Genomic DNA, 110699 nt, shown 5'->3' with positions numbered 1-110699 from the left:
CGGGCAGCTGTTCCAGCAGCAGGTGCAGCCGCGTGCCGCGCAGCATCGCGGCGACCGGGTCCGCATCCTCGGTCGGCGCGCCCAGCACCTTGGCGCCGCCCAGCATGGTCGCCGCGACGGGCTGCGGCGGCACGGCCATCGCCGCCGCGGGGCGGTCGGCCCAGCCGGGCAGCACCACCGCCGCCTCGGGGGCATGTTCCACCAGCGCGGCCGCGGCCTCGGGCCATGCGCCGGAGGACAGCCGCTGCGCCGTGCCGACGCCCTCGATCTCGACCGGGGCGCGGTCCAGCGCGGCGCGGCCGGCACCCTCGGCGATCATCGCGTGCCAGCTGTCCAGCCCGGTGCCGGCCTCGCCCGCCGCGGCGACGATCAGCCAGCTTTCGGCCCGCGTCATCGCCACATACAGCAGACGGCGCCGTTCCTCCTCTTGCCGTCTGGCCTGATCGGCGACGGCCGCCGCGACCGCCTCGGGGCGGGTGGCAGCGCTTCCGCGCCAGAAGGGGCGATCGTCCAGCCGCACCGTCCGCGCGCGGTTGTCGGTCTGTCGCTTGCGGGTTTCGGGAAGGATCACCACCGGGCTTTCCAGCCCTTTGGCGCCATGCACGGTCATCACCCGGATCAGCCCTCCGGCGCCGCCGGGCATCTGCCGCTTGACCTCGACCGCGCCATCGCCCAGCCAGACGAGAAAGCCGGTCAGCGACGGCGTCTCGACGCCCTCATAGGCCAGCGCCTGCGACAAGAGCTCGTCGATGCCATCCTCGGCCTCGGGACCCAGCCGCGCCAGCAGCGCGTGCCGTCCGCCATGCCGGGTCAGCAGCCGCGCGATCAGGTCATAGGGGCGCAGCCGGTCGGCCTCGGCCATCAGGTCCTCGATCACCGCCCGCGCGGCCTGGTGCGTCGAGTCGCGCAGCTGCTGGAAGAGGAAGCGATGTCCACGCTCCGCCGCCAGCCTGTACAGCTCATCCTCGCTCAGCCCGAACAGCGGCGAGCGCAGCGCCGCGGCCAGCGACAGGTCGTCCTCGGGCGTGGCCACCACGCCCAGCGTCGCGACGATGTCGCGGACCGCCAGTTCGGCGGCCAGCTTCAGCCGGTCGGCGCCCGCGACCGGCAGCCCCGCCGCCTTGATCTCGCGCAGCAGTTCCTGGAACAGATCGGCGCGGCGCTGGACGAGGATCTGGATATCGCCCGCCGCCAGCGGCCGGACCTCGCCGGTCTTGGCGTCAAGGATCGGCGTGCCGATCATGGCCCTGATCTGCGCCGCGATGGCGCGCGCCAGCACGGTGTCGGCGGCGTTCTCGGCCGGGGCATCGACCGGCGCGGTCCAGTCGCCGTCATCGGGCTTGGCGGCCGGCGGCAGGGCCGGCCAGATGTCCACCCGGCCGGGCAGGCTGTCGCGAAAGGCGACATGCCGCGGCGGCACGCCCAGCCCCGCGGCAGCCTCGCCCTGAAAGACCGCATCGACCAGCGACAGGATCGCCGGTGACGAGCGGAAGCTGTGGCGCAGGTCGCGCTGCTGCATCGGCCGAAGCGCGGCGGCGAAATCGGCGTCGAAACGGTCGCGCAACGCCTCGAACACGGCGATGTCGGCGCCCTGGAAGGAATAGATCGACTGCTTGGGATCGCCGACCACGAACAGCGTTCGGGGGTGCGCGCTGGCGCCCGCGCCGCTGGTGAACTCGGCGGTGAGGCTGCGGATCACCTGCCACTGGCCCGGGCTGGTGTCCTGCGCTTCGTCCACGAGGATGTGGTCGATGCCGCCATCCAGCCGCCACAGCACCCATTGCGCCATGCCCGCCGAGGACAGCAGCCGGGCGCTGCGGCGGATCAGGTCGTCGAAATCCAGCCAGCCATGCGCGGCCTTGCGTTCGGCCAGACGCGACATGAAGGCATGGCCGAACCGGTGCAGCGCCAGCGTGCGCGCCGCGCAGTCCAGCGCGATCAGCGCCGGCCGCGCGGCCTCGACCCGCAGCATCAGCGCCTCGAAATCAGCCATGCAGGGCGCGCAGGGCCCGATCTGCAGCGCCTTGGTAGGCAGCTTGCCGATCTTGGCCGCGAAGGGGATCTTGGCGCCCGATCCGGTCAGCACCGCGCCGCACAGCCGATGCAGGTCTGCAAGGCCGGGCGCCTGCCAGTCCACCTGCGCCAGCGTCGCGCCCAGCTTGGCGTCGGTGGCGCCGCCGGCGGCCAGACGGGGGATCATCGCCGCGGCCAGGTCGCCCTCGCCGCCCAGAAAGACCTGCGCCAGCAGCGCATCGCCATCCAGCCCCGCCGGCAGCCCAAGCGCCGCGCAGATCGCGGCAGGATCGGCCGGCGTCTCGAAATCGGACTCGGACAGCGCCGCAAGAAATCCGTTCAGATCGTCGCCGCCATGCAGCGCGGTCAGGTCGCGCATCGCCGGGTCGCCGGCCTCGGCCATGTCCTCGACGATCTCCAGCCGCAGGGCGCGGGCGCTGCGGTCGTCCAGCTCGGTAAAGCCCATCGGCACCCCGGCCTCCAGCGGAAAGCGCCGCAGCAGCGCCGCGCAGAAGCTGTGGATGGTCTGAACCTTCAGCCCGCCCGGCGTCTCGATGGCGCGGGCGAACAGCCGCCGTGCCTCGGCCAGGTCGGCGTCCTCGGCCTCGCCCAGCTCGGCCAGCGCCCGGCGCAGATCGGGCTCGGGCTTCATCGCCCATTCGCCCAGCCGGCGCAGCAGGCGGTTCTGCATCTCGGTCGCGGCGGCCTTGGTATAGGTCAGGCACAGGATGCGTTCGGGCGCGCAGCCGGACAGCAGAAGCCGCGCCACCCGGTCGGTCAGCACCCGGGTCTTGCCCGATCCGGCATTCGCGGTCAGCCAGGTCGAGCGGGAAGGATCGGCGGCGGCGATCTGGTTTCGGGTGGCCTCATCCATCCTGTCCGACCCTTTCCGGTTGCGCGGGCGTGGCGCGCGACCATTCGCCGAACCGCGCCAGATGGTCGTAATCCCCCGCATGGCCGGTCGTCAGCGGCGCGCGCTTGGCGGTGAAGCCCGCGGTTCCGGTCAGGTAGGCGGCGATCAGCCGCCGCAGCCCGTCCCAGCTGTCGGTCTCGAGCTGCAGATCGTGATGGCGGTCATGGGTGGCACCCTCGCCGCCCAGCTGGATATAGCGGATGCCGGCCACGTCGACCGGGCCAAGCGCGTCGAAGCCGCCGCGCCGCGCCATCGCCGCCTCTAGGATCAGCTGCTTGTCGAAGCTGGCGATCTGCGCGTCGGTCGGCGGGTTTCCGGACTTGTAGTCATAGATCATCGCCCGGCCGTCGCCCAGAAGGTCGATCCGGTCGGGCCGCGCGGTCAGCCGGAAGTCCAGACCGTCCAGCGCCACGATGCCGCGCCGTTCGACGACCTGCGGGCGGCCCTCGGCCAGCCGGGCAAGCTCGTCGGCGACGATCCGGTCGGCGATGGCCTCGATGCGCGCCAGCCAGAAGGCCCGCGTCGAGGGCCAGGGCACATCGGCCTCCAGCACCGCGCGGGTGATGTGCAGGAAGCTGTCGCGCAGATCGGCCGCGGGCGTGTCGGGGCCGGGGCGCGACAGCAGCAGCCGTTCGACGATGCGGTGCAGGGTCTGTCCGCGCAGCGCCGCATCGGGTTCGGGCCGCAGCGGGTTCAGCGGGCGCAGCCGCAGCACGCGCTTGGCATAGACCGCATAGGGATCGCGGATCAGCAGCGAGATGTCGGTGACAGGCAATTCGTCGAAGGGCGGCGCGGGCGGCACCGGCGAGGGACGCGGCGCGGCGGGCAGCGCCGCCACCGGCCGGGCCAGCGCCGCGGCCATCCGCAGCCATTCGCCGCCGCGCGCCTGCATCGCGCCCAGCGCCTGCGGGCCGTTGCGGTCGGGCAGGCCCGACAGCAGGTTCGTCAGCCGGTTCAGCCAGCGCGAGGGCACCGTCTCGGCCTCGGCATTGCGGCGGGCGCGGGTCAGCACGACGCGCGGCGCGGCGATGGCCTGCTGAAAGTCATGGGCCGCCAGGCCGATCTGGCGTTCGGGCAGGGTCAGGCCGGCCTGCAGCCGCATCTGCCGCGACAGCCAGGGATCGGGCGACAGCGCCTGCGGCCAGCCGCCCTCGTTCAGCCCCGACAGGATCACCAGCCCGTCGGCAACGGTCCGTGCCTCGCGCGGGCCGCGGATCTTCAGCAGCGGGTGGTGGTCGCGCTCGCTGCGATCGGCAAGCGCCTGCATCTCGGAGATCAGCAGCGCGGCCATGTCGCCGGGGCGCAGGTCGGGGCCTTCGCCGGCATGGGCGGCCAGATGGTCCATCACCGCAAGGGCCAGCTTGCCGGGTGTGCCGGACCAGATCTCGGAGGCCGCGACCTCGCCCGACGGGCCGCGCGCCAGATCCTCGGCCAGCGCCCGCAGGTCGGCCAGCCGCCCGGCGATGGGACGTGGCGCGCGATCTGCCTCGAAGTCCTTGACGCGATCGAGGATAGCCGCGATCCAGTCGGCCCAGCATTTGCGGGTCGCGTCGCCCGTGCTGCCCCAGTCGCGCAGCGTCCTGCCGTCGGGAAAGCTGGGGCCCCTGGCGCGCAGCCGCAGTTCCAGATCGCGCGCCTGCCGCCGCGCCTCGTTCGCGCCAACCGCCTGCGATCCCGAGCAGGTCACCCGATGCTTCAGCAGGATCAGCAGCCGGTCGATGGTCAGCGCCTCGCCGAACAGCGCCGCGACGTGGCGCAGGAACAGCCCCTGCGCGGTCAGCGACAGGCTGCGCCCGGCGCTGTCGTCGGCGCGCAGCTGCCATCGGTCCAGTGCTGCGTTCACGCGGCGGATCAGCGCGCTGTCGGCAGCAATCAGCGTGACGGGCTGCGCCTCCTCGACGGCGGCGCGCATGACAAGGGCGATCGCCTCGGCCTCGAGGCCGGGCTGGTCGGCCTCGATCAGGGTCAACCCCGCGCAGGCCCCGGTGAGGTCCGGCAGGCCCGGACCCTCGGCGATCCACTGGTCGGTGACTGGGGCGGGGCGCAGGGCCAGCGACACCAGCGCGTTCCGCGCGGGCACGGCCGGGGTTGCATCGGTCCAGGGCCGGGGATGGCCCGCCGCGCGGATCAGCGGGGCAAAGCGGGCCTGCGGATGATCGTCGCCGCCGCCGCCCTCCAGCCCCGCCCAGACGGCCTCGGGCTGGCCGCCGTCGAAGCCCGGCAGGACGACCGCGCCGTTGGGCAGGCCCGTCACCGCCTGCATGAACAGCCGCGTCGCCCCATGCGAGCCGGTCGAGCCGACCACGATCACCGGGTCCCCGGGCAGGTTGCGCCCCGCCGCCCAGTCGGCCATCGCGGCCTCGGCGGCGGCACGCTGGCGGGCGGCGCGGTCGATGGCGGGGCCGGTCAGGTGGAAGCCGGCCGCGATGCGCAGGAATTCCAGCGCGGTCTGCCAGTGGCGGGCGTGGTCGCCCGTGTCGATGGCGTCCAGCGCCTCGGGCGGGCGTCCCTCGCTTTGCATTTCGGTCATCAGGTCGGTCAGCGACTGCGCCAGCGCGGGCACCGAATGGCCGGCGGCCAGATCCGGGCGCGTCTGCAGCAGCCGGTCGATCAGCCGGGCCAGTTGCAGCCTGCGCGCCAGCGGCGGCGCCAGGGGTCCGCCCAGTGCGGCCGTCCCGGCGCCCAGGTCGGGGATCGCCCGCAGTGTCGGCAGCAGCATCGGCCCGTGCCGGTCGAAGGCTGCCGAGAGGGCCGCCAGCGTGCGGGCGGAATTGGCGTGGATGGTGATGCGCGCCATGGCCTCGGGCGGCTGGTCCGCCATCCGCGCCACCAGACCCCGCACGAACTCGGCGGCGAAATCGACGCCGGGCGGCAGGGCGAACAGGCCGGGCTGCCACTCAGCCATGCGGCGCATCCTTGGCCAGCAGCGCCTCGGCCTGCGCGATCGCCTCGGGGCGGCCGACATCGCACCAGCCGCCGGCATGCAGGATGCCATGCGCGGTGCCGCGCGCGATCATCAGGTCCCATGCGCGGTTCAGCGAGAACACCGCCTCGCCGATCCCGGCCAGCAGGTCGGGGCGGATGATCTGCGCGCCGCCATAGACGACATCGCCGCGCCGGCTGATCCGCCCGGCATCATCCAGGGCGAAATCGCCCGGCCCGACCCGGGCGGTCGCCCGATCCCGTGGCACCAGCATCAGCAGCGCCTCCATGTCAGGGCGCCAGGCGGCGATCAGCGCGGCCAGCGGGTTCGGCCCGGTCCAGACGACATCGGGGTTCAGCGTCAGCACCGGACCCTGCCCCAGCAGCGGCAGCGCCCGGCGCAGCCCGCCGCCGGTGTCCAGAAGCAGGGCCGCCTCGTCGCTGATCGCCACCTCCTGCCCGGCCAGATGCGCGGCGATCCGGCAGCCCAGGTAGTGGCTGTTGACCACGATCCGCGCGACCCCCGCCTGCCGGCCCAGCGCCAGCGCCCGGTCCAGCAGGGTCTGGCCGCCGACCTCGATCAAGGGCTTGGGCAGGTGGTCGGTCAGCGGCCGCATCCGGGTGCCCAGACCGGCCGCGAAGATCATCAGGGGCGGGCGCATCGGCTGCGGATCCTTTCCAGCATGGCGGCATCGGGGGCGGGAAGGCCGGCCACGATCCGCGCCAGCGGCGCCAGCGCGGGATGCGACAGGTCGCGCATCAGATGCGCCCAGACGCGGGGCATGAAATCCAGATAGCGGGGTTTGCCGTCGCGCAGGCAGAGCCGCGCGAAGATGCCGATGATGCGCAGGTTGCGCTGTGCGCCCAGCAGCGCATAGGCGGCACGAAACCGCGCCGCGTCCAGCCCGGTCGCCGCCAGATAGCGGGCGATGCAGTCGGCCTCGATGCCGGGGGCGACATCGCGGCGCGCGTCTTGCAGCGCCGACACCAGATCATAGGCCGGGTGGCAGGCGACCGCGTCCTGATAGTCGATCAGGCCCAGCGGGGCGTCGCCGCGCCAGACCAGGTTCTCGGCGTGAAAGTCGCGCAGGCTGAGGACCGGCGCCGCGTCGGCTGCCAGATCGGCATGCAGCGCGGCGATGGCGGGTGCGATGGCCATGGCTTCGTCGGCGGGAATCCCGGCAGCTTGCGGATACCAGTCGGCGAACAGCCCGACCTGATCGGCCAGGGCCGGCCCGTCCAGCGGGGCGACGAAGCCCGGCAGCGGCTGGCGGTGCAGTTCGACCAGAAAATCGGTGATCCGGGCGTAGATCGCGGGGCCAAGCCGGGGCCGCGCCGCCAGCACCCGCGCCACCAGATCGTCGCCCAGATCCTGCACCAGCAGGAAGCCGGCGCCCTGATCCTCGGCCAGCAGGTCGGGGGCGCCGAAGCCATGGCCGCGAAGCCATCGCGTCATCTGGACGAACCGCGCGCAATCGCCCGAGGGATCGTCCATCAGCACCGCGCTGCCTTCGGCGCCGGTCAGCCGGAAATAGCGCCGGGCCGAGGCGTCCCCCGCCAGCGGCAGCACCCGCGCATCGCCCCATCCAGCACCGGCCACGAAGGCCGCGCGGGCGGCCGCGCGTTCGACCCCTGCACCGACAAGGGTGATCTCGCGCAGCGCCGGATCGTCCAGCGGGGCAAGGGCGATGGTCAGCGCCTCGCGGGGCAGGGCCGCCATCCGGTCGGGCCATTCGATCAGGCAGATGGCGCCGTCCAGTGCCTCTTCAAGGCCCAACTCGTCCAGTTCGCCCTGGTCGGACAGGCGATACAGGTCGGCGTGCCAGATCTCGGTGCCCATCGGGTCGTCATAGGTCTGGACAAGGGTAAAGGTGGGGCTGGGCACGTCCTCGGCCGCCTCGCCCTGTCGGGCGCGGATGAAGGCACGGGCGAAATGCGTCTTGCCGGCGCCGACCGGGCCATCCAGCAGGAACGCCTGACCCGGCCGCGCCGTGGCCGCCAGCATCCGCGCCAGGGCGGCGGTCATGTCCTCGTCGGCGGTGATGCGGGCTGTGGTCATGCCCCGCTTCTACCGATTGGCGCGGCGGGTGCAAATGACCTGCGGCGCGACTTGCGCTAGACTGGGCCGGAACAATCGGAGAGGGTCACGATGCTGCGTGCGATGATTGCGGTCCTGCTGCTGGCCGGCCCGGCGGCGGCCACGCAGGAATACATCCTGCCGACGCTGTTCGACGTGACCGATGTCGCGTCCGACGACGTGCTGAACATCCGGAGCGAGCCGCACGCCGGGTCCCCGGTGATCGGCTCGCTGGCCGCCGATGCCGCCCGGATCGAGGTGGTCGAGGAACGCGACGGCTGGGCGCGGGTGAATACCGGCGAAGGCTCGAGCTGGGCCTCGATGCGCTTTCTGTCCCCTCGCAGCGACACATGGCAGGAGGGCGCGTTGCCGCAGGGCTTCAGCTGTTTCGGCACCGAGCCGTTCTGGGACCTGCAGGCCGAGGGCGACAGCCTGGTGCTGCGCAGTCCCGACAATCCCGATGACGCGCGCCCGCGCCAGGCGGTGCTGGGCAGCGGCATCTTTCGCGATCCGATGCGCGCGGTTCTGGGCCGCGACCTCACGCTGGTCGCGGTTCCGCAACTGTGTTCGGACGGCATGTCCGACCGGCTGTTCGGCCTGCGCGCCACGCTGGTCCTTCAGGACGGCACGCCCCGGCTGCTGTCGGGATGCTGCTCGATCGCGCCCTGAAGCGCCGCGCGCAGGTCACGGGCGACCTGTGCCATCCGGTCGGCAGAGGGGCTGGGCGGGGCCGAGAAGCCCTCGGGGCCATCGGCCAGATAGGCCTGCGAGGTCACGTCGTGGATGTGATGCATCGGCACGACATGGGCATGGGCATGGGCGACATGGATGCCGGTGTAGAACATCGCCACGCGCGGCACGCCCTGAAGCCGCTTCATCGCGCGGGCGATCGCCTGCGCGCAGGTGGTGATGCGGGTGGCCAGATCGACGGGCAGATCCTCGAACCAGACGTGATGATCGCGGGGGATCACGAGGGCATGGCCTTGGCGGATCGGGTGCAGGTCCAGGAAGGCGCAGATGCGGTCGTCCTCGTGGATGCGGTGCGCCGGCAGGTCGCCCGCCGCGATCCGGCAGAACAGGCAGTCGGTGGGGGCCATCTCAGCCGATCCCCAGAACATCCGCCATGTCGTATTCGCCCGGCCCCTTGTCCTGCCCCCACAGTGCCGCCCGCAGCGCGCCGCGCGCGAAGATGGCGCGGTCGGTGGCAAGGTGGCGCAGCACGATCCGTTCGCCCTGACCGGCGAAGATCACGTCATGCTCGCCCACCACATCGCCGCCGCGAATGGCCGAAAAGCCGATGCTGCCGGGCTGCCGGGCGCCGGTGATGCCTTCGCGGGCCGGGGTCCGCAGGTCGGCCAGCGCCGCGCCGCGGCCCTCGGCGGCTGCCTCGCCCAGCATCAGCGCCGTGCCCGAGGGCGCATCGACCTTCATGCGGTGATGGGCCTCGACCACCTCGATGTCCCATTCTTCGCCAAGCGCCGCCGCGACCTTGCGCGTCAGCCCGACCAGCAGGTTGACCCCAAGGCTCATGTTGCCGGCGCGGATGATCGGGGCATGGCGCGCCGCCGCCGCCAGCCGGGCCAGATCGCCCGCGTCCAGCCCGGTGGTGCCGATCACATGCACCGCGCGGGCCTGCGCGGTCAGTTCGGCAAAGGCCACGGTTGCCGCCGGCGCGGTGAAGTCGATGACCGCCTGGGCGCGGGCGATCATCGACACCGCGTCGTCGCTGACGATGACGCCGCAGGGCTGGCCGCCCATCGCCTCGCCCAAGTCGCGGCCGATCCAGCCATGGCCGGTCCTCTCCAGCGCGCCGACCAGCCGCGCCTCGCGGCTGTCGAGGATCAGCCGGGTCAGCATCTGGCCCATCCGCCCCGAGGCGCCGGTCACCACGATGCCGGGCAGCGCGCCCGATGCCGCCTGTTCGAAATCGCTCATCGCCCTTGCCCTTCCGCTGCCCGTGCCTGCGCCTGCCTGCGCCTGCCGCCTCATATCCCGTTGCGGCCAGCCCCGCGAGTCCCTACATCGGAGGCCATGGCACAGAACCGCTTTTCCCATGGACAAGGCCCGTCGCAGCGCCAGCTGCGGGTGGGTGAGCTGATCCGCCGCACGCTGTCGGACGTGCTGCTGCGCGGCGACATCCACGACCCGGACCTGAACCGGCATTCGATCACCGTGGGCGAGGTGCGGACCTCGCCCGACCTGAAGATCGCGACCGCCTTCGTGCTGCCGCTGGGCGGGCACGACGCGCAGGATGCGCTGGTCGCGCTGCGCCGCAACGCGCCGGAACTGCGCCATCTCGTCGCCAAGGCGATGACGCTGAAATACGCGCCGCAGCTTCGCTTTCAGCTGGACGAGACCTTCGACCGCCTGGACGACACCCGCCGCCTGTTCGCCGACGAACGGGTGCGCCGCGATGTCGAGGCGCCCGGGGCCGAGGACGGCGATGCTGACTGAGTTGCAGCGCCGCTTCGGCCTTGCGGCGGGAATGCTGGTCGCGCTGGCCCTTCCGGCCGCATCGGAAAGCTGTTCGCGCATGGATCACGATGGCCAGGGCTATGTCGTCTGCCAGGTCGAGGCCGCGCGCGAACCCGCACTGCGGCTGTGGCAGGACGGCGCCGATGGCCGGCCGCTGCTGAACTTCAACAATGTCCGCAAGGCGCTGGATCAGAGCGAAAGCCTTGAATTCGCAATGAATGCCGGGATGTTCCACCCCGATTACCGCCCGGTCGGGCTGCTGGTCGTCGACGGGCAGGAGCGGTCGCCGATCGTCACCGGCGCCAGCAACGACAATTTCGGGATGCTGCCGAACGGGGTGTTCTGCACCGGCGGCGCGCGAGCCTTTCAGGTAATCGAAAGCCGCGCCTTTGCCGAGGCGCGGCCCGATTGCCGGCTGGCCACCCAATCGGGCCCGATGCTGGTCATCGACGGCGCCCTGCATCCGCGGTTTCTGGTCGATTCCGACAGCCGCCATATCCGCAACGGCGTCGGCGTGTCGCCGGATGGCGAGACCGCCTGGTTCGCGATCTCGGACCGGCCGGTGACGTTTCACGAATTCGGGCGGCTGTTCCGCGACGGGCTGGGCGTCCGCGATGCGCTGTATTTCGACGGCTCGATCAGCCGGCTTTACGCGCCGGGCGTCAACCGCGCCGATTTCGGCCGCAGCCTCGGCCCGATCATCGGGCTGGTCGGCGGCACCGGCTGAACCTTGCGGTTGACCCGCATGGCGGCGGGGGGTATCCCGCCCGCTTCGATGTGCAGGGGACCGCGATGGGACGCAAGAAGGGCCGTGACATTTCCGGCTGGCTGGTCGTGGACAAGCCCGCGGGCATCACCTCGACCGCGGTGGTGGCCAAGGTCCGCTGGGCGCTGGATGCCAGGAAGGCGGGACATGCCGGAACGCTGGACCCGGACGCGACGGGTGTGCTGGCCGTGGCGCTTGGCGAGGCGACCAAGACCGTTTCCAGCATTACCGATGCTCTGAAATGCTATGACTTCACGGTGACCTGGGGCGCCGAGACGACAACCGACGATGCCTCGGGCGAGGTGCTGCGCCGGTCCGATGCGCGCCCGACACGCGATCAGGTGCTGGTCGCGCTGCCCGGTTTCACCGGCGAGATCATGCAGGTGCCGCCCGCCTATTCCGCCGTCAAGGTCGAGGGCGACCGCGCCTACGATCTGGCCCGCGAGGGCGAGACCCCCGAGCTGGCGGCCCGGCCCCTGTGGGTCGAAAGCCTGACCCTGCTGGACGCCGATGCCGACAGCGCCCGGTTCGAGATGGTCTGCGGCAAGGGCGGCTATGTGCGTGCGATCGCGCGCGACCTGGGCCGCCAGCTGGGCTGCCTTGGCCATGTCGCGCATCTGCGCCGCAGCTGGTCCGGCCCCTTCGATGCCGACGACGGCGTTGCTTTCGACCGCATCGACCGCGAGGCGCAGGACTGGCTTCAGGCCCGGCTTCTACCTCTGGAGGTCGCCTTGCAGGACATGTCGATGCTGCGCGCAACCCCCGAGGGCGCGCGCCGGATCCGCAACGGCAACCCCGGCGAGGTCACCGGCAGCGCCGAATGGGGAGAGCTGGTCTGGGTGGCCGATGCCAGGGGCCCCGTCTGCATCGGCCGCTATCAGGGCGGCACGGTCCAGCCCGAACGGGTCTTCAACCTTCAGGCGGCCATCGATCACGGCTAGGCTTCGCGACCGGCGATCGGCCGGGACGACATGCCGTGGCCGCGCCCTGCTCGTCCTTCCGGCGCCCATCCTCGGCACGCGCATCCGCTGCGCGGCGGCCATCAGGATGCGGCCGCCGAGGTGCCTCGTTAACCATTTGATACCTTTGACACGTGACTCCCGAGGGAATCGCCTCGACAGGCCGCGTCTCGGTAAATAGCCTATGATGGTGTCAATTTCTGGCGTAGGGGGCAGATGTCTTTCGCCAAGGCCCGGGATCTGCTTCGCCTCGCCCAGATGGCCGCCTCGCGGCGTGGCGGCGTCAGCCTTGAGGACATCTGCGTCGAGTTCGGCGTGTCGCACCGGACGGCGCAGCGGATGACCGAGGCGCTGGACGCCGCCTTCGCCAACGTCACCACCATGGACGCCGAGGATCGCCGTCGGTACTGGCGGCTGGATGCGCCCCCGCCCGAGCGGCTGCAGCCGCGACAGGAAACCACCATCGAGGCGCTGGAAATCGCAGCCCGCACCGCCCGCGACCAGGCGCGACTGCGCCATGCTCGCGCGCTCGAAGACCTGCGTGACGGGCTGCTGGCGCGGCTGACGCCGCGTGACGCGACGAAGTCCGAGGCCGATGCCGAGGCGGTATTGGCCGGTCTGGGCCAGGTCATGCGCCCCGGCCCCAGCGTCGCCCTGCGTCCCGACGTGACGGATGCCGTGATCGAGGCGCTGCGCGGCCCGTTCCGGCTGCGCGTCACCTACGGATCATCGGATGCCGCGCCGCGTGTGATCGAACCGCACGGCCTGTTGCTGGGCCACCGCAGCTACCTGGTGGCGCGGCAGCCAGCGCGCAGTGACATGATCCTGAACTTCCGCATGGACCGGATCCATGCCGCGGACGTGCTGAACGAAAGCTTCGCCTTCGCACCGGGATTCACGCTGGAGAACCATGCCGCCAGGGCCTTCGGCGTATACCAGGACCCGGCGCAATATGGTGAGGTGATCTGGCAATTCGCGCCCGAGGCCGCCGCGCGTGCCGCCGAATTCCGCTTTCACCCCACGCAGGTGCTGCAGCCACAGGATGACGGCAGCCTGGTCGTCCGGTTCACAGCGGCCGGATGGCTCGAGATGGCGTGGCATCTCTATCAGTGGGGCGACACGGTCGAGGTGATCGCGCCTGAGGGGCTGCGGGCCCTGGTCGAAGGATACCGAAGGCCGGATTTCGAGGCCTTGCCGTGATGCGATCTTCGGAAGGGACGGTGAATGACGGATGCTCTTGATCACGCGGCGCTGAAAGCCAAACAGCGCGCCATTCGCGGCGACTTCCCCGAAACCATGGGCCTGCGCGCGCATCGCGCCATCAGCTGGATCGGACGCGCCGAGACGTGCGGTGACGATGATGACGCCCGCTTCATCTTCCTGTGGATCGCGTTCAATGCCGCCTACGCCGACGAGCGGGAATTCCAGTCGGTGGCGCCGGGCGAACGCGCGGCCTTCGTGGATTATTTCCGCAGGCTGGTGGCGCGCGACACGGATCGCCGCATCTACAACGCTCTGTGGCGCCGCTTTTCCGGCCCGGTGCGGATGTTGATGGAAAACCGCTATGTCTTCCATCCGTTCTGGCAGCACCACAACGGCATCGACGGCTTCGAGGACTGGCGAGGCCGGTTCAGGGACTCGTCACGCGGCTTCGCCCACGCATTCCAGACGGGCGACAGCGTCCGCGTCCTGAGCTTCGTCTTCGACCGGCTCTACGTCCTGCGCAACCAGCTGGTCCATGGCGGGTCGACCTGGAACAGCGGGGTGAACCGGGCGCAGGTCCGGGATGGCGCCGCGATCCTCGGCTTCCTGATGCCGGTTTTCGTGGACCTGATGATGGACAATCCCCACGAGGATTGGGGGCGACCGTTCTATCCGGTCGTCGACTGAAAGCCGCCTGTGACGGGTTGCGGCTGCGTCGCGGGGACCGAAAGGCGGCGGTCGCGCGATCCCGTCCCGACGCGGCGGTGACGTGACGGTCCGGACCGCGGCGGCAACATCACCCCGGCGCGCAGCGATGCAACCGGCAGGGCCGCCCCGGCAGAGCCGTCACGCAAGGCCATATGGCGCCATTTGGCCAGGATCGCGTTGAGGTCCGTCTGGGGGGTCATGGTTGCCGATCCGCTGGTGCATGCCGAAACCTGCGAGAGGATCGAGGCGATCGTCGCGCGCGACGGTTGAAAGCCCCTTTTGCCGTTCCCTGTCGAGCCGGGCGACGGCAGCGGGGTCCGGGGGAAGGGCAGCCATCTGCCGGATGCGCTTCTGCCAGACCGCAAGAGGGCTTCCTGCCAGCGGTCCGCGCGCAGGCCATGAGGGGCCGGCGAGACAGGTGTTCGACGTCGGCCCGACCGATTCTCCGGTGATCCCGTGGGCCCACCGCGCCGTGCCAGAAGCGGCGCGCCTGCCCAGGCCGACCCTGCGCGCCGATGCGGGACGCGCGCCGTCGGATTGGCTGGCCCCGGTCGAGAACGTCAGATGGTCGCCGGATTCGAAGCGGGGCTGCGGTGCCGGCCACTGGATGACCTTTTGGCTCTGCCCCCTTCGTGCGGTCAAATGGCCGCGCCTGATGACCGCGCGGCATGGCGCGTTGCGGGGGACGAGGCGGGGGGCCGGCCAGCGCCCGGTCAGACGGTGACTGGCTGCGCCACCTGTGCCTGCACGTCGAAGACCCGGCGATAGCGGGCGATCTCGTCGGCGGGGCCGGTCGCCTTGGCGGGGTTGTCCGACAGCTTGACCGTCGGGCGGCCATCGGCGGCGACCGCCTTGCAGACCAGGCTGAAGGGCGCCAGCCCGTCGCCCGCCACCAGGCCGCGAAAGTCGTTGGTCAGCAGCGTGCCCCAGCCGAAGCTGACCTTGACGCGGCCGTGAAAGCGGCCGTGCAGTTCGATGATCTTGTCCACGTCCAGCCCGTCCGAGAAGATCACCAGCTTCTGGCGCGGGTCCTCGCCGCGCGACTGCCACCAGCGGATCGCCGTCTCGGCGCCCTCGGCGGGATCGCCGCTGTCGATGCGGATGCCGGTCCAGCCGGCCAGCCAGTCGGGCGCGTGCTCCAGAAAGCCGGGCGTGCCGTAGGTGTCGGGCAGGATGATCCGCAGATTGCCGTCATGTTCCTCGTGCCAGTCGGCCAGCACGTCGTATGGCGCCCGGCGCAGCCGGTCGTCGCCCTCGGCCAGCGCGGCATAGACCATCGGCAGTTCATGCGCGTTGGTGCCGATCGCCTCGATGTCGCGGCGCATCGCGATCAGGCAGTTCGAGGTGCCGGTGAACCGTTCGCCCAATCCCTCGATCATCGCCTGCACGGCCCAGTCCTGCCACAGGAAGCTGTGCCGCCGCCGCGTGCCGAAATCGGCGATGCGCAGGTCGCCGATGCCGCGCAGCGCCTCGATCTTTTCCCATAGCCGGGTCATGGCGCGGGCATACAGCACCTGCAGCTCGAACCGGCCCATGTCCCTCAGCACCGCGCGCGAGCGCAGCTCCATCAGGATCGCGAGGGCGGGGATTTCCCACAGCATCACCTGCGGCCAAGGCCCCTCGAAGGTCAGCAGATACTGGCCGTCATGCTTTTCCAGATGATAGGCGGGCAGCCGCAGCCCCTCGAGGAAGGCCATGAAGTCGGGGCGGAACATCTGCCGCTTGCCGTAGAAGGTGTTGCCGCGCAGCCAGGTGCTTTCGCCGCGCGCCAGCGTCAGGCTGCGGGCATGGTCAAGCTGCTCGCGCAACTCGCCCTCGTCGATCAGCTCGGCCAGCCGGATCCGGGTGCTGCGATTGATGAGGCTGAAGGTGACACTGGTCGTCGGCCTGTTGCGGAACACCGACTGGCACATCAGCAGCTTGTAGAAATCGGTGTCGATCAGCGACCGCACGATCGGGTCGATCTTCCACTTGTGGTTATAGACGCGCGTGGCGATGTCGACCATCGGGGGCACCCTTCCGCTTTTGACATTGGTGCCTTGAAAGACGGCGCCAGCGCAACCCCGCGCGGCGGCTCAGACCAGCGCGACGCCGGCGGCCGTCATGTCGCGCCGCGCCCGGTCGCGGCTGCCCTCAAGGTCGATGGCGCGGGTGGCGGCCTCGATCACGCGGACCTCGAAGCCCAGCCTTGCGGCGTCGATCGCGCTCCAGGCGACGCAGAAATCATGCGCCAGGCCGACAAGGCTGAGCCGCGTCAGCCCGCGATCGCGCAGGTAGCCGGCAAGCCCGGTCGGGGTGGCGTGATCGTTCTCGAAGAAGGCCGAATAGCTGTCTATGGCGGCGCGAAAGCCCTTGCGCAGAACCAGTTCGGCCCGGTCGAGCGCTAGATCCGCGTGGAACGCGGCCCCAGGGCTGCCGATCACGCAATGGCGCGGCCACAGCACCTGCGGCCCGTAGGGCATGGTGATGGTCGAGAAAGGCGCGGCGCCGGGATGATTGTCGGCAAAGCTGGCATGGTCGGCGGGATGCCAGTCCTGGGTCAGGATCACCGCGTCGAAGCCGTCCATCAGCGCGTTGATCGGCGCCACGATCTCGTCGCCCCCCGCCACGGCCAGCGCGCCGCCCGGGCAGAAATCGGCCTGCATGTCGATCACGATCAGCGCGTCTGCCATCGCCGCGGCTCCTGTCGGTTGCGCCTCATGCCTAGAAAGCGCAGCCCGCCCCGTCAATGGCCGTGGCCGGGTGGCCGGCACCTGCGGCTTTCCACAATGGATCGAAAATCCGCGCTGATGTAGCGTCAAGAGCGACGAAGTGATGGCTGACACAACGCAGGGGAGGGCGTGGCGATGCAACTGGACGAGGATCTGCATCAACAGGGCGAGTATGAGGAAGAGGCGGCGAATGCAGGCCGCTCGGCCCGGATGGTCTGGGGGTTGCGGCTGTTCGGCCTTGCGATGGCCGCGCTGGTCTGGCTGCTTCTGGGTGGATCGGAGGGGCTGTCGCCCGACGCCCGCGTCGTGGCCACCATCGGCACGCTGATGGCGATCTGGTGGATGACCGAGGCGATCCCGCTGTCGGCCACGGCGCTGCTGCCGATCGTGCTGATCCCGGCGCTGACCGAACGCACCGTCGGCGAGGCGACGGCGCCCTATGCCAGCTCCATCGTGTTCCTGTTCCTTGGCGGCTTCCTGATCGCCATCGCGATGGAGAAATGGAACCTGCACCGCCGGGTGGCGCTGCTGACGCTGCGCCGGGTCGGGGTCGCGCCGCGGCGGATCGTGCTGGGCATGATGCTGGCCACGGGGTTCCTGTCGATGTGGGTGTCGAACACCGCGACGACGCTGATGATGCTGCCGATCGGGCTGTCGGTGCTGTCGCTGGTGGCGACCCGCGGCGCCTCGTCGGGCCGGGCCGACCCCGCCGATGCGCTGGCCGCCGGCGGCAAGATCACCGACAGCGTGCGCGATCCCAATGTCGCGGCCTTCGGGGTCTGCCTTGTGCTGTCGATCGCCTGGGCGGCGTCGATGGGCGGGCTTGGCACGCTGCTGGGCAGCCCGCCCAACGCCATCGTCGCAGGCTACGCCTCGGACGAGCTGGGCCGCGAGATCGGCTTTCTGGAATGGATGCTGCTGGGGGTGCCGCTGGCCTTCGGGTTCATCCTCATCGCCTGGTTCCTGATGACCCGGCTTCTGTACCGCTTCGAGCTGCCCGAAATTCCCGGCGGCCGCCAGATGATCGATGACGAGATCGCCCATCTCGGCGCGCTGAGCCAGGGCGAGCGGATGGTGATGTTCGTGTTCCTCGGCGCGGCCTTCCTGTGGGTGGTTCCGGGTCTCCTGTCCAGCCTGCTGGGCGTCGAGTGGCTGGGCGGGCTGGACGACACCGCCATCGCCGTCGCCGCCGGGCTGGTCATGTTCATCCTGCCGGGCCGCGGCCGGACCGAGATGGTGCTGGAGTGGAAGGACGCTGAGAACGGCCTGCCCTGGGGTGTGCTGCTGCTGTTCGGGGGCGGTCTGAGCCTCGCCTCGGCGGTCGCGGCCTCGGGTCTGGACAGCTGGTTCGGCCAGCAGGTGACCGGGCTTGGCGCGCTGCCCAGCCTCGCCCTGGTCGCGGCGGTGGTCACCATCATCCTGTTCCTGACCGAGATCACCTCGAACACGGCAACGGCGGCGACGTTCATCCCGATCCTCGGCGGTGTCGCCCTGGGCATCGGCGCCGACGCCATGAGCCTGCTGATCCCGGCGGCCTTTGCGGCGACCTGCGCCTTCATGCTGCCGGTCGGCACGCCGCCCAACGCCATCGTCTTCGGCACCGGCACCGTGACGATCGCGCAGATGGCCCGCGGCGGGCTGGTGCTCAACATCGTCGGGATCCTGCTGATCACCGCCGCCTGCTACCTGATCGGCGGCTTCGCGATGGGCCTGACCTTCTGAGGCTTGCCTTGCCGGGCGCGGCTGGACTATGCCGCGCCCATGCTGACCGTTGCCGCGCTGTATCACTTTACCCGCTTCGACGATCCCGCCGCGCTGCGCGGGCCGCTGGCGCGGCTGGCCTGCGGGCAGGGGGTTCGCGGCACGCTGCTGCTGGCCCGCGAGGGGATCAACGGCACCATCGCCGGCACCCGCGCGGGCATCGACGCGGTGCTCGCCCATATCCGCGCGCTGCCCGGATGCGCTGCGCTGGACTGGAAGGAAAGCCCGGCAGCGACGATGCCCTTCGGGCGCATGAAGGTCCGGCTGAAGCGCGAGATCGTGACGATGGGCCAGCCCGACATCGACCCGACCGCCGCCGTGGGCCGTTATGTCGAGCCGCGCGACTGGAATGCGCTCATCAGCGCCCCGGATGTCGCGGTCATCGACACCCGCAACGACTACGAGGTCGGCATCGGCAGCTTTTCGGGCGCCATCGACCCCGGTACCGGCAGTTTTCGCGACTTCCCGGCATGGTGGCAGCAGAATGCCCACCGCTTCGCGGGCAAGCGCATCGCGATGTTCTGCACCGGCGGCATCCGCTGCGAGAAATCGACCAACTACCTGATTTCGCAGGGGGTGGACGAGGTCTATCACCTGCGCGGCGGCATCCTGAAATATCTCGAGCAGGTGCCCGAATCCGACAGCCTCTGGCAGGGCGAATGCTTCGTCTTCGACCGGCGCGTCAGCCTGACCCACGGGCTGCGGCCGGGCCGGCACGGGCTTTGCCACGCCTGCCGCCGGCCGCTGGCCCCCGAGGACCGGGCGCGGCCGGGCTTCGAGGAGGGGGTGTGCTGCCATCGCTGCATCGGTGAATACGATGCGGCCGACCGCGCCCGGTTTCGCGAACGCCAGCGCCAGTTCGACCGCGCCGGAGGCGACGGCGAGGACTAGGCGGCCTCGCCCGCCAGCCGCCCCGGATCGCGCAGTTCGATGCGGCGCCGGCCGGTGCGGATTAGCCCGTCGCGCCGCAGCTGCGACAGTACCCGGCTGACGATCTCGCGATTGGCCCCGATGCTGGCCGCGATCTCGGAATGGGTCGGCATGTCCTCGATCACGCCGCCCGGATGCAGTCTGCCGCGCTCGAAGAAGATCGACACCAGATAGGATCGCAGCCGCTGTTCGACGCTGAAGGTCACCAGTTCCAGGTTGCGCTGGGTCAGCACCCGGATGCGCGCGACCAGCGATTGCAGCAGCCGGTCGCGGACCACCGGCAGGCGGTCGATCAGCCGCAGGAACGAGTCGCGTTCCAGCACCAGCACCTGCGATTCGTCGCGGGCAACGACCGCCAGCGACCGCGCGCCGCCGTCCAGCGCGGCCAGTTCGCCGAAATGATCGCCGGTCTGGAAGCGGGTGAAGATGATCTCGCGCCCGTCCTCGGTCCAGTGGATCGCCATCAGCGCCCCCGACACCAGAAAGCAGACCTCGCGCGCCGCGTCGCTTTGCTGGAACAGCGTCTCCCAAGCCGACAGGCGCGACAGGTGGCAGCGGATGTCGAGCCCCTGCAGGTCCTCGGCGCGGACACCGCGCAACAGGGGCAGATCGTGGCGCAGAAGCAGATCGACCATCGCGCCCCTCAGCCGACCAGCGAGACCCGCTGCCCGTCCAGTTCGGGCAACGCGGTCCCGGCCGCGAAATGGCCGCGCGCCTCGGCCAGCGCCCCGGCATCGCCTTCGGGCAGGTCTGCCAGGTCCAGCGCCGCGCGCAGCTGCCACAGCCGCGCGCCCTGCCGGTCGGCCAGCGCGACGGCCTCGCGCAGCAGTTGCGCGGCATCCTCGCTGCGGCCCATGCGCAAGGTGATGCCGGCATGCAGGCGCAGGGTCTCGGCCTGCCAGCACCACAGCCGCGAGCGCCATCCCTCGTCGACCGCCGCGCGCGACAGCTGGAACGCCTCCTGCACCTGTCCGCCGCGGGCCAGGGCGGCGGCGTAATGGCTGGTGAAATAGGGCACCGCGATCATCACGCCGATGGCGCGCAACGCGTCGATGATGCGCCGGAACTCGGCGCGGCCGGCCTGGCTGTCGCTGCGGGCGGGGTCGATGATGTGCTGCCAGCACTGCCCGGTCAGCACCCAGAAACCGGCGCCCTGCTGCGTGGCGACGACAAGGCCGCGGTCCAGCCGCTCGCGCGCCTCGGCCAGGCGGCCTGCGGCATGCAGGGGCACGCTGCCCCAGATCAGCGCATAGGGCTGCATCACCGGGATGTTCAGCGCCGCCTGATGGCGGTCGGTCTCGGCCAGCAATTCGGTCAGCGGCGCGACCTCGCCGCAGAACACCCGGGCGGGCACCTCGAACATCTGTGCGGCGGCAAAGATGTCCATGCCGAAACGGGCGATCATCCGGGCGTGTCGCGGCAGGTCGTAGAGCGCCCGGATGCGGGCAAGATGCGCGAACTGGCTGCGGAATTCGCCCGAATAGAAGCTGCCGCAATTGGCCGCGGCCTCGGCGGCAAGGCGGATCTCGTCGCGGTCGGGCAGGCCGCCCGCCTCGGCGGCCCGCGCGGCCTCGTCCAGCAGCCGGCACAATTCGTCCGCACCCTCGCGGTCGCCGGCGATGATGGCGTTGGAATAGCTGCCGAACAGCGCCGCGCCATTGCCCTGGCCTGCGCCTTCGGCGCGGGCCAGCCGCAGCACCTCGGCATAGGCAGCGCGGACGGCGGGCGCGGCGAAGCCCTGCGACTGCATCAGGATCGAGCCGAGCGCGGTATGCGCGGCGATCTCGGGCTGGCTGGCGGCGGCGCGGTCGGCCGACTGGCCGCACATGGTCAGCGCGGCGCGGGCGTGATCCTCGGCATCGGCGAAGGCGCCGCGCATCAGCGCCTCGCGGCTGGCGGCCAGATAGCTGTCGGCGGCGGGCAGATGCTGCTGGGCGCGCGACTGGTGGCTGGCCAGCAGCGCGGGGGTGGCATCGGGCAGATCGGCGCAGCGGGTCTGCAGCAGCTCGGCCACGCGGGCATGCAGCGCCTCGCGCGTCGGCCGCAGCAGCTGGCGATAGGCGGCGCGCTGCAACAGCGCGTGGCTGAAGCTCCAGCGGGCCGGTCCGACCGGGCGGATGATGTCGGCGGCCTGCGCGGCGGCCAGCATGGCGGAAATGTCCGGGCCGCCCTCCGCCAGCGCCTCCAGCAGCGGATGCGAGAAGATCCGCCCCAGCACCGAGGCCTGCAGCAGCGCCGGGCGGGCCGGCCCGGTCGCGTCGATGCGTTCGGTCAGAAGATCGCTGAGCGTTGCCGGGATCTCGCCCCGTGCGGGGTTCGGTCGGGCGGCGTGCTTGACCAGCTGTTCCAGGAACAGCGGCACCCCGCCGGCATGGCGGATCAGCTCTGCGCGCGCGCCGGGGTCCAGCCCGGCGCTGCCGAAGGCGTCCAGATAGGCCTGCGATTCGGCCGGCGCGAAGGCGTCGATGCCGATGATCTCGATGGGCAGGTCGGACAGGTGGCGATGGATCTTCACCGTCTCGCGACTGGTCATCAGCAGGCGGTGCCGGGCGGGGTCCAGCGTCGCGATCAGCCGCCGCACCACGCCAAAGCTGGCGCTGTCCAGCCAGTGCAGGTCCTCGACCAGCAGCACCCCCGACGGAACGCCCGTCACGATCGCCCGCGACAGCGCGGTTTCAAGCCGCTCGCGCAGGGCGGTGCTGGAGAACCGTGCCAGCAGCGCATTGCCCTCGGGCAGGCCCAGGACCAGGGCGAGGCACAGGATCTCGTCCGCGTCGAGGGCCGGGAAATGCGCCGCCAGAACCGCCGGGCCGGCGGGGTCGGGGGCCAGCCGGTTCAGCAGCCATTGCCGGAAGGGGGCATGGCCCTCGCCGCTGTTCAGGGCGTCGGCGTGAAACACCGCGTGGGGCTGTCCGTCCTCGAGGAAGGTGCCTGCAAGGGTGGTCTTGCCGATGCCGGGCGGGCCGACCAGCAGGCAGGCGCGATCGCTGGCCCCAAGGATGCGGCCGCGTTCGGACAGCCGGCCGATGAAGGGCTGCGCCGCGCCGGACGTGACCGCGCCCTGCGCCAGGCCGCCGCCCGGCACGACGCGATAGACGGTCATCGCGCCGAAGCCCTTCAGCAGCGTGTCGGGCCGCGCTGTCACCGGCAGCGCGCCGCGCAGCAGATCATGGGTCTCGGGGGCGATCAGCACCTCGCCCGGCGCGGCGGCGCTTTGCAGGCGCTGCGCCAGCGTGGTGACCATGCCGGTCATCCGCGGCATCGGCCCGCCCGCGGCGCGGCTGGCGCGGGTCGCCACCTCGCCGGTGGCCACCCCCGCCCGCAGCGAGCCGCCGGCCCCGCCGGGAAACATGAAGCATGGCAGGCCGACAATGCGCAGCGCCGCCTCGACCGCGCGGCGCGCGGCATGTTCCTCGGCCCGCGACAGCCCGAACACCGCCACGATGCCGTCGCCCAGGAATTCGGTGACCTCGCCGCCCGCCGCCTCGACGATCTCGCGGGCCTGCCCGTAAAAGCCGTCAAGCCAGTCCTGCAGGTCCTCGGCGTCGGCGGTGCTGGCGAACTCGCTGAAATCCACGACATCCGCGAACAGGGCGGTGACCTGGCGCCGCTCGCCCCGCTGATCCGGCGCCTGTCGTATGGCGGTTCCCTGCATCGTCCCTCCTGCGGCCCGCCCGGTTCAGGGCAGGCGCGCACGCTCTGCCTCTAGCATTGCAAGCCGGCGGCTGTCGAACGGATTTGAAAGCGTCCAGCTGGTCCAGATGCGGAACGCGCCGGGCAGGCCGTGATCGAGCCGCGCGGCCAGCCGGTCGTCCAGGGTCAGCGGTCGGGCGTGCATCCGCCCCGCCGGCAGGTTGGCCAGCGCCGGATCATCGACGCGGATCTCGGCCGAGACGGGCGCCACCCGCGCCGAGGTCAGGCTGAAATCGAAGGCCGAGTAGTGCCAGCCGCCCATCGGCGCGCGGGTCACGACGACCTGCTGGCACAGCGCCTCGACGGCGGCGCATTCGGGCGAGGCCATCAGGGGATGCGCGAAGCCCGGCTGCTGGTACTGGCCCGACCAGATCGGCCTGCCCTCGGGCGAGGCGACGCTGTAGGCCGAATGGCCGATCTGCAGCTTGCCCATGCGCTTGTTGAAGCCATACATCACCACCCCGGCCAGCTGCGGCGGGCGGCTGTTCAGGTAAAGGTTCGGCAGATAGCTGAAGACGCCCGGCTGGCCCTCGACCCCGACCCAGTTGATCGCCACGATCGCCTCGAAATAGTCGCGGTAGCCCAGCAGCCGCGGCATCACCGACAGCCGCACGCCGATCTGCTGGTTGGCCAGCAGGGCGACCGGATGCGTGCCCGGCGGGGTCAGCCCCTGCGGCAGCAGGTGCAGCCCCTCGGGCAGCACCGCAGCCAGCGCCGCCGCATCGACGGCGTGGAAGCTGAAGAAGCCGTCGATGCCGCCGGTCGCATAGAGCGGCGTCAGCGGCCATTCCGCGGTCTGGGCATAGGGGCTGGCCAGCCGCGCCGCATCGCCGGGGCCCTGGTCGGGGGCCAGGTCGCCCTCGCCGACGATCAGCATATCGGCGCCGGTCAGCCCGCGCGCCGCCATCAGCCCCGAGATCGTCGCGGCCTCGACGCAGCCGGCGTTGATCCCGCAGCGCGTCCAGTCGCCCGCCAGATAGAGATTCTGGAACCCCGATTCGTCGGGCGGCAGCCGATACTGCACGCTGTTGGGCACCGACAGCACATAGCGTTCAGAGCCGAAGAAGTTCTCGCGGAAATACTGCGCGGCGAAACGGGCCGGACCATCGCCTCCCTTGACCGAATGCAGCAGCGTCGCATCGAAGCGGCCGTCCTTCAGCGCGCCGGGCCACATCCGCACCAGCTGGCTGTCGGCCCAGTCCCGCGTGCGGTCGGCCATGCTGCCCGGATCGGTGCCGGCGTCGTGGCAGGGGCTGCAGAAATAGGCGATCGAGACCGGCGGCGGGTCTGGCCATGCCTCGCGCGGCAGCAGGTCGCTCATGTCGGCCCAGGTGTCCAGCGGCTCGGCAAAGCTGGTGATGACGGTTTGCAGATCGGTCTGCGGGCCGCGGTTGTGCCGGGCCACCAGCGCGTTCCAGCCCATGTCGCTGGCACTGCGGTCCAGCCAGAACTGCGCCGCATGGGTGGCGACGGTCGGCACCCGGTCCAGCATCGCCTGCCAGCGCGGCGAGGCGGCGACCAGATCGGCCGCCAGATAGGGCATCGAGCCAAGCGAGGCACCAAGGATCACCTGATCGAAATCGTGCCCCCGCTCCAGCCGGAAGGCCGCGCCGCGCGGCGGCGCATGTTCCGATTCGAAATCGGGGTCGGAATAGTCATCGATCTGGTCCCACAGCGGCTCGGACGGCCAGCAGGGCAGGCCCGCCACCTCGCGCAGGGGCAGGTATTCGCCGCCCTTCACCCGCGCCTGCCGGACCATCTCGATCGCGGCGATGCCGCTGCGATCCTCGTCGAGGATCAGCCGCGTCGCCGCGCTGAAGAAGCGGAACCGCACGCCGCGCTGGCGCAGCACCTGGTAATAGGGCGCGAAGATCGTGTCGCCCATGCCCGCCTGCATCTTGTAGAACAGCGAGCCCTTGTAGCAGAAGGCCAGCCGCAGCAGGCCGCGGATCGCGGTGCCGGCGCCGACGCTGCGATGGTCGGTGACGCCGCCGGGATAGCCGAAGACATAGTCGTAGCAGCCCTGGAACACCGCCGAATAGACGGCGTCGCGGTCGGCGCCGTAATGCAGCAGCCAGTCGCTGATCTCCCAGTCGTCGATGGCGTCGAAGCCGGCCAGAAAGCAGCCCTCGGCGATGGTGCCGCGCGCGAAGGCCAGCGACAGGCTGACGAGGTAATGCAGCCGGCGCGATTCGTCGTCGCCGGACAGCGACGCCAGCACCCTGCCGTGCCAGTGCTGCGCCTCGGCGGCCAGCGCGGCGAGGGCCGCGCGTTGGGCACGGCTGTGGCGATGCGCCTGATCGGGCAGGCTGTGGGCATAGGCCCGCAGGTGATGCACCGGCGTCGGCGCGGCCGGCGGCAGGCGGCCGGCGCGGAAGGTGGCGTGGAACCGATGCGGCAGAAGCGCGGCTTGGGACCCGCCGCTGCCGGTCTGTTCCAGCATCTGCGCGACCCGGTCCAGCGCCATCTTGAACAGCGTGAAGGGCGAGGGCACGACCGTGCCGCTGCCCGGTTTCGCGTCATTCGGTTCGAAGTCGATGCGCCAGGGATGCAGCGCGGTGCCGCCGTCGGGCTGGGCAATCTCCTCTGCCAGCAGGAAATGATCCAGCCCGTGAAAGGCCGCGTCCAGCGTGCCAAGCGGCGCGTCGGCCTTGCGCAGCCCTTCGCGCACCAGCGTCTCGTAGCAGTCGCGCATCAGCCGGAAGGCGTTGTCGTAGAATCCGGCCCAGATATGCAGGCCGTGTTCCTCGATGCGCTCGCCGGCGGCGGCGTTGCGGCCGCTGGCGCCCTTGCCACCCAGCCGCCAGCCCATCTGGTGCAGCGTGATCTCGTACCGATCCTGCCAGCCGGGCAGCTGGGTGATCGCGTAGGCGGCGGTGACGGCGCCGACGCCGCCCCCGATGATGGCAATCTTCTGGCGTTGCGGCGACATGGGAACCTCGCTGCGCGGGCAGGGCGCGCGTGCCTGAGCGTCTGCATTCAGGATGGACCCATTTGCACGGTGTTGAAAAGCGTGAATTTCATCCGCACCGGGCAGTGTGGAACATCCTGGAAGCGGACGGTGGCCTTGCGGCCACCGCCCGTCCGACCCGCACCCCAGTAAATTCGCAGGTCAGAAACACCCTTTACCCGACGGGCCGCACCCCCAACCCGTCATCACCGAGAACCTGGCCGCACCCGAGGCCGAGTGGGAATTGCCGCGGGGCAGGTCCGGGTTCCTGTCATCACCCTAGCGCGATCCGCGCCGCTGTTCTGTGTCCTGGAACACAGAAGCCGCATCGGCAGGGGGCTAGTGCTGGGATGTGCGGCGATGTCCCGAAGGGACCGGCCGCGCCATGTCAGCCAAGCGGAGCCCTGCGATGGACCCCCTGATCGGCCAGATCATCATGTTCGCCGGCACCTTCGCGCCGCGCGGCTGGGCGCTGTGCGACGGCCAGAGCCTGCGCATCGACCAGCATCCGCAGCTGTTCAGCCTTCTGGGCACGACCTATGGCGGCGACGGGCGGGTGCGGTTCGCGCTGCCCGACCTGCGCGGCCGGCTGCCGCTGCACGCCGGGGCCGGCCCCGGTCTGACGCCGCGCCGGCCGGGCGACCGGCTGGGCACCGAAGAGGTTGCGCTGAGCGAGGCGCAGATGCCCGCCCATGTCCACGAGATGCTGGCCGCCAACCGCCCCGCCGACCGCGACCGGCCGTCGCGGGCGATGCTGGGTCAAAGCCCCTGCTATGCCGAAGGCGACGCGCCGGGCCAGAAGACCGCGCTGGCGCCCGGCGCGATGGGCGTCGCCGGCAAGGGGCTGGCGCATGACAACATGCCCCCGGTGCTGTGCGTCAACTTCATCATCGCGACCGAGGGCCTCTATCCGTCGCGGGCCTGAGGCCGCGCCGGGCGGGCTCAGAAGGTCGGCGGCGTGCAGGCGCTGACGATGAGGCAGCGCGCCGGACCGGGGTTGCGAAAGCGGTGCGGCCGGCGGCTGTCGAAGATATAGGCGTCGCCCGGTCCGAGGCGGCGGATCTCGTCGCCCACGGTCAGCTCGATCTCGCCCTCGATGACGATGCCGGCCTCTTCGGCCTCGTGGCTGTAAAGCGTGGGGCCGGTGTCAGCGCCGGGATCGTAGGTTTCGTGCAGCATCATCAGGCTGTTGCGGCCCGCCCGCCCGATCCGGCGCAGCGACAGCCGGGCGCCGGTCGCCTCGGGTCCGTGAACCGCGGCCGAGCGGATCTCGGGCAGGTCGGCATGGCGCCAGAAGGTCTGCGGCTCCTCGGCGGCCTCGGTGAAGAAATCGACCATGCTGATCGCCATCCCGTCGAGGATCTTCTTGAGGTTGGCGACCGAGGGGCTGATCTTGTTCTGCTCGATCATCGAGATCAGCCCGTTCGTCACCCCGGCCCGCGATGCCAGTTGCCGCTGCGACATCTGCCGCGCCTGCCGCAGCCCGCGCAGCCGCCCGCCGATATCGAACCCGTCCTGGTCCATGCCTGCCGCTGCCCCTTGTCGCCGGGTGATTGTTCTTGTCCATGCGGACGCCGTGATTAATATATTGAACACACTTCGGGGATTCGCACCATGACAAATGCCGACCTTTCCGCCCGCCGCGCCGCCGCCATCTCGCGCGGGGTCGGCGTAACCACGCCGCTTTTCGCCACCCGCGCCGAGAATGCCGAGTTGTGGGACAGCGAGGGGCGCCGCTTCATCGACTTTGCCGCCGGCATCGCCGTGGTCAATACCGGCCACGGCCATCCGCGCGTGATCGAGGCGGTCAAGGCGCAGATCGAACGCTTTACCCATACCTGCCACCAGGTCGCGCCCTATGAAAGCTATGTCGAGCTGGCCGAGAAACTGAACGCCGCCGCGCCGGGCGATTTCGCCAAGAAGACCATGTTCGCGACCACCGGCGCCGAGGCGGTCGAGAACGCCGTCAAGATCGCCCGCGCCCATACCGGCCGGCAGGGTGTCATCGCCTTCGCGGGTGGCTTTCACGGCCGGACCTTCATGGGCATGGCGCTGACCGGCAAGGTGCAGCCCTACAAGGCGGGCTTCGGCGCGATGCCGGGCGATGTCTGGCATGTGCCCTTCCCGGCCGAGGCGCATGGCATCACCGCCGCCGATTCGCTGGCGGCGATCGAGGGGCTGTTCAAGGCCGATGTCGATCCCGCCCGCGTCGCCGCGATCATCTTCGAACCGGTGCAGGGCGAGGGCGGCTTCTACCCGGCGCCGGCCGAGCTGGTCTCCGGCCTGCGCGCGATCTGCGACCGGCACGGCATCCTGCTGATCGCCGACGAGGTGCAGACCGGCTTTGCCCGCACCGGCAGGCTGTTCGCCATGGACCATTACGACGTGGCCGCCGATCTGGTGACGATGGCCAAAAGCCTTGCCGGCGGCTTCCCGCTGTCCGCCGTGGTCGGCCGGGCCGAGGTGATGGACGCGCCCAATCCGGGCGGCCTTGGCGGCACCTATGGCGGCAGCCCCCTGGGCATCGCCGCCGCGCTGGCCGTGCTGGAGGTGATCCGCGACGAGGATCTGTGCGCGCGGGCCGACAAGCTGGGCGGGCAGTTGAAGGCCCGGCTGCGCGCGATGCAGAACGAGATCCCCGAGATGGCCGATATTCGCGGCCCCGGCTTCATGGTCGCGGTCGAGTTCATCGACGCCGACGGCGTGCCGATGCCGGCGATGACCAATGCCGTCCGCGACGAGGCGCTGAAACGCGGGCTGATCCTGCTGACCTGCGGCGTCCATGGCAATGTCATCCGCTTCCTGTCGCCGATCACCATTCAGGACGCGGTGTTCGACGAGGCGCTGGACATTCTCGGCGACTCGTTGCGCGCGGCGAAGGCGGCGGCCTGAGGCGCCCGGTCTACCCGCGTCGCAGCAGGTAGATGTCCATGATCCAGCCATGCGCGGCCCGTGCCCCGGCGCGGGCCGCGACGATGCGCGGGGCGGCCTCGGCCAGCGGACCGTGGTCAAGGATCTGCTCGGCCATGCCGACGAAGCCGCCCCACCAGATCTGCAGGCCCTCGGGCGGCAGCGTCCGGAACGCGCAACCGCCATCCAGCATCACCACCACGGTCTGTGCGCCCTCGGGCCAGCCCTCGTCGCGCAGGCGCCGCCCCGTGGTGATCGTGACCGGCGCGCCGATATCGTTCAGCGGGATCGCATGGGCCGCGCACAGGGCCTGAATCGCGGTAATGCCTGGGATGACCCGGCAGCGCAGCGGCAGGTCCAGCCGCCCGGCGATCCGCAGCGTGCTGTCATAAAGGGACGGGTCGCCCCAGACCAGCAGCGCCACCCGCCCCCGCAAGGCGGGAAGATGTCCGGCGATGGTCGCCCGCCATGCCGCTGCGATGTCGTCATGCCAGCGGTCCACCCCGCTGCGATAATCGGGGTCGGCGGCGTCGCGGACCGGCAGCGCGAAATCGACGATCCGGGTCGCGGGGCCGGCGTGACGGGCACAGATTGCCCGGCGCAGCCCGGCCAGATCCTCTTTGCCGGCACCCTTCAGCGGCAGCAGGATCAGGTCGGCGGCGGCGATTTCCGCCGCAGCCTGCAAGGTCAGGTGATCGGGATTGCCCGTGCCGATGCCGATCAGGGTCAGCTCGATCATCGGCGCGGTCCTGCGCCGATCAGGCGAAAAGGCGCGGCGTGACCAGCCCGCTGCCGCGCAGCCCGCGCAGCGATTTCGCACCGGCCAGCACCGCGAGATCGACCAGCGGCTCGATCAGCACCACCAGCATGTAGGCCAGACCGAAGCTGGCCACGCCGTCGATGCCCGCGACCCCCTGTCCGTAGATCGCCCAGAACGCCACCCAGGCCACGACCCCGCCCTGATAGGCCGCCGACAGTGCCAGCGCCTGACCATAGTGCAGGTCGACATAGGCCGTGCCCGGCGCGATGATCCGCCGCGCCAGCGCCGAGACGGCGAACAGCGGCACCAGCAGCGTGGTCACGTTCATGCCGTATTGCGGCAGGTCGAGGGGCGCAAAGACCAGCCCCTGCACCAGCAGACCCAGCGCCAGCCCGATCGCCGCGGGCGCGGCCCCGAACAGCAGGAACAGGGTCGAGCCGAGGATGAGATGCACCTCGGAGACGCCGACGGGGTGGTGCGGCAGCACCTCGAAGAAGGCAAGCACCAGCGCCGTGGTCAGCGCGCTGCGCAGCGCCAGCGAGGGCAGGCCGCGTTCGCGCAGGCCGTCCGATGCAAGTTTCAGCGTGACGGCGCCCGCGGCGGCGGCGGTGGCATGGCTCAGCGCGATCTTGGCGCCGGCGACAATTCCGGGTTCGATATGCATGTCAGTCTCCTGTGGCCGTCACACCCGACGGCGAATGGCGATGTGCTGACGGCCGGTCTCCTGGCTTGCGGGTCGATGCGGGGCCCCGGCCTTCCCGGCCCCTGCGGGGCCAGTGGCATAGTCGAGGCACGCTCTCCGCATACAGTCGCGGGGGCGGCTGGGGCTTCGGGCGCCGCGATTTGGTCCGCCCTTCCCCATTCCCGATGAAGCCCGACGCGTCGCGTCTTGACGGGCACCGATCAGGCCGCCAGCTAGACGGCATCGCGGCGGCGGGGTCAAGCTTTCTGCGCCCGCGAGATGAGGTGGAAGAAGGTCCCGCTGACCCGCCCGCCGCCCGCCATGACCCGGCACGAGCCGGTTTCCGGCACCGCCTGCCCGTTCGCGTCGGTGACGGCGGCCAGCGGCGCGTCGGGCTGCGACAGGATCGAGGCATAGTGGAATTCATGCCCGCGCAGCGCCGCGCCGCCGTCGATCCCGGCCAGCGGCGCAACCAGCCGCGCCAGCCGATAGCCCAGATGCATCCGGCGTTTCTGGTAGCTGGTCTCCAGCCCCAGCAGCCCGGCCATCCCGTGCCTGACGCCCCCGGCATCGACCAGACCGGCGCCCAGCACCATGTAGCCGCCACATTCGCCATGCACCGGGCGGGTCCGGGCAAAGCGCGCCAGCCCGGCACGGAACCGCTGTGCCGCGGCGATGCGGCCGGCATGCAGTTCCGGATATCCGCCGGGCAGCCAGCAGGCATCGGCGCCCTCATCGGGCGGCTGGTCGTCCAGCGGCGAGAAGGGCAGGATCGTCGCGCCCTGCCGGCGCCATTCCGACAGCAGGTGCGGATAGACAAAGCTGAAGGCGGCATCGCGGGCCATCGCGATCCGCTGGCCGGGCGGCGGCAGCGGTCTGTGCGGCCGATGTTCCGGCACCGCGCGGCTTGCCGCCGCCGCGACGATCGCATCCAGGTCGCAATGCGCGGCGATGAAGTCGCCGGCATGGCGCAGGATCGCGTCAAGCCCCTTGGTTTCCTCGGCCTGGACCAGCCCCAGATGACGCTCGGGCAGCGCGATGTTGCCCTGCCGGGGCAGCGCGCCCAGCACCGCGATGCCGGCCCGGTCCATGCCCTCGCGGATCAGCGCCTCGTGCCGGGTCGAGGCGACGCGGTTCAGCACCACCCCCGCAAAGGGCATGTCTGGGCGCAGCGTGGCAAAGCCGCGCGCCACTGCCGCCGCCGACTGCGCCTGCCCCGACACGTCGAGGACCAGCAGCACCGGCCAGCCGGTCAGCATCGCGATCTCGGCGCTGGCGCCGATGCCGGCCTCGCCCGGCAGCGCGACCCCGTCGAACAGCCCCATCGACCCCTCGGCCAGGACCAGGTCGGCACCCTGCCGCGCCGCCAGATGCGCGGCGATCTGGCCTTCGCCCATCGCCCAGCTGTCAAGGTTCAGCGAGGCCCGTCCCGAGGCCGCGCGGTGAAAGGCCGGGTCGATATAGTCCGGCCCGGACTTGAAGGGCTGCACGGTCAGTCCGCGCCGCCGCAGCGCGTCCAGAAGGCCCAGCATCAGCACCGTCTTGCCGCTGCCCGAGGAGGGGGCCGACACCATCAGGCCCGGTGTCACGCGGGCCGGGGGCATGTGGTCCGGTGTCATTCGGGAAACCGGGGCCGCGGACCGGTCGGACGATAGCGGCGGTCATAGTCCTGCGCATAAAGGCGGCTGTCCTCGAAGCCCTCGGCGGCCAGCGCCGGGCCCACAAGGATCAGCGCGGTGCGGTCGATGTACTGCGCCCTTGCCGCCATCTCGGCCAGCGGGGCGCGGATCACGCGCTGGTCGGGCCAGCTTGCCCGCCAGACCACGGCGGCCGGGCAATCGGGGCCGTAGAAGGGCAGCAGGTCCGCCACCACCCGGTCCAGCGCGTGGATCGACAGATGGATCGCCAGCGTCGCCCCGGTGGCGGCGAAATTCGCAAGTGTCTCGCCCGGCGGCATGGCCGAGGCGCGGCCCCCGCTGCGGGTCAGCACCACCGACTGCGCCAGCCCCGGCAGTGTCAGTTCTGCCTGCATGGCGGCGGCGGCGGCGGCGAAGGAGGGCACGCCCGGTGTCACCGACACCGGGATGCCGAGTCCGCGCAGCCGGCGCAGCTGTTCGCCCATCGCCGACCAGATCGACAGATCGCCCGAATGCAGCCGCGCCACGTCCTGCCCCGCCGCATGGGCCTGCGCCATCTCGGCGATGATCGCGTCGAGGCTCAGGGGTGCGGTGTTCACGATCCGTGCGCCCGGAGGGCAGTGGCCCAGCAGCGCGTCAGGCACCAGCGAGCCTGCGTAGAGGCAGACCGGGCAGGCGGCGATCAGGTCGCGGCCGCGCAGCGTGATGAGGTCCGCGGCGCCCGGTCCGGCGCCGATGAAATGCACGGTCATCGATGATCCCCGGTGGTGGCGATGGCGGCGGTGGCGCGGCCGCAGCGGCTGGTGACGCGGGCGACGACGATGCGCGCGCCTGCGCCACAGGCCGCCAGCGCCGCCGCCTCGGCGACCGAGCCGGTGCCGTGCAGTGCCAGCACCCGCGGCGATCGGCTGGGCGTGGCGATGCCGGCGACGGCGACAAGATGCAGCGGCCGTCCCAGGGCGCGCAGTTCCGTGGCGCGCAGCGCGATGCCGGCCAGGGCCGCGACCGGGCCACCCTGCGCCTCGGCCCGGGCCAGCGCGTCCAGCAGTGCCTCGGGCGGGGCGCCGGCGCGGCAGCCGATGCCGGCGATCCTCATCGCGTCACCGCCCATTGCACCACCGGGCGCTGCGGCTGCCAGCCCCGCATCCGGCCAAGCGGCTGCGCCTCGGCCAGGTCGATCCGCAGCAGGCGGCCGCCTTGCCGGGCCTGCATCGCGGCCAGCAAGGCCTCGCTGTCCAGGGTGACGGCGTTCGCGACCAGCCGCGCGCCTGGTGGCAGCAGGGTCCACAGCCGGTCCAGCAGCCCGGCCGAGGCTCCGCCCCCCAGAAAGACCGCATCCGGCGCGGCCAGCCCCTCCAGCGCCTCGGGGGCGCTGCCCTGCAGCGCGGCGACCCGGCCCTGAAGCCCGAAGCCGTCGATATTGGCGCGGATGGTCGCGATGCGGTCGGCGCGCGGCTCGATGCAGGTCGCGCGACCCCCCGCCAGCGCCCATTCGACCGAGATCGATCCCGACCCGCCGCCGATGTCCCACAGCGCCTCGCCCCGGCGCGGCGCCAGCGCGGCCAGCGTCAGCGCCCGCACCGCCGACCGGGTGATCTGCCCGTCATGGGCGAAATCGCTGTCGGGCAGGCCGGCCGCCCGCGCCAGCCCGCTGCCGCGGGGCAGATCCGCGCCGCACAGCGCCACGACGACCGGCGCGGCGATATCGCTCAGCTTGAAGCCGGCGGCGCGGGCCTCGCGGACCCGTTCGGCGGGGCCTCCCAGCCGTTCAAGCACGACCATCCGCATCGCCCCGAAGCCCTGCGCGGCCAGCCACTGCGCCAGTTCGGCCGGGGCGCGGCCGTCGCGCTGCGTGGCGATGATCCGGCAGCAGGGCGCGATGCGGGCGCGCAGCACCGCCAGCGGCGCGGCATGCAGGCCAAGGCAGTCGGTCTCCTCGATCCGCCAGCCCAGCCGCGCGGCGGCCAGCGAGACGCTGCCGGGCACCGGATGGGCCTGCCATTCGCCGGGCTCCAGCTGCGCCGCCAGGCTGCCGCCCGCGCCGAACCAGAACGGATCGCCCGAGGCCAGCACCGCCACGGGGCGCCCCCGGCAGGCCAGCACCGGCGCGATGTCGAAGGGCACCGGCCAGTCGCGCCCGCGCGCGCCCGCACCGGCCAGGGCAAGATGCCTCGGGCCGCCAAAGACGATCTCGGCCCCATCCAGCGCGGCCCGGCTTGCATCGGTCAGGCCGGCCAGTCCATCCTCGCCCAGACCGATGATCGTCAACCAGGGGTCAGCAGCCATGCCGCGCGTCCTTCTGCTGGGAGGCACGACCGAGGCCAGCACCCTCGCCCGGCTGATGGCCGAGGCGGGGCTGGACGCCGTGTTTTCCTATGCCGGGCGCACCGCGCGACCCGCCGCGCAGCCGCTGCCGACGCGGATCGGCGGGTTTGGCGGGGCCGCAGGGCTGGCCCGGTTCCTGCACGACCAGGCGATCAGCCATGTGATCGACGCGACGCATCCCTTCGCGGCCGAGATCAGCCGCAACGCCATTGCCGCCTGCGCGGCCGCCGGCGGGGTGCCTCTGCTTGGGCTGGAACGGCCGGCCTGGCAGGCGCGGCCGGGCGACCGCTGGACCCGCGTGGCCGATCTGACCGCCGCCGCCGCCGCGCTGCCGGAGACGCCCTGCGCCGTGTTTCTGGCCATTGGCCGGCAGGGCCTTGCCGCCTTCGAGACGGCAGGGCCGCATCGCTGGCTGCTGCGGCTGGTCGATGCCGGGACCGGGCCGCCGGTCCTGCGGGGCGCGGCACGGGTGATCGCCCGCGGGCCCTTCACCGTCGCGGGCGATCTTGCGCTGATGCGGGCCCATCGGATCAGCCATCTGGTCGCCAAGGATTCCGGCGGCGCCGGCGCCGAGGCCAAGCTGGTCGCGGCGCGGCAACTGGGCGTGAGGGTCATCCTGATCGACCGGCCGGTGCTGCCGCCGCGCGCGGTCGTTGCCGATCCGGCCGAGGCGCTGGACTGGCTGCATCACGCGTCACCCTCGGGGTCGGAGGCGGGGGCGGAAACGGTCGCGCTGCGCGGGGCATAGACCCATCCGCCGACCCTGCGGGTGTGCGAATTGCCGACCAGCACCACCGTGCGCATGTCGGCCATTTCGGGGCGGGCCTCGGCCAGCGTGGTGATCGCCAGCCGTTCCTCGGGGGTCGAGACGGCGCGGGCGAAGACGACCAGTCGCCCCGGCCCGCATTCCTCGCGCAGGATCTGCAGCGCGCGGCCGAAACCATCGGGCCGGCTGGCCGAGCGCGGGTTATAGAAGGCCATCGCGAAATCGCCCCGCGCGGCATGGCGCAGCCGGTGTTCCACCAGCGCGGCGGGCTTGAGGTTGTCCGACAGGTTGATGGCGCAGAAATCATGGCCAAGCGGCGCACCGGCGCGGGCGGCGGCGGCCAGCATCGCGGTGATGCCGGGCAGAATGCGGATGTCGATATCGGTGCGGCCCGTCGCCTCGACCGCCTCGAACAGCGCCGAGGCCATCGCGAACACCCCCGGATCGCCCGACGACACGATCACCACGCGGCGGCCCTGCGCGGCCAGATCCAGCGCGGCGCGGGCGCGGCCCAGCTCTTCGCGGTTGTCCGAGGCGTGCAGCACCAGACCGGGCCGCGGCGCGATCCGCGCCACATAGGGAATATAGCCCAGCACGTCGGTCGCCCCGGCAAGGGCCGCGCTGACCTCGGGCGTGATCTGCGCCTCGTGCCCCGGTCCCAGCCCCGCGACGCTGACCTGCCCGGTCATTGCGCGGCCCGCGCCTGCGCGACCGGGCGGCGGCCCTGGCCGTGCACCATCACGATGGCGAAATAGGGGCAGTCGTCGTCGCCGATCTCGGCCAGACGCGCCACCCGTTCACCGGGCATCGTGCCGCGTTCGATCAGCCAAGCGTCGTCCAGCCGGCCGGCCGCGGCCAAGGCCCGGCGCACCTTGGGCAGGTTGCGCCCGGTCTTCATCACGACCAGCGCATCGGCGTCCGCCATGTGCCGGACCAGATCCGCCTCGGGCAGGGTGCCGGTCAGCACGGTCAGCACGTCGTCGCCCCAGGTCACCGGCAGGCCGGTGGCGTTCCAGCAGCCGGCCATGCCGGGAATGCCGGGGATCACCTCGACCGGCACCAGCCCGCGCAGCCGGACGTAGAGATGCATGAACGAGCCGTAGAAGAACGGATCGCCCTCGCACAGCACCACCACCTCGCGGGCCGTGGCCAGTTCGGCCAGCCGCGCGGCCCAGTGGTCGTAGAACTGCGCCAGCAGGGCGTTGTATTCCGGGCTGTCGAAGGGGATCTCGGTGGTGACGGGGTATTCCATCGGATATTCGCGCACATCATGGGCCAGCATCCCCTGGACGATTCGCCGTGCCTGGCCCTGCCGGCCCCTCTTGCGGAAATAGGCGACATCGCCGGCCTGGCGGATTGCCCGGTCGGCGCGGACCGAGACCAGGTCGGGGTCGCCCGGCCCCAGCCCGGCGCAGATGATCCGGCCCATGCTCATTCCGCCCTGCTGGCCAGCGCGTTCACCGCCGCCACCGTCACCGCCGATCCGCCCAGCCTGCCCCGCACGATCAGCGCCGGGCAGGGCGGCGCGTCGATCAGGGCCTGCTTGGATTCGGCGGCGCCGACGAAGCCGACGGGGCAGCCGATGATCGCGGCGGGGCGCGGGCAGCCGGGGTCGGCCAGCATGTTCAGAAGGTGGAACAGCGCGGTCGGCGCGTTGCCGATGGCGACCACCGCGCCTGCCAGGTGCGGCCGCCACAGTTCCAGCGCGGCGGCGCTGCGGGTGGTGCGCATCTGCCGCGCGAGATCGGGGACCGAGGCGTCCTGAAGCGTGCAGATGACGGCGTTGCCGGCGGGCAGGCGCGGGCGGGTGATGCCCTCGCTGACCATCCGCGCATCGCACAGCACCGGTGCGCCCGCGGCCAGCGCCGCGCGGGCGATGCGCGCCAAGCCGGGGGTGAAGCACAGGTCGCGTTCCAGCCCGACAAGGCCCGCGGCATGGATCATGCGGACCGCCACCAACTCCTCGTCCGCGTCAAAGCGGGACAGGGCGGCCTCGGCCCGGATCGTGGCAAAGGACTGGCGATAGATCGCCGCGCCGTCGCGTTCATAGTCGTGCAGCATCACAATACCTCTGGAAGGCGGGACAGTGGCAGGTCGCGAAGCCGGGGCGGGTCGCCGGCGCGCCCGTCGCGGATCAGGTCGAAGCCGGTGGCAGTGGCGGTCAGGGTCACATCGGCGCGGTGCGGCCAGCCGCAGCCCTTGGCGCAGCCAGACACATGCAGGATCGCGTCGCGCCCCAGGCGCCCCGCCAAGGTTCGGGCCAGATCGCGGGCCAGATCGCGGGTCGGCGCATGGGCCCGCGCGCAGGCCGGCGCGCCGGGGCAGGCGCGCAGGCGCAGGCCCGGATCTCCGGGCGCGAGGATCAGGCCGGGCAGGGCGGGCGGCCGCCGGACACCCTCGACCAGCAGCATCCGCCACGGCGTCGTGCGCAGCGGGCCAAGCGTGGCGAGGCCCTCCAGAAGGTCGGATTCCATCCGGCCGAACTCGACCGCGGCCAGAAAACCGCCGGCGCACGGGCCGGGCGCGCAGGGCGGCATCGCGGCCACGGGGGCGAGATCGGCGGCGGGCGGGCGGATGCCGCGGGCGACCAGCCCGGCCATGCGGCCGCGGCCCCCGGGCGCGCCGCCGCGGTCCAGAAACCAGGCCGCCAGCGCCACGGCCTGATCCGCGCGGCGCAGCCTTGTGCCGGAGGCCATGCCCTCGGCGCGCAGGATCAGCCCGTCATCGGCGCCGCGCTCGATGCGGATATCGGCGGGATCCTCGGCCAGCACGCGGTGCGGGCCGGGGTCGATCGCAAAGCCGAACTTTGCCGGCAGCGTCAGGCCCGACCCCGCAAGTGCCCGTTCGAGATCGGCCGCAAGCCGGTCGGCCTGCGGGTCGGCGAAGGGCGTCACCAGGATGTTGCGGCGGGTCTCGGTGGCCACGTCGGTGTCGATCAGGTCCAGCGCGCGAAGATCCGCGATCAGGGCGGCGTGCCGGGCCGGTGTCACGCCCCGCAATTGCAGGTTCGCGCGGCCGGTCATGTCGATCTGCCCGTTGCCATGCGCGCGCGCCGCCGCCGCGATGCCGCGGGCCTGCGCCTGCGCCAGACGGCCCCCGCGCGGACGGATGCGGACCACCCAGCCATCGCCCGATTCCATCGGGCGCAGCGCGCCGGGGCACCAGCCCTGAACACCGGACCCGGTCATGGCGCGGCCTCCAGCCCGGCGGCGATCGAGTTGCGGCGCGTGACCCAAAGCCCGGCCTCGGCCAGACGCCCGAACAGGTCGCGCATCGCGGCCAGCGCGGCCGGATTTTCGCGGGCCATGAAGGCTGCGATCTCGGGGCGTCCAAGGGTGGCGTCGTGGTAAAGGTCGAAAAGATGCGGCGGCACCGCGCGGGCCAGATGGGCGAAGGCCGCCAGGTGATCCAGCGTCGCCGCGATCTCGGCCGCCCCGCGTGCGCCGTGACGCATCATCGCGCCGGCCCAGCGCGGATCGGCAGCCCGGGCGCGCAGGGTGCGGGCGATCTCCTCGGTCAGGCTGCGGGCGCGGGGCCGGTCCGGCTGCGTCGTGTCCAGATGGTAGAGGACCGGCGCGGGCGCCCCGATCCGCGCCATCGCGGCGGCGAATCCCGCCTCGTGGGCGGCGTAGTCGGCGGCCAGCAGCAGGTCGCTTTCCGCCAGGTCCTGCGCGTGGACGAAGCTGTCGGCCCCGGCAAGCCGCGTCTCGAGCCCGGCGCGGTCCGGCCTCAGGGTGCCGTCGCGCCCGATGGCCCAGCCCGAGGCGGCCAGCCAAGCCTCGCCCGCGGCGGCCCGCGCGGCGTCGGTGAAGGTCTCGGCGGCGATGCCCATGCCCAGCCCGTACTGGCCTGGCGCAGGCGCGTAGACGCGCGGGGCGCGGGCGCGATAGGGGTTTTCGGCGGGATCCTCGTCACGGTCCGCCAGCGCCTCGGCGCCCGTCTCGAACAGCTGCGCCAGCACCGGGAACACGTCGCGGAACAGCCCCGAGACGCGCAGCGTCACGTCGATCCGCGGACGGCCCAGCAGTGCGGGCACCACCACCTCGACGCCCGAGACGCGACCCGACCCGGCGTCCCAGACCGGCATCAGCCCGGCCAGGTGCAGGGCCATCGCGAAGTCCTCGCCGCCGGTGCGCATCGTCGCGCTGCCCCACAGATCGACGACCAGCCCGCGCGGCCAGTCGCCGTGATCCTGAAGATGCCGGCGCAGCAGTTCCTCGGCCAGCCGGACGCCCTGCGCATGGGCGGCGGGCGTCGGCACGGCGCGGGGATCGACGGCAAAGAGGTTGCGCCCGGTCGGCAGGATGTCCTGCCGTCCCCGCGCGGGCGAGCCCGACGGCCCCGGTGCGACATGCAGCCCGGCCAGCGCCCGCATCAGCCCGGCCCGTTCCTCGGCCGCGCAGGCGCCGCTGCCCCAGACATGCAGCCCCTCGCCGAACTGGCTTTCCTTGATGTCGCAGACAAAGCGGTCGATGCGGGTGATCGCCTCGGCGGCGCTGGCGGCGGCGGGGATGCCCAGATCGTCCTCGACCCCGGCGGCGCGGGCCTCGTCGCGGATCGCGCCCACCAGCCGGTCGCGGCGCGCCGGGTCCAGCCCGTCGGCGGTCGAATATTCGTCCAGCAGCCGTTCCAGATGCGCCAGCGCGGGGGGCGTCTGCGCCTCGACCATCGGCGGCGGCAGATGCCCCAGCGTCACCGCCCCCAGCCGCCGTCTGGCCTGCGCGGCCTCGCCGGGATCGTTGACGATGAAGGGATAGATGACCGGCAGCGCCCCGGTCAGCGCCTCGGGCCAGCAGCCCTGCGACAGCGCCACGGCCTTGCCCGGCAGCCATTCAAGCGTGCCATGCGCGCCCATGTGGATCATCGCGTGCAGGCCCTGCGATTGCAGCCAAAGATGAAAGGCGACATAGGCATGGCGCGGCACCCGCGTCAGGTCGTGATACTCGTCGGCCCGCGTCGCGCGGTGGCCGCGCTCGGGTTGCAGCGCCAGCAGCAGGTTGCCGCGCCGGATCGCGGCAAAGCGGAAGCCGCCATCGATCAGGTCGGGATCGTTGTCGGGCGGGCCCCAGGCCGCCGCCAGGTCGTCGCGCAGCCCCGCCGGCAGGCCATCCAGCGCGGCGAGGTAGTCTGCAAGCGGCCAGACGATCCGCGCGTCGCGCAACGCCGGGGCGCCGGCGCCGGGCGGCACATGGTAGCCCGCCTCGGCCAGCATCCGTGCAACCGCCTCGGCCGAGGTGAGCGCGTCGAGGCCTACGGCATGGGCCATCTGCCAGTCGCGGCCCGGATAGCTGGACAGCACCAGCGCCAGTCGCCGGTCGGCCGGCGGCGTCGTGGCCAGCCGGTGCCAGCCCGCGATCCGTGCCGTTGCGGCGGCGATCCGCCCCGGATCGGCACGGTGCGCAAAGCGGCTGAACTGCAGGTCGGGGTCGCGCGGCGCGGGAGCCTTGAAGCTGACGACGCCGGCGAAGATGCGTCCATCGACCTCGGGCAGCACGACATGCATGGCAAGGTCCGAGGGCGACAGGCCGCGCTCGGCCGCCAGCCAGTCGCGGCGGCGGTTGGTGGACAGCGCGATCTGGAACACCGGGCAGTCGAAGCCGTCGAAGGGGGTGCGCCCGACCTCGTCGCGCGCCGAGAAGCCGGTGGCGTTCACGATGACCGCAGGGGCGCGGGGCAGCGATGCCGCCAGCCAGCCGGCAAGTCCGGGCGCCTTCAGCGAGGGCGCAAAGACCCCGCAGGCCGCGAAGCCGGCTTGGCGCAGCGCGCCCAGCAGCGCATCGACCGGCCCGGTATCGGCAGCCGCCAGATAGCTGCGGTAAAAGCTGACCAGCGCCAGCGGACCATCGCCCGGCACCGCCCCGATCACCCCCGCGCGCGGGTCGTAGAAACCCGTCTCGGGCAGGGTCGTGCGGCCCGAAACCGGCCCTGCCGGCAGGCCCGCCGCCCGCGCCATCATCGCCAGCGCGGCCTGCGCGGCCGCCGGCCCGCCCGCGTCGCACAGCCGGCGCAGCGCCCGCAGCGTCGCGGCGGGCAGGGTCGAGACCTCGTCCAGCCGGGGGTCGTCGCGCCCGTCGCCCGGCAGCACGGCCAGCGCGATTCCGCGCCGCCGCGCCAGATCCTGCACCGAGGCCAGCCCATAGGGCCAGTAGGCCTCGCCGCCGATCAGCCGGATCAGGATGGCCTTCGCGCCGGCCAGCGTCGCCTCGGCATAGGTATCGACCGACACCGGGTGGCGCAGCGCGACAAGGTTGCACAGCCGCAGCGGCGGCAAGCCGCCCGCCGCCCGTTTCCAGCCCGCCGCAAAAGCCCCCAGATCGCTGTCGGAAAACGACAGCGCCACCAGATCCGCTGGCGTCTGGCCGGGATCATGGGGGGTGTCGGTCCGGTCGAGGCCGTGGCTTTCGCGAAAGACCACATGCATCAGGCGGGCACGGCCCCGTGCAGCACGGACCGGATCGCGGCCGCGTCCACCGCGTCATGTTCGGCGATCACCACCAGCCGCGACAGGCGCGGCGCCGCCCCCCAGGGCCGGTCATACTGGTGGCGCACCCGCGCGCCGACCGCCTGCACCAGCAGCCGCATCGGCTTGCCCGTCACCGCGACATGGCCCTTGACCCGCAGGATGCCCTGGTCACGGGCCAGCCGCGCGATGGCGCTGGCCAGCATCTCGGGATCGTCGATTTCCGGCAGGTCGATCACCACGCTGTCGAAATCCTCGTGCTCGTGATCCTCGGCGCCGTCGTGGTGGCTGGGCCGGGCGGCCAGGTCGTCCTCGGCCGCCGCGCCGAGGCCCAGGACCAGGCGGGGATCGACGGCGCCCTCGGTCACGGTCAGGATCGGCAGCGGGCGCGGCGCCTCGGCCTCGATCGCGGCGCGGGCGGCGGCGATGCCGTCGGGCCCGGCCAGATCCGCCTTGGTCAGCAGCACCAGATCGGCGCAGGCGATCTGGTCCTCGAACACCTCCGACAGCGGCGTGTCGTGGTCGAGACCGTCATCGGCCTCGCGCTGCGCCGCGACCGCCGCCGCGTCGGGGGCAAAGCGGCCCGCCGCCACTGCCTCGGCATCGGCCAGCGCGATCACGCCGTCGACGGTGATGCGCGAGCGGATCGCCGGCCAGTCGAAGGCCTTCAGCAGCGGCTTGGGCAGCGCCAGACCCGAGGTCTCGATCAGGATGTGGTCGGGCCTGACCGGCATCGCCATCAGCCGTTCCAGCGTGGGGATGAAATCATCGGCGACGGTGCAGCAGATGCAGCCGTTCGACAGCTCCAGGATGTTCTCGGCCGGGCAGTTCGCGTCGGCGCAGCCCTTCAGGATGTCGCCATCAACGCCCATCGTGCCGAATTCGTTGACCAGGACCGCCAGCCGGCGGCCCTGCGGGTTCTGCATCAGGTGGCGGATCAGCGTCGTCTTGCCGGCGCCCAGAAAGCCGGTGATGACGGTGACGGGGATCTTGGTCAGGTCGGTCATGGATCAGTCCTGTGTCGGGCCAAGGGGCGGGATGCGGGCAAGGCTCTGCTTGCGGAAGATGGCCGGACGCTCGCGCCAGGGCACCAGCCCGTCGGGCGCGGCGGCATAGGCGGCGGTGCCGGTCAGGATCTCGGCGGCGTCGCCGGGGCCGAGGCGGCCATACACATAGGACCACTTGCCCGGCGCGCTCAGCGCGACCGAACAGCCCTGCGAACAGGCCGACAGGCATTCGACGCCCCGCAGTTCCACCCCCTCGGGCAGCGCGGCCGAGGACAGCGCGTCATGCAGCAGCGCGCCCGGACGCGGCGCGTCGGGATCGGCCGCGACGATGCGGCAGGTGGTGCAGACGTGCAGAATGGCGCGCATCGCGGCCCCTTTTTTCCGGTTGCGGCAAAAGGGGGGCCAGACGGGCAGGGGCGGCATCGGCCAGCATCCTGCCTGCCGGTCGCGAAACACCCCGTTCGCCCGTCACTCAACACCGCTGGCAGGTCTCCCGGCTTGCGGATCCAGGGTTTCCCCAACGGTCGGCCCACCTTCCCGGCACAAGGCCAGTGGCATCGGGCGACCTTTCCGGTCACGGTCGCGGGGGCGGCTGCTTCCAGGCAGTTGCCTGTCGCATTCCCTCTTCGCCTGTCATAGGACAGGAACCAGCGCAGCCTCACCTGAGCCATGCGCCCCCTCGTTGTCAAGCCGAAGGAGGTCACGGATGACCGCAACCCGCGACGTGCCGCCCGAGGAGCAGGCCCGCCATGCCGCGAGGATGGCCAGGAAGAAGGCCGCCCGCGACCGGATGATGGAAACGAAGACCGCCGAAAAGGGGCTGGTGATCGTGCATACCGGGCCGGGCAAGGGCAAGTCCAGCAGCGGCTTTGGCATGATCATGCGCTGCATCGCCCACCAAATGCCCTGCGCGGTGGTGCAGTTCATCAAGGGCGCCTGGGACACGGGCGAAAGGCGGTTGCTGACCACCCATTTCGCCGATCTGTGCCAGTTCCACGCGATGGGCGAGGGCTTTACCTGGGAAACCCAGGACCGCAGCCGCGACATCGCCGCCGCCGAGGCCGGCTGGCAGACCGCGCAGGCGCTGATCCGCGATCCGTCGATCCGCATGGTCCTGCTGGACGAGATCAACATCGCGCTGCGCTATGGCTATCTGGACGTGCAGGCGGTGCTGGACTTCCTGGCGACCGAAAAGCCGCCGATGACGCATGTGGTCCTGACCGGCCGGGGCGCGCCCGAGGCGCTGGTCGCGGCCGCCGACCTCGTCACCGAGATGGCGATGGTCAAGCATCCCTTCCGCGCCGGCGTCAAGGCGCAGGCGGGGGTCGAGTTCTGAGCCGGTCCCGCCCGCGCGCGCCGGGTGAACCCGAAGCCCGATCGGGCGTTGGGGACGGTGGCCCGCCGCGCGCCGCCCCTTCGCCACCCTCCAGCCGACAAGGATTCCCCGCCCGATGACGCCGCCCGACCTGCCCGCCGATGCCGCGCTGTTCTTGGATTTCGACGGCTGCCTCGTCGAGATCTCCGACCGTCCCGACAGCATCACCGTCCCCGAGGCGCTGCCCGCAAGGCTGGCGCGGCTGCATCAGCGGCTGGACGGGGCGGTGGCGCTGATCTCGGGGCGCGACATTGCCGATCTGCGCCGCTATCTGCCCGATTTTCCCGGCGCCATCGCCGGTAGCCACGGGGCCGAGGTGTCGCTGGACGGCCGGCGGATCGAGGCGGTTCACGGGGTCGACCTGGATGTCGCCGCGCTGCATCGCGCCGCGCGCGACCTGGCCGCCCCGCATCCCGCCGTTCTGGTCGAGGTCAAGCCGCATGGGGTGTCGCTGCACTACCGCGCCGATCCCGCGCTGCGCGGGTTTGTCGAGGACATGATGGCGCGGCTGGCCGAGGCGCATCCGGGGATGGCGCTGCAACCCTCGAAGATGGCGGTTGAACTGCGCCCCGAGGGCAGCAGCAAGGATGGCGCGCTGGCCCGGCTGATGGGACTGGACGGCTTTGCAGGGCGCGTGCCGGTCTATGCCGGCGACGACCTGACCGACGAGGCCGCGATCGCCGAGGCGCAGGCCCGCGGCGGCTTCGGCATCAAGATCGGCGAGGGCGAGACCGTGGCGCGATACCGGCTGCCGGGCACCGAGGCGCTGGCGGGCTGGCTCGACCGCGCGCTGGCAGGCTGAGGGAGGCGAGCATGGCAAGGCTTGTCGTCGTCTCGAACCGGCTGCCCCTTGGGGACAATCCCTCGGGCGGGCTGGTGGTCGCGCTCGAGGATGCGCTGCGCGCCTCGGGCGGGTTGTGGGTCGGATTTTCGGGCGAGCCGGTCGAAACGCCGGGCGATGCGCTGGAATTCCATCCCGGCGCGCGGTTCGAACGGGCCAGCTTCGATCTGTCGGCCACCGATTTCGACGCCTATTACCTCGGCTATTCGAATTCGGTGCTCTGGCCGCTGTGCCATGGCCGCGCCGATCTGATGCGCATCCAGCCCGAACACCTTGACGGCTACCGCCGCGTGAATGCGCGAATCGCCGAGCTGCTGGTGCCGCATCTGCAGCCCGACGACCGCATCTGGGTGCAGGACTACCAGCTGTTCCCGCTGGCCTCGGAGCTGCGCCGGCGCGGCGTCACCGCGCCGATCGGGCATTTCCTGCACATCCCCTTTCCCGGCCCCGCCGATTGCGCGGCGCTGCCCAACCCGGCCGAGCTGTTCGACTGGCTGTCGCAGTATGACCTTCTGGGCTTCCAGGCCCGGCGGGACCTGTCGAACCTGACCGAAAGCGCCCGGCAATTGTCGCGGATCGAGCCGCTGGAGGGCGACCGCATCCGCCTGTGCGGCCGCGACCTGCGGGCCGGGGTGTTTCCCATCGGCATTGACACCGCCGCCTTCATCGACGAGGCCCGCTCGGCCCCCGACGAGGACCGGATGCGCAGCCTGACCGGCGCGCAGATGATGATCGGCGTGGACCGGCTGGACTATTCCAAGGGCATCCCGCAGCGGTTCCGCGCCTTCCAGCTGCTGCTGGAACAGAACCCCGACCTGCACGAGAAGATCTCGTTCCTGCAGATCGCCCCGCCGACCCGCGAATCGGTCGAGGCCTATCGCGACATCCGCGAGGAAACCGAACATCTGGCGGGCCGCATCAACGGCCAGTTCGCCACCGTGAACTGGACGCCGATCCGCTTCATCCACCGGCCGATCCCGCGCAACGTGCTGGCCGGGCTGTATCGGCAGGCGCGGATCGGGCTGGTCACGCCGCTGGCCGACGGCATGAACCTGGTCGCCAAGGAATATGTGGCCGCGCAGGACGTGTCGGACCCCGGCGTGCTGATCCTGTCGCGCTTTGCCGGGGCGGCCGAGACGATGACCGAGGCGCTGATCATCAACCCCCACGACCCGACCGAGCTTGCCGAGGCGATGGCGCGGGCGATGCAGATGACCGCCAACGAACGCCGCCGCCGGCACGCGGTGCTGCTGCGCGATGTCAGCGAACATGATGTCGGCTGGTGGTCGGCCGAATATCTGGCGACGCTTGGCTGAGCCGGCCCTGGCTGCCTGCAATTCGGGCAATTGCCGTCCGTGCGGCCAGCCGCCGCCCGCGTTGCGTTGACAGCGGGCGACGCGGCGCGGCATTGCCGTCGGGCATCCATCGCAGGACACCATGCCCGACACCCTGTTCATCGTCGTGGTCGAGGGCGAGCCCGACCGCGCCGCGACCGTCCTTGACGCCCTGGCGGGCGATAGCGTCAGCCTGCGCGTGATCGAGCCCGGCCCCGGCCTTGCCCGCCGCATCGCCGCGCTGCAACCCGATCTGGTGCTGATCGACGCGGCCAACCCCTCGCGCGACGAGCTTGAGGAACTGACGCTGGCCTCCGGCCCGCTGGAACGGCCGGTGGCGATCTTCGTGGACCGCTCGGACAGCCAGATGACCCGTGCCGTGATCGAGGCGGGGGTCGCCGCCTATGTCGTGGACGGGCTGACGCCGGCGCGGTTGCGGCCCGTGCTGGACGCGGCGGTGGCGCGGTTCGGGATGCTGCACCGGATGCGCACCGAACTGGCCCAGACCCGCGCCGCGCTGGAGGAACGCAAGCTGATCGACCGGGCCAAGGGCATCCTGATGCGCGCCCGCAACCTGCCCGAGGACGAGGCCTATGCGTTGATGCGCAAGACCGCGATGGAAAAGAACCGCCGCATCGCCGAGATCGCGCAAGCCATCGTCACCGCCTCGGAGATGCTGAAATGAGCCGCGCGGTCGATCTGAGTTTCATCCCGCTCCTGGATGCGGCGCCGCTGATCGTCGCCGACCGCATGGGCTTCGCCGAAGAGGAACGGCTGGCGATCCGGCTGCACCGGGCGCGCACCTGGTCGATGCTGCGCGACATGCTGGCGCTGGGGCAGGTCGATGCGGCGCAGATGCTGTCGGCGGTGCCCATCGCGGGCCGGCTGGGGCTTGGCGGCGCCGCCGTCGATTTCGAGACCGCGCTGGTGCTGTCTCTGGGCGGGCAGGTGATTGGGGTCAGTCCGGCGCTGGCCGACGACCTGCGCGGGGCGGGCCTGCGCATCGATTTCCGCGATGCGCTGGCCGCGCGCGACGCGCTGTTGCGGGCCCGGCCCGCGGGCCTGCGCTTCGGCGTGCCCTTTCCCTTTTCGATGCATGCCGAGCTGCTGCATCTGTGGCTGGGCGACATGCCCGGCCTGTCCACCGTCACCGTGCCACCGCCTCAGATCGCCGAGGCGCTGCTGGCCGGAGAGATCGAGGCCTTCTGCGTCGGCGAACCCTGGGGGTCCTCGGCGGTGTCGCAGCGGCTGGCCGAACTGCTGCTGCCCGGCACCGCGATCTGGACGGCGGCGCCCGAAAAGGTGCTGGCCACACGGCGCGGCTGGTTCGAGGCCAATCCCGACCGCGGCGGCGCGCTGATGCGGGCGGTGTGGCGGGCTTGCCGCTGGCTGGATCAGCCCGAATCGCGCGCCACCGCATCCGAGATGCTGGCCCGCGACGATGCGCTGGCGATCGAGCCCGAGGTCATCGAACGCGCCCTGTCGTCGCGGCTGCTGCTGTCGGCAACGGGCGATGGCGTGGACAGCCCCGGTTTCATCGCCTTCCACGACGGCGCGGCGAATTTTCCCTGGCGCTCGCAGGCGGCCTGGATCGGGCGGCAGATGTCGCAGCGGTTGCGCCTCGATGCCGATGCCGCGATGCGGATCGCCCAGTCGGTCTGGCGTCCCGACCTCTATCGCCAGCATCTGGGCGATGTCGCGGTGCTGCCCGCCGCCTCGGCCAAGGTCGAGGGCGCGTGCCCGCAGCCGATTCTGGCCGGTGCCAACCGCGGCACCGTGCTGCTGGGCCGGAACCAGTTCTTCGACGGCCGGATTTTTGATCTTTTGCCCGGCGGCTGATCAAAGTTTCAGCAGATTGCTGCATTGCGGCATGGGCGACGCGGCAAGGCCGTGACAGGCGGCGAATCATCGCGCAACCTGAAGGGGACGAAGCAACGAGGCTTCGCGAATTCCTCCCTCTGCCCGAACGTCCGGGCATCTCGGTAAAGCCGCCGAACCCTGCCGCCCCCTCCTCCCTGCGGCAGGTGTTTCGGCGGCTTTTTCTATTTTGCCCACAGGAGCGCACATGACCCGCCTCGCCCTCGCCCTGATCGCCAGCACCGCCCTGACCGGCCCGGCCCTCGCCGACATGCTGGATGTCGAGAAGCCCGACCTGACGCTTGGCTTCATCAAGCTGACCGACATGGCCCCGCTGGCCATCGCCTATGAAAAGCACTTCTTCGAGGACGAGGGCCTCTATGTCACGCTGGAGCCGCAGGCCAACTGGAAGGTGCTGCTGGACGGCGTCATCTCGGGGCAGCTTGACGGGGCGCACATGCTGGCGGGGCAGCCGCTGGCCGCGACCATCGGCTACGGCACCCAGGCGCATATCGTCACACCCTTCTCGATGGACCTGAACGGCAATGCGATCACCGTCAGCAACGCCGTCTGGGACGCGATGAAGCCGGGCATCCCGGCCGGGCCCGACGGCAAGCCCCGGCATCCGATCAGCGCCAGCGCGCTGCAGCCGGTGATCGAGGGTTATCGCGAGGCCGGCAAGCCCTTCAACCTGGGCATGGTGTTCCCGGTCTCGACCCATAATTACGAACTGCGCTACTGGCTGGCGGCGGGCGGCGTGCATCCGGGCTTCTATGCGGATGGCGACGCCACGGGGCAGGTCGGCGCCGATGTGCTGATCTCGGTCACGCCGCCGCCGCAGATGCCCTCGACCATGGAGGCCGGCACCATCGACGGCTATTCGGTGGGCGAACCGTGGAACCAGCAGGCGGTGTTCAAGGGCATCGGCGTGCCGGTCGTCACCGACGACCAGATCTGGAAGAACAACCCCGAGAAGGTGTTCGGCCTGACCGCCGAATTCGTCGAACAGAACCCGCAGACCGTGCTGGCCCTGACCAAGGCGCTGATCCGCGCGGCCGAGTGGCTGGATGCCGATGGCGGCGCCAACCGCGCCGAGGCGGTCGAGATCCTCGCGCGCCCCGAATATGTCGGCGCCGACGCGCAGGTGATCGCCAATTCGATGACCGGCAGCTTCGAATACGAGAAGGGCGACACCCGCCCGGCGCCGGATTTCAACATCTTCTTCCGGCAGAACGCGACCTACCCGTTCTATTCCGACGCGATCTGGACCCTGACCCAGATGCGCCGCTGGGGCCAGATTGCCGAGGCCAAACCCGACGACTGGTATCTGGATACCGCGAAATCGGTCTACAAGCCCGAGATCTATCTGGAAGCCGCGCGGATGCTGGTGGACGAAGGGCTGGCCGTCGAGGCCGACTTCCCCTGGGACAGCGACGGCTTCAAGCCCGCCACCGCCGACTTCATCGACGCGATCCCCTATGACGGCCGCTCGCCCAACGCCTACCTGGACAGCCTGCCGATCGGCCTGAAGGGCGACCAGACCGTCGCGGGCAATGGCGTGCAGGGCTGAGGAGGACATCATGGCAGCCATCGACCCTACCCAGCTTTCCGCCCCGGATCGCAAGGCCCGGCGTCTCATGCGGATCACCCGCGCCGAGGGCTGGTTCCGCGTGCTGGGCCTGCCGTTCATGGCGCCGCTGCTGCGCGCCGCCGCCGGCGACGATCCGCGCGGGCAGCTGAAGGTGCTGTGGCAGACCCTGTTCGCGCCGGTGCTGGCGATCCTGGCCTTTCTGGGGCTGTGGGCCATGCTGGCGCCACAGGTCCAGACATCGCTGGGGTCGGTGCCAGGCCCGGCGCAGGTCTGGTCCCAGGCGGTCGCGCTGCATCAGGATGCCGTCCGCGAAGGCGAGAAGCGCGACGAATTCTACGTCCGGCAGGACGAACGCAACGCACGGCTGATCGCGGATGGCCAGCCCGACAAGGTGCAGAACCGCGACTATACGGGCCGGCCGACCTTCTACATGCAGATCTGGACCTCGATCCAGACGGTCTTCGCGGGCTTCCTGATCGGCACCGTGATCGCCGTGCCGCTGGGCATCGCCGCGGGGCTGTCGCCCACCGTCAACGCCGCGATCAACCCGCTGGTGCAGATCTTCAAGCCGGTCAGCCCGCTGGCCTGGCTTCCGATCGTGACGATGGTCGTCTCGGCGCTGGCCACGGGCGAGGGCGGGCTGCCGCGCAGCTTCATCGTCTCGGCCATCACCGTGACCCTGTGTTCGCTGTGGCCGACGCTGATCAACACCTCGCTGGGGGTCGCCTCGATCGACCGCGATCTGGTGAATGTCGGGCGGGTGCTGAAGCTCAGCCCCTGGGCGCGGGTCACGCGGCTGGTGCTGCCCTCGGCGCTGCCGCTGATCTTCACCGGCCTCCGGCTGTCGCTTGGCGTGGGCTGGATGGTGCTGATCGCGGCCGAGATGCTTGCCCAGAACCCCGGCCTTGGCAAATTCGTCTGGGACGAGTTCCAGAACGGGTCGTCCGACAGCCTTGCCCGGATCATGGTCGCGGTGCTGACCATCGGCATCATCGGCTTCCTTCTGGACCGGATGATGTTCGCGATCCAGTCGCTGATCACCTTCTCGGACAAGAGGTAAGCCAATGGCGATCCTGCACCTGAACCACGTCCGCAAGGATTTCGGCAGCCAGACCATCCTTAAGGGCATCGACCTTGCGGTGGAAGAGGGCGAATTCGTCGCCATCCTCGGCTTCTCGGGCACCGGCAAGACGACGCTGATCAGCCTGATGGCGGGGCTTCAGATGCCCAGCGCCGGCGAGGTCCGCTTTCGCGGCAAGCCCGTCACCGGGCCGGGGCCGGAACGCGGCGTGGTGTTCCAGTCCTATTCGCTGATGCCCTGGCTGACCGTCGCCGGCAACATCGCGCTGGCCGTCCGCTCGGCCATGCCGAAGCTGCCTGGGGCCGAGGTCCGGGCGCGGGTGGCAAAATACATCGCCATGGTCGGGCTGTCCCACGCCGCCACGCGCCGCCCGGCGGAATTGTCGGGCGGGATGCGCCAGCGGGTCGGCATCGCCCGCGCCCTGGCGATGGACCCCGAAATCCTGCTGCTGGACGAGCCGTTGTCGGCGCTGGACGCGCTGACCCGTGCCAATCTGGCCGACGAGATCGAGGCGATCTGGCAGGCCGACCGCAAGACCGTGGTGCTGATCACCAACGATGTGGACGAGGCGATCGTGCTGGCCGACCGGATCCTGTGCCTCGATCCCGATGGCAGCATCGGCGCCGAGTTCCGCGTCGCCCTGCCGCGTCCACGCGACCGCACCGAGATGAACCACGATCCCGCCTTCAAGGACCTGCGCGCCCGCGTCACCGGCCACCTGATCGCTGCCGGCGCGCAGGCCAGCGCCGAACAGCGCCGCAGCCTGCCCGCCGTGACGCCGCTGCACGCCATGCCGCGCGCCTATGCCCGCGCGGCCGCCGCCCGCAATGACGAGCGCTATCTGCAATTCTCGCAGCTGCACAAGATCTATCCCACCCCGAAAGGCCCGCTGACCGTGGTCGAGGATGTGAACCTGACCCTGAAGAAGGGCGAGTTCGTGTCGCTGATCGGCCATTCGGGTTGCGGCAAGTCCACCGTGCTGACCATGGCCGCCGGGCTGAACCCGATCAGCAAGGGCGCCATCGTGCTGGATGGCAGCCATGTCCAGGGCGCCGATCCCGAACGCGCCGTGGTGTTCCAGTCGCCCAGCCTGTTTCCCTGGCTGACCGCGCGCGAGAATGTCGCCATCGGCGTCGACCGGGTCTATCCCGCCGCCAGCCGCGCCGAACGGCAGGAGGTGGTCGAATACTATCTTGAACGGGTCGGCCTGGGCGACGCGATGCACCGGCAGGCCTCGGAAATGTCGAACGGGATGCGCCAGCGCGTCGGCATCGCCCGCGCCTTCGCGCTGTCGCCCAAGCTGCTGCTGCTGGACGAGCCGTTCGGGATGCTGGACAGCCTCACCCGCTGGGAGTTGCAGGAGGTGCTGATGGAGGTCTGGGACCGCACCAAGGTCACCGCCGTCTGCGTCACCCATGATGTCGACGAGGCGATCCTGATGGCCGACCGGGTGGTGATGATGACCAACGGCCCGCAGGCCACCATCGGCAGGATCACCGAGGTCAAACTGCCGCGCCCGCGCAGTCGCAAGGCACTGCTGGCCCATCCCGACTACTACGCCTATCGCGAGGAAATCATCGGTTTCCTGGAAGAATACGAACATGGCCACAAGAAGGATGCCGCTTGATGGAAAAGCTTGTCGTCATCGGCGCGGGCATGGCCTCGGGCCGGATGCTGGAACATCTGACCGACGCCGCCGCGCCCTACCAGATCACCCTGTTCAATGCCGAGCCGCGCGGCAACTACAACCGCATCATGCTGTCGCCGGTGCTGTCGGGCGACAAGACCTATGAAGAGATCGTCACCCACGACGACCAGTGGTATGCCGAACGCGGCATCGCCACCCGCTTTGGCGAGCATGTCGTGGGCATCGACCGCGCCCGCAAGGTGGTGACGGGCCAGAACGGCGAGGTGCCCTATGACCGGCTGGTGATCGCCACCGGCAGCGCGCCCTTCATGATCCCGGTCGTCGGCCGCGACCTGCCCGGCGTCATCGCCTATCGCGACCTCGACGACACCAACACCATGATCGCGGCGGCCAGGCCCGGCGCGAAGGCGGTGGTGATCGGTGGCGGGCTCTTGGGACTCGAAGCCGCCGCCGGCTTGCAGATGCGCGGCATGGAGGTGGTGGTCATCCACATCATGGGCCATCTGATGGAACGCCAGCTGGACCCCTCGGCCGGCTATCTGCTGCAAAAGGCGCTGGAGGCGCGGGGCATCACCGTCCATTGCAAGGGTGCCACCAAGGCGATCCTGGGCGAGGACCGGGCCGAGGCCGTGCTGCTGGAGGATGGCACCGTCTATGGCGCCGACCTCGTGGTGATGGCCGTGGGCATCCGCCCCGAGACCCGGCTGGCCAATGACGCCGGCATCGAGGTCGAGCGCGGCATCACCGTCAACGACCAGTTGCAGACCAGCGATCCGTCGATCTACGCGATCGGCGAATGCGTGGAACATGACAAGCAGTTGTTCGGCCTTGTCGCGCCGCTTTACGACCAGGCCAGGGTGCTGGCCGCGGCGCTGATGGGCCAGCCCGCCGATTTCCGCCCGGTGCAGACCGCGACCAAGCTGAAGGTCACCGGCTGCGACCTGTTCAGCGCCGGCGACTTCGCCGACGGGCCGGGCCGCGAGGACATCGTGTTCCGCGATCCGGGACGCGGCATCTACAAGCGGCTGGTGATCGAGGCCGACCGGCTGGTGGGCGCGGTCATGTATGGCGACACCGCCGATGGCAACTGGTTCTTCGGGCTCATCAAGGACGGCACCGACATCAGCGAGATGCGCGACACGCTGATCTTCGGCCCGGCCTTCCAGGGCGGGGGCAGCGTGGACCCTATGGCGGCCGTTGCAGCATTGCCGCCTGACGCAGAAATCTGCGGCTGCAACGGCGTCTGCAAGGGCGCGATCATGGATGCCGTTCTGGCGGGTGCCGACACGCTGGACAAGCTGCGCGCGACGACCAAGGCCAGCGCCTCCTGCGGCACCTGCACCGGGCTGGTCAGCCAGGTGATGGCGCTGACCCTGGGCGGCGAGGTCCAGACCGCCGACTGCATCTGCGGCTGCACCGATCTGGCGCATGAGGACGTGCGCCGGCTGATCAAGGCCAAGGGGCTGAAATCCATGCCCGCCGTGATGCAGGAATGCGGCTGGAGCACGCCCGATGGCTGCGCGAAATGCCGACCCGCGCTGAACTATTACCTGCTGGCCGACTGGCCGCTGGACTATCGAGACGACCGCCAGTCGCGCTTTGTCAACGAACGCAACCACGCCAACATCCAGAAGGACGGCACCTATTCGGTGGTGCCGCGGATGTGGGGCGGCGTCACCACGCCGGCGGAACTGCGCGCCATCGCCGATGCCGCCGACAAGTACAACGTGCCGATGGTCAAGGTGACGGGCGGCCAGCGCATCGACCTGCTGGGCGTGCGCAAGGAGGACCTGCCCGCCATGTGGGCGGACCTGAACGACGCCGGCATGGTCAGCGGCCATGCCTATTCCAAGGGCCTGCGCACCGTGAAGACCTGCGTGGGCAGCGAGTTCTGCCGCTTTGGCACGCAGGATTCGACCGGCCTCGGGATCCGGCTGGAAAAGCTGCTGTGGGGGTCCTGGACGCCGCACAAGGTCAAGCTGGGCGTCTCGGGCTGCCCGCGCAACTGCGCCGAGGCGACCTGCAAGGATGTCGGCGTGGTCTGCGTCGACAGCGGCTATCAGGTCAGCGTCTCGGGCGCGGCGGGGATGGAGGTCAAGGAGACCGAATTGCTGGTCTCGGTCCCCACCGAGGACGAGGCCGTCGCGGTCATCACCGCCTTTGTCCAGCTGTACCGCGAAAATGCCCGCTATCTGGACCGGGCGTGGAAATGGACCGCGCGGGTTGGCCTCGACTGGGTCAAGGCGCAGGTCGTTGACGACCTGGAACAGCGGGCCGCGCTGGTGGAACGCTTCGAGATCAGCCAGTCGGTCTATCGCAAGGATCCCTGGGCCGAACATGCCAAACCCGGCGCGCGCGACGAATTCGCACCGCTCATCGACCTGCGACTGGAGGCTGCCGAATGACCGCCGAGACGACCGAATGGCTCGACATCGCCGCGCTGGACGACATCCCGCCGCAGGGCGCGCGGCTGATCCGTACCGCCGAGGGCTGCGTGGCGCTGTTTCGCACCCATGACGACCGGGTGTTCGCGCTGGACGACCGCTGCCCGCACAAGGGCGGGCCGCTGTCCGAAGGCATCGTCGCCGGCCACACCATCACCTGCCCGCTGCACAACTGGGTGTTCGACCTGAACACCGGACTGGCGCAGGGCGCCGACGAGGGCGCGGTGCGCACCCATCCGGTGCGGGTCGAGGCCGGCCGCGTCCATGTCGCAGCCGAGGTGGTCGCCCGCCCCGCCACCGCCCGCAACGCCGCCTGAAAGGAACCGGCCAATGTCCTATGTCAATCCGACCGATTTCGCGAAAAAGATGATCGACGCCGGCGAGGCCAAGGTCTTCATGTCCACCAAGGACACGCTGATCCGCGCCTATATGGCCGGCGCGATCCTGGCGCTGGCGGCGGCCTTTGCGGTCACCGTGACCGTCAACACCGGCAATCCGCTGATCGGGGCGCTGCTGTTCCCGGTCGGGTTCTGCATGCTGTATCTGCTGGGCTTCGATCTGTTGACGGGCGTGTTCACGCTGGTGCCGCTGGCGCTGCTGGACCGGCGCAAGGGCGTCACCATGACCGGGTTGTGGCGCAACTGGGGGCTGGTCTTCGCGGGCAATTTCGCCGGCGCCTTCACCGTCGCGATCTTCATGGCGATCATCGTCACCTTCGGCTTTTCCACCGAACCCAACGCCGTCGGCCAGCAGATCGGCCATATCGGCGAGGGACGAACGGTGGGCTATGCCGCGCATGGCGCGGGCGGGATGCTGACCCTCTTCATCCGCGCGGTGATGTGCAACTGGATGGTCTCGACCGGGGTGGTCGCGGCGATGATGTCGACCAGCGTCTCGGGCAAGATCATGGCGATGTGGATGCCGATCCTGATCTTCTTCTACATGGGCTTCGAACATTCCATCGTGAACATGTTCCTGTTCCCCTCGGGTCTGCTGCTGGGCGGCAACTTCACCATCATGGACTATCTGGTCTGGAACGAGATCCCGACCGTCATCGGCAATCTGGTCGGCGGGCTGACCTTCGTCGGCGCGATGATCTACGCCACCCACTACAAGACCTCGCCGGCGCGCGAACCGCAGGAGGCCGGCGACCGCGCCGCCATCGCCGTGCCGGCCGAGTAGCCCGGCATGACCGGCCCCATCCGCTCGACCTGTCCCTATTGCGGCGTGGGCTGCGGGGTTCTGGTCCGCAAGACCGACACCGGGGTTGCCGTCAGCGGCGATCCCGATCACCCGGCCAATTTCGGCAGGCTCTGTTCCAAAGGCGCGGCGCTGGCCGAGACGCTGGGCAGCGAGGGCCGGCTGTCCGAACCGCTGATCGCCGGGCGCCGCGCCGGCTGGGACGAGGCGCTGTCGCTGGTGGCCCGCCGCCTGTCCGACACCATCGCCGCGCATGGCCCGGATTCGGTCGCCATCTACGGCTCGGGACAGATGCTGACCGAGGATTACTACGCCGCCAACAAGTTCATGAAGGGCTTTGTCGGCAGCGCCAATATCGACACCAATTCGCGGCTGTGCATGGCGTCCTCGGTCGCCGGGCATGTGCGCGCCTTCGGATCGGACACGGTGCCGGGGCTCTATGAGGATCTGGAACTGGCCAATCTGGTGGTGCTGGTCGGCAGCAACCTCGCCTGGTGCCACCCGGTGATCCATCAGCGGCTGGCCGCCGCCCGGGCGGCGCGGCCCGGGATGCGGGTGGTGGTGATCGACCCGCGCCGCACGGCGACCTGCGATCTGGCCGACCTGCACCTGCCGATCGCGCCGGGCAGCGATGCGGCGGTGTGGAATGCCGTGCTGGCCGCGATCGACGCGCGCGGGCTGGCCCACTGGCGTGACCGGCTGTCCGGTTATGCCGAGGCGGTCGAGGCCGCGCGGGCCAGCGACCCGGCGGCGGCGGGGGTCGATCTGTCCGGCTTCATCGACCTGTGGTGCGGCGCCGAGCGGGTCGTGACGGTCTACAGCCAGGGCATCAACCAGTCCGACAGCGGCACCGACAAGGTCAACGCCATCACCAACTGCCATCTGGCCACCGGCCGGATCGGCCGGCCGGGCATGGGCCCCTTCTCGATCACCGGCCAGCCAAACGCCATGGGCGGGCGCGAGGTCGGCGGCATGGCCAACATGCTGGCCTGCCATCTCGACATCGCCAACCCGCGCCACCGCGCCGCCGTGCAGAGCTTCTGGAACAGCCCGGCCATCGCCGCCGCGCCCGGCCTGAAGGCCGTCGACCTGTTCCGCGCCGTCGAGGCGGGCCGCGTCAAGGCGCTGTGGGTGATCGGCACCAACCCGACCGTGTCGATGCCCGACGCCGACCGCGTGGCCCGCGCCATCGCGACCTGCGATCTGGTGATCGCAAGCGACATCGTCGAGACCGGCGTGACGCGCCGCGCCGATGTGGTGCTGCCGGCGGCCGGCTGGGGCGAACGCAGCGGGCATGTGACCAATTCCGAACGCCGGATCAGCCGGCAGCAGGGCTTTCTGGCGCCGCATGGCGCGGCGATGCCCGACTGGAAGATCATCGCGGGCGTGGCGCAGCGGATGGGGTTTGCGGGCTTCGACTGGCCCGACGCGGACGCGGTCTTTGCCGAATACAAGACGCTCAGCGGCATCGCCGGCGCGCAGGGGGGCGATTTCGACATCTCGGCGCTGACGGACGAGGCACCCGCGCTGTGGCCGCAATCGCCGCTGCGGCGGGGCGGGCGGTTTTTCGGCGACGGGGTGTTCCACACCCCCGACGGGCGCGGCCGGATGATCGCGGTCATCCCTCAGCGGCAGGAGGTCGGGATGCGCCTGAACACCGGCCGGGTGCGCGATCACTGGCACACCATGACCCGCACCGGGCGCGCCGCCCGCCTGTCGGCCCATATTGCCGAGCCCTTCCTCGAGATCCATCCCGAGGACGCCGCCCGCATCGGCCTGCAGCCCGCCATGCTGGCCGAGGTGACCTCGCCGGGCGGGCGGGCGGTGCTGCGGGTCCTGGTGACGCAGCGGGTGGCGCCGGGCCAGCCCTTCGCGCCGATCCACTGGACCGATCGCAATTCGGCCGCCGGGCGGGTCGGCGCGCTGATCGCCGCGCGCGTCGATCCGGTGTCGGGACAGCCGGCGCTGAAAGAGGCCGGCGTCGTCATCCGCCCCTACGCCGCCGTCTGGTACGGCTTCGCGGCATCGGTCGCGCCGTTCCGCCCGGATTGCGACTACTGGGCCTGCGCGACCAGCGACACCGGGATGCGCGCCGAACTGGCCGGCACCGCGATGGTCGCCGACTGGCCTGCCCATGCCCGGGCGCTGTTCGGCCTGCCGGATGCCGACCTGTCGCTGTTGTCGGACCCGTCGCGCGGCACGGTGCGGCTGGCGCTCAGCCTCGGGGGGATCGTGCAGGCAGCGCTGTTCTGCGCGCCCTCGCCGGTGGCGCTGTCGCGCGAGGCGGTGGTGGCGATGATGGGCAGCCGCGCGCCGCAGATCCTCAGCGGCCGGGCCGCGCTTGACCGTCCCGATCCGGGCGCGACGGTCTGCGCCTGCCTGAATGTCGGCGTCAACACCATCCTCGGCGCGATCCGCCAGCAGGGGTTGTGCACGACCGGCCAGCTGGGCGAGGCCCTGGGCGCGGGCAGCAATTGCGGATCGTGCCGGCCGGAACTGCAGGCGCTGATCGATCGGGTGCGGGCCGAACCCGGCACGACGCCGCGGATCACCGCGGCCGTCTAGGCGCCCCTTGCGGACGATCGACGCGGGTCAGGACATGACCTGCCGCGCCCCGCCGCAATTCGACTTGCGGGCCGGGGTGATCAGCTTCGGCTTGGTCTGCAGGTTGCTGTCGGTGGCCTCGGGCGTCACCTGCGGGGCGGGCGCCGGCGCCGGCGCGGGCGTCTGTTGCGACAGGGCGGGCATCGACAGAAGGGGGACCAGCGCGAGGGCTGCGAGAATGCGACGGGGCATGGCGGCTCCTTGTGGCGAAAGGCGAAGGGGGACGTGGACGGATCCCGGAATGATGCCGCCGAATCGCCCGCACGCCAAAGAAAAGCGGGTCACAACCGCGTCATCGGCCCGGCCGGGCGGCGGTCGCGCACCCGAACGTGACTGTCGCCGCTGCGCAATCCGCGATAGGGCTGGGCCGATCCCGCCTCTGCCCGACCGAAAGGACCGTCGATGCCCAGCCGCCGCCGCCTTCTCATCAGCAGCGCCGTCCTCGGCGCCGCCGCGGCCCTGCCGGCGCATGGCCAGTCCGCGGCTCGCCCCAATCCGATGCCCGAGGAATTGCGCAAGGCGCTGGAGCGTGACGGGAATGCGCCGGTGCTGGGCAATCCCGACGGCGACATTACCCTGACCGAGTTCTTCGACTACAACTGCCCCTTCTGCAAGAAGATGATGGGCACCATCCAGCAGCTGATCGCGACCGATCCCCGACTGCGCGTGGTGTATCGCGAATGGCCGGTCTTCGGCGAGGACAGCGAATTTGCCGCCCGCGCCTCGCTGGCGTCGCTGGACCAGGGCAGGTACTGGCCGCTTCACGCCGCGATGATGACCATGCGCGGACGCGCGGCCGAGCCGACGGTGATGCGCGCCGTGCGCGAGGTCGGCCTGGACGAGGCGCGGCTGCGCAGGGACATGCAGTCGGCACGCGTCGACCGGCACATCCAGCGATCCTTCGAACTGGCCGAGCACATGGGCCTGGTCGGCACGCCCAGCTTCATCGCCGGCGACGAGGGCGTGTTCGGCGCATTGAGCCTGGCCGAGATGCGCGGGCTTGTGGCCCGCGCCCGCGAGACGCTGGGCTAGCGCACCTTGCCCTTCCAGCCGGGCGGGCGCCGCGCCACCCAGGCGAAGAAGCGGGCGAGGCCGGGATGCGCCCGCAACGCCTCGACGCTGTTGTAGCGCCGCGCCAGTTCCGTCTCGCCAAGCGTCCGGTGGATGGTCGAGTGGCAGACCTGATGGACGAGGATCACCGGTCCACCCTTGCCGCCCCGCAGCCGCGGCACCAGATGATGCCGGCTCTGCGGCACGCCCGGCGGGATGGGCCGAAGGCAGAGCGGGCAGACCGGATCGGTATCGCGCTGCCCCTCACTCATCGCGCCGTGCCGGTCATGCCTCGGGGTTGAAAGGCTTGAAGCTGGTCGCGTGCGATTCTTCGAGACGCTGGATCTCGGCGTCGCGGTCGGCTCGCGACAGGGCGGGCCAAGGTGTCGCGTTCGAGATCAGCCCGGCCTCCAGCAGGGCCGCGTGCATGCGCGGAAAATCCGCCTCGCCCCAGGATGACCTGCTTGGGCGCGTGCCGGGCTGGGGCATCCAGTCATTGACGAGACAGTTGATCTCGACCGCCTGCATCTGCTTGAAGACCTGCAACTGCCGCACCAGATAGCTGCCGATCTCCATGCTGCGCCGTGTCAGCACGCCCACGCGCTGCCCACTGTCGCCCACATAGCCCAGCAGGTGCAGCGGCGAGCAATCGGTGCCGATCACGAATCGGGCGGCGCGATAGCGGGCGATCTGTTCGGCATGGCTGGCCCGCTGCGGGTGGAACACCTCATAACCCTCGGCCGCGAGATATTCCTCGATCCGGTGTTCCCCCAGGATGCTGCCCCGCTGTGGCGGCAGCTGAGAGCGCGACACATAAAGCCGCTCTGGCCCCTCCGGCGCGATCGTCTTGCCGGCATGGCGGTTGATGAAATCACGAAACGCCGGGCTGCCGTCGATCAGGTCATACATGCCGAAGCCCTGAAGCGGCACATGAAGATCGCTGACGCGGGTGGGGCCATGGGCAATCCTGATCGGCAGATCGACCCCGAAGGCGGCCAGCAGGGCGCTGTAGTGGCCAACATGGTGCTCGGTAATCCGCGGCGTCTTGGGCGTGAAGATCAGCCCGTCCGCTTTTGCGTCCAGCGAGTCGAGCGCCCAGATACGCGACAGGGATTCAACGATGAAATGGCCGAAATGCCCATAGAAGATGCCACCGAACAGATAGCGGCCATCAAGGTCGCTGATCTCGGCCTCCGGCGGCACGGTCGGCGGCTCGTTGACCGGCGAGGTCGAGTTGTTCCAGCTGATCGATTGCTCGACGAACCGTCCCGCCGCGTCCAGCACGCCCGACGGCTGCATCCGGGTGGAGGAGGGCGTCATCGGCGGGACAACAAGGCCGCCGGGCACATGCACCAGATTGTCTGAAGCGGACTCGAGCAAAAGTGGCACGGCGATGATCCTTGGAAGACGTTACGGCGCTGGATTATCCGGACCATCCGCCCCGCGCAATGGATCATGCCCGCTTCCACCCAGATACTGCTTGCGGATTTCGTGGGCCGCAAAGCCCTGCCCTCCGTCGCGCAGGAACCGCACCGTCCGTCCCACCAGATCCAGCCTGCCGCGCCATGCGGCGCGTTCCGCGACCGCCCCGGCGAACCAGCGGCTGCGGCGGTTTTCGCGATATGTCGCGTAGAACCGCGCCTCGGACATGGTTCCCTCGATCACGTCGCGGGACACCTGGCTCAACTGCCCGGCGCGGCGCAAGACCAGCGCCGTCTTGTGACCCGCATGGCGCATTCTGAGCAGATGCACATTCGGTCCGGCAAAGCGGCGGACATGCAGGTGATCGTTTTCCACCAGCGGATCGTGAACCAGCCAGACCTGCGCCGCGCCGGAAATCTCTGCGGCCGCGTCCGCGAATGGCCCCGACCAGTCCGCCTTCCGGCCCGACGAGAACCGCTTTTCCCAAGGCACCAGATCCTTGCGCAGGGTCGATTGCGGCGACAGCGCCAGAACCCGGCAACCCGGCACCAGCGACGCGAAGGCACAGGCGCCATAGCCGCCCATCGATGTGCCGGTCAGGGTAACGTTCCTGAAGCGCTGGAAAAACCCTTGCTGCGCAAGCTGCTGCATCGCCTCGAACAGGGTCGGGTCGCGGAACCAGTCCGGTGTGAACGCCATCACGCCCAGTTGCGACCAGCCGTGCTTTGCGACGAACCCATAGCCCCAGGGGTCGCGGTCCACCACGTCGTCGCGCGCCGAGGACAGGTTGTCGAAGCTGACCACCAGTGTGTCGCCGCCCCGGTCCGCAAACACCAGGGCATGGTTGCCAAGCGCGCGGTAGAAGCCCTGCCTGTGCGACGAGCGGCGCAGATCATGCAGCCATTGCGGGGCGACCACCCCGGCGGCCTTGTCCTCGCGTAGCTCGAAATCCTCGCGTTCGCCGTCGTCCCGCTCCGCCTCGCCGTCGTCATTCATCCGGGATGCGTTCCTTTTGTCTGCCCGCGCGCAGACTGCATCGGCGGGCCGCCGGATGCAATCGCCGCGCGCGGCGCGGGATGGCCCTAACGGTCAGCCCAGTCCCAGGGCACCGTGTAGGCGCCCAGCTTTTCCCGGATCGCGGCGTCGTCCACGCTGCCCTCGCGGGCCAGCTTCGCGACGAGGCCGCGGCTGCGGTCCTCGACGACCTCCTGCACATGGCAGCCGGTGCCGGACAGCGCGGCGTCGTAGATGCGCGTGATCGCGCGCTTGCGCAGGTCGGGCTTGAAGATCTTGCCCACGGCGGTCTTGGGCAGTTCCGGCAGGATCTCGACATGGCGCGGCACGGCGGCGCGTTCGTGGACATGCTCGCGGGCATGGGCCATCAGTTCCTCGACCGTGACCGAGGCGTCCGCGACCAGTTCGACATAGGCGCAGGGCAGTTCCCCGGCAAAGCTGTCGGGCTGGCCGATGGCGCCGGCGAAGGCGACGGCGGGGTGCGACAGCAGCGCCTCTTCGATCTCGGCGGGGTCGATGTTGTGGCCGCCGCGGATGATCAGATCCTTGGCCCGGCCGGTGATCCACAGGTAGCCGTCGCCGTCGATCCGGCCCAGATCGCCCGTCCGCAGGTAGAACTCGTCGGCGAAGAGATCGCGGTTCTTGGCCGCCTCGGTATAGGTGGCCCCGGGAAAGACGCCGGGGTTCGAGACGCAGATCTCGCCGACCTCGTCCACCGCGCAGTCATGGATCGCACCCGCCTCGTCATGGCGCAGGATGCGGACATGCGTGTAGGGCAGCGGAAGGCCCACCGAGCCGACCTTCTTGAGGCCGTCGACCGGGTTGCAGCTGACAAGGCAGGTGGCCTCGGTCAGGCCATAGCCCTCGGCGATCTCGACCCCGGTGGCGGCCTTGAAGCGGTTGTAAAGCTCGATCGGCAGCGGCGCCGAGCCCGAGATCGCAGTCTTGAGGCTGCTGACATCGGCATTCACCGGGCGCTGCATCAGCGCGGCGATGGCGGTCGGCACGGTGATCAGGAAGGTTGCCTGCCAGCGTTCGATCAGCTTCCAGAAATTGTCGAACACGCCCTCGCCGCGATACCCGGCGGGCGTCGGCATGATCACATGCGCGCCCGAGGCGATGCAGGACATCAGAACCGGATAGGCGGCAAAGACGTGGAACATGGGCAGCGGGCACATCAGCACGTCGGTCTCGTCGAACAGCAGCCTGCCGCCCAGCCAGCCATTGTAGATCATCCCCGAATACTTGTGCTGCGCGACCTTGGGCGTGCCGGTAGTGCCGCCGGTGTGGAAATAGGCGGCCACCCGGTCGGCCTGCGGGTCGTCGAAATCCAGCCGGTTGTGGTTGCGGGCGCTGCTTGCGGCCTCGAAATCCAGCACCTTCGCCTTGTGTCGGATCTTCACCTTCGGGCGGATCATCGGCACGATCAGGCGCTTGGCGCCGCGCAGGTGGCGATTCAGGTCGATCTCGATCACATGGGTCACGCCGGGCGCCGCGGCGACGGCCTCGGCGGCCTTCTGCGCCACGTCGGTCTTGGGGAACGCCTTCAGTGTCACCAGCACCCTGGCTTTCGTCTCGCGCAGGATGCCCGCGATCTGGGTGGCGTCCAGAAGCGGGTTGATCGGGTTGACGATGCCCGCCGTCGCCCCGGCCAGAAGCACCACCGGTGTCTCGATGCTGTTGGGCAACAGATAGGCCACGCTGTCGGTCGGGCCGACGCCGAGGCTGCGGAACAGGTTGGCCGTCTCGGTCACGCGTTGCAGGAGGTCGCGCCAGGTCAGCGTCGTGGCGTGGTCCGAGGGGCCGGACAGCAGCTGGAAACTGACCGCCGGGCGGTCGGGAAAGCGTTCGGCGGTGCGTGCAAGGAACCCGTAGAGCGTCTGCGGCAGGTCGCGCTGGTCATACGGTTCCTCGGCCTCGACCCTGTCGCGGTCGTGGATGCTGCTGAATCGGCCCATGAATTCCTCCTGGCGCCGCATCTCCGGCGCCCTCCTCCGTTTGCGCAAGAGTGGGGCAAAGCCGGGCGACGGGGCAAGGGTGCAACCTTGCCCGTGCCCCGGAACGCGGCGTCAGATCGCCCGTTCAGGCGTCCTGCGGGATCCGCAGGGTCTGGCCCGGATAGATCTTGTCCGGATCGCTGAGCATCGGCCGGTTGGCCTCGAAGATGGCGTGATACTTGTCGGCGCTGCCGAGGTAGTGCTTGGCGATGGCCGACAGGGTCTCGCCCTTCTGGACGGTGTGGAAGACCGGCGCGGTCTCGGCTTCGGGCAGGTCGGCCTCGACCTTGGCGATGCCCTCGATGTTGCCGACCGCCAGAACCAGCTTTTCCATCGTCTCGCGGTCGGCGCCACGCGATTCGATCTTGCAGGTGTCGCCCTTCAGCGTCAGGTGCACGTCGTTGCCGTCGAGGTCCAGCGCCTTCAGCTCGGCCTTCAGCGCCTCGACCTTGCGATGGCTGTCATCGGTCGCGGCGGGTGCAGCCGGCGGCGTGGCGGCGGCAGCAGGCGCCGGGGTCGCGGGCGTGGCCGCCTCGGCCGAGCCGAAGATGGACTTGCCGGCGTTCTTGACGAAATCCCAGATGGCCATGTGAAGCTCCTGTTGCGGTCTGGTCTGACAACAGGGGCGCAGAACCTTGCCTGCCGGTCAAGGCCCCGTGGGCACCCCGCCGCCGATCGCTAAATTGCCCGACAACCTTTGATTGAGAACGCCGCCCGGCAACCCTAGGTTCGCGGCGACCTGACTTGCGATGGATGCCCCCGATGTCCCAGCTTGCGACTGCCGCTGCACTGGTTCTGGCCTGCGCCGTCCTGGCCGGCTGCGCGCCCTCGGGCGGGCCCGGACCTGCCGCGGGCGATCCGCGTGAGGTGCAGGCCAGCCCGCCGGGCAAGGCCGGCTGCGTGCCGACAACCGCCGACCAGAACGCCCGCGGCGCGCAGGCCACGAACGCGGCGCGACGGCGCGCAGGCCTGCCGCCGGTGCGGTCCAACATGCTGCTGGCCGAGGTCGCGGCACGCCATGCCTGCGACATGGCCAGCCGCGGTGTGATGACCCATCGCGGCAGCCGCAGCAGCGGGCCGGGGCCGCGCGTCAAGGCGCGCGGCTACGCACCGCGCCTGACGGCCGAGAACATCGCGGCAGGCCCCTTCGACCTGCCGCGCGTGCTGAGCGAATGGAACCGGTCGCAGGGGCATCTGGACAACATCATGATCCCGCAGGTCCGCGACTACGGCATCGGCCAGGCGGTCGGTGCCGATGGCCGCACGCGGTTCTGGGCCGCCGTCTACGCCGCACCGAAATAGGTCGCGCCGCAAGGGGCGTCGGGGCGTCGCTCAGGCCGCGCCCGAGGCATCCTGCGGCACCGGCCGGGCGCGGCCGGCCAAGACGGCCGCCGTGGCCGCCTCGCCGCCATCGGTGAACTGCATCCGCGCCAGCCGCGCATACAGCCCGTCCTCGGCCACCAGCGCCTCATGCGTGCCCTGCGCGACGATGCGGCCGCGGTCGAAGACCACGATGCGGTCGGCCTTTTTCACCGTCGCAAGGCGATGCGCGATGACGATGGTGGTGCGCCCCTCGGACAGCCGGTTCACCGCCGCCTGCACCAGCGATTCCGATTCCGCGTCCAGCGCGCTGGTCGCCTCGTCCAGCAGCAGCACCGGCGCGTCGCGCAGGATCGCGCGGGCGATGGCGATGCGCTGGCGCTGACCGCCCGACAGCATCACCCCGCGTTCGCCCAGCGGGGTGTCATAGCCCGCAGGCAGCGCGGCAATCACCTCATGGGCGTGCGCGGCGCGGGCGGCCGCCTCGATCTCGGCGTCGCTGGCGTCGGGACGGCCAAGGGCGATGTTGTCGCGCGCCGAGGCCGCGAAGATCACCGGATCCTGCGGCACCAGCGCGATGGCCTGGCGGAAATCGTCGCGGCGCATGTCGCGCAGGTCGACGCCGTCCAGCGTGACCCGGCCGGCGACGGGGTCCCAGAACCGCTGGATCAGCTGGATCACCGTGGTCTTGCCCGCGCCCGAGGGACCGACCAGGGCGACCGTCTCGCCCGGCCGGATCATCAGGTCCACATCCGCCAGCGCCGGGATGTCGGGCCGCGAGGGATAGCGGAAGCCCACCCCCTCCAGCGCGATCTGGCCGCGCACCGGGCGGGGCAGCGGCACGGGCCGGGCAGGGTCGGCCATCGCATCCTCGGCGGTCAGCAGGTCAGCCAGCCGCTCGGTCGCGCCGGCGGCGCGCTGCAACTCTCCCCAGATCTCGGACAGCGCACCGGTCGAGCCGGCGACGAGGATCGCATAGATCACGAACTGCACCAGCTGGCCGGCGGTCATCGCCCCCGCGCTGACGTCGCGCGCGCCGATCCACAGCACCCCGATCACCCCCGAGAAGATCAGGAAGATCACGATCGCCGTCATCAGTGCGCGGGTGCGCACCCGGCTGAGCGCGACGTCGTAGGATTGCTCGGTCACCTCGTCGAAGCGCGCGATGCTGCGCGCCTCGTGGGTATAGGCCTGCACCGTCTGCGCTGCCAGCAGGCTTTCCGAGGCCGAGCCCGACGAGGCCGCGATCCAGTCCTGATTGGCGCGCGACAGGGCGCGCAGCCGGCGGCCAAGCAGGATGATCGGCACGAGGATCGCCGGCACGATCAGCAGCACCAGCCCCATCAGCTTCAGCGAGGTGACGGCCAGCATGGCCAGCCCTCCCGCGAGGATCAGCATGTTGCGCAGCGCGATCGACAGCGACGAGCCGATCACCGACTGGATCAGCGTGGTATCGGTGGTGATGCGCGACAGGATCTCGCCGGTCATCACGCGCTCGAAGAAGGCCGGGCTGAGGGTGATGACGCGGGCAAAGACCGCCTTGCGGATATCGGCCACGACCCGTTCGCCCAGCCGCGTGACAAAGAAATACCGCGCCGCGGTACCCAGCGCCAGCAGCGCCACGATGACCAGGGCGGCGCCGAAATATTCGTCCAGCAGACCCGCGCCGTCGTCGAAATTGTCCACGACCCGGCGCACTGCCAGCGGCAGGACGAGGCTGATGGCCGAGGTCAGCGCAAGCGCGACGATGGCCAGCACGACCTGCCCGCGATAGGGCCGCACGAAGGGCCACAGGGCGGCCAGCGCGCCCACACGCCGGCCCGGGGGGCGATCTTCGAGGGTTGCCGTGCCGCGTGCCATGGCTGCCTGTTCTTGCTTGTGGTCCGGGAAACGGGTGTAGGCGCTTGGCCTGCCAAGGACAAGCGCGGGGCCTCAGCCCGCCAGCCTGCCCTGCGCCAGCGCCTCTGCCAGCAGGTCGACAGCCCGCGCCAGCCGCGTGTCGATCAGGTGCAGATATTCGGTCCAGTCGGCCATGCCACGCAATTCCCCGGCCCCGTCCGAGATGCCGCGCAGCCCGATCAGCGGCACCCCGGCATGTTGCGCCGCGCGCAGGTGGGCAAAGGTTTCCATGTCCACCATGTCCTCGTCGATGCCGCCATACCCCGCGCCGCTGACGACATTGGCGCCGGTCGACAGCGTCGCGGTCGGCAGGTCGGGGATCCGGTGCGGCAGCGCGATCCGCGCCGGCAGGTCCAGAAGCGGGGTGCGCCCGCGCTCGAACCCCAGGGCCGAGGCGTCCATGTCGCGATAGGCCACCGCGCTGACCTGGTAGACCTCGCCCTGCGTCAGCCGGTTCGACCCGGCCGAGCCGAGGGAGACGACGAAATCGGGCGGCTGCGGCATCCGCGACAGCGCGGCGCTCAGCTGCACCGCGCCCTCGACCGGACCGATCCCGGTGATCAGCGGGGCGATGCGGGCGCGGAGGTCGGCGCCGTATTCAGGCTCTGCCGCCATCACGAACAGAACCTGTCGGCCGGCGATCATGTCTGGGCGAAAGGGCGGGGTCATGGGCGGTCCTGTCGGCGTCGTGGGGCGCGCGCGGCGCAGCGTGGCGCAGGGGTGCCACGCGGCCGCCGCACCGGTCAAGGGCGCCATTTCGCCACTTGCGGCGGGCTTTGCCGCTGTGGCAGGTGCTGCTGATGGGCAAGCTCAGCGAAGTTTACCGTCAGCGCGTGGCACAGGGAGACCTGCGCCCCGATCCGGCCCAGCAATCCATCCTGCCGCAGATGGACCGGGTGCTGGACGATCTGGAACGCGCCCCGGCCGCCGTCGAGGCGCGGCCACGCTCGGCCTGGCGGGCGTTCCTGGGGGTGGGCAACCCGGCCTCGGCCCCCGGTGGCGCGGCGGTGCGCGGGCTGTATCTCTGGGGTGGCGTCGGGCGCGGCAAGTCGATGCTGATGGACCTGATGGCCGAGGCCGCGCCGGTGGCCTGCCGCCGGGTGCATTTCCATGCCTTCATGCAGGAGATCCAGGCCGGGCTGGAGGCGGCGCGCAAGCGCGGCGACCAGGACGCGGTGCGGCCGGTCGCGATGGATGTCGCGCGGCAGGTCCGGCTGCTGTGCTTTGACGAGATGCAGATCACCGACATCGCCGACGCGATGATCGTGGGTCGGCTGTTCCAGGTACTGTTCGATCAGGGCGTCGTCGTGGTGACCACCTCGAACCGCGCGCCCGAGGATCTGTACAAGCACGGTCTGAACCGGCAGCTGTTCCTGCCCTTCATCGCGCTGATCCGCGAGCGGATGGAAATCGTCTGCCTCGACAGCGAGACCGATCACCGGCAGGGGCGCGACATCGGCGGGCAGGTCTGGTTCAACCCGGCCAATGACGCGGCGCGGGCGCGGATGGACGAGATCTGGGCCGACCTGACCGAAGGCAGCACCCCCGCTCCGCACGAGATCACCGTCAAGGGCCGGGCGGTCGGCATCCCGGCCTTTGCCGACGGTGTCGCCCGGTCGGGCTTCTGGGAGCTGTGCGGCAAGCCGCTGGGGCCGGCCGACTACCTCGCGCTTGCCGACGCGGTACGGGTGCTGATGATCGACGGCATCCCGCGCCTGTCGGCCTCGAACTACAACGAGGCCAAGCGCTTCGTGACGCTGATCGACGCGCTGTACGAGGCGCGGGTGCGGCTGATCGCCAGCGCCGCCGACGAGCCCGAACAGCTGTACAACGAAGGCGAGGGCAGTTTCGAATTCGAGCGCACGGCCAGCCGGCTGCGCGAGATGCAGGGCGCGGGCTGGGGCGCGGCGCCGGCCCGGGACTGAGGGCGCCTGCGCGTGCGCGGGCTCAGCCCGCCGCTGCCGGCGCGGCCCGGATGCGCGCGAGGTCGCGATGGCCGATGAAGGGCCGCGCCGGGGTCATCGGGTTCTCGCCGGTGGCGATGGCCGGGAAGCAGGCGATCAGGCCGAGACGCTGCGCCACCGACAGGGCGCGCACCGCCATCCTGCCGGTATAGAAGGATTCCATCGGCGCGCCCTCGGCGATCACCACCTGGTGAGCGGCGAAGGCGATATGGACCAGGTCGAAGGCGCCCGCCCCCGGACGCAGCCCGATGCCGGGCGCGCCGCTTTTCATCAGGTGGCGGGCCGAGATCAGGTATTCGCCCCCCTCGGCATCGGCCACCAGAACGCGATGTTGCGGCGAGACATCGGTATCGCGGCGCGGCAGTCCCCGGCCAAGTGCGCCCGCACGGATGCGGATCGGCCTCTTGTTGGGGGCGAGGTCCAGATCGGCGGGCGTGACATGGGTCGCATGGGTCCAGACCAGTGGCTGCGGGCCGTGATCGCGCGTCAGCACCAGATCGCCGGGCCGCAGTGATTCGACCGCCACCTCGCCGCCGGGCGTGGCGATCATCGTGCCGGCGAGGAAGCAGACGTTGAGCGATGCGATGGTGGGCCGGAAGCCGGATTTCGAATAGGCGTTCAGCAGGCTGCCGACATCGGCGCCGCGGCTGAAGGGTGTCGGCGTGTAGAGCGTTCCGGTCGAATTGTTGCCGAGCGCGCCGGTGGACCCGTTCCACAGGCCCGGCGGGGTGGTGTCGCCCGCGATCTGGCCCCTCTGATTGCCGGTGAAGGCCTGCCACTCGTCCCGGCTGATCGCGCCGTCCCCGTCCTGGTCGTCGATGGCGATCCGGACCAGCGTCGAGTTCGCCGTCACCGTGCCGCGGGTCACGGGGGTCATGTAGATCGAGATGGTGACGACGGGCATGGCGGTGGCTCCGTTGGCAGGTTCGTCCGATACGAACGGTCTGCCCTCTGTTAGCGGGCAGCGCCGGCGCATTCAGCCGCTTTTCGCACGGCGCCGCCGAACCTGTCCAAAAGGACAGGTGCTCGGGTCGTTTCAGGCATTCTCCCGCAGCACGCGGCCGGCGAGATACAGCGAGCCGGCGATCAGGATGCGGGCGCGCGGCTCGGCCGCGACGATGGCGCGGATCGCGTCGGCGGCATCGGCGGCGGTCGTCGCCGGCATGCCCACCGAGGCCGCGGCAGCGGCGGTGGCGGCGGCGGGAAGGGTGTTGGGCTCGCCCGGGATGTCGATGGCGGTCAGGCTGGCCACCTGTGGCGCCAGCGCCGCGAGGTAGCCGGCCACATCCTTGGTGTTCAGCATCCCGCAGACCAGATGGGTGGGCCGGGGCGGCATCGCGGCGAGGGTCGCGGCGACGGCCGCGCCGCCCGCGGGGTTGTGGCCGCCATCCAGCCACAATTCGGCCTGCCCCCCCGCCGCCTCGACCAGCGGACCGCGCGACAGGCGCTGCATCCGGGCGGGCCATTCGGCGCGGGTGACGGCGGCGCGGGCCATCGCGTCGCCGGCACCCAGATGGCGCAGCGCGGCCAGCGCGGTGCCGGCGTTCTGGATCTGGTGCGGGCCGGGCAGGTTCGGCAGCGGCAGGTCCCAAAGCCCGTGATCGTCCTGGTAGATCATCCCGTCGCGGTCGGGCGCGCCCATCCAGTGCTGGCCGTGCACGAAAAGCGGCGCGGTCAGCCCCGAGGCGCGGGCCTCGATCACCCGCAGCGCCTCGTCCTGCTGGGGGCCGACGATGCAGGGCACGCGCGGCTTGATGATGCCGGCCTTCTCGCCGGCGATCAGGGCCAGCGTCTCGCCCAGATATTGCGTGTGGTCGATGCTGACCGGGGTGATGACCGTCAGCGCGGGCGTGTCGATGACGTTGGTGGCGTCCAGCCTGCCGCCCAGCCCGACCTCGAGCAGGGTGAAATCCGCCGCCACGCGCGAGAAGCAGAGGAGCGCGGCGGCGGTGGTGATCTCGAAGAAGGTGATCGGCCGGCCGGCATTGGCGGCCTCGCATTCGGCCAGCGCCGCGGCCAGCGCGGGTTCGTCGATCAGGGCGCCGGCAAGGCGGATGCGTTCGTGGAAGCGCGCCAGATGCGGCGAGGTATAGGCGTGGACGCGGTGGCCGCCCGCCTCGAGCCCGGCGCGGATCATCGCCTGCGTCGAGCCCTTGCCGTTCGTGCCGGCGATGTGGATCACCGGCGGCAGGCGGCGTTCGGGATGATCGAGCGCGGCAAGGATCCGGTGCATCCGGTCCAGCGACAGGTCGATGACCTTCGGATGCAGGGCCATCAGGCGGTCGAGAATGGCGTCGGACTGGCTCATGTCAGATCACGCCGGGGGCTGTCTGCCCCCGGTCCCCCGAGGATATTTGCGCACAGAAGATGCGGGACGGCGGATGGCAGGGTCGGGTTGCCGGATGGGGCGGCGGGTCAGCGGGCCGGGCCGGGAAGGTCGGCGCCGTTCGGGCGCGGCGGGGTCAGGGTGCGGGCGGGATCGGCCTGCGGGGCCGGCAGGTCGCCGCGCGTGGGGGCGGGCATCCGGCCCAGCATCCGCAGGATCGAGATCAGCTCGTCGCGCAGCTTGCCGCGATGGGTCACCCGGTCCAGCATGCCATGTTCGAGCAGGTATTCCGCGCGCTGGAAGCCTTCGGGCAGTTTTTCGCGGATGGTCTGTTCGATCACGCGGGGCCCCGCAAAGCAGATCAGCGCGCCGGGTTCGGCGATCTGGATGTCGCCCAGCATCGCGTAGCTGGCGGTGACGCCCCCGGTGGTCGGGTGGGTGAGGACCACGAGATAGGGCAGGCCCGCCTCGCGCAGCATCTCGACCGCGACGGTGGTGCGCGGCATCTGCATCAGCGACAGGATGCCTTCCTGCATGCGCGCGCCGCCCGCGGCCGAGAACAGCACCAGCGGCCGGCGGGTGTTCACCGCGCGTTCGGCCGCGGCGATGATCGCATTGCCGACATACATGCCCATCGAGCCGCCCATGAAGCCGAAATCCTGGGCCGCGGCGACGATCGGCGTGCGGCCGATCTCGCCCTCAGCCACCAGCATCGCCTCTTTCTCGCCGCTGGACTTCTGGGCGGCCTTCATGCGTTCGGGATATTTCTTCTGGTCGCGGAACTGCAGCGGATCCGCGACCGGTTCCGGCACCCTCACCTCGACGAAGGCGCCGCCGTCGAAGAGCGCGGCAAAGCGTTCGCGCGGGCTGATCGCCATGTGGTGATCGCAGTTGGTGCAGACGTTGAGATTGTCGGTCAGCTCGCGGTGGAACAGCATGGTTCCGCATTCGGGGCATTTGGTCCACAGGTTCTCGGGCACCTCGCGGCGCGAGAACAGCGAATTGATGCGCGGGCGGACGTAGTTGGTGATCCAGTTCATCGCGGGCATCCCTGTCCGTTTCCCGCCCCAGATAGGCCGGACGGGGGGGAATTGCAATTGTCGCGGCGGGCGCGGATGATGCGCGGCATGTGGGCCTCGGTCTTCGTCCTTCTGCACTGGTCCGCCGCGCTGGCCTTCACCGCCCGCGTGCTGCTGCGGCCGCGGATGGAGCCGTCGGCGCGGCTGGTCTGGATCATGGTGATCGAGGCGGTGCCGGTCCTGGGGATCATCGCCTACCTGCTGTTCGGCGAGGTGCGGATGAACCAGGCCGAGGTGCAGCGCATGGCCGATGTCCGCGACCGGCTGACCGGTCTGCGCCTGCCCAGCCCTCATGTCGTCGCCGAGCCGGCTGCCGTCGACCTGCCGGTGGTCGCCGCCAATGCCGCGGTGGGCGGGATGGATGCGCTGGCGGGCAACCGGCTGGAACTGCTGGAGGAGAGCGATCAGGCGATCGAGCGGCTGGTCCAGGCGGTCGATGGCGCGCGCGACCATGTGCATGTGCTGTTCTACATCTGGCTGCCCGATCACAGCGGCAGCCGCGTGGCCGATGCGGTGGCGCGGGCGGCGCAGCGCGGCGTGGCCTGCCGGGTGATCGTGGATGCGCTTGGCTCGCGCGCGCTGGTCCGGTCGGCGCTGTGGCCGCAGATGCAGCAGGCGGGGGTGGAGTGCGTGACCGCCTTTCCCTGGGGGCTGCCCTTCATCAGCATCCTGTTCCGCCGCCTGGACCTGCGCAACCACCGCAAGGTGGTCGTCGTCGACAACCGTCTGGCGATGACCGGCAGCCGGAACTGCGCCGACATGGCCTTCGCGATCAAGCCGCGCTTCGCACCCTGGGTCGACATTCTGGTGCAGGTCGAGGGTCCGGTGGTGCGGCAGCTGCAAGCGGTCTTCCTGGCCGACTGGATGAGTTATACCGGCCGCGACCTGGGCGAGATGCAGCAGCCCGTCCCGGCGGCGGCTCTGCCCGGCGTCAATGCGCAGGTGGTGGCGACCGGGCCGGACCTCAGGGCGGGCAGCATCTCGGACTGCCTGTCGGGGATGCTGCATGCGGCGCGCGACCGGGTGACGATCACCACGCCCTATTACGTTCCCGACGCGGCGCTGGACGCGGCCATCCGCGCCGCCGCCCGGCGCGGGGTGGCGGTGACGATGATCCTGCCCGCGCGCAACGATTCGCTGGTCGTGGGCTCAACCAGCCAGGGCTTCTATTACGGGCTTCTGGCGGCCGGGGTGCGGCTGATGCTGTTCCAGCCCGGCCTGCTGCATGCCAAGATCCTCACCGTGGACGGGCGGATGGCGATGATCGGCAGCGCCAATCTGGACCGCCGCAGCTTCGAGCTGAACTACGAGGTCAACATGGCGGTCTTCGACCCGCAGACGGTCGCCGCCATCGACGCGCGGCAGGACAGCTATCTGGCGCGGGCGCGCCAGATCAGCCTTGACGAGGTGCGCGGCTGGAGCGCACTGCGCCGGATGCGCAACAACCTGATGGCGCTGGCCGCGCCGCTGCTATAGCGGCAGCGCGGTGGTGTATTTGGTCTGCCGCAGCACGAAATTCGTGACCGTGCCGCGCACCAGCCCCAGGGCCAGCATCCGACGCATGATGAAATGCTCGAGCCCCTCGGGGTCGGGCGCGACGACCTTGAGGTGATAATCCGAGGTGCCGGTGATCGCCGCGCATTCGACGATCTGGTCCTCGGTCTGCACGAAGCGATCGAACCGGGCCAGCGAGTCTTCCGTGTGTTCCAGCAGCGAGACCTGCAGATAGGCCATCGCGTGCAGCCCCGCCCGCGCCGGATCGACCAGCGCGACCTGGCGCCGGATCACGCCGTCCTCGGTCAGCCGCTTGACCCGCCGCCATGCCGGCGAGGCCGACAGCCCGGCCTTTTCGGCCAGTGCCTGCGTGGACATGGTGGAATCGCGCTGCAGCCAGCGCAGAAGGCGCCTGTCCGTTTCGTCAAGGTCGGGCATGTGGTTTCTCGATAAGCCTGAGGCGTAGAATAGCTTACCTGAATTCTTGCGCATTGCCGCCCCAGAGGCAAGAAATCCTCTCGCAAGAGGGTAGAATATGGGCAAGGAGGATCATCTCATGCCCAAATCGACCGAATACGAAGCCAAGATCGCCGATGCGCAGGGCTTCATCGCCTATGACGCCGAGGAAGACGGGGTCTGGCACGACCTCATCACCCGCCAGTTGCCGGCCGTCCGGCAGCATATGGCGCGGCAGTATCTGCACGGGCTGCACCTTCTGGACATGCCGACCGACCGGGTGCCGCAATGCCCCGACATTTCCGCCCGGCTGGGCGACCTGACCGGCTGGCGGGTGGAACCGGTGCCGGCGCTGATCGGCTTTGGCCGCTTCTTCGGGATGCTGGCCGACCGCACCTTCCCGGCCGCCAGCTTCATCCGCAAGCGCAAGCATTTCGACTATATCGAGGAACCGGACATCTTCCACGAGATCTTCGGACACACGCCGCTGCTGACCGATCCGGCCTTCGCGCGGTTCAGCCAGGCCATCGGAGAGGCCGGCACGCGCTGCGACAAGGCCGATTACAGCTGGCTGATCCGGCTTTACTGGTTCTCGATCGAGTTCGGGCTGATCCGCGAGAATGGCGCCTTGAAGGCGCTGGGATCGGGGCTGGCAAGTTCGGTGACGGAACTGCCCTGGTCGATCTCGGCCGGGCCGGAACACCGGCCCTTCGATGTCATCGACATCCTGCGCACGCCCTATCGCATCGACATCCACCAGCCGGTCTATTTCGTGATCGACGATCTGGACGATCTGTTCGCCGCGGCGAGACGCGATCTGCTGGCCGATGTCGCCGAGGCGCGGCGGCTGGGGCTGCATGCGCCGAAATACCCGCCCAAGCAAGCCGCGTAAGGAGGACAAGATGACCACATGCAATCTGGCCGACAAGACCTGCGAGCCCTGCAAGGGTGGCATCGCGCCCTACACCGCGGACCAGGCGCGGGCGATGATGGCGCAACTGGACGGCTGGGCGTTGTCGGACGATGGCACCACGCTGCGCCGCCGGTTCGCCTTCAAGGGCTTTGCCAAGGCGGTCGAGATGGCCAACCTTGCCGCCTGGCTGGGCAACAAGCAGGGCCACCACCCCGACATCACCTTCGGCTGGGGCTATTGCGAGGTGGTCTTCACCACGCATGAGGCCGGCGGGCTCACCGAAAACGACTTCATCTGCGCCGCCCGCCTGGACGCGCTGGTCGCCTGACGCTTGTTCCTCCGGTTGCGCCGGTCTATCCCAAGGGAAGCCTGCAACCGGGGGGATGAGATGAGCAATGCGCGTTTCGACAAGTCGCGGCTTCCCAGCCGCCATGTCACCGAAGGTCCGGCCCGCGCGCCGCATCGCAGCTATTTCTACGCGATGGGCATTTCCGAGGACGAGATCCATAGCCCGTGGGTCGGCGTCGCGACCTGCTGGAACGAGGCCGCGCCCTGCAACATCGCACTGAACCGGCAGGCGCAATCGGTCAAGCAGGGGGTCAAGAAGGGCGGCGGCTGCCCGCGCGAATTCACCACCATCACCGTCACCGACGGCATCGCCATGGGGCATGAGGGAATGCGCTCCAGCCTCGCCTCGCGCGATGCCATCGCCGACACGGTCGAACTGACGATGCGCGGGCACTGCTATGACGCGCTGGTGGGCCTTGCCGGCTGCGACAAGTCGCTGCCGGGGATGATGATGGCCATGGTGCGGCTGAACGTGCCCTCGGTGTTCATCTATGGCGGCTCGATCCTGCCGGGCAAGCTGAACGGCCGGGATGTGGTGGTGCAGGACGTGTTCGAGGCCGTGGGCCGGCATCAGGCCGGCAAGATGAGCGATGCGGAACTGGACATCCTCGAACGGGTGGCCTGCCCCTCGGCCGGGGCCTGCGGCGGGCAATACACCGCGAACACCATGGCTTGCGTCAGCGAGGCGATCGGGCTGGCGCTGCCCAATTCCTCGGGGATGCCGGCGCCCTACGAGTCGCGCGACCAGTACGGGTTGGCCTCGGGCGAGGCGGTGATGCGGCTGATCGAGAAGAACATCCGCGCCCGCGACATCGTCACCCGCAAATCGCTGGAAAACGCCGCGCGCGTGGTCGCCTGCACCGGCGGCTCGACCAATGGCGGGCTGCACCTTCCCGCCATCGCGCATGAGGCCGGGATCGATTTCGACCTGTTCGATGTCTGCGACATCTTCCGCGACACGCCCTATTTCGTGAACCTGCGGCCTGGTGGCGATTACGTCGCCAAGGATCTGTACGAGGCCGGCGGCGTTCCGGTGGTGATGCGCGAATTGCGCAAGGCGGGCCTGATTCACGAGGACTGCATGACCGCCACCGGCCGGACCATCGGCGACGAGATCGACCGCGTGACCCGCGAGGCCGACGGCAAGGTGATCCATCCGGTTGCCACGCCGCTGTCGCAGACCGGCGGGGTCGTCGGGCTGAAGGGCAACCTCGCGCCGGACGGGGCCATCGTGAAGGTGGCCGGGATGCCGGCCGCCGATCAGCTGTTCACCGGCCCGGCGCGGGTCTTCGAATCCGAGGAAGAGGCCTTCGCCGCAGTCCAGAGCCGCGACTATGCCGAGGGCGACGTGATCGTCATCCGCAACGAGGGGCCGGCGGGCGGCCCCGGCATGCGCGAGATGCTGGCCACCACCGCCGCACTGTCGGGGCAGGGCATGGGCAAGAAGGTCGCGCTGATCACCGATGGCCGCTTCTCGGGCGCCACGCGGGGCTTCTGCGTGGGCCATGTCGGGCCCGAGGCGGCGCATGGGGGGCCCATCGCGCTGCTGCGGAATGGCGACCGCATCACCATCGACGCGGTGCAGGGCGTGCTGAGCGTCGATCTGGACGAAGCCGAGCTTGCGGCCCGCAAGGCGGCTTGGGCCGGGCCGCGACCCACCGATTACGCCGCCGGTGCGCTGTGGAAATATGCGCGGCTGGTGGGCGGCGCGCGATGGGGCGCGGTCACCCATCCCGGCGCCACCGCCGAAACCCACATCTACATGGATCAATAGCCGCGATGGCGCTGCGCAGGAATGGCTGGTTGGCGCGCCTCGTGCGCGAGGCTGCGGCCAGCCAATGGGATGCCGAGGCCGAGGCGCTGGCCCGCGGCAGGCGCATGGCCGCGCCCGAACTGTGCGACGAGGCGGCCGCTTTGCAGCGCAGCGTTACCCGGTTCCTGCAACTGTCGGATGCGCGCCTGCCGCGCCATGCCGCGCCGGTCGAGCTGACAGACCTGCCGCCCGGCACCGACTGGCACTGGAGGCCGCTGCTGCTGTGCGGGCGCATCGCCCCGTCTACCCTGGCCGAGCCCGACAGCGGCCAGCGGCTGGGCGAGGAACTGGTGCTGTTCCATGACTGCCCGAACCGCGCCCTGATCCTGAAGCAGGATCGCAACCGCCGGGCCACCGACCAGACGCCCTACGGCCTGACGCTGGAGGTGATGGGATTTGCGGGCGGCTATCTGGCGCTGTCGCTGGACCTGCCGGACGGGGTCAATGCCGGGCTGTCGCGCAACCATATCCTGCGCCTCGACGTGACGCTGCATGCCGAACGGCCGATCGTCGTCTATGGCCGCCTGAACGTCGCCCAGGGGCCGAACACGGAAACCATGCTGCGGCAACTGGGCGATCCGGTGGACGGCCCGGACTGCCGGCGCAGCACCGAGTTCGACCTCGGCTATGCCGAAATGTCGTCGCGCCCGGTGGACAAGGTCTGGCTGGACCTGATCTTCGAGGCGCCCTACATGAACGCGATCAGGCTCGGCGACGCGGTGCTGTCACGCCATCCGCGCGCCGACATGTAAGGAGGCGCGATGCCCAGTTTCGAAAGCCACGGTGTGCGCGGCGGGGTCTGGACCGGCTGGCTGGACGCGCCCGCGCGACCCGGCAGGGTCTGCCTCGTGGCGCGCGGCGAGCCGGTGGCCGGGGCGGTCCTGACGGACGGCGCCGGGGGCGGCTGGACCCTGCGGGTCGATCTGCCTGCGGCCCTGATCTCGGAGGGCGTGACCAGCCTGACGCTGATCGCCGACGACGCTGCCGACCCCGATGCGCCGGTCGGACCGGACGCACAGCGGCTGGCGCGGCTGACCCTGGCGGCGGGGCGCGTCCTTGACGAGGATCTGGCCGCCGAAGTGGCGCAGATCCGGGCCGAGCTTGACCTGCTGAAGCGCGAATTCCGCCGCCTCGCGACGGCGGGCTGACGCGGGGCTGGTGGCAGGCCCGCCGGGGCTGACGGCGCCGAACGGGCCGGCGTTCCGGGCCGTCATGTGTCCGTTACCATTCCTTGCGAAAAGCGGCCGGCCTCGCTATATCGGCCCTTTCGCTTTTGTCGTCAAAGCCTTCGCCCCCGGGATGCCGCATGACCCTACCGCAGACGCCCTATTACCTGATCGACGAGGCGCTGCTGCGCGGCAACATGGAAAGGATCGCCCGGCTGCGCGCCCGCTCGGGCGCCAAGGCGCTGCTGGCGCTGAAATGCTTTGCCACATGGTCGGTCTTCGACCTGATGCGGGAACATCTGGACGGCACCACCTCGTCCTCGCTGTACGAGTTGCGCCTTGGCCATGAGGAATTCGGCAAGGAGACCCATGCCTATTCCGTCGCCTGGGCCGATCACGAGATCGACGAGGCGCTGTCCTATGCCGACAAGATCATCTTCAACAGCCTTGGCCAGCTGGACCGCTTTGGCGATCGGGCCTCGGGCGTCACCACCGGGCTGCGGCTGAATCCGCGCTTCTCGACCTCGGGCTTCGACCTGGCGGACCCGGCCCGCCCGTTCAGCCGGCTTGGCGAATGGGACATGGCGCGGCTGGATGCGGCGATGGACCGGATCAGCGGCGTGATGATCCACTACAATTGCGAGAACCGCGATTTCGAGCTGTTCGACCACCAGTTGACCCGGATCGAGGCCGAGTTCGGCGACCTGCTGCAGCGGCTGGACTGGGTCAGCCTTGGCGGCGGCATCCATTTCACCGGCGAGGGCTATCCGCTGGACCGGCTTGCCGACCGGCTGGCGGGGTTCAGCCAGAAGTTCGGCGTGCAGGTCTATCTGGAACCCGGCGAGGCCAGCATCACCGGCACGACCACGCTGGAGGTCTCGGTCCTCGACCTCATCAACAACGGCAAGGACGTCGCCATCGTCGACAGCAGCATCGAGGCGCACATGCTGGACCTGCTGATCTATCGCGAGACCGCCAGGCTGCCGCAGGCGGGCGACCACGCCTACCAGATCGCCGGCAAGACCTGCCTTGCCGGCGACATCTTCGGCGAGGCGCGGTTCGATCGGCCGCTGCGGATCGGCGACCGGATCAGCATCGCCGACGCGGCGGGCTACACGATGGTCAAGAAGAACTGGTTCAACGGCGTGGCGATGCCCGCCATCGCGATCCGCGCCGAGGATGGCAGCATCAGGACCGTCCGCAGCTTCAGCTATGACGACTACAAAGGCAGCCTCTCGTAGGGCGCCCCCGTCTCTGCCACCGGGAAAGGAGACCGCATTGGCCAAACGGAACGTTCTCATCATCGGCGCGGGCGGCGTCGCGCAGGTCACGGCGCACAAGCTGGCGCAATGGGCGGCGGAATTCGGCGACCTGCATATCGCCAACCGCACGAAGGCCCGGGCCGATGCGATCATCGAGGGGCTGCGCGAGAAGGGCCACCAGATGCCCTTCGCCAGCCACGCGCTGGACGCGATGGACCCGGCCGCGGTCGAGGCGCTGATCCGGCAGACCGGCGCCGGCATCGTCATCAATGTCGGCACCGCCTTCATCAACATGAGCGTTCTGGAAGGCTGCATCCGCGCCGGCGCCGCCTATATCGACACCGCCATCCACGAGGATCCCGCCAAGGTCTGCGAGACGCCGCCCTGGTATGGCAATTACGAATGGAAGCGCCGCGACGATGTGGCAAGGGCCGGGATCACCGCGATCCTCGGCGCGGGTTTCGACCCTGGCGTGGTGAATGCCTATGCCCGGCTTGCCGAGGACGAATATTTCGACAGGATCGACAGCATCGACATCGTCGACATCAACGCCGGCAGTCACGGCCGCTGGTTCGCCACGAATTTCGACCCCGAGATCAATTTCCGCGAGTTCACCGGCACCGTCTACAGCTGGCAGGACGGCGCATGGCGCGAGAACCGGATGTTCGAGGTCGGTCGCGAATGGGACCTGCCGGTGGTCGGCAAGCGCACCGCCTACCTGTCGGGCCATGACGAGGTGCACAGCCTCTCGGCCCGCTACAAGGACGCCGATGTGCGCTTCTGGATGGGCTTCGGCGACCACTACATCAACGTGTTTACCGTGCTGCAGAATCTCGGGCTGCTGTCGGAACAGCCGGTCACCACCGCCGAGGGCGTCGAGGTCGTGCCGCTGAAGGTCGTCAAGGCCGTGCTGCCCGACCCGGCCAGCCTGGCGCCGGATTACGAGGGGAAGACCTGCATCGGCGATCTGGTCAAGGGCAGCCTGAATGGCCAGCCGGGCGAGGTGTTCATCTACAACGTCGCCGACCACAAGGACGCCTTCACCGAGGTCGGCAGCCAGGGCATCAGCTATACCGCCGGCGTGCCGCCGGTCGCGGCGGCGATCCTGATCGCGCGCGGCATCTGGGACGTGAAGGTGATGGCCAATGTCGAGGACCTGCCGCCCCGGCCCTTCCTCGAACTGCTGGGCCGGATGGGCCTGCCCAGCCGCGTGATCGACGCGCGGGGCGACAACCCGATCTGACCTTGCGTCATCGACCGGGTGGGGCCGGAACAATCGGCACGCCCCCGGCGTTTCCCGCTCTGGCCGTCCATCGATCAGGACGGCCGCGAGGGGGAAGCCAGCATGTCAGGTCCGGTGGGGCGCAATTTTCCGCGTCTTTCGCAATCCGAGGGACGCACCTCTGCCCGCGTGGCCAACTGGGCCGTCATCGGCATCTTCCTGATCCTCGCCTTCGCCGCGGTCGCGGCCGGCCGGGACTTCCTGATGCCGGTGACGATGGCGCTGCTGCTGTTCTTCGTGTTCACGCCGCTGCGCCGCTTTGCGGAACGCCGCGGCGTGCCCGATGTGGTGACCGCCACGGTTGTCACGCTGGGCATCTTTGCGCTGGTGGCCATCATCGCCTATGCGGCCAGCGGCCCGATCAACCGCGCCGCCGCCAACATTCCCGGCATCAGCAGCCAGCTGGACCGGAAGTTCCAGGCGGTGCGCGAATCGATCAGCGATTTCCGCAAGGCCGCCGAGGAGATCGAGAAGGCGCAGGTCGTCGAGGACGAGGAAGCCGCGCCGACCATCAAGGTCGAGCGCGACAGCGAAAGCCCCATCGAGACCGCGATCAAGCTGACCCCGCAGCTGGTCGGACAGGTGCTGTTCACGCTGATCCTGATGTTCTTCATGATCTCCTCGGGCGACCTTCTGTATCTGAAGATCGTGCAAAGCTTTGACACGATGCGCGACAAGCGCACCGCCTATCTCGCCCTGCGCGAGATCGAGGATTCGCTGGGCAGCTATCTCGGCGCGATCACCGTCATCAACGCCTGCCTGGGCCTTGCGGTGGGCATGGCGATGTGGGCCTGGGGGATGCCCGGCCCGCTGCTGTTCGGGGTCGGTGCGTTCCTTCTGAACTTCATCCCCTATCTGGGCGCCATCACCGGCGTCGCGATCTCGGGGGTGGTGGCGCTGGTGGTGATGCCGGGGCTGTTCTGGCCGGCGATGGTGGCAGGCACCTATCTGGCGCTGACCTCGCTGGAGGGGCAGCTCATCACGCCATATTTCGTGTCGCGCCGGTTGCAGATGAATGCCGTGGTCGTGTTCCTGGCCGTGGCGCTGTGGGCGTGGCTGTGGTCGGTGATCGGCATGGTGATCGCGGTGCCGGTGCTGGTGGTGCTGCGGGTGCTGGCCGAACATCTGCCGGGGTGGGAGAAATTCGGCAATTTCCTCGCCGGAGAGCATCCGCCCGCGCTGGAGGACGAGGACGAGGGGGAGGCCCGCGACATCGTCGAGGCCGGCGCCCCCGCCGAGGACGAGGACGCGGCCCGCGCCGCCACCCGCCCGCTTGTTGCATCCGAGGCCGCGGCGGAACCCGCGGACGGGGCGACGCGCGCCTGACAGCGGGACCGGCCCGGGACCGAAGGCGCGCCCCGCCATCGGGCAAGGGCGGACCCGAAGCCCGCCCTTGCCATCCTGCCATGCCCCCCGCGGGAGCGGTCGTGCGCTGGCGGCGATCAGCCGGCGGGCAGGCGCTTTGCCACGTCGTTCACGGCCGCCTCGATCTGCTTGCACTGGGCCTCGACGCTGCTGCCCCGGCTCGACGCGGCATCGGCGAGGCTCAGCTCGGTGCCGGCGATCGAGACCATCCCCCCGGCGCCCTTCTCCTCGGCCGAGGCGCCGGCATCGTCGTCGCCCTGCGGCAGCATCGCGACCAGGCGCTGCTGGTTCGCGGTGGCCTCGGCGCCGGTATGGCCCTGACCCTCGCAGAATTTCAGGATGCCAAGCTGGTTGCGGGCGGCCTCGTAGGTGGTGGCGGCATCCATCGTGGCGGGCTGTTGCGGCGCCGGTGCGGCCTCCTGCTGGGCAAGGGCTGCGGTTGCGGTCAGGCCAAGGCCAAGACCGAGGGCCAGTGCGATTGGGCGATGCATGATCGTCTCCTTTGTGTCGTCAGGCGGCGCCGTTTCCCGGCGCTCGCATCGCCCTAACACGCAGCGGCGGGGATGGATCGCCGGACAGGAAGGACCCGGCAATCGGCGCGGATCGCCGCCGAAAACCCGCAGATTCCGTCCCCGCGGCACGGCGGGATCAAGCCCATGCCCGCCGGCCCGGTCACGTCTGCGACAGATGCCGCGTCAGGCCAGCGTGCCCAGCGGGCCGGGGCGGCGCTCCTCGGACAGCATGACATTGGCCTCGACCTGTCCGACGCCGGGCAGGGTCATGATGCGGCGGCGCAGGATGCGTTCGAAATCGCTGATGTCCCGGGCGGTGATGCGCAGCCGATAGTCGAACTGGCCCAGAACATGCTGGACCGTCTGCACCTCGGGGATGGCGGTGACGGCGCGTTCGAAATCCTCGAGGCTGGTGCGACCCTTGGCGGCCAGCCGGACGCCGAGGAACACCGTGACGCCGAAGCCCAGGGCGGCGCTGTTCACCACCACCCGGCGCCCGGCGAGGATGCCCTGATCGCCCAGCCTGCGGATGCGACGCCAGGCCGCGGGCTGGCCGATGCCGACCGCGCGGCCGACCTCGGCGGCGCTTTTCGTGGCGTCTGCCGCGAGGATGCGCAGGATCGCCAGATCGGTCGCGTCCAGCCCGCTCACAGCGCAAGCTCGGCGCTGTCCTTGATGGTCGAGACCAGCATCAGCGCCTCGCTGTCCGAGACATGCGGCAGGGTCAGGATGCGGTCGCGATAGACCTGCTGCCAATGCGCCATGTCGCGGGCGATCACCGACAGGCGCAGGTCGACGCTGCCCAGGAAGGTCTGGATCTCGGTCACTTCGGGGACCTCGCGGGCGGCGGCGATGAACTCGTCGAAGGCGCGCGGGTCGGTCTTGTCCAGCGTGAAGCGCAGGCTGACCTCGACCTCCCAGCCCAAAGCGCGCCAGTCGATCCGCAACTGGATCGCCGCGATCACGCCGGTCTCGCGCAGCTTGTCCAGCCGCCGCCACAGGCTGGCCGGCGTCACCCCCGCCCGCGCCGCGAGGGCCGCCGTCGCGGCATCGGGATCGGCCAGCAATTGCCGGAGGATACGGCGATCGGTCGCGTCGGGCATGATTTTTCCGTCCTTGTCGATCTTGCGGCATGATATCGGCAATCTTCTTGCACATCCCGCGAAGATTGAACATCCGCGACGCGCAGGGCGGGCTAGAAGGGCGCCCATCGGAGAGGAAAGGAACCATCATGCGCGTTTACTATGATCGCGATTGCGACGTGAACCTGATCAAGGACAAGAAGGTCGCCATCCTGGGCTATGGCAGCCAGGGCCACGCCCATGCGCTGAACCTGCGCGATTCGGGCGCCAAGAATGTCGTCGTCGCGCTGCGCGAGGGCAGCCCCTCGGCCAGGAAGGCCGAAGGCGAGGGCCTGAAGGTCATGGGCATCGCCGAGGCGGCCGCCTGGTGCGATGTCATCATGTTCACCATGCCGGACGAATTGCAGGCCGAGACCTACAAGAAATACGTCCATGACAACCTGCGCGACGGCGCGGCGATCGCCTTCGCCCACGGGCTGAACGTGCATTTCGGCCTGATCGAGCCGAAGCCAGGCGTCGATGTCATCATGATGGCGCCCAAGGGCCCCGGCCACACCGTGCGCGGCGAATATGTCAAGGGCGGCGGCGTGCCCTGCCTGGTCGCTGTGCATCAGGATGCCAGCGGCAAGGCGATGGATCTGGGCCTGTCCTACTGCTCGGCCATCGGCGGCGGCCGCTCGGGGATCATCGAGACGAATTTCCGCGAGGAATGCGAGACCGACCTGTTCGGCGAGCAGGCGGTTCTGTGCGGTGGCCTGGTCGAGCTGATCCGCATGGGCTTCGAGACGCTGGTCGAGGCCGGCTACGAGCCCGAGATGGCCTATTTCGAATGCCTGCACGAGGTCAAGCTGATCGTCGACCTGATCTATGAGGGCGGCATCGCCAACATGAACTACTCGATCAGCAACACCGCAGAATACGGCGAATATGTCAGCGGCCCGCGCATCCTGCCCTATGACGAGACCAAGGCGCGGATGAAGGCGGTTCTGCGCGACATCCAGACCGGCAAGTTCGTGCGCGACTTCATGCAGGAGAACGCCGTCGGCCAGCCCTCGTTCAAGGCCACCCGCCGCATGAATGACGAGCATCAGATCGAGCAGGTCGGCGCGAAGCTGCGCGAGATGATGCCGTGGATCAGCAAGGGCAAGATGGTCGACAAGGCGCGGAACTGATCTGCGTCCCGCGACCGCCGGGGGCTGTCTGCCCCCGGACCCCCGAGGATATTTCGACCAAGGCAAGGCGGCTGTCACGGATGGCCGCGGATGTCGGAGGGGCGCCTCGGCGCCCCTCTTTTCAGGTCAGCCGTCCAGCTTGTCCTGTGTCCGAAGGTCGAAATCCGAGGCGTCGTGGCGTTCCCACAGCTGTTCGGACGGCTCGCCCGAAGTCTTGTTGACCATCACCCCGCGCCGCACCGCCGGGCGGGTGCCGATTTCCTGGCTCCAGCGCAGGACATGCTGGTAGCTGGCGCCGTCAAGGAACACGTCCGCGTCGCCATAGACCCCGCCCGTCGTCAGCCGGCCATACCAGGGCCAGATCGCCATGTCGGCGATGGAATACTCATCCCCCGCCATGAAGCGGCGATCGGCGAGATGCCGGTTCAGCACGTCCAGCTGCCGCTTGGTTTCCATCGCATAGCGGTCGATGGCGTATTCGATCTTGACCGGCGCATAGGCGTAGAAATGCCCGAAGCCGCCGCCGACGAAGGGCGCCGAGCCCATCTGCCAGAACAGCCAGTTCAGCGCCTCGGTGCGGGCGCCCGGGTCGCGCGGCAGGAAGGCGTCGAATCGTTCGGCCAGATACAGCAGGATCGATCCCGATTCGAAGATCCGGCGCGGCGGGTCGACCGAATGGTCCATCATCGCCGGGATCTTGCTGTTAGGGTTGGCCTCGACAAAGCCGCTGCCGAACTGGTCGCCATCGCCGATTCGGATCAGCCATGCGTCGTATTCGGCATCATGGCCGGCCTCGAGCAGTTCCTCCAGCATGATCGTGACCTTCTGGCCGTTCGGGGTGGCCAGCGAATACAGTTGCAGCGGATGGGTGCCGACCGGCAGGGGCTTGTCATGCGTCGGTCCGGCGATGGGGCGGTTGATGCTGGCGAACTCTCCGCCATTCTCCTTGTTCCAGGTCCAGACCTTCGGCGGCGTATAGTCGTCGTTCATCGCATGTCCTGTCATGTTGTCCTCTGTCCCCGCCAACATGTGCCGGGGATCGCCGGGATTCAACGTGCGGGGCCCGCGCAGGGCCTGTGCGCCGATGCGCCTATCCCTGGGCGGACAGCAGGTTGTGCTTGCGGCGCAGGAAGTCCTTGGCGGTTTCCACCGCCACCGCGGCATCGCGGCAATAGGCGTCGGCGCCGATGGCGCGGCCGAATTCCTCGTTCAGCGGCGCGCCGCCGACCAGCACGATATAGTCGTCGCGGATGCCCTGCGCCTTCATCGTGTCGATGACCACCTTCATGTAGGGCATCGTGGTGGTCAGCAGGGCCGACATGCCGATGATGTCGGCCTGTTCGCGCCGGGCGGCGTCGATGTAGTTCTCGACCGGGTTGTTGATGCCCAGATCGACCACCTCGAAGCCGGCGCCCTCCATCATCATCGAGACGAGGTTCTTGCCGATGTCGTGGATGTCGCCCTTGACGGTGCCGATCACCATCTTGCCCATGCGCGGGGCGCCGGTCTCGGCCAGCAGCGGTTTCAGGATCGCCATGCCGCCCTTCATTGCGCCGGCGGCCATCAGTACCTCGGGCACGAACAGGATGCCGTCGCGGAAGTCGTGGCCGACGATGGTCATGCCCGCGACGAGCGCCCTGGTCAGCACGTCATAGGGCGCCCAGCCGCGATCCAGCAGGATGTGCACGCCCTCTTCGATCTCGTCCTTCAGCCCGTCATAGAGGTCGTCCATCATCTGCTGGACCAGATCCTCGTCGCTCAGCTCGGACAGGATGATCTCTTCCTCGGCCATGGCGCGCCTCCGTGATGCGGTATCTTGCCGAATGGCCCCGAATCCGCGCAAACGAGGGCCGCAATGCGACATCGCGCAGATCGGCGGCGACCTGCGTCACGAATCTCTGGCGGATGTTCCGGCTATGTTCTATGATCGGCGCATGCTGCCGCCGCGAAATCCTGACCAGATCCTGAAGGCGCGGGGCGCCGACACCCGGCCCGAGGGGCGGTTCGAGATGCATCGGCGTGAACGGGAAAGCGATGGCTGGGACATTCCCGAAGAAGCGCATCTGCTGCGCACCGAGGTGGTGACCGAACAGCCGCGCAGCATCATCACCCGCAACAGCTCGCCCGATATTGCCTTCGACCGGTCCATCAACCCCTATCGCGGCTGCGAACATGGCTGCGTCTATTGCTATGCCCGGCCCAGCCACGCCTATCTGGGGCTGTCGCCGGGGCTGGATTTCGAAACGCGGATCACCGCCAAGCCCGACGCCGCGCGGCTGCTGGAACGGGAACTGGCGCGGCCCTCCTATCGGCCCGCGCCGATCGCGCTGGGGACCAATACCGACCCCTACCAGCCGGTCGAATCGCGGCTGGCGATCATGCCGGGCATCCTGCGGGTGCTGCGCGACTGGAACCATCCGGCGACGCTGGTGACGCGTGGCCAGACGGTGCTGCGCGATCTGGACCTGTGGGCCGAGATGGCGGCGAAGGATCAGGCGGCGGTGGGCGTCAGCGTGACCACGCTGGATGCCGGGCTGGCCCGCGCGCTGGAACCCCGCGCGCCGGCGCCCGCCACCCGGCTGCGGATGATTCGCGACCTGTCGCGGGCCGGCGTTCTGGTGCGGGTGATGGTGGCGCCGGTGATCCCGGTCCTCACCGAGCCTGAGATCGAGGCGATCCTGGCCGCCGCGCGCGAGGCGGGTGCCACCACCGCCAGCATGATCCCGCTGCGCCTGCCGCATGAGGTGGCGCCGCTGTTTCGCGACTGGCTGGACCGGCACCGCCCCGGCATGGCCGCGCATGTGATGAACAGGGTGCAGGCGATGCGCGGCGGGCGCGACAACGATCCGCGATTCGGCCACCGATTCAGGGGCGAGGGCGTCGAGGCGCAGCTGGCCTTGCAGCGGTTCCGGCTGGCGCGCAGGCGGCTTGGCTATCGCGAGGGCGGCCCGCCGCTGGATTGCAGCCGCTTCGGTCCGCCGCCGCGCGCGGGCGATCAGCTGTCGCTGTTCTAGCCGCGCCGCCTGCCGCGCCGTTCGCGGCTGGGTCCGCCGTCATCGGTGCCGTCGCTGGTCGAGCTGAAGCCGCCAAGCCGGTCGGTGATCGTCTCCAGCGTCGGGCGGGGTCCGCGCGGGCGGGTCTCCAGCGCCGCGCGCATGGCGCGCAGATGCGCGGGCATGGTGCCGCAGCAGCCGCCGATGATCCGCACACCCAGATCGCGGGCGAGGCAGGCGTAATCGGCCATCAGATCGGGCGTGCCGTCGTAATGGATGTGGCCCGCCTCGAATCGCGGGATGCCGGCATTGCCCTTGGCGATGATCGGCCGTTCGCTGCCCGAGGCGGCAAAGCCCATCGCCGTGCGCAGCAGGTCCGAGGCGCCGACGCCGCAATTGGCCCCATAGGCGACCGGCGGGTTGGGCAGTTTCTCGACCAGCGCCGACAGCTGCGCCGAGGTGACGCCCATCATCGTGCGACCGGCGGTGTCAAAGCTCATGGTGCCGCACCAGGGCATGTCGGCCAGCCGCGCGGCCTCGGCGGCGGCCTTGTATTCCTCGGCGGCGCTGATCGTCTCGACCCACAGCACATCCGCGCCGCCGGCCTTCAGCGCCTCGGCCTGTTCGTGAAACATCTCGACCGCCAGCGCGTGGGTCAGGCTTCCCATCGGGGCCATGATGTCGCCGGTCGGGCCGATGCTGCCCGCGACGATCACCGTCCGGCCGGCGGCATCGGCGACCTCGCGACCCAGTTCGGCAGCGAGGCGGTTCACCTCGGCCACCCGGTGCTGGGCGTTGTGCAGCCGCAGCCGGCTGGCGTTGCCGCCAAAGCTGTTGGTCAGGAACAGGTCCGAGCCGGCCTCGACCGCGCCGCGATACAGCGCCCGGATGCGGTCGGGATGATCGGCATTCCAGAACTCCGGCGGCTCGCCGGCCTCCAGCCCCATGTTGAACAGGTTGGTGCCAGTCGCGCCATCGGCCAGCAACCAGTCGCGGTCGGCGAGGAGGCGGGTCAGCGGGTCGGACATGGCGGCTTCCCTGGTGAGGCGGATCGGCGGGCGCGACGCGCAGGCTGTCGCATGCCGGGACGATGGTAAACGGGCGTGGCGCGCGAAACAATTTCTTGCGCGGCAAACGAAAAACCGCGCCGGGATCGCCGGCGCGGTCGGATAACGTCGGATCGCAAGGATCAGTTGCGGTCGTCGCCCTCGTCGTCCGAGGCGCCGCCGATGTCGTCGAACAGTTCGGCGATCTCGAATTCGGCCTCGGCGTCGGCTTCGGCGGCCAGGTCCTGAATCGACTTGCCCTGCGCCTGCAACTCGGCTTCTTCGGCCGAGCGGGCGACGTTCAGCGTGATCGTCGCCTCAACCTCGGGGTGCAGCACGACGCTGACGTCATGCAGGCCCAGATCCTTGATCGGCGCGCGCAGCACGACCTGCTTGCGATCAAGGGTGAAGCCGGCTTCGGTCGCCGCTTCGGCCGCGTCACGGGTCGTCACCGATCCGTAAAGCGCACCCGCATCCGAGGCCGAGCGGATGACCACGAAGGTCTGGCCGTCCAGCTTGTCGGCGACCTTCTGGGCGTCGGCCTTCGATTCGGCGTTGCGGGCCTCCAGTTGGACCTTGCGGGTCTCGAAGGCAGCGATGTTGGCGTCCGAGGCGCGCAGCGCCTTGCCCTGGGGCAGCAGGAAGTTGCGGGCATAGCCCTCCTTGACCTTCACCATTTCGCCCATCTGGCCCAGCTTGGCCACGCGTTCCAGCAGGATGACTTGCATGTTCGGTCCTCCTTACTTCACGACATAGGGCAGCAGGGCGAGAAAGCGGGCGCGCTTGATGGCGCGGGCCAGCTCACGCTGCTTCTTGGCCGAGACGGCGGTGATGCGCGAGGGCACGATCTTGCCGCGTTCGCTGATATAGCGTTGCAGCAGGCGGGTGTCCTTGTAGTCGATGGCCGGGGCGTTGTCGCCCGAGAACGGGCAGACCTTGCGGCGGCGGAAGAACGGTTTGTTCGCCATGTCTCAGATCCTCTCAGTTCCGCTCGCGGCGGTCGCCGCGGTCGCCACGGTCACGGTCGCCGCGATCGCCACGGTCCCCGCGATCGCCCCGATCCCCACGGTCGCCACGCGGACGGTCGCCACGGTCGCCGCGCTCTTCGCGCTTCTGCATCTGCACCGAGGGGCCTTCCTGATGCTCGTCCACGCGGATCGTCATCACGCGCATCACGTCGTCATGCAGGCGGGCCAGACGCTCCATCTCGTGCACGGCGGCCGAGGGGGCGTCGCTGCGCAGGAAGGCGTAATGGCCCTTGCGGTTCTTGTTGATCTTGTAGGCGAGGGTGCGCACACCCCAATATTCGTTTTCCACGACCTTGCCGCCATTGTCGGCCAGCACGGTCGAGAAATGTTCGATCAGCCCTTCGGCCTGCGTGTTCGACAGGTCCTGGCGGGCGATCAGCACATGCTCGTACAGAGGCATGGCATCCCTTTCATCATCGGGCGCACTTCATAGGCGGGATCAGACCTTCCGCACCCGCCACGAGAGGTTGCGCGGTTGCACGGTCTCGGCGGAAGGATGCGGCCTTATAGCGGGGATCGCTGCGGATGCAAGGTGAAACGCCCCGGAGGCCACCCGGGGCCGGTCGGGGGCCGGCGGCCGGTCGGGGCGGGCCTTCCCATCCGGGCGGCGGGGCCTATATTCGGCAATCGAGATATATCCCGAAGGAGGACAGATGTTCCACCGGCATTCCCCCTCGCGCGGGCCGGGATCGCCCGAGGTGCTGGGCTTTCACGATGCGCCGACCGGCAGCGCGCAGTATCTGGTCTGGGACCCGGCAAGCCTGGACGCGGCGGTGATCGACGTCGTGCAGGATTTCGACCCGCGCAGCGCCGCGACCGGGCATGACAATGCCGAATGGGTGCTGGGCCAGATCGCCGGGCGCGGGCTGCGCCTGCGATGGATCCTCGACACCCACCCCCATGCCGATCACCTGACGGATTCGCACTGGCTGCGCCAGCGCACGGGCGCCCCGAACGGCATCGGCGCGAAGGTGGTCGAGATCGCGCGGCTGTGGGAGGGGATCTACAACCTGCCCGGCGGCTTCCATCCTGCCGCGGATTTCGACCATCTCTTCGCGGATGGAGAGACCTTCCGTCTGGGCGGGATACCGGTTCGGGTGATGCTGCATCCGGGCCATACGCTGGGTTCGGTCAGCTATGTGATCGGTGATGCGGCCTTCGTGCATGACACCTTCATGCAGCCCGATGTCGGCACGTCGCGCGCCGATTTTCCGGGCGGGTCGTCGGGCGCGCTTTACGACAGCCTGATGTCGATCCTGGCGCTGCCCGACCGCACCCGGCTGTTCGTCGGCCATGACTACGGCACCGAAGGGCGCGCGGCGCCCGCCTGGGAATCGACCGTGGCCGAGCAGCGGGCGCATAACGCGCATGTTGGCGGCGGGGTGGACCGCGCGGCGTTCATGCGGCTGCGCGACGACCGCGACGCGACCCTGCCGCTGCCCGACCGGATGCTGCATGCGCTGCAGGTCAATCTGCGGGCCGGGCGTCTGCCCGATCCCGAGGCGGACGGGCACAGCTATTTCAGGATCCCCGCCAACCGCTTCGGCGGCGGGGCCCGCTGAGCGGCGGCCGCGACTTGCGATTGCAGTTCCGCGGCCGCTGCCCGACAGTTGCGGAAGGCAACCGCAGCGGGGGAGGGGCGCATGGCGCTGGAGGACGCGAAGCATCAGGTCGATCAGGCCTTCACCCGGGCCGATCCGCGCGGCCCCTCGTTCGAAAACGCCTTTGGCGGCGCGACCAGCTTTCTGCGCCGCCGCTATTCCAAGGATCTGGCCGGCGTCGATGTGGCGGTGACCGGCATCCCCTTCGACCAGGCGGTGACCAACCGGCCGGGCACCCGATTCGGGCCGCGGGCGATCCGCGAGGCGTCGACCCTGCAGCCCTATGACCCGCCCTATGGCTGGGGCTATGATCCGCTGGCGGTGCTGAACGTGGTCGATTACGGCGACATGGCCTTCGACTATGCGATGACCCGCGACGTGCCCGCCCGGATCGAGGCGCATCTGGGCGCGATCCTGGACGCCGGCGCGGCGCCGGTGACGCTGGGCGGCGATCATTCGATCACCCTGCCGATCCTGCGCGCGGTGGCTGCCCGGCGCGGGCCGGTGGCGCTGATCCAGTTCGACGCCCATTCCGACAGCTGGGCCGATGACGACCCCGACCGCATCGATCACGGCACCTTTCTCTACAAGGCGATCCGTGAGGGGCTGGTCGATGCCGCTGCCAGCGTCTCGGTCGGGATCCGCACCGAGAACCCCGACACGCTGGGGGTGAGCATCCTCGACGCGGCCTCGGTGCATCGCGACGGCGTCGAGGCGGCGCTGGCACGGATCGGCCGGGTGACCGGCGACCGGCCGGTCTATGTGACCTTCGACATCGACGCGCTGGACCCGGCCTTCGCGCCCGGCACCGGAACGCCGGTCTGGGGCGGGCTGGCCTCGTGGCAGGCGGCGGCGCTGCTGCGCGGGCTGGCCGGGGTGGATCTGATCGGTGGCGACGTGGTCGAGGTGTCGCCGCCCTATGACACGACCGGGGCCACCGCAATCGCAGGGGCGCATGTCGCGACGGAACTGATCGCGATCCGTGGCTGGCGCCGTCGCTGATTTGCGTCCCGCGACCGCCGGGGGGCTTCGCGCCCCCCGGGCCCCCCGCGGGATATTTGCCCCAAGGCAAAGGGGCGATGGCGCTTGCGACCGCGGCGCGGCGGCGCTAATCGGGCCGGATGCTGCCCGAGGACCGCCTTGACCAGATCACCCGGCGCTTCGATTATCTCGAGGCGCAGCTGAATGCCGGCCCGGCCCCCGACAGGATCGCCGGAATCAGCCGGGAATATGCCGAGCTGAAGCCGGTCGTCGAGGAGATCGCAGCATGGCGGGCGGCCCGTGATGCCGTCGCCGAGGCGCAGGTGATGCTGGCCGATCCCGAGATGCGCGAACTGGCCGAGGACGAGCTGGCGCGGCTGCGCGGTGTCCTGCCGGAGCTGGAGCAGGGGTTGCGGATCGCACTGCTGCCGAAGGACGCCGCCGATGCGCGGCCCGCGATCATCGAGATCCGTCCCGGCACCGGCGGCGACGAGGCGGCGCTGTTCGCGGGCGATCTGCTGGCGATGTACCGGCGTCATGCCGAGGCGCAGGGCTGGGATTTCCAGCTGCTGGAACTGGCCGAGACCGAGCTGGGCGGAGTGCGCGAGGCGGTGGCGCGGATCGCGGGCGAGGGGGTCTTTGCCCGGCTGAAATACGAATCGGGCGTGCATCGCGTCCAGCGCGTCCCCGAGACCGAATCGGGCGGGCGCATCCATACGAGTGCGGCCACCGTCGCGGTGCTGCCCGAGGCGGCCGAGGATGCCGATATCGACATTCCCGCGGCCGACATCCGCATCGACACCATGCGGGCCTCGGGTGCCGGCGGTCAGCATGTGAACACCACCGATTCCGCGGTGCGCATCACCCATCTGCCCACCGGCATCGTCGTGACGAGTTCCGAGAAGTCGCAGCACCAGAACCGCGCCAACGCGATGGCCGTGCTGCGGGCGCGGCTTTACGACATGCAGCGCAGCCAGGCCGATGCCGAGCGCGCCGCCGACCGCAAGAGCCAGGTCGGCAGCGGCGACCGGTCCGAGCGGATCCGCACCTACAATTTCCCGCAGGGCCGGCTGACCGACCATCGCATCAACCTGACGCTGTACGCGCTGGACCGGGTGATGGCCGGCGATCTGGCCGAGGTGATCGACGCGCTGACCGCGCATGACCAGGCGGCGCGGCTGGCCGCTCAGCAATGACCGTCGCAGAGGCCCGTGCGACCGCCTCGGCGCGCCTGCGCGCGGCCGGGATCGAGGGCGCGGCGCGCGATGCCGACCGCATCCTTGCCGCGATCCTCGGCTGCGAGCCGGGTCGCCTGCGGATCATCGGCGACCGCGACCTCGGCGAGGACCCGGCGCGGCGGCTGGACGCCGCGATCGCCGCGCGGGCGCGCCGACAGCCGGTCGCCCAGATCGTCGGATACCGCGATTTCCACGCCCATCGTTTCGAGGTGACGCGCGACACGCTGGACCCCCGCCCCGAGACCGAGACCCTGGTCGAGGCGGCGCTGGACCTGCCCTGGCAGTCCGTGCTGGACCTGGGCACCGGCACCGGCGCGATCCTGATCTCGGTTCTGGCCGCGCGCCCGGGGGCGGCCGGGCTGGGCACCGACATCTCGGAACCCGCCCTCGAGGTGGCGCGGCGCAACGCCGCCCGGATCGGCGTGCGCGCCGATTTCCGGCGTGCCGACTGGTATGCGGGGCTCGACGGCCGGTTCGATCTGATCGTGTCGAACCCGCCCTACATCGCGCTGGCCGAGATGGCCGGCCTGTCCCCCGATGTCCGCGAGTGGGAGCCGCATGGCGCGCTGACCGATGGCGGCGACGGGCTGGGCGCCTATCGGGTCATCGCGGCCGGCGCGCGTGACCGGCTGCGCCCCGGCGGCCATGTGCTGGTCGAGATCGGGCCCAGCCAGGGCCGTGCGGTGCAGACCCTGTTCGCCGGCGCCGGCGCGGAAACCCGCCTGATCGCCGATCTGGATGGGCGGGATCGCGTCGTTTCCGCGCGTTTTCCGCCATTTCCGGCCGGCGCCGTGCCGAAAAGCCCCCGTTAGCGCAACTTTTCGCTTGTCACCACGGCGGGTGCGTGGTTAGTCAGCGGCGTGCCGGGGCCGCAGGGTCGCCGCACGGGTCAGCCTGACAATGCCGAAACCGACCGGGCGCCTGTGACGCCCCCAGCGGTGCAAGGCGGGGGTTGAACGGCAAGGTCCGGCAGCACGCCGCCCGAAGCCGCCCGAAACGCCGTCCAGTTCACCTGGAGCCCCAGACACCCCTGGAATCACGACAGACAGACCGATGAGATCATCCAAATCCCGTTCGCGCAACAAGTCGAACCGCCAGCGCACGCTGGGCAACATCGTCAACCGCGTTTTTGACAGCTCGGGTCCCGAGGGCAAGGTCCGCGGCACTCCGCAGCAGATCATCGAGAAATACCTGACGCTGGCCCGCGATGCGCAGCTGTCGAACGACCGCGTGGCCGAGCAGAGCTTCCTGCAGCATGCCGAGCATTACACCCGGATGCTGGGCGAGGCGCAGCGCGAGATGGCCGAGCGGCAGCAGCACGGCCAGCATCCGCAGAACAGCCAGCGCCAGCCGGGCGAGGACGAGGCCGGGCCGCGCCGCGACCAGAACCACCAGGGTGGCCACAGCGGCCAGAACGGCCAGCACCCGCGCGGCCGCGACGCCGACCGGCGCGGCGAGGATGAACCGCAAGCCGCGCGCGGCGGCCCCGCCGAGGCCGAGCCGCAGCCCGCAGAGACGCGCGAGGCCCGCCCCGCACAGGATGCGTCGCAAGCGGCCGCGGGCGACGATCGTCCGGCCGGCCTGCCCGATGCCGTGGGCGATGCGGCCGAGGACGCGGCCGATCTCGTCGCCACCCCCGAAAGCGAGGCCAAGCCCGCCCGCAGCCGCAGCCCGCGCAGCAAGGCGCCGCGCAGTGCCGAACCCGGCCGTGCCGCGCCGCGCAGCCGCCGCAAGCCTCCCGCCGAGGCCGAGGGCGGCGCGGACGGGTCGCAGGGCGCCGATAGCGTCTCGGGCGAGGGCTGATCGCCGCCACGCCTGGTTCGGGCAGGGCAGTCAGCCGGCGTTGCGCGCCACGCCCAGGGCGCGGGCCAGCGCGCAAAAGCGTTCGAGGTCGATCTCCTCGGCGCGGGCGGTCGGGGCGATGCCGCAGCCGTCCAGCAGAGTCTCGATCTGCGGATGCAGACCGCGAAGGCTGGCGCGCAGCATCTTGCGGCGCTGGTTGAAGGCCGCCGCCGTGACCTGCGACAGGATCGTCGGATCGGCCGGAAAGCGCGGCGCGGGCAGCGCGGTCAGATGCACCACCGAGGAATGCACCTTCGGCGGCGGCACGAAGGCCTCGGGCGGCAGCGTCATCACGATCCGCGCGTCACAGCGCCATTGCACCAGCAGCGCCAGCCGGCCATAGGCCTTGCCGCCCGGTCGCGCGATGATCCGCTCGGCCACCTCCTTCTGGAACATCAGCGTCAGCGACTGCCAGAAGGGTGGCCAGGCGGGCGGTGTCAGCCAGCGCACCAGCAACTCCGTGCCGATATTGTAGGGCAGGTTCGCGGCGATGCGGATCGGCGGCGTCAGATGCGCCAGCGGATCGATCTGCAACGCATCGCCCTGCAGCACGGTCAGCCGTCCGGGATAGGCCGCGGCAATCTCGGCCAGGGCGGGCAGGGCGCGCGGATCCTTCTCGATCGCCAGCACATGCCGGGCCCCCTCGACCAGCAGGCCGCGGGTCAGCCCGCCGGGGCCGGGACCGATCTCCAGCACGTCGCAGCCCGACAGGTCGCCCGCCTGCCGGGCAATCTTCGCGGTCAGGTTCAGGTCCAGAAGGAAGTTCTGGCCCAGCTGCTTCTTTGCCTGCAGGTCATGCCGCGCGATCACCGCGCGCAGAGGCGGCAGATCGTCGAACGTGCTCATCGACCGCCGCCCCTCTTGCCCTGGTGCAAATATCCCGGGGGGTGCGGGGGGCTGGCCCCCCGCCCGTCGCGGGACGCAATCCGGCGCGCCCTCATGCGCGGCTGGCCGCCATGTCGCGCGCCATCCGCAGCGCCGCAATGGTCGAGGCCGGATCGGCGCGACCCTTGCCGGCGATGTCGAAGGCCGTGCCGTGGTCGGGCGAGGTGCGGATGAAGGGCAGCCCCAGCGTCACGTTCACGCCGCCCGCGAAATCCAGCGTCTTCACCGGGATCAGCGCCTGGTCGTGATAGGCGCAGACCGCGGCGTCATAGCCGGCCCGGGCCGGCGCATGGAACATCGTGTCGGCGGGCAGCGGTCCGGCCAGCGCCAGTCCCTCGGCGCGCAACCGGTCCAGCAGCGGGGCGATCCGGTCGCGCTCCTCGCGGCCCATCGTGCCGCCCTCGCCGGCATGGGGGTTCAGCCCGGCCACCGCGATCCGCGGCGCGGCGATGCCGAAATCGCGGATCAGCGCGGCATGGGTCAGCCGGATCGCCTGTTCCAGCACCCCATCGCTCAGCGCCGCGGGCACCTCGGCCAGCGGAATGTGGATCGTCGCCGGCACCACACGGCAGGGCGGGGTGGCGCCGGTCGTGGCCAGCATCATCGCCACCGGCACGCCGCCCGCCAGATCGGCAAGATATTCGGTATGGCCGGGAAAGGCGAAGCCCGCCCCCGCCTTCAGCGCCTGCTTGCTGATCGGCAGCGTGGTGATGGCCAGCCCCTCGCCGCGCCGGACCAGATCGACCGCGCGGGCGATCACCGCGATCACCCCCGCGGCATGGGCCGGGTCCGGTCGGCCGGGGATCGCCGGGCCGGCGAAATCATGGCGCAGCACCGGCAGATGCCCCGCCGGCACCGGGTCCGACGGCGCGCTGACCTCGTGGAAGGCGGTTCCGGGCGGCAGGTGCCGGGGATCGCCGATCCAGACGAACTCGACCCCCGAGGCCAGCGCCAGCGGCGCCAGTTCCGGGCCGATCCCGGCCGGCTCGCCACAGGTCAGCAGGATGCGCGGCGTCATCGGATCAGGGCCGCCGGATCACCGCATCGGCGCGCAGCTCGGCCAGATAGGCGTCTGCCGCGGCGGTGGCCTTGCGGTTGAAGATCTCCTCGCGCACCGCATCGCGGCTGGGCAGCGCGCCCTCGTCCGGCACCGCGGCCTCGACCCCGTCATCGGCCAGCGCGGTCGTCGCCACGCCCGCCTCGGCCTCGGCCAGCAGCGCCGGCTGGCGCGAGCACAGCATGACCAGATCGGCGCTGCCGCCGTAATTCACCACCGCCGCCTCGTCATCGTCCAGCGAGGCCAGCTGCGTGGCGATCAGCCCGGGAATGGCGTTCTGCGAGACGGTCTGGCGCTGGATCGCGGCGGCCGCGCCGCCGGCCTCGGCATAAAGCGTGTCGCAACTGCGCGCGCGGGCCGCCAGCGCCGCCGCCTCGGCGGCCGAGGCCAGCCGCAGCGTCATGTAGTCCAGCACCTGTTCGCGCGCGCCGGGCCGCAGCGTGCCCTGCGTGTCGCGCAGATGGAACAGCACCACCGCGCCCGGCACGGTCAGCGGCTGGCTGGTCTGGCCGGGGCTCAGCGACAGGATCACCGGCCGCAGGCTCGGCGGCAGGTTCTCGAGATCGATCCAGGCAAGCCGTCCGCCCGCCGCCGCCGAGCCCGAGGCCGACAGCCGCCGCGCCGCCTCGGCGAACTGCGCCTCGGTCGGGCCGCTGCCGGCGACCTCGCGGGCGCGGGCCATCGCGGCGTCCTCCTGGCCCGGCGGTGCGGGGATGATCAGTTCCGACAGCAGCACCCGCGTCACCACCGGGGTCTCGATCCGGCGCGTCAGCTCCTGCTGGATCTCGGCGTCCGAGACGCTGATCCCCGGCACGATCCGCTGGCGCACCACCGCGCGCCAGGCCACGCCCGAGGCCACGAAATCGCGAAACGCCTGCTGCTCGATGCCGGCCCGTTCCAGGACGGCGGTGAACTCGGCGGCGCCCAGCCCGGCGCGGCTGGCGAATTCCTCAAGGCCGGTCTGCAAGCCCTCGTCGGTCACCTCGATGCCCGCCTGCCGGGCCGCGAAATCGCGCAGCCGGTCGTCTATCAGCGCCTGCTCGGCGCCCGCCGCATCGGTGCCCGCCGCACCCAGCACCTGCATGAAGCGCATCCGCTGCTGCACCTCGTAGCGGGTCACTGCGGCGTCGTTGACATAGACGACCGGCTCGAACGGGTTCTGCGCCACCGCCGGCGCGCCCGCGCCCAGAAGCAGGCCCGCCGCCAGGGCGATACCGGAAAGGATGTGCCGCATCACGCTGCCCCCAAAATCATTCGTTGCGCGAGACTAGCGCAAGCAACTGCGCCGCGCCACCGTGCCCGGCCCGTCTTTCTGGCTGCCGAACCCGCCCAGCCGCACCGACAGGTCGAGGCTGGTTTCCGGGCGCACCTCGTCGGCGCGGGTGAACCGGCGCGAGACGCCCATCTCGACCGTCACGCATTCATTGCGATAGGTCACGTCCAGCGAGGCGCGCTGCGCGCGGTCGGCGGCAAAGTCATAGCGGGTCTCGGCATTGCCCCACCAGCCCTCGGCGATCTGCCAGCCCAGCGTGGCGGTCAGTTCGCTGGTGTCCTGCGGCCGGCCCTCGTCGGCATCGCTGTCGATCCACAGATGACCCGCCGACAGCTGCAGGTCGGGGCGCAGCCAGCCCAGGCGCAGCTCGTTGCGCGAGACCCGGAAGGAATCGTCGAACAGCGCGCGGTTGGCGACGGCCAGCCCGGTGCCGCTGTCGTAATGCGCCGCAAGCAGCCAGTCGGAGCGCCGTCCCGCCAGCGGCGATCCGGCCGCGAAGACGCGATCCTCGCGCGCCCGCAGCACCCGCCCGCCGGTCAGGCCCAGCGACCAGCCCGCCGGGTCGATGCGGGTCCAGCTGACGCCGACATTGGCGCGCAGCCCGGTCTCGCGCGCGTCCCAGCCCGGAAAGCGGTTGTCCGAGAACAGGTTTCCCTCGTCGAATTCGATCAGCCGGCCGTCCTCGTTGGGGATGTCGTCGTCCTCGCCGCGCGGCGACCACAAAAGCTGGGCGACCGGCTCGACCAGATGGGTGGCGCCGCCCGCGCTGCCGGCCAGTGGCCAGCGCAGCTCGACGCCGACAAGCGGGTCGACCCGCGACACCACATCGTCATAGCGGTCGTCCTGCGCGATGCGGTAGAGGTCGGCGTCCAGCCCCGCGATGGCCGCGCCGACCAGCCCGCCTGGCAGGATCTCGCTGCGCCGCCAGTCCAGCCCGACCGAGCCGCGGGCCACGTCGCGGCCGACCTCGTCCTCGTCCGAGGGGCGGCGATGGGCATGCACCGACCATTCCATCACCCCCTCGCCGCCGATCAGCCGGGGCGAGAAGCGCCGCTGCCACAGCACGTCGGCGACCTGGGCGGGCGAGGTCGCGTTGTCCTCGTCGTCGCGCAGCGAGTGGTAGTTGCCGACCCGGCCGAAGACCAGCCGGTCGCGGGTGATGCGTTCCAGGGTCAGCCCGCTCCACAGCCGGTCGGCCTCGGTGATGTCGTAATCCAGCAGGTAGCCGCGATCCGAGGCCAGTTGCAGCTGCACCCCCAGCCGATAGTCGCGCGGCAGATCGACCAGGGCATTGCCGAACAGGTAGCCGCGGGTCTCGCCGGGGCGGATGTCGTCGCGGCTGACCGCGCCGTTCCATTCGGTCACGCCGCTGCGCCAGGCGCGGCGATAGCGCAGTTCCAGCGTGCTGGTGCGGCTGGCAGACAGGTAGGGTGTCAGCGTCAGGTCGGCCTGATCGCCCAGGGTGACGAAATAGGGCGCCTTGATCCCGAAGCCCAGCCCCGAGGTGGTGCGGATCTCGGGCCGCAGGAAGCCGGTGCGCCGCTCGACCGTGGGATCGGGGGCGGTGATGGTGAAGGGCGCGGACGCGATCGGCAGGCCGAAGGCGCGCAGCTGCGGACGTTCGAGGGTCAGCAGCCGGGTCTCTGCGTCATGGGTGATGCTGCGGGCGCGGATCTCCCATAGCGGGGTGGGGTCGCTGGCGCAGACCTGGCAGCTTGATGCGACGACGCGGGTCAGCCGGGTGAACCGGCCCTCCCCGCTGCGGGTCAGTTCCTCGGCGGCCAGCTGCAATTCGCGGGCGATCACCAGCCGCGCGCCGCGGATGATGCCGTCCTGCAACTGCCGGTCCAGCTGCGCCGAATCGGCGATCAGCACCGCCTCGGCCTCGGGATCGGCGGCGCCGGGGCGCGACAGATGCACCGGCCCCTCGATGGTCAGCGCGCCGCTTTCGCCGTCCACGACCAGCCGCGAGGCGACCAGCCGCGCGCCCTGATACCACACCACCACGCCGCCGGCGGCGATCAGGGTCCGGTCGCCCTGCAGTTCCATGCTGTCGGCCAGCACCGTCGCCGCGTCCTCGGCCGCGCCCTCGGCGGGGCGGGCGGGCAGGGTGATGTCTGCATCCGGCGCCACGGTTTCCAGCGGCGCGCTGCCCGGCGTGCGGTCGCCGAGGATCGTGTCCTGCAGGGCCGGCGCGGCAGGCGCCAGCGCCGCCTCGCCCGAGGATGTGGCCAGGGGCGCCCCGGTCATCGCCGAAGATGTCGGCCGGCCGGTCTGGTCGAACAGCTGCTGCCCGGCCAGCGGCTGGGCCAGCACCGCCCAGCAGGCCAGCCCGGCCAGCAGCCCCGCCTGCCCCCGCCCCGTGATCGTCTGCCGGTCCTGCCCGCTCATCCGTCCTCCCGCTGCAGGATCAGGCCCAGCGCCAGCAGCGCGCCGACCAGCGGCGGCGTCCATGCGGCCATCGAGGGCGTGACCTGCCCGTTATCGCCGAGAACCTGCGCCAGATTGCGCAGAAAGAACAGCCCGATCCCGGCGGCAAAGGCCATCAGCACGGCGGCGCCGGTATTGCCGCCGCGGACATGGCGCATGGTGAAGGCCGCGGCAATCAGGATCATCGCCGCCATCAGGAACGGCCGCGCCAGTTCCATCTGCAGCCAGACCCGGTGCCGCGCGGCCGAGAAGCCCGCCCGTTCCAGCCCCGCGATGAAGCCCGGCAGCTGCCAGACCGGCACCGCCTCGGGCCGACCGAAGCCGTCGCGGATGCGCTGCGCGGTCAGGTCCGAGGCCAGCGTCAGGCGGTCATGGCTTTGCGCCGCCGCCTCGGGGTTGGGCTGGTCCAGCGGATAGTCGCGCACCTCTGTCAGGTGCCATTCGCCGGGCTGCAGCCGCGCCTCGCGCGCCTCCAGCCGCCGGGTCGGACCGCTGTCGGGCCCGAAGATCAGGAAGCTTGCATCATACAGCGTGGTGGCATCCGGGCTGGCGCGGCGGGCGCGGATCACCACCTGCCCGGCCTCCTCGCCGCCCTCGGTCACCGCCTGCCGCAGCCAGACGGCTTCCTCGCCGACCGAGACGGTCTGGCGGCTGCTGCGCTCGATCGCGGCCACGGCATCGTCGAAACGCTGGCCGGTGACCGCGACCAGCGGGTTCATCAGCCCCACCGCCAGCGCGCCGACCAGCGCCGCCGTCAGCGCCGGCGCCGTCACCACCTTCAGCGCCGAGCGTCCCGAGGCGCGGATCGCCACCATCTCGGAACTGCGCGCCAGCCCCAGGAACAGCGCGATCCCGGCCAGCACGGTGATCAGCGGCAGGATCGCGTAGAAGCTGCCGGCGATGTTCAGCCCGGCCAGCCGCGCCGCCCCCGCCACGCCGATGTCGCGGCTGGCAAAGCGGCGGATCATCTCGATCATGTCGATCAGCAGCAGGATCAGCAGGAACACCCCGGCGATCACCAGCAGGCTGCGCAGGAAGCGGCGCGCGACATAGCGTGCCAGGATCATGACCCGCCCCCCGCCGCCGCCTGCCCGCGCAGCCGCCGCGGCCGTGCCGCCAGCCACAGCAGCATCGCGCAGAGCCCCGCCCCGACCAGCGCCGGCAGATACAGCACCGGCCACAGCGCCGCATCGCGCCCGGCCCGGTCGGCTGCGGCATTGGTCAGGAACTGCACCACGATCAGCGCCAGGATCGCCCAGACCACCTGCCGCCAGACGCCAAACCGCGAATAGCCGCCGATCAGCAGCGTGGCAAAGCCGATCAGCGCCGCGATCGGCGACAGCAGCGGCTGGGCAATGCGCTCATGCGCCTCGCGCCGCGCCTCGGCGGGGGTGGCGCCGGTGGCCTGCAGCAGCGCCGCGTCGGGCAGCAGCAGCCGCAGCGTGCCATAATCGCGCAGGTCGCGCCCCTGCCGCCCGACGCTGCCCAGCATCGCGCCGATGTCATAGCTGAGTTCCTCGAACCGCGTCACCGACAGCCGCCGCGTCTCGCCGTCGAGGCGCAGGTTCTGCGACATGCCGCGCAGCAGGATCAGCACCGGCCCGGTCTCGGCGCGCACCACCAGCGCCTCCTCGGCGCTGTGGATGGTCTGGTTGTCGGGATCGCGCGCATCCTCGATGAACAGGTCCAGCAGCCGGCCGTCGCTGGCGATGTCGCGGATGAACAGCGTCAGCCCGTTCGAGGGATACTGGAAGCTGCCCGGACGCAGGAACTGCGCGGTGACATTCTCGGCGATCTCGGCCTGCCGGTCGGCCAGCCGCGCCCGCGCCATCGGCACCAGCGCATGCACCAGAACCGCCACCATCAGCGCGACGAACAGCCCGAAGACCAGCACCGGCCGGGCCAGCCGCCAGGGCGACAGCCCCGCCGACTGCATCGCCACCAGTTCGGATTCATTGGCCAGCCGGTTGGTGCCATAGGCCGTCGCCGCGAAGGCCGCGACCGGCAGCACCACCGAAATCACCAGGGGCAGCGTCAGCGCCGTGAATTCCAGCACGACCAGCGCCGTCTGGCCATCGTTCAACAGGTCGTCGAACAGGCTGACGGCGCGGTTGATCCAGTAGACCGACACCAGCACCAGCGCGAAAAAGCCGAACAGCGTCAGCATCTGGCTGAGGATATATCGGTCGATCCGGGGCATCGGCGCGGGGCTGTCCTGCAAGGGCGTTGCGACCTGATTAGCCGCAAGGGCGGCTATGGCCAAGGCCCGGCGGCGGGTCTAGGGTCTCGCCAACCCAAGATGCGAGGAGCCGAGATGACCCATCCCGTCGAAATCACCTTCACCGAGATCGCCGCCGATCGCCTGGCGGGTCACGAGGGGCGCGTTGCGCTGATCCTGGGCGGCGACGGGCGGCTGCCGGCCGGCCTGCCGCGCCCGGCCCGCGAGGCGGCGCAGCGGGCGCTGGCCTCGAAGGCCGGCAAGGCGCTGAAACCGGGTGCGGCGCTGGAACTGGCCTTTCCCGCCGGCATGGCCGCCGAGTCGCTGATGCTGGTGTCGCTGCCGCCGAAATCCAGCCTGACCGAGGCCCGCAAGGCCGGTGCCGCGATCGGCGCCAGGCTGGGCAAGACGCATACGCTGGTAATGGCCGGCGGCCACAAGCAGGCGGCCGAGATCGCGCTGGGCATCGCGCTGCGGGGCTATGACTTCTCGGTCTATCACACCCGCTCGCAGTCGAACGGCGCCGAGGATGACACCGAGGCCGCCCTGCCGCCGCAAAGCGTGTCGCGGCAGGGGGCCGAGGGCGATGCCCGGCTGACCGACGCCGCCTCGCCCGGCGAGGCGGCGGGCGATGCGGGCGCGGATGCTGCCAACGGCGCCGAGCCGGTGTCGGACAAGGCCCGCGTGACCTTCATGGCCAAGGACCCCGAGGCGCTGGCCAAACAGGCCCGGCACGGCGCGGCGGTGGCCGAGGGCGTGTTCTTCACCCGGGATCTGGTCAACGAGCCGGCCAATGTCCTGACCACCAGCGATTTCGCCGACCGGCTGAAGGCGATGGAGGAAATCGGCCTGACCGTCGAGGTGCTGGACGAGGACGAATTGGCGGCGCTGGGGATGCGCGCGCTGCTGGCGGTGGGTCAGGGCAGCGAATCGCCCTCGAAGGTGGTGGTGATGCGCTGGAACGGCGGCGGCGATCAGGCGCCGCTGGCGCTGGTCGGCAAGGGCGTGGTGTTCGACACCGGCGGCATCTCGATCAAGCCGGGCGCCGGGATGGAGGAAATGACCATGGACATGGGCGGCGCGGGCGTCGTCGCCGGGGTCATGCGCACCCTCGCGCTGCGCCGGGCCAGGGCCAATGTCGTCGGTCTTGTCGGTCTGGTCGAGAACATGCCCGATGGCCGCGCCTACCGGCCCGGCGACATCCTGAAATCGATGAAGGGCGACACCATCGAGGTGATCAACACCGACGCCGAGGGGCGTTTGGTGCTGGCCGACGTTCTGTGGTATGCGCAGACCCGGTTCCAGCCCAGCGCGGTGATCGACCTCGCCACGCTGACCGGGGCGGTGATCATCGCGCTGGGCCACGACAATGCCGGGGTCTTCGCCAATGACGACACGCTGGCCGGCCAGATCCTCGATGCCGCGCGGGCCGAGGGCGAGGGGGCGTGGCGGCTGCCGCTGGGGCCGTCCTATGACGGGCTGATCAAGTCGCGGCTGGCCGACATGAAGAACACCGGCGGCCGGGCGGCGGGCAGCATCACCGCGGCGCAGTTCCTGCAACGCTTCATCCGCAAGGACCAGGCCTGGGCGCATATCGACATCGCCGGGGTGGCGCTGCCGCCCGCGGCCACCGATCTGGCCCCGAAGGGCGCGACCGGCTGGGGGGTGATGACGCTGGACCGGCTGGTGCGCGACCGCTTCGAGACCGAATGAGCCGCGCAACGCGCGCAAGCGGTGTACAGCCTGTGCACACCCGGTGCATCGCCGGTGCACGGGCTGTGCGCGGTTTCGGCCAGCATTTGCAGGGCGTTTCACGCGGGACGGTCGTGGCGCCTGCGCCCGCAACGCGCGCTGGCGTTGCGCAACGCTAGGGCCGGATCATGGGCAACGCGCTGTTCTATCACCTGATCCGCTCGCCCGCCGAAAAGCTGCTGCCGGTGCTGATCGGCAAGTCGCTTCAGGCCGGCTGGCGGGTCGAGCTGCGCGGCACCGATCCGGCGCGGATGGACTGGCTGGATCGCCAGCTGTGGCTGGATGACGGCTTTCTGCCCCACGGCCTTGCCGGCGGCGCGCATGACGCCCGCCAGCCCGTGCTGCTGACCCTGCCCGGACAGGCGCCGGCCAACGCGCCCGCCTGCCTGATGACGCTAAACGGCGCCGAGGTGACGCCCGACGAGGTGGCCCGCCTCGACCGCGCCTGCCTGATCTTCGACGGCGGCGATGCCGGCGCGGTGGCCCGCGCCCGCGACCAGTGGCGCGGCCTCACCGGCGCGGGCATCACCGCCGAATACTGGTCCGACGAGGACGGCCGCTGGCTGCGAAAACGCTAGGGCGGCGCCACAGTCGCGTCCGAAAAGCGTCATACGCCAGCGGTTTGTGCTGATTCTCGTGGCGCAAAGCCGCGCCAGCCTGCACAATTCGCCCATGCGTTTCGGCCCGAGAGGCGAATCATGGACGGTGGCGCGCCGCACAGCACTGATGAATTCATAGCCCGGCTGCAGGAACTTCACGGCAGCCTGCCCAAGCGGCTGCGCCAATGCGCCGAATACGCCGCCCGCCAGCAGGCGCGGCTGGCGCAGGCGACGGTGGCCGAATTCGCCCGCGGTGCCGGGGTGCCGGCCTCGGCGGTGGTGCGGTTCTCGCAGGCGATGGGGTTCTCGGGCTATTCGCAGATGCGCGACCTGTTCCGCAGCCCCTTCCAGATGCCGCGCCCCGACTATGCCCAGCGCCTGCAGCAACTCAGCCGTCAGGGCGCGGCCCGCCCCGCGGGCCTGCTGGCGGAATTCACCGAGGCCGGGCGGCTGTCGCTGGAACGGATGCTGGACACGGTCGACGGGTCCGATTTCGACCGCGCGGCGGGGATGCTGGCGCGGGCCGGCGTGATCCATGTCGTCGGCCACGGCCGCTGCTTTGCCGCCGCCGCCCATACCGCCTACATCCTCGAACGGGTCGAGGTGCCGGCCCTGCTGCATGGCGCCTTCGGGCAGATCAGCGGCGTGACCTCGGTGCGCGGCGGCGATGCGGTGCTGGCCATCTCCTTCTCGCCGCCCGTGCAGGAAACGCTGGATTTCTGCGCCGAGGCGCAGCGCGCCGGCGCGCAGGTCGTGGCGATTGCCGATCCCGGCGTGGCGGCGCGGCTGGGCAGCGGCGCGTTGTGCCTGAACCTGATCGAGGTCGAGGCGGCGGGCTTTCGCCCGATGACCGCCACCTCGATCCTGGCGCTGGCGCTGGCTGCCGCGACCGGCGGCCTGCGGGCCCTGGGCCAGGCCGCGCCGACCGGGGATGGTCAGGCGGCCTCGGCGTGACCGGCCAGCCGGGCATGCAGATCCTCGCGGCGCAGCTGGGCCTTGGTGCCCTGCGCCACGGCGCGACCCCGTTCCAGCACCAGGAACTCGTCGCCCAGATCCCAGGCAAAGTCGAAATACTGCTCGACCAGCACGATGGCCATGTCGCCGCGATCGCGCAGCGCCGCGATGACCCGGCCGATCTGCGCGATGATGTTGGGCTGGATGCCCTCGGTCGGCTCGTCCAGCAACAGCACGCGCGGCTTGGTGATCAGCGCGCGGGCGATCGCCAGCTGCTGTTGCTGGCCGCCTGACAGATCGCCGCCGCGCCGGCCGGCCATCTCGGCCAGCACCGGAAAGCTGTCAAAGATCTCGTCGGGGATGCGCCGTTCGGCGCGGGGCAGGCAGGCAAAGCCGGTCTCCATGTTCTCGCGCACGGTCAGCATCGGAAAGATCGCCCGGCCCTGCGGCACATAGCCGACGCCCAGCCGCGCCATCTGCTGGGCGTTCACGCGCCCCAGATCGGTGCCGTCAAAGCTGATCGTGCCGCCCGATCGCGGATGCCGCCCGGCCAGCAGGTTCATCAGCGAGGTCTTGCCGACGCCGTTGTTGCCCATCACGCAGGTCACCGCGCCGGGGCGGGCGGTGATGTCGATGCCATGCAGGATCTGGCTTCCGCCGTAATGCAGGGTCAGGTTTGCAGCGTTCAGCATGTCAGCGCCCCAGATAGACTTCGATCACGTCGGGATTTCGGGTCACATGGTCTAGGCTGCCCTCGGCCAGGACCGAGCCCTGATGCAGCACGGTGACCTTGCAATCCAGCCGCCGGACGAAATCCATGTCGTGTTCGACCACCACCACCGCGCGGGTTTCGGCCAGCCGTCGCAACAGCGTCGTGGTCTGTTCGCGTTCGGCAAGGGTCATCCCGGCGGCGGGTTCATCGACCAGCAACAGGCGCGGCTCCTGCGCCAGCAACATGCCGATTTCCAGCCATTGCTTCTGGCCGTGGCTCAACTCGCCCGACTTGCGGTCCAGTTGATCGGCCAGCCCCACCTCGGCGGCCAGTTCGGCCACCCGCACCGCCGATCCGCGCGAGGGCCGCCAGCCCAGCACCGCGAAGGGGTTGCGATTGGCCTTCAGCGCCATGGTCAGATTGGCGGCGACGGTCTGATCCTCGAACACGGTAGGGCGCTGGAACTTGCGGCCGACGCCGGCGCGGGCGATCTGCGCCTCGTTCATCTTCAGCAGCGATTTCGACGGCTCGCCCCACAGCACCCGGCCCTCGTCCGGCCGCGTCTTTCCGGTCACGATGTCCATGAAGGTGGTCTTGCCGGCGCCGTTCGGGCCGATCACCGCGCGCAACTCGGCCTCGCCGATGTTGAAGGACAGGTTGTTGATGGCGCGGAACCCGTCAAAGCTGACCGAGATGCCGTCGACTTCCAGAAGCGACCTCATGCCTTGGCCTCCTGTTCCTGCAGCGCGCCGAGGTCGGGGCCAAGATCACGGCCATGCCGGCGCGGCGGCAGGATGCCGGCCAGCCAGTCGAACAGCCCCGAAATGCCCTTGGGCGCGAACAGCGTCACCAGCACGAAGGACAGGCCAAGCGCCACCTGCCACCAGTCCACCCATTTCACGACATAGCCCGGCAGCGCCAGGTCGGGCGCGCGGCCCCCGGTGAACCAGCTGGACAGCAGCGACACCACGACGGCGCCGATCACCGCGCCATAAAGCCGCCCGCGCCCGCCGATCGCCACCCAGACCGCCAGGTAGATCGAGGCGATGGGCGCCAGTTCCGCGGGGTTGATGATGCCGGCCTGCGGGTAATACAGCGCCCCGGCGATGGCGGTAATCATCGCCGCGAGGACAAAGACCACCAGCTTGAAGCCCTCGACCGGGTAGCCGAGGAACCGCACGCGGGTCTCGTCGTCGCGGATGGCGCGGATGACGCTGCCGAACTTGCCGCTGACCAGCCACGCGGCCAGCAGATAGCCCAGGCCCAGGGCCGCCGCCGAGGCCCACAGGAACCAGACCGACAGCGTTGCCTGGCCCACGGCGTCAAGGCCGGGGATGTTCTGCAGCCCCGACAGCCCGTTATTGCCGCGAAATCCGCTGTCGTTCTGAAACAGCCACAGCGCCAGCGCCAGCGTCATCGCCTGGGTCAGGATCGACAGGTAGACGCCGTTGACGCGCGACCGGAAGGCCAGCCAGCCGAACAGCAGCGCCAGAAGGCCCGGCACCGCGACGACAAGGATCAGCTGCGCCGTCAGGCTGTGGGCGAGACCCCAGACCAGCGGCAGGTCGGCGGATCCGACGACCCCGAAGATCTGGTTGGCCACCGCCTGTTGCAGTTCCAGTGGCGTCGGCGGGATCGGGTTGTTGGCAAGGCTGGCGGCGACGATGGTTTCGGTGCGCGCATACATCAGCCACTGCCCGATCATGTAGCCGCCAAGCGCGAAGAAGGCCATCTGGCCCAGCGACAGGATGCCGACATAGCCCCAGACCAGATCCATCGCGACGGCGGCCAGCGCCAGGCACAGCGTCTTGCCCAGGATCTTCACGGTCGAGGTCGGGATCAGGCCGGTGCCATAGGCCTGGCTCAGCAGGGTGACGGCCAGGGTGAAGGCTGCCAGCAGGCCCAGCACGACCAGCACCGAGGGGTTCTGCAGAAGGAAGGGCTTGCGGGTCATGGTTTCACGCCTCCGCCGCGCGGCCCTTTTGCGGGATGATCCCGCGCGGCCGGAACTGGATGAAGATGATGATGAACAGGATCATGAAGGTCTGCGCCGCCAGCGTGTTGCCGGGGTTCAGCGATTCGACCACCTTGGAAAAGCCGCCGATCAACCCGGCACCGGCCAGCGTGCCCCAGATCGTGCCGACGCCGCCGACCACGACGGTCATGAAGCTTTGCACGATGTAGTCCTGGCCCAGCTCGGACGTGACCTTGGCGAACAGCCCGATGGCCACGCCGGCGATGCCCGCGATGCCCGAGCCGAGGCCGAAGGTCATCATCGCGATGCGGTCGGGGTTGATGCCCATGCTGGCCGCCATGCCGGGGTTCTGGGTGACGGCGCGCACCTCCAGCCCCAGCCGGGTGCGCTTCATGATGAACAGGAACAGCCCCAGGAACAGCAGCGCCAGCACGAAGATCGCCACCCGGATGGTCGAGATCGAGATCACGTCGTTCACGGTGATCGCGCCTTCCAGCCAGGCGGGCGATGTAAGGGGCCTTGCCTGCGTGCCGAACACGTTCTTGGCGATCTGCTGCAACGCGATGGACACGCCGA

101 protein-coding genes and 2 riboswitches (2 of these 103 only partly in view) are annotated in these 110699 nt (G+C 70.4%); of the genes, 45 read left to right on the top strand and 56 right to left on the bottom strand.

The window, feature by feature from the left end; genetic code table 11:
- The 4 genes in view from addA to tsaE are tightly spaced (each overlapping or abutting the next) and all read right to left on the bottom strand, a layout consistent with a single transcriptional unit that may run on beyond the window.
- On the bottom strand, window positions 1–2887 hold the 5' portion of the coding sequence (gene addA, locus Q5Y72_RS07665; protein ID WP_305962813.1) for a double-strand break repair helicase AddA. 512 nt of this gene lie to the left of the window's left edge; 2887 of the gene's 3399 nt are visible here — the first part of the coding sequence; its start codon is at window positions 2885–2887; its stop codon lies beyond the left edge, outside the window.
- Window positions 2880–5831 carry a double-strand break repair protein AddB gene (addB, locus tag Q5Y72_RS07660; protein WP_305962812.1) on the bottom strand — a complete coding sequence of 984 codons (2952 nt, stop codon included), beginning with the start codon at window positions 5829–5831 and terminating at the stop codon, window positions 2880–2882. The genes addA and addB overlap by 8 nt, the downstream gene beginning before the upstream one ends.
- Window positions 5824–6510 (bottom strand): nucleotidyltransferase family protein, encoded by a 687-nt coding sequence (locus tag Q5Y72_RS07655; RefSeq protein ID WP_305962811.1) that lies wholly within the window; start codon window positions 6508–6510, stop codon window positions 5824–5826. The genes addB and Q5Y72_RS07655 overlap by 8 nt, the downstream gene beginning before the upstream one ends.
- Complete coding sequence (gene tsaE / locus Q5Y72_RS07650; protein ID WP_371930792.1) at window positions 6495–7907, bottom strand: tRNA (adenosine(37)-N6)-threonylcarbamoyltransferase complex ATPase subunit type 1 TsaE; 1413 nt, start codon at window positions 7905–7907, stop codon at window positions 6495–6497. Before tsaE ends, Q5Y72_RS07655 begins: the two co-directional genes overlap by 16 nt.
- A gap of 90 nt (window positions 7908–7997) precedes the next feature.
- Here tsaE and Q5Y72_RS07640 point away from each other — a divergent pair, with 90 nt between their 5' ends.
- Entirely contained in the window at window positions 7998–8594 is a 597-nt protein-coding gene (locus Q5Y72_RS07640; protein WP_305962810.1) for a COG3650 family protein, read from the top strand.
- Here the strand turns inward: Q5Y72_RS07640 and Q5Y72_RS07635 are convergent.
- Window positions 8543–9022 carry an HIT family protein gene (locus Q5Y72_RS07635; protein WP_305962809.1) on the bottom strand — a complete coding sequence of 160 codons (480 nt, stop codon included), beginning with the start codon at window positions 9020–9022 and terminating at the stop codon, window positions 8543–8545. The two genes, Q5Y72_RS07640 and Q5Y72_RS07635, sit on opposite strands and share 52 nt — an antisense overlap.
- 1 nt (window position 9023) lies before the next feature.
- Window positions 9024–9860: a 4-hydroxy-tetrahydrodipicolinate reductase gene (dapB, locus tag Q5Y72_RS07630; protein WP_305962808.1), complete on the bottom strand. Its 837-nt coding sequence runs from the start codon at window positions 9858–9860 to the stop codon at window positions 9024–9026.
- A 96-nt stretch (window positions 9861–9956) separates the two neighbouring features.
- Here dapB and rbfA point away from each other — a divergent pair, with 96 nt between their 5' ends.
- The 5 genes from rbfA (at window position 9957) to Q5Y72_RS07605 (ending at window position 14015) form a co-directional block, all read left to right on the top strand.
- Window positions 9957–10379 carry a 30S ribosome-binding factor RbfA gene (gene rbfA, locus Q5Y72_RS07625; RefSeq protein WP_305962807.1) on the top strand — a complete coding sequence of 141 codons (423 nt, stop codon included), beginning with the start codon at window positions 9957–9959 and terminating at the stop codon, window positions 10377–10379.
- The gene (locus tag Q5Y72_RS07620) at window positions 10369–11127 is read left to right on the top strand and encodes a phosphodiester glycosidase family protein (protein WP_371930791.1); all 759 of its coding nucleotides are present in this window, start codon (window positions 10369–10371) and stop codon (window positions 11125–11127) included. Before rbfA ends, Q5Y72_RS07620 begins: the two co-directional genes overlap by 11 nt.
- A 65-nt stretch (window positions 11128–11192) precedes the next feature.
- Entirely contained in the window at window positions 11193–12107 is a 915-nt protein-coding gene (gene truB / locus Q5Y72_RS07615) for a tRNA pseudouridine(55) synthase TruB (RefSeq protein ID WP_305962806.1), read from the top strand.
- A gap of 234 nt (window positions 12108–12341) precedes the next feature.
- A complete protein-coding gene (locus Q5Y72_RS07610; protein WP_305962805.1) occupies window positions 12342–13325 on the top strand; it encodes a helix-turn-helix transcriptional regulator in 984 nt (327 codons plus the stop codon).
- Between the two features lie 24 nt (window positions 13326–13349).
- Entirely contained in the window at window positions 13350–14015 is a 666-nt protein-coding gene (locus Q5Y72_RS07605; protein WP_305962804.1) for a HEPN domain-containing protein, read from the top strand.
- Window positions 14016–14749: 734 nt separating this feature from the next.
- Here the strand turns inward: Q5Y72_RS07605 and pncB are convergent.
- Window positions 14750–16042: a nicotinate phosphoribosyltransferase gene (gene pncB / locus Q5Y72_RS07600; protein ID WP_305962803.1), complete on the bottom strand. Its 1293-nt coding sequence runs from the start codon at window positions 16040–16042 to the stop codon at window positions 14750–14752.
- 69 nt (window positions 16043–16111) lie between these two features.
- Window positions 16112–16708: a bifunctional nicotinamidase/pyrazinamidase gene (gene pncA, locus Q5Y72_RS07595; protein ID WP_305962802.1), complete on the bottom strand. Its 597-nt coding sequence runs from the start codon at window positions 16706–16708 to the stop codon at window positions 16112–16114.
- Window positions 16709–16882: 174 nt separating this feature from the next.
- Here pncA and Q5Y72_RS07590 point away from each other — a divergent pair, with 174 nt between their 5' ends.
- Complete coding sequence (locus Q5Y72_RS07590) at window positions 16883–18469, top strand: SLC13 family permease (RefSeq protein WP_305962801.1); 1587 nt, start codon at window positions 16883–16885, stop codon at window positions 18467–18469.
- 39 nt (window positions 18470–18508) lie between these two features.
- Window positions 18509–19399 (top strand): oxygen-dependent tRNA uridine(34) hydroxylase TrhO, encoded by an 891-nt coding sequence (gene trhO / locus Q5Y72_RS07585; RefSeq protein WP_305962800.1) that lies wholly within the window; start codon window positions 18509–18511, stop codon window positions 19397–19399.
- Here the strand turns inward: trhO and Q5Y72_RS07580 are convergent.
- The 3 genes from Q5Y72_RS07580 to Q5Y72_RS07570 are packed head-to-tail and all read right to left on the bottom strand — an operon-like array spanning window position 19396 to window position 26063.
- The gene (locus Q5Y72_RS07580) at window positions 19396–20073 is read right to left on the bottom strand and encodes a Crp/Fnr family transcriptional regulator (RefSeq protein ID WP_305962799.1); all 678 of its coding nucleotides are present in this window, start codon (window positions 20071–20073) and stop codon (window positions 19396–19398) included. The genes trhO and Q5Y72_RS07580 overlap by 4 nt on opposite strands.
- Before the next feature lie 8 nt (window positions 20074–20081).
- Entirely contained in the window at window positions 20082–23093 is a 3012-nt protein-coding gene (locus tag Q5Y72_RS07575) for an adenylate/guanylate cyclase domain-containing protein (protein WP_305962798.1), read from the bottom strand.
- A gap of 24 nt (window positions 23094–23117) precedes the next feature.
- Window positions 23118–26063: an NAD(P)-binding protein gene (locus Q5Y72_RS07570; protein WP_305962797.1), complete on the bottom strand. Its 2946-nt coding sequence runs from the start codon at window positions 26061–26063 to the stop codon at window positions 23118–23120.
- 427 nt (window positions 26064–26490) lie between these two features.
- On the opposite strand from Q5Y72_RS07570, the gene Q5Y72_RS07565 reads away from it, so the two are divergent.
- Entirely contained in the window at window positions 26491–27006 is a 516-nt protein-coding gene (locus Q5Y72_RS07565; RefSeq protein ID WP_305962796.1) for a phage tail protein, read from the top strand.
- A 17-nt stretch (window positions 27007–27023) separates the two neighbouring features.
- Here Q5Y72_RS07565 and Q5Y72_RS07560 read toward each other — a convergent pair whose 3' ends face one another.
- The gene (locus Q5Y72_RS07560) at window positions 27024–27605 is read right to left on the bottom strand and encodes a cupin domain-containing protein (protein ID WP_305962795.1); all 582 of its coding nucleotides are present in this window, start codon (window positions 27603–27605) and stop codon (window positions 27024–27026) included.
- Window positions 27606–27695: 90 nt separating this feature from the next.
- On the opposite strand from Q5Y72_RS07560, the gene Q5Y72_RS07555 reads away from it, so the two are divergent.
- The gene (locus Q5Y72_RS07555; protein WP_305962794.1) at window positions 27696–28973 is read left to right on the top strand and encodes a 4-aminobutyrate--2-oxoglutarate transaminase; all 1278 of its coding nucleotides are present in this window, start codon (window positions 27696–27698) and stop codon (window positions 28971–28973) included.
- A 10-nt stretch (window positions 28974–28983) separates the two neighbouring features.
- Here Q5Y72_RS07555 and cobF read toward each other — a convergent pair whose 3' ends face one another.
- From cobF to cbiE, 6 genes are all read right to left on the bottom strand, one after another.
- Window positions 28984–29730 carry a precorrin-6A synthase (deacetylating) gene (gene cobF, locus Q5Y72_RS07550; protein WP_305962793.1) on the bottom strand — a complete coding sequence of 249 codons (747 nt, stop codon included), beginning with the start codon at window positions 29728–29730 and terminating at the stop codon, window positions 28984–28986.
- Between the two features lie 19 nt (window positions 29731–29749).
- Window positions 29750–30415, bottom strand: coding sequence for an energy-coupling factor ABC transporter permease (locus tag Q5Y72_RS07545; protein ID WP_305962792.1), 666 nt, complete (start codon window positions 30413–30415; stop codon window positions 29750–29752).
- A 33-nt stretch (window positions 30416–30448) separates the two neighbouring features.
- Window positions 30449–30671: riboswitch (cobalamin riboswitch) on the bottom strand.
- A 19-nt stretch (window positions 30672–30690) separates the two neighbouring features.
- Entirely contained in the window at window positions 30691–32037 is a 1347-nt protein-coding gene (locus tag Q5Y72_RS07540) for a cobyrinic acid a,c-diamide synthase CobB (RefSeq protein ID WP_305962791.1), read from the bottom strand.
- 11 nt (window positions 32038–32048) lie between these two features.
- Window positions 32049–32822: a precorrin-4 C(11)-methyltransferase gene (gene cobM, locus Q5Y72_RS07535; protein ID WP_305962790.1), complete on the bottom strand. Its 774-nt coding sequence runs from the start codon at window positions 32820–32822 to the stop codon at window positions 32049–32051.
- Window positions 32819–33166, bottom strand: coding sequence for a cobalamin biosynthesis protein (locus Q5Y72_RS07530; RefSeq protein ID WP_305962789.1), 348 nt, complete (start codon window positions 33164–33166; stop codon window positions 32819–32821). The genes cobM and Q5Y72_RS07530 overlap by 4 nt, the downstream gene beginning before the upstream one ends.
- Window positions 33163–34356 carry a precorrin-6y C5,15-methyltransferase (decarboxylating) subunit CbiE gene (gene cbiE / locus Q5Y72_RS07525; RefSeq protein ID WP_305962788.1) on the bottom strand — a complete coding sequence of 398 codons (1194 nt, stop codon included), beginning with the start codon at window positions 34354–34356 and terminating at the stop codon, window positions 33163–33165. Before cbiE ends, Q5Y72_RS07530 begins: the two co-directional genes overlap by 4 nt.
- Between cbiE and Q5Y72_RS07520 the strand changes: the two genes are divergently transcribed.
- Window positions 34355–35143: a cobalt-precorrin-6A reductase gene (locus Q5Y72_RS07520; protein ID WP_305962787.1), complete on the top strand. Its 789-nt coding sequence runs from the start codon at window positions 34355–34357 to the stop codon at window positions 35141–35143. The genes cbiE and Q5Y72_RS07520 overlap by 2 nt on opposite strands.
- On the opposite strand, the gene cobJ is transcribed toward Q5Y72_RS07520, so the two are convergent.
- The 7 genes from cobJ to Q5Y72_RS07485 are packed head-to-tail and all read right to left on the bottom strand — an operon-like array spanning window position 35083 to window position 42994.
- Window positions 35083–35850, bottom strand: coding sequence for a precorrin-3B C(17)-methyltransferase (gene cobJ, locus Q5Y72_RS07515; RefSeq protein WP_305962786.1), 768 nt, complete (start codon window positions 35848–35850; stop codon window positions 35083–35085). The two genes, Q5Y72_RS07520 and cobJ, sit on opposite strands and share 61 nt — an antisense overlap.
- Window positions 35847–36590: a precorrin-2 C(20)-methyltransferase gene (locus Q5Y72_RS07510; protein ID WP_305962785.1), complete on the bottom strand. Its 744-nt coding sequence runs from the start codon at window positions 36588–36590 to the stop codon at window positions 35847–35849. Before Q5Y72_RS07510 ends, cobJ begins: the two co-directional genes overlap by 4 nt.
- A gap of 2 nt (window positions 36591–36592) precedes the next feature.
- Window positions 36593–37222, bottom strand: a complete 630-nt coding sequence (locus tag Q5Y72_RS07505; RefSeq protein WP_305962784.1) for a precorrin-8X methylmutase — start codon at window positions 37220–37222, stop codon at window positions 36593–36595.
- Window positions 37222–38349, bottom strand: a complete 1128-nt coding sequence (locus tag Q5Y72_RS07500) for a ferredoxin-like domain-containing protein (protein WP_305962783.1) — start codon at window positions 38347–38349, stop codon at window positions 37222–37224. Before Q5Y72_RS07500 ends, Q5Y72_RS07505 begins: the two co-directional genes overlap by 1 nt.
- Window positions 38346–41582, bottom strand: coding sequence for a cobaltochelatase subunit CobN (gene cobN / locus Q5Y72_RS07495; protein ID WP_305962782.1), 3237 nt, complete (start codon window positions 41580–41582; stop codon window positions 38346–38348). The genes Q5Y72_RS07500 and cobN overlap by 4 nt, the downstream gene beginning before the upstream one ends.
- Window positions 41582–42628 carry a cobalamin biosynthesis protein CobW gene (gene cobW / locus Q5Y72_RS07490; RefSeq protein ID WP_305962781.1) on the bottom strand — a complete coding sequence of 349 codons (1047 nt, stop codon included), beginning with the start codon at window positions 42626–42628 and terminating at the stop codon, window positions 41582–41584. Before cobW ends, cobN begins: the two co-directional genes overlap by 1 nt.
- Before the next feature lie 3 nt (window positions 42629–42631).
- Complete coding sequence (locus tag Q5Y72_RS07485; RefSeq protein ID WP_305962780.1) at window positions 42632–42994, bottom strand: DUF1636 family protein; 363 nt, start codon at window positions 42992–42994, stop codon at window positions 42632–42634.
- Window positions 42995–43094: 100 nt separating this feature from the next.
- Window positions 43095–43295: riboswitch (cobalamin riboswitch) on the bottom strand.
- 39 nt (window positions 43296–43334) lie between these two features.
- Here Q5Y72_RS07485 and cobO point away from each other — a divergent pair.
- From cobO to Q5Y72_RS07425, 12 genes are all read left to right on the top strand, one after another.
- The gene (gene cobO, locus Q5Y72_RS07480) at window positions 43335–43964 is read left to right on the top strand and encodes a cob(I)yrinic acid a,c-diamide adenosyltransferase (protein ID WP_305962779.1); all 630 of its coding nucleotides are present in this window, start codon (window positions 43335–43337) and stop codon (window positions 43962–43964) included.
- A gap of 115 nt (window positions 43965–44079) precedes the next feature.
- The gene (gene otsB / locus Q5Y72_RS07475; RefSeq protein ID WP_305962778.1) at window positions 44080–44805 is read left to right on the top strand and encodes a trehalose-phosphatase; all 726 of its coding nucleotides are present in this window, start codon (window positions 44080–44082) and stop codon (window positions 44803–44805) included.
- A gap of 11 nt (window positions 44806–44816) precedes the next feature.
- Entirely contained in the window at window positions 44817–46160 is a 1344-nt protein-coding gene (locus tag Q5Y72_RS07470; RefSeq protein WP_305962777.1) for an alpha,alpha-trehalose-phosphate synthase (UDP-forming), read from the top strand.
- Window positions 46161–46281: 121 nt separating this feature from the next.
- Complete coding sequence (locus Q5Y72_RS07465; protein ID WP_305962776.1) at window positions 46282–46863, top strand: ANTAR domain-containing response regulator; 582 nt, start codon at window positions 46282–46284, stop codon at window positions 46861–46863.
- Complete coding sequence (locus tag Q5Y72_RS07460) at window positions 46860–48017, top strand: CmpA/NrtA family ABC transporter substrate-binding protein (protein ID WP_305962775.1); 1158 nt, start codon at window positions 46860–46862, stop codon at window positions 48015–48017. The genes Q5Y72_RS07465 and Q5Y72_RS07460 overlap by 4 nt, the downstream gene beginning before the upstream one ends.
- Window positions 48018–48243: 226 nt before the next feature.
- Window positions 48244–49605 carry a CmpA/NrtA family ABC transporter substrate-binding protein gene (locus Q5Y72_RS07455; protein WP_305962774.1) on the top strand — a complete coding sequence of 454 codons (1362 nt, stop codon included), beginning with the start codon at window positions 48244–48246 and terminating at the stop codon, window positions 49603–49605.
- A 10-nt stretch (window positions 49606–49615) separates the two neighbouring features.
- Window positions 49616–50686 carry an ABC transporter permease gene (locus Q5Y72_RS07450; protein WP_305962773.1) on the top strand — a complete coding sequence of 357 codons (1071 nt, stop codon included), beginning with the start codon at window positions 49616–49618 and terminating at the stop codon, window positions 50684–50686.
- A gap of 4 nt (window positions 50687–50690) precedes the next feature.
- Window positions 50691–52334, top strand: coding sequence for an ABC transporter ATP-binding protein (locus tag Q5Y72_RS07445; protein ID WP_305962772.1), 1644 nt, complete (start codon window positions 50691–50693; stop codon window positions 52332–52334).
- Window positions 52334–54760, top strand: a complete 2427-nt coding sequence (gene nirB / locus Q5Y72_RS07440; RefSeq protein ID WP_305962771.1) for a nitrite reductase large subunit NirB — start codon at window positions 52334–52336, stop codon at window positions 54758–54760. The genes Q5Y72_RS07445 and nirB overlap by 1 nt, the downstream gene beginning before the upstream one ends.
- Window positions 54757–55116: a nitrite reductase small subunit NirD gene (nirD, locus tag Q5Y72_RS07435; RefSeq protein ID WP_305962770.1), complete on the top strand. Its 360-nt coding sequence runs from the start codon at window positions 54757–54759 to the stop codon at window positions 55114–55116. The genes nirB and nirD overlap by 4 nt, the downstream gene beginning before the upstream one ends.
- A 13-nt stretch (window positions 55117–55129) precedes the next feature.
- Window positions 55130–55981, top strand: coding sequence for a formate/nitrite transporter family protein (locus tag Q5Y72_RS07430; RefSeq protein WP_305962769.1), 852 nt, complete (start codon window positions 55130–55132; stop codon window positions 55979–55981).
- A gap of 6 nt (window positions 55982–55987) precedes the next feature.
- Window positions 55988–58564, top strand: a complete 2577-nt coding sequence (locus Q5Y72_RS07425) for a molybdopterin-dependent oxidoreductase (protein WP_305962768.1) — start codon at window positions 55988–55990, stop codon at window positions 58562–58564.
- A gap of 27 nt (window positions 58565–58591) precedes the next feature.
- Here the strand turns inward: Q5Y72_RS07425 and Q5Y72_RS07420 are convergent, their stop codons facing one another.
- Window positions 58592–58795, bottom strand: coding sequence for a hypothetical protein (locus tag Q5Y72_RS07420; RefSeq protein ID WP_305962767.1), 204 nt, complete (start codon window positions 58793–58795; stop codon window positions 58592–58594).
- Between the two features lie 210 nt (window positions 58796–59005).
- Between Q5Y72_RS07420 and Q5Y72_RS07415 the strand changes: the two genes are divergently transcribed.
- On the top strand, window positions 59006–59635 hold the full coding sequence (locus tag Q5Y72_RS07415) for a DsbA family protein (RefSeq protein ID WP_305962766.1): 630 nt from the start codon (window positions 59006–59008) through the stop codon (window positions 59633–59635).
- On the opposite strand, the gene Q5Y72_RS07410 is transcribed toward Q5Y72_RS07415, so the two are convergent.
- The 5 genes from Q5Y72_RS07410 to lysM form a co-directional block, all read right to left on the bottom strand.
- Complete coding sequence (locus tag Q5Y72_RS07410) at window positions 59632–59925, bottom strand: HNH endonuclease family protein (RefSeq protein WP_305962765.1); 294 nt, start codon at window positions 59923–59925, stop codon at window positions 59632–59634. The genes Q5Y72_RS07415 and Q5Y72_RS07410 overlap by 4 nt on opposite strands.
- Window positions 59926–59938: 13 nt before the next feature.
- Window positions 59939–60973, bottom strand: coding sequence for a glycosyltransferase family 61 protein (locus Q5Y72_RS07405; RefSeq protein WP_305962764.1), 1035 nt, complete (start codon window positions 60971–60973; stop codon window positions 59939–59941).
- Between the two features lie 90 nt (window positions 60974–61063).
- Window positions 61064–62071 (bottom strand): hypothetical protein, encoded by a 1008-nt coding sequence (locus Q5Y72_RS07400; protein ID WP_305962763.1) that lies wholly within the window; start codon window positions 62069–62071, stop codon window positions 61064–61066.
- An 86-nt stretch (window positions 62072–62157) separates the two neighbouring features.
- Window positions 62158–64047 (bottom strand): acyl-CoA synthetase, encoded by a 1890-nt coding sequence (locus Q5Y72_RS07395; protein ID WP_305962762.1) that lies wholly within the window; start codon window positions 64045–64047, stop codon window positions 62158–62160.
- A 124-nt stretch (window positions 64048–64171) separates the two neighbouring features.
- Window positions 64172–64675 (bottom strand): peptidoglycan-binding protein LysM, encoded by a 504-nt coding sequence (gene lysM / locus Q5Y72_RS07390; protein ID WP_305962761.1) that lies wholly within the window; start codon window positions 64673–64675, stop codon window positions 64172–64174.
- Between the two features lie 173 nt (window positions 64676–64848).
- Here lysM and Q5Y72_RS07385 point away from each other — a divergent pair, with 173 nt between their 5' ends.
- Window positions 64849–65388, top strand: coding sequence for a CAP domain-containing protein (locus tag Q5Y72_RS07385; protein WP_305962760.1), 540 nt, complete (start codon window positions 64849–64851; stop codon window positions 65386–65388).
- A gap of 30 nt (window positions 65389–65418) precedes the next feature.
- On the opposite strand, the gene Q5Y72_RS07380 is transcribed toward Q5Y72_RS07385, so the two are convergent.
- Window positions 65419–67266, bottom strand: coding sequence for an ABC transporter transmembrane domain-containing protein (locus Q5Y72_RS07380; RefSeq protein ID WP_305962759.1), 1848 nt, complete (start codon window positions 67264–67266; stop codon window positions 65419–65421).
- A 72-nt stretch (window positions 67267–67338) separates the two neighbouring features.
- Window positions 67339–67974, bottom strand: a complete 636-nt coding sequence (locus Q5Y72_RS07375; RefSeq protein ID WP_305962758.1) for a 5'-methylthioadenosine/S-adenosylhomocysteine nucleosidase — start codon at window positions 67972–67974, stop codon at window positions 67339–67341.
- A gap of 131 nt (window positions 67975–68105) precedes the next feature.
- Between Q5Y72_RS07375 and zapE the strand changes: the two genes are divergently transcribed.
- Window positions 68106–69230, top strand: a complete 1125-nt coding sequence (gene zapE, locus Q5Y72_RS07370; protein ID WP_371930798.1) for a cell division protein ZapE — start codon at window positions 68106–68108, stop codon at window positions 69228–69230.
- A gap of 22 nt (window positions 69231–69252) precedes the next feature.
- Here zapE and Q5Y72_RS07365 read toward each other — a convergent pair whose 3' ends face one another.
- The 3 genes from Q5Y72_RS07365 to accD all read right to left on the bottom strand — a co-directional run bounded on the left by Q5Y72_RS07365 (window position 69253) and on the right by accD (window position 72635).
- Window positions 69253–70173, bottom strand: a complete 921-nt coding sequence (locus tag Q5Y72_RS07365) for a Hint domain-containing protein (protein WP_305962757.1) — start codon at window positions 70171–70173, stop codon at window positions 69253–69255.
- A gap of 132 nt (window positions 70174–70305) precedes the next feature.
- Entirely contained in the window at window positions 70306–71577 is a 1272-nt protein-coding gene (locus tag Q5Y72_RS07360; RefSeq protein ID WP_305962756.1) for a bifunctional folylpolyglutamate synthase/dihydrofolate synthase, read from the bottom strand.
- Window positions 71578–71684: 107 nt separating this feature from the next.
- Window positions 71685–72635, bottom strand: a complete 951-nt coding sequence (gene accD / locus Q5Y72_RS07355) for an acetyl-CoA carboxylase, carboxyltransferase subunit beta (RefSeq protein WP_305962755.1) — start codon at window positions 72633–72635, stop codon at window positions 71685–71687.
- A gap of 78 nt (window positions 72636–72713) precedes the next feature.
- On the opposite strand from accD, the gene cls reads away from it, so the two are divergent.
- The gene (cls, locus tag Q5Y72_RS07350) at window positions 72714–74150 is read left to right on the top strand and encodes a cardiolipin synthase (RefSeq protein ID WP_305962754.1); all 1437 of its coding nucleotides are present in this window, start codon (window positions 72714–72716) and stop codon (window positions 74148–74150) included.
- On the opposite strand, the gene Q5Y72_RS07345 is transcribed toward cls, so the two are convergent.
- A complete protein-coding gene (locus tag Q5Y72_RS07345) occupies window positions 74145–74606 on the bottom strand; it encodes an Lrp/AsnC family transcriptional regulator (protein ID WP_305962753.1) in 462 nt (153 codons plus the stop codon). The two genes, cls and Q5Y72_RS07345, sit on opposite strands and share 6 nt — an antisense overlap.
- A gap of 118 nt (window positions 74607–74724) precedes the next feature.
- Between Q5Y72_RS07345 and phhA the strand changes: the two genes are divergently transcribed.
- The 8 genes from phhA (at window position 74725) to Q5Y72_RS07305 (ending at window position 82734) form a co-directional block, all read left to right on the top strand.
- A complete protein-coding gene (gene phhA / locus Q5Y72_RS07340; protein ID WP_305962752.1) occupies window positions 74725–75516 on the top strand; it encodes a phenylalanine 4-monooxygenase in 792 nt (263 codons plus the stop codon).
- A gap of 10 nt (window positions 75517–75526) precedes the next feature.
- Window positions 75527–75865 carry a 4a-hydroxytetrahydrobiopterin dehydratase gene (locus tag Q5Y72_RS07335; protein WP_305962751.1) on the top strand — a complete coding sequence of 113 codons (339 nt, stop codon included), beginning with the start codon at window positions 75527–75529 and terminating at the stop codon, window positions 75863–75865.
- A gap of 60 nt (window positions 75866–75925) precedes the next feature.
- A complete protein-coding gene (ilvD, locus tag Q5Y72_RS07330) occupies window positions 75926–77659 on the top strand; it encodes a dihydroxy-acid dehydratase (RefSeq protein WP_305962750.1) in 1734 nt (577 codons plus the stop codon).
- The gene (locus tag Q5Y72_RS07325) at window positions 77599–78450 is read left to right on the top strand and encodes a DUF6478 family protein (protein ID WP_371930788.1); all 852 of its coding nucleotides are present in this window, start codon (window positions 77599–77601) and stop codon (window positions 78448–78450) included. Before ilvD ends, Q5Y72_RS07325 begins: the two co-directional genes overlap by 61 nt.
- A 9-nt stretch (window positions 78451–78459) precedes the next feature.
- Window positions 78460–78846, top strand: coding sequence for a hypothetical protein (locus Q5Y72_RS07320; protein WP_305962748.1), 387 nt, complete (start codon window positions 78460–78462; stop codon window positions 78844–78846).
- A 158-nt stretch (window positions 78847–79004) separates the two neighbouring features.
- Entirely contained in the window at window positions 79005–80105 is a 1101-nt protein-coding gene (locus tag Q5Y72_RS07315; RefSeq protein WP_305962747.1) for a carboxynorspermidine decarboxylase, read from the top strand.
- Window positions 80106–80142: 37 nt separating this feature from the next.
- On the top strand, window positions 80143–81369 hold the full coding sequence (locus Q5Y72_RS07310; RefSeq protein ID WP_305962746.1) for a saccharopine dehydrogenase family protein: 1227 nt from the start codon (window positions 80143–80145) through the stop codon (window positions 81367–81369).
- Between the two features lie 102 nt (window positions 81370–81471).
- Entirely contained in the window at window positions 81472–82734 is a 1263-nt protein-coding gene (locus tag Q5Y72_RS07305) for an AI-2E family transporter (protein WP_305962745.1), read from the top strand.
- 116 nt (window positions 82735–82850) lie between these two features.
- Here Q5Y72_RS07305 and Q5Y72_RS07300 read toward each other — a convergent pair whose 3' ends face one another.
- From Q5Y72_RS07300 to Q5Y72_RS07290, 3 genes are all read right to left on the bottom strand, one after another.
- Window positions 82851–83264: a pore-forming ESAT-6 family protein gene (locus Q5Y72_RS07300; protein ID WP_305962744.1), complete on the bottom strand. Its 414-nt coding sequence runs from the start codon at window positions 83262–83264 to the stop codon at window positions 82851–82853.
- A 204-nt stretch (window positions 83265–83468) separates the two neighbouring features.
- Window positions 83469–83936: an Lrp/AsnC family transcriptional regulator gene (locus tag Q5Y72_RS07295; RefSeq protein ID WP_305962743.1), complete on the bottom strand. Its 468-nt coding sequence runs from the start codon at window positions 83934–83936 to the stop codon at window positions 83469–83471.
- Window positions 83933–84388 carry an Lrp/AsnC family transcriptional regulator gene (locus Q5Y72_RS07290; protein WP_305962742.1) on the bottom strand — a complete coding sequence of 152 codons (456 nt, stop codon included), beginning with the start codon at window positions 84386–84388 and terminating at the stop codon, window positions 83933–83935. The genes Q5Y72_RS07295 and Q5Y72_RS07290 overlap by 4 nt, the downstream gene beginning before the upstream one ends.
- A 128-nt stretch (window positions 84389–84516) precedes the next feature.
- Between Q5Y72_RS07290 and ilvC the strand changes: the two genes are divergently transcribed.
- Complete coding sequence (gene ilvC / locus Q5Y72_RS07285) at window positions 84517–85539, top strand: ketol-acid reductoisomerase (RefSeq protein ID WP_305962741.1); 1023 nt, start codon at window positions 84517–84519, stop codon at window positions 85537–85539.
- A gap of 126 nt (window positions 85540–85665) precedes the next feature.
- Here ilvC and yghU read toward each other — a convergent pair whose 3' ends face one another.
- Together yghU and Q5Y72_RS07275 are read right to left on the bottom strand one after the other, a co-directional pair.
- Window positions 85666–86529 carry a glutathione-dependent disulfide-bond oxidoreductase gene (yghU, locus tag Q5Y72_RS07280; protein ID WP_305962740.1) on the bottom strand — a complete coding sequence of 288 codons (864 nt, stop codon included), beginning with the start codon at window positions 86527–86529 and terminating at the stop codon, window positions 85666–85668.
- Between the two features lie 100 nt (window positions 86530–86629).
- A complete protein-coding gene (locus Q5Y72_RS07275) occupies window positions 86630–87331 on the bottom strand; it encodes a cobalamin B12-binding domain-containing protein (protein WP_305962739.1) in 702 nt (233 codons plus the stop codon).
- A 142-nt stretch (window positions 87332–87473) separates the two neighbouring features.
- Here Q5Y72_RS07275 and Q5Y72_RS07270 point away from each other — a divergent pair, with 142 nt between their 5' ends.
- Entirely contained in the window at window positions 87474–88553 is a 1080-nt protein-coding gene (locus Q5Y72_RS07270; RefSeq protein WP_305962738.1) for a PA0069 family radical SAM protein, read from the top strand.
- Here the strand turns inward: Q5Y72_RS07270 and bmt are convergent.
- The 4 genes from bmt to rpsF all read right to left on the bottom strand — a co-directional run bounded on the left by bmt (window position 88550) and on the right by rpsF (window position 91006).
- Entirely contained in the window at window positions 88550–89560 is a 1011-nt protein-coding gene (gene bmt, locus Q5Y72_RS07265) for a betaine--homocysteine S-methyltransferase (protein ID WP_305962737.1), read from the bottom strand. The two genes, Q5Y72_RS07270 and bmt, sit on opposite strands and share 4 nt — an antisense overlap.
- A gap of 161 nt (window positions 89561–89721) precedes the next feature.
- Window positions 89722–90306: a 50S ribosomal protein L9 gene (gene rplI, locus Q5Y72_RS07260; RefSeq protein ID WP_305962736.1), complete on the bottom strand. Its 585-nt coding sequence runs from the start codon at window positions 90304–90306 to the stop codon at window positions 89722–89724.
- A 12-nt stretch (window positions 90307–90318) separates the two neighbouring features.
- Window positions 90319–90546, bottom strand: coding sequence for a 30S ribosomal protein S18 (gene rpsR / locus Q5Y72_RS07255; protein WP_042247758.1), 228 nt, complete (start codon window positions 90544–90546; stop codon window positions 90319–90321).
- 13 nt (window positions 90547–90559) lie between these two features.
- Window positions 90560–91006 carry a 30S ribosomal protein S6 gene (gene rpsF, locus Q5Y72_RS07250; protein ID WP_305962735.1) on the bottom strand — a complete coding sequence of 149 codons (447 nt, stop codon included), beginning with the start codon at window positions 91004–91006 and terminating at the stop codon, window positions 90560–90562.
- 253 nt (window positions 91007–91259) lie between these two features.
- Between rpsF and Q5Y72_RS07245 the strand changes: the two genes are divergently transcribed.
- The 5 genes from Q5Y72_RS07245 (at window position 91260) to Q5Y72_RS07225 (ending at window position 96229) form a co-directional block, all read left to right on the top strand.
- Window positions 91260–92168 (top strand): MBL fold metallo-hydrolase, encoded by a 909-nt coding sequence (locus tag Q5Y72_RS07245; protein ID WP_305962734.1) that lies wholly within the window; start codon window positions 91260–91262, stop codon window positions 92166–92168.
- An 81-nt stretch (window positions 92169–92249) separates the two neighbouring features.
- Window positions 92250–93209 (top strand): agmatinase, encoded by a 960-nt coding sequence (speB, locus tag Q5Y72_RS07240; RefSeq protein WP_305962733.1) that lies wholly within the window; start codon window positions 92250–92252, stop codon window positions 93207–93209.
- Window positions 93210–93328: 119 nt separating this feature from the next.
- On the top strand, window positions 93329–94384 hold the full coding sequence (gene prfA / locus Q5Y72_RS07235) for a peptide chain release factor 1 (RefSeq protein WP_305962732.1): 1056 nt from the start codon (window positions 93329–93331) through the stop codon (window positions 94382–94384).
- The gene (gene prmC / locus Q5Y72_RS07230; RefSeq protein ID WP_305962731.1) at window positions 94381–95238 is read left to right on the top strand and encodes a peptide chain release factor N(5)-glutamine methyltransferase; all 858 of its coding nucleotides are present in this window, start codon (window positions 94381–94383) and stop codon (window positions 95236–95238) included. Before prfA ends, prmC begins: the two co-directional genes overlap by 4 nt.
- A 241-nt stretch (window positions 95239–95479) precedes the next feature.
- On the top strand, window positions 95480–96229 hold the full coding sequence (locus tag Q5Y72_RS07225) for a DUF4167 domain-containing protein (protein WP_305962730.1): 750 nt from the start codon (window positions 95480–95482) through the stop codon (window positions 96227–96229).
- Window positions 96230–96259: 30 nt separating this feature from the next.
- On the opposite strand, the gene rsmA is transcribed toward Q5Y72_RS07225, so the two are convergent.
- From rsmA to lptF, 6 genes are all read right to left on the bottom strand, one after another.
- On the bottom strand, window positions 96260–97114 hold the full coding sequence (gene rsmA / locus Q5Y72_RS07220) for a 16S rRNA (adenine(1518)-N(6)/adenine(1519)-N(6))-dimethyltransferase RsmA (RefSeq protein WP_305962729.1): 855 nt from the start codon (window positions 97112–97114) through the stop codon (window positions 96260–96262).
- Between the two features lie 91 nt (window positions 97115–97205).
- The gene (pdxA, locus tag Q5Y72_RS07215; RefSeq protein WP_305962728.1) at window positions 97206–98171 is read right to left on the bottom strand and encodes a 4-hydroxythreonine-4-phosphate dehydrogenase PdxA; all 966 of its coding nucleotides are present in this window, start codon (window positions 98169–98171) and stop codon (window positions 97206–97208) included.
- A 4-nt stretch (window positions 98172–98175) separates the two neighbouring features.
- Window positions 98176–99444, bottom strand: a complete 1269-nt coding sequence (locus tag Q5Y72_RS07210; RefSeq protein ID WP_305962727.1) for a peptidylprolyl isomerase — start codon at window positions 99442–99444, stop codon at window positions 98176–98178.
- Window positions 99445–99477: 33 nt separating this feature from the next.
- On the bottom strand, window positions 99478–101874 hold the full coding sequence (locus tag Q5Y72_RS07205) for an LPS-assembly protein LptD (RefSeq protein WP_305962726.1): 2397 nt from the start codon (window positions 101872–101874) through the stop codon (window positions 99478–99480).
- Entirely contained in the window at window positions 101871–102980 is a 1110-nt protein-coding gene (gene lptG, locus Q5Y72_RS07200; protein WP_305962725.1) for an LPS export ABC transporter permease LptG, read from the bottom strand. Before lptG ends, Q5Y72_RS07205 begins: the two co-directional genes overlap by 4 nt.
- On the bottom strand, window positions 102977–104113 hold the full coding sequence (lptF, locus tag Q5Y72_RS07195) for an LPS export ABC transporter permease LptF (protein ID WP_305962895.1): 1137 nt from the start codon (window positions 104111–104113) through the stop codon (window positions 102977–102979). The genes lptG and lptF overlap by 4 nt, the downstream gene beginning before the upstream one ends.
- Window positions 104114–104227: 114 nt before the next feature.
- On the opposite strand from lptF, the gene Q5Y72_RS07190 reads away from it, so the two are divergent.
- The 3 genes from Q5Y72_RS07190 to Q5Y72_RS07180 all read left to right on the top strand — a co-directional run bounded on the left by Q5Y72_RS07190 (window position 104228) and on the right by Q5Y72_RS07180 (window position 107436).
- A complete protein-coding gene (locus Q5Y72_RS07190) occupies window positions 104228–105844 on the top strand; it encodes a leucyl aminopeptidase (RefSeq protein ID WP_305962724.1) in 1617 nt (538 codons plus the stop codon).
- A gap of 167 nt (window positions 105845–106011) precedes the next feature.
- Window positions 106012–106461 carry a DNA polymerase III subunit chi gene (locus tag Q5Y72_RS07185; protein WP_305962723.1) on the top strand — a complete coding sequence of 150 codons (450 nt, stop codon included), beginning with the start codon at window positions 106012–106014 and terminating at the stop codon, window positions 106459–106461.
- Between the two features lie 120 nt (window positions 106462–106581).
- Window positions 106582–107436, top strand: a complete 855-nt coding sequence (locus Q5Y72_RS07180) for a MurR/RpiR family transcriptional regulator (protein WP_305962722.1) — start codon at window positions 106582–106584, stop codon at window positions 107434–107436.
- On the opposite strand, the gene urtE is transcribed toward Q5Y72_RS07180, so the two are convergent.
- The 4 genes in view from urtE to urtB are tightly spaced (at most 4 nt apart) and all read right to left on the bottom strand, a layout consistent with a single transcriptional unit that may run on beyond the window.
- Window positions 107418–108128, bottom strand: coding sequence for an urea ABC transporter ATP-binding subunit UrtE (gene urtE / locus Q5Y72_RS07175; RefSeq protein ID WP_305962721.1), 711 nt, complete (start codon window positions 108126–108128; stop codon window positions 107418–107420). The two genes, Q5Y72_RS07180 and urtE, sit on opposite strands and share 19 nt — an antisense overlap.
- Window position 108129: 1 nt before the next feature.
- A complete protein-coding gene (gene urtD / locus Q5Y72_RS07170) occupies window positions 108130–108870 on the bottom strand; it encodes an urea ABC transporter ATP-binding protein UrtD (RefSeq protein WP_305962720.1) in 741 nt (246 codons plus the stop codon).
- Window positions 108867–110102, bottom strand: coding sequence for an urea ABC transporter permease subunit UrtC (gene urtC / locus Q5Y72_RS07165; RefSeq protein WP_305962719.1), 1236 nt, complete (start codon window positions 110100–110102; stop codon window positions 108867–108869). Before urtC ends, urtD begins: the two co-directional genes overlap by 4 nt.
- A 4-nt stretch (window positions 110103–110106) precedes the next feature.
- A protein-coding gene (urtB, locus tag Q5Y72_RS07160; protein ID WP_305962894.1) for an urea ABC transporter permease subunit UrtB crosses the window boundary here: on the bottom strand, window positions 110107–110699 show its final stretch. 1297 nt of this gene lie beyond the right edge of the window; only the last 593 of its 1890 coding nucleotides appear in the window; its start codon lies beyond the right edge, outside the window; it ends in the stop codon at window positions 110107–110109.

This window comes from Paracoccus spongiarum, from assembly GCF_030732095.1.
GTDB lineage: Bacteria > Pseudomonadota > Alphaproteobacteria > Rhodobacterales > Rhodobacteraceae > Paracoccus > Paracoccus spongiarum.
Note: the sequence above shows the minus strand (reverse complement) of the source record. Positions and strands in the feature narration are given on the sequence as shown.

Excerpts from the sequence above, each read along its gene's own strand:
- addB (WP_305962812.1), bottom strand. The coding sequence starts at position 5,831 with ATGGCTGAGTGGCAGCCCGGCCTGTTCGCCCTGCCGCCCGGCGTCGAT.
- Q5Y72_RS07655 (WP_305962811.1), bottom strand. The coding sequence starts at position 6,510 with ATGCGCCCGCCCCTGATGATCTTCGCGGCCGGTCTGGGCACCCGGATG.
- tsaE (WP_371930792.1), bottom strand. The coding sequence starts at position 7,907 with ATGACCACAGCCCGCATCACCGCCGACGAGGACATGACCGCCGCCCTG.
- Q5Y72_RS07640 (WP_305962810.1), top strand. The coding sequence starts at position 7,998 with ATGCTGCGTGCGATGATTGCGGTCCTGCTGCTGGCCGGCCCGGCGGCG.
- Q5Y72_RS07635 (WP_305962809.1), bottom strand. The coding sequence starts at position 9,022 with ATGGCCCCCACCGACTGCCTGTTCTGCCGGATCGCGGCGGGCGACCTG.
- dapB (WP_305962808.1), bottom strand. The coding sequence starts at position 9,860 with ATGAGCGATTTCGAACAGGCGGCATCGGGCGCGCTGCCCGGCATCGTG.
- rbfA (WP_305962807.1), top strand. The coding sequence starts at position 9,957 with ATGGCACAGAACCGCTTTTCCCATGGACAAGGCCCGTCGCAGCGCCAG.
- Q5Y72_RS07620 (WP_371930791.1), top strand. The coding sequence starts at position 10,369 with ATGCTGACTGAGTTGCAGCGCCGCTTCGGCCTTGCGGCGGGAATGCTG.
- truB (WP_305962806.1), top strand. The coding sequence starts at position 11,193 with ATGGGACGCAAGAAGGGCCGTGACATTTCCGGCTGGCTGGTCGTGGAC.
- Q5Y72_RS07610 (WP_305962805.1), top strand. The coding sequence starts at position 12,342 with ATGTCTTTCGCCAAGGCCCGGGATCTGCTTCGCCTCGCCCAGATGGCC.
- Q5Y72_RS07605 (WP_305962804.1), top strand. The coding sequence starts at position 13,350 with ATGACGGATGCTCTTGATCACGCGGCGCTGAAAGCCAAACAGCGCGCC.
- pncB (WP_305962803.1), bottom strand. The coding sequence starts at position 16,042 with ATGGTCGACATCGCCACGCGCGTCTATAACCACAAGTGGAAGATCGAC.
- pncA (WP_305962802.1), bottom strand. The coding sequence starts at position 16,708 with ATGGCAGACGCGCTGATCGTGATCGACATGCAGGCCGATTTCTGCCCG.
- Q5Y72_RS07590 (WP_305962801.1), top strand. The coding sequence starts at position 16,883 with ATGCAACTGGACGAGGATCTGCATCAACAGGGCGAGTATGAGGAAGAG.
- trhO (WP_305962800.1), top strand. The coding sequence starts at position 18,509 with ATGCTGACCGTTGCCGCGCTGTATCACTTTACCCGCTTCGACGATCCC.
- Q5Y72_RS07580 (WP_305962799.1), bottom strand. The coding sequence starts at position 20,073 with ATGGTCGATCTGCTTCTGCGCCACGATCTGCCCCTGTTGCGCGGTGTC.
- Q5Y72_RS07575 (WP_305962798.1), bottom strand. The coding sequence starts at position 23,093 with ATGCAGGGAACCGCCATACGACAGGCGCCGGATCAGCGGGGCGAGCGG.
- Q5Y72_RS07570 (WP_305962797.1), bottom strand. The coding sequence starts at position 26,063 with ATGTCGCCGCAACGCCAGAAGATTGCCATCATCGGGGGCGGCGTCGGC.
- Q5Y72_RS07565 (WP_305962796.1), top strand. The coding sequence starts at position 26,491 with ATGGACCCCCTGATCGGCCAGATCATCATGTTCGCCGGCACCTTCGCG.
- Q5Y72_RS07560 (WP_305962795.1), bottom strand. The coding sequence starts at position 27,605 with ATGGACCAGGACGGGTTCGATATCGGCGGGCGGCTGCGCGGGCTGCGG.
- Q5Y72_RS07555 (WP_305962794.1), top strand. The coding sequence starts at position 27,696 with ATGACAAATGCCGACCTTTCCGCCCGCCGCGCCGCCGCCATCTCGCGC.
- cobF (WP_305962793.1), bottom strand. The coding sequence starts at position 29,730 with ATGATCGAGCTGACCCTGATCGGCATCGGCACGGGCAATCCCGATCAC.
- Q5Y72_RS07545 (WP_305962792.1), bottom strand. The coding sequence starts at position 30,415 with ATGCATATCGAACCCGGAATTGTCGCCGGCGCCAAGATCGCGCTGAGC.
- Q5Y72_RS07540 (WP_305962791.1), bottom strand. The coding sequence starts at position 32,037 with ATGCCCCCGGCCCGCGTGACACCGGGCCTGATGGTGTCGGCCCCCTCC.
- cobM (WP_305962790.1), bottom strand. The coding sequence starts at position 32,822 with ATGACCGTGCATTTCATCGGCGCCGGACCGGGCGCCGCGGACCTCATC.
- Q5Y72_RS07530 (WP_305962789.1), bottom strand. The coding sequence starts at position 33,166 with ATGAGGATCGCCGGCATCGGCTGCCGCGCCGGCGCCCCGCCCGAGGCA.
- Q5Y72_RS07520 (WP_305962787.1), top strand. The coding sequence starts at position 34,355 with ATGCCGCGCGTCCTTCTGCTGGGAGGCACGACCGAGGCCAGCACCCTC.
- cbiE (WP_305962788.1), bottom strand. The coding sequence starts at position 34,356 with ATGGCTGCTGACCCCTGGTTGACGATCATCGGTCTGGGCGAGGATGGA.
- cobJ (WP_305962786.1), bottom strand. The coding sequence starts at position 35,850 with ATGACCGGGCAGGTCAGCGTCGCGGGGCTGGGACCGGGGCACGAGGCG.
- Q5Y72_RS07510 (WP_305962785.1), bottom strand. The coding sequence starts at position 36,590 with ATGGGCCGGATCATCTGCGCCGGGCTGGGGCCGGGCGACCCCGACCTG.
- Q5Y72_RS07505 (WP_305962784.1), bottom strand. The coding sequence starts at position 37,222 with ATGCTGCACGACTATGAACGCGACGGCGCGGCGATCTATCGCCAGTCC.
- Q5Y72_RS07500 (WP_305962783.1), bottom strand. The coding sequence starts at position 38,349 with ATGACCGGGTCCGGTGTTCAGGGCTGGTGCCCCGGCGCGCTGCGCCCG.
- cobN (WP_305962782.1), bottom strand. The coding sequence starts at position 41,582 with ATGCATGTGGTCTTTCGCGAAAGCCACGGCCTCGACCGGACCGACACC.
- cobW (WP_305962781.1), bottom strand. The coding sequence starts at position 42,628 with ATGACCGACCTGACCAAGATCCCCGTCACCGTCATCACCGGCTTTCTG.
- Q5Y72_RS07485 (WP_305962780.1), bottom strand. The coding sequence starts at position 42,994 with ATGCGCGCCATTCTGCACGTCTGCACCACCTGCCGCATCGTCGCGGCC.
- cobO (WP_305962779.1), top strand. The coding sequence starts at position 43,335 with ATGACCGCAACCCGCGACGTGCCGCCCGAGGAGCAGGCCCGCCATGCC.
- otsB (WP_305962778.1), top strand. The coding sequence starts at position 44,080 with ATGACGCCGCCCGACCTGCCCGCCGATGCCGCGCTGTTCTTGGATTTC.
- Q5Y72_RS07470 (WP_305962777.1), top strand. The coding sequence starts at position 44,817 with ATGGCAAGGCTTGTCGTCGTCTCGAACCGGCTGCCCCTTGGGGACAAT.
- Q5Y72_RS07465 (WP_305962776.1), top strand. The coding sequence starts at position 46,282 with ATGCCCGACACCCTGTTCATCGTCGTGGTCGAGGGCGAGCCCGACCGC.
- Q5Y72_RS07460 (WP_305962775.1), top strand. The coding sequence starts at position 46,860 with ATGAGCCGCGCGGTCGATCTGAGTTTCATCCCGCTCCTGGATGCGGCG.
- Q5Y72_RS07455 (WP_305962774.1), top strand. The coding sequence starts at position 48,244 with ATGACCCGCCTCGCCCTCGCCCTGATCGCCAGCACCGCCCTGACCGGC.
- Q5Y72_RS07450 (WP_305962773.1), top strand. The coding sequence starts at position 49,616 with ATGGCAGCCATCGACCCTACCCAGCTTTCCGCCCCGGATCGCAAGGCC.
- Q5Y72_RS07445 (WP_305962772.1), top strand. The coding sequence starts at position 50,691 with ATGGCGATCCTGCACCTGAACCACGTCCGCAAGGATTTCGGCAGCCAG.
- nirB (WP_305962771.1), top strand. The coding sequence starts at position 52,334 with ATGGAAAAGCTTGTCGTCATCGGCGCGGGCATGGCCTCGGGCCGGATG.
- nirD (WP_305962770.1), top strand. The coding sequence starts at position 54,757 with ATGACCGCCGAGACGACCGAATGGCTCGACATCGCCGCGCTGGACGAC.
- Q5Y72_RS07430 (WP_305962769.1), top strand. The coding sequence starts at position 55,130 with ATGTCCTATGTCAATCCGACCGATTTCGCGAAAAAGATGATCGACGCC.
- Q5Y72_RS07425 (WP_305962768.1), top strand. The coding sequence starts at position 55,988 with ATGACCGGCCCCATCCGCTCGACCTGTCCCTATTGCGGCGTGGGCTGC.
- Q5Y72_RS07420 (WP_305962767.1), bottom strand. The coding sequence starts at position 58,795 with ATGCCCCGTCGCATTCTCGCAGCCCTCGCGCTGGTCCCCCTTCTGTCG.
- Q5Y72_RS07415 (WP_305962766.1), top strand. The coding sequence starts at position 59,006 with ATGCCCAGCCGCCGCCGCCTTCTCATCAGCAGCGCCGTCCTCGGCGCC.
- Q5Y72_RS07410 (WP_305962765.1), bottom strand. The coding sequence starts at position 59,925 with ATGAGTGAGGGGCAGCGCGATACCGATCCGGTCTGCCCGCTCTGCCTT.
- Q5Y72_RS07405 (WP_305962764.1), bottom strand. The coding sequence starts at position 60,973 with ATGACGCCCTCCTCCACCCGGATGCAGCCGTCGGGCGTGCTGGACGCG.
- Q5Y72_RS07400 (WP_305962763.1), bottom strand. The coding sequence starts at position 62,071 with ATGAATGACGACGGCGAGGCGGAGCGGGACGACGGCGAACGCGAGGAT.
- Q5Y72_RS07395 (WP_305962762.1), bottom strand. The coding sequence starts at position 64,047 with ATGGGCCGATTCAGCAGCATCCACGACCGCGACAGGGTCGAGGCCGAG.
- lysM (WP_305962761.1), bottom strand. The coding sequence starts at position 64,675 with ATGGCCATCTGGGATTTCGTCAAGAACGCCGGCAAGTCCATCTTCGGC.
- Q5Y72_RS07385 (WP_305962760.1), top strand. The coding sequence starts at position 64,849 with ATGTCCCAGCTTGCGACTGCCGCTGCACTGGTTCTGGCCTGCGCCGTC.
- Q5Y72_RS07380 (WP_305962759.1), bottom strand. The coding sequence starts at position 67,266 with ATGGCACGCGGCACGGCAACCCTCGAAGATCGCCCCCCGGGCCGGCGT.
- Q5Y72_RS07375 (WP_305962758.1), bottom strand. The coding sequence starts at position 67,974 with ATGACCCCGCCCTTTCGCCCAGACATGATCGCCGGCCGACAGGTTCTG.
- zapE (WP_371930798.1), top strand. The coding sequence starts at position 68,106 with ATGGGCAAGCTCAGCGAAGTTTACCGTCAGCGCGTGGCACAGGGAGAC.
- Q5Y72_RS07365 (WP_305962757.1), bottom strand. The coding sequence starts at position 70,173 with ATGCCCGTCGTCACCATCTCGATCTACATGACCCCCGTGACCCGCGGC.
- Q5Y72_RS07360 (WP_305962756.1), bottom strand. The coding sequence starts at position 71,577 with ATGAGCCAGTCCGACGCCATTCTCGACCGCCTGATGGCCCTGCATCCG.
- accD (WP_305962755.1), bottom strand. The coding sequence starts at position 72,635 with ATGAACTGGATCACCAACTACGTCCGCCCGCGCATCAATTCGCTGTTC.
- cls (WP_305962754.1), top strand. The coding sequence starts at position 72,714 with ATGCGCGGCATGTGGGCCTCGGTCTTCGTCCTTCTGCACTGGTCCGCC.
- Q5Y72_RS07345 (WP_305962753.1), bottom strand. The coding sequence starts at position 74,606 with ATGCCCGACCTTGACGAAACGGACAGGCGCCTTCTGCGCTGGCTGCAG.
- phhA (WP_305962752.1), top strand. The coding sequence starts at position 74,725 with ATGCCCAAATCGACCGAATACGAAGCCAAGATCGCCGATGCGCAGGGC.
- Q5Y72_RS07335 (WP_305962751.1), top strand. The coding sequence starts at position 75,527 with ATGACCACATGCAATCTGGCCGACAAGACCTGCGAGCCCTGCAAGGGT.
- ilvD (WP_305962750.1), top strand. The coding sequence starts at position 75,926 with ATGAGCAATGCGCGTTTCGACAAGTCGCGGCTTCCCAGCCGCCATGTC.
- Q5Y72_RS07325 (WP_371930788.1), top strand. The coding sequence starts at position 77,599 with ATGGGGCGCGGTCACCCATCCCGGCGCCACCGCCGAAACCCACATCTA.
- Q5Y72_RS07320 (WP_305962748.1), top strand. The coding sequence starts at position 78,460 with ATGCCCAGTTTCGAAAGCCACGGTGTGCGCGGCGGGGTCTGGACCGGC.
- Q5Y72_RS07315 (WP_305962747.1), top strand. The coding sequence starts at position 79,005 with ATGACCCTACCGCAGACGCCCTATTACCTGATCGACGAGGCGCTGCTG.
- Q5Y72_RS07305 (WP_305962745.1), top strand. The coding sequence starts at position 81,472 with ATGTCAGGTCCGGTGGGGCGCAATTTTCCGCGTCTTTCGCAATCCGAG.
- Q5Y72_RS07300 (WP_305962744.1), bottom strand. The coding sequence starts at position 83,264 with ATGCATCGCCCAATCGCACTGGCCCTCGGTCTTGGCCTTGGCCTGACC.
- Q5Y72_RS07290 (WP_305962742.1), bottom strand. The coding sequence starts at position 84,388 with ATGCCCGACGCGACCGATCGCCGTATCCTCCGGCAATTGCTGGCCGAT.
- ilvC (WP_305962741.1), top strand. The coding sequence starts at position 84,517 with ATGCGCGTTTACTATGATCGCGATTGCGACGTGAACCTGATCAAGGAC.
- yghU (WP_305962740.1), bottom strand. The coding sequence starts at position 86,529 with ATGAACGACGACTATACGCCGCCGAAGGTCTGGACCTGGAACAAGGAG.
- Q5Y72_RS07275 (WP_305962739.1), bottom strand. The coding sequence starts at position 87,331 with ATGGCCGAGGAAGAGATCATCCTGTCCGAGCTGAGCGACGAGGATCTG.
- Q5Y72_RS07270 (WP_305962738.1), top strand. The coding sequence starts at position 87,474 with ATGCTGCCGCCGCGAAATCCTGACCAGATCCTGAAGGCGCGGGGCGCC.
- bmt (WP_305962737.1), bottom strand. The coding sequence starts at position 89,560 with ATGTCCGACCCGCTGACCCGCCTCCTCGCCGACCGCGACTGGTTGCTG.
- rplI (WP_305962736.1), bottom strand. The coding sequence starts at position 90,306 with ATGCAAGTCATCCTGCTGGAACGCGTGGCCAAGCTGGGCCAGATGGGC.
- rpsR (WP_042247758.1), bottom strand. The coding sequence starts at position 90,546 with ATGGCGAACAAACCGTTCTTCCGCCGCCGCAAGGTCTGCCCGTTCTCG.
- rpsF (WP_305962735.1), bottom strand. The coding sequence starts at position 91,006 with ATGCCTCTGTACGAGCATGTGCTGATCGCCCGCCAGGACCTGTCGAAC.
- Q5Y72_RS07245 (WP_305962734.1), top strand. The coding sequence starts at position 91,260 with ATGTTCCACCGGCATTCCCCCTCGCGCGGGCCGGGATCGCCCGAGGTG.
- speB (WP_305962733.1), top strand. The coding sequence starts at position 92,250 with ATGGCGCTGGAGGACGCGAAGCATCAGGTCGATCAGGCCTTCACCCGG.
- prfA (WP_305962732.1), top strand. The coding sequence starts at position 93,329 with ATGCTGCCCGAGGACCGCCTTGACCAGATCACCCGGCGCTTCGATTAT.
- prmC (WP_305962731.1), top strand. The coding sequence starts at position 94,381 with ATGACCGTCGCAGAGGCCCGTGCGACCGCCTCGGCGCGCCTGCGCGCG.
- Q5Y72_RS07225 (WP_305962730.1), top strand. The coding sequence starts at position 95,480 with ATGAGATCATCCAAATCCCGTTCGCGCAACAAGTCGAACCGCCAGCGC.
- rsmA (WP_305962729.1), bottom strand. The coding sequence starts at position 97,114 with ATGAGCACGTTCGACGATCTGCCGCCTCTGCGCGCGGTGATCGCGCGG.
- pdxA (WP_305962728.1), bottom strand. The coding sequence starts at position 98,171 with ATGACGCCGCGCATCCTGCTGACCTGTGGCGAGCCGGCCGGGATCGGC.
- Q5Y72_RS07210 (WP_305962727.1), bottom strand. The coding sequence starts at position 99,444 with ATGCGGCACATCCTTTCCGGTATCGCCCTGGCGGCGGGCCTGCTTCTG.
- Q5Y72_RS07205 (WP_305962726.1), bottom strand. The coding sequence starts at position 101,874 with ATGAGCGGGCAGGACCGGCAGACGATCACGGGGCGGGGGCAGGCGGGG.
- lptG (WP_305962725.1), bottom strand. The coding sequence starts at position 102,980 with ATGATCCTGGCACGCTATGTCGCGCGCCGCTTCCTGCGCAGCCTGCTG.
- lptF (WP_305962895.1), bottom strand. The coding sequence starts at position 104,113 with ATGCCCCGGATCGACCGATATATCCTCAGCCAGATGCTGACGCTGTTC.
- Q5Y72_RS07190 (WP_305962724.1), top strand. The coding sequence starts at position 104,228 with ATGACCCATCCCGTCGAAATCACCTTCACCGAGATCGCCGCCGATCGC.
- Q5Y72_RS07185 (WP_305962723.1), top strand. The coding sequence starts at position 106,012 with ATGGGCAACGCGCTGTTCTATCACCTGATCCGCTCGCCCGCCGAAAAG.
- Q5Y72_RS07180 (WP_305962722.1), top strand. The coding sequence starts at position 106,582 with ATGGACGGTGGCGCGCCGCACAGCACTGATGAATTCATAGCCCGGCTG.
- urtE (WP_305962721.1), bottom strand. The coding sequence starts at position 108,128 with ATGCTGAACGCTGCAAACCTGACCCTGCATTACGGCGGAAGCCAGATC.
- urtD (WP_305962720.1), bottom strand. The coding sequence starts at position 108,870 with ATGAGGTCGCTTCTGGAAGTCGACGGCATCTCGGTCAGCTTTGACGGG.
- urtC (WP_305962719.1), bottom strand. The coding sequence starts at position 110,102 with ATGACCCGCAAGCCCTTCCTTCTGCAGAACCCCTCGGTGCTGGTCGTG.